General features: G+C 65.1%; 121 protein-coding genes, 1 pseudogene and 1 riboswitch (2 of these 123 only partly in view). Of the genes and pseudogenes, 63 read left to right on the forward strand and 59 right to left on the reverse strand.

The window, feature by feature from the left end; translation table 11 throughout:
• Both ACR64R_RS04705 and ACR64R_RS04710 read left to right on the forward strand, forming a co-directional pair.
• Window positions 1-1,306: the 3' portion of an aspartate aminotransferase family protein gene (locus ACR64R_RS04705; protein ID WP_487360522.1), read on the forward strand. It extends 14 nt beyond the left edge of the window; the window shows 1,306 of its 1,320 coding nt (coding positions 15-1,320); its start codon lies off the left edge, out of view; it ends in the stop codon at window positions 1,304-1,306.
• A 17-nt stretch (window positions 1,307-1,323) separates the two neighbouring features.
• A complete protein-coding gene (locus tag ACR64R_RS04710) occupies window positions 1,324-2,475 on the forward strand; it encodes an NAD(P)/FAD-dependent oxidoreductase (RefSeq protein ID WP_487360523.1) in 1,152 nt (383 codons plus the stop codon).
• Between the two features lie 12 nt (window positions 2,476-2,487).
• On the opposite strand, the gene ACR64R_RS04715 is transcribed toward ACR64R_RS04710, so the two are convergent.
• Window positions 2,488-3,102: a cadmium resistance transporter gene (locus ACR64R_RS04715; RefSeq protein WP_487360524.1), complete on the reverse strand. Its 615-nt coding sequence runs from the start codon at window positions 3,100-3,102 to the stop codon at window positions 2,488-2,490.
• A 359-nt stretch (window positions 3,103-3,461) separates the two neighbouring features.
• Between ACR64R_RS04715 and ACR64R_RS04720 the strand changes: the two genes are divergently transcribed.
• The 3 genes from ACR64R_RS04720 (at window position 3,462) to ACR64R_RS04730 (ending at window position 5,834) form a co-directional block, all read left to right on the forward strand.
• The gene (locus tag ACR64R_RS04720) at window positions 3,462-3,743 is read left to right on the forward strand and encodes a hypothetical protein (RefSeq protein WP_487360525.1); all 282 of its coding nucleotides are present in this window, start codon (window positions 3,462-3,464) and stop codon (window positions 3,741-3,743) included.
• A 186-nt stretch (window positions 3,744-3,929) separates the two neighbouring features.
• Complete coding sequence (locus ACR64R_RS04725) at window positions 3,930-4,175, forward strand: hypothetical protein (RefSeq protein WP_487360526.1); 246 nt, start codon at window positions 3,930-3,932, stop codon at window positions 4,173-4,175.
• Window positions 4,176-4,280: 105 nt separating this feature from the next.
• Window positions 4,281-5,834, forward strand: a complete 1,554-nt coding sequence (locus ACR64R_RS04730; RefSeq protein ID WP_487360527.1) for a bifunctional AfsR/SARP family transcriptional regulator/alpha/beta hydrolase — start codon at window positions 4,281-4,283, stop codon at window positions 5,832-5,834.
• Between the two features lie 19 nt (window positions 5,835-5,853).
• On the opposite strand, the gene ACR64R_RS04735 is transcribed toward ACR64R_RS04730, so the two are convergent.
• The 11 genes from ACR64R_RS04735 to ACR64R_RS04785 form a co-directional block, all read right to left on the reverse strand.
• Complete coding sequence (locus ACR64R_RS04735; protein ID WP_487360528.1) at window positions 5,854-6,309, reverse strand: MaoC family dehydratase; 456 nt, start codon at window positions 6,307-6,309, stop codon at window positions 5,854-5,856.
• Window positions 6,306-7,580, reverse strand: coding sequence for an NAD(P)/FAD-dependent oxidoreductase (locus ACR64R_RS04740; RefSeq protein ID WP_487360529.1), 1,275 nt, complete (start codon window positions 7,578-7,580; stop codon window positions 6,306-6,308). The genes ACR64R_RS04735 and ACR64R_RS04740 overlap by 4 nt, the downstream gene beginning before the upstream one ends.
• Window positions 7,581-7,591: 11 nt before the next feature.
• On the reverse strand, window positions 7,592-8,818 hold the full coding sequence (locus tag ACR64R_RS04745; protein WP_487360530.1) for a flavin-containing monooxygenase: 1,227 nt from the start codon (window positions 8,816-8,818) through the stop codon (window positions 7,592-7,594).
• A gap of 60 nt (window positions 8,819-8,878) precedes the next feature.
• Window positions 8,879-9,457 (reverse strand): OsmC family protein, encoded by a 579-nt coding sequence (locus ACR64R_RS04750; RefSeq protein ID WP_487360531.1) that lies wholly within the window; start codon window positions 9,455-9,457, stop codon window positions 8,879-8,881.
• Window positions 9,458-9,703: 246 nt separating this feature from the next.
• Window positions 9,704-9,952: a YjiS-like domain-containing protein gene (locus ACR64R_RS04755; RefSeq protein ID WP_487360532.1), complete on the reverse strand. Its 249-nt coding sequence runs from the start codon at window positions 9,950-9,952 to the stop codon at window positions 9,704-9,706.
• 139 nt (window positions 9,953-10,091) lie between these two features.
• A complete protein-coding gene (locus ACR64R_RS04760; protein ID WP_487360533.1) occupies window positions 10,092-11,249 on the reverse strand; it encodes an ABC transporter ATP-binding protein in 1,158 nt (385 codons plus the stop codon).
• Window positions 11,242-12,384, reverse strand: coding sequence for an ABC transporter substrate-binding protein (locus ACR64R_RS04765; RefSeq protein ID WP_487360534.1), 1,143 nt, complete (start codon window positions 12,382-12,384; stop codon window positions 11,242-11,244). Before ACR64R_RS04765 ends, ACR64R_RS04760 begins: the two co-directional genes overlap by 8 nt.
• Window positions 12,384-13,223, reverse strand: a complete 840-nt coding sequence (locus ACR64R_RS04770; protein WP_487360535.1) for an ABC transporter permease — start codon at window positions 13,221-13,223, stop codon at window positions 12,384-12,386. The genes ACR64R_RS04765 and ACR64R_RS04770 overlap by 1 nt, the downstream gene beginning before the upstream one ends.
• Window positions 13,220-14,098 carry an ABC transporter permease gene (locus ACR64R_RS04775; RefSeq protein WP_487360536.1) on the reverse strand — a complete coding sequence of 293 codons (879 nt, stop codon included), beginning with the start codon at window positions 14,096-14,098 and terminating at the stop codon, window positions 13,220-13,222. Before ACR64R_RS04775 ends, ACR64R_RS04770 begins: the two co-directional genes overlap by 4 nt.
• A 390-nt stretch (window positions 14,099-14,488) precedes the next feature.
• Entirely contained in the window at window positions 14,489-14,782 is a 294-nt protein-coding gene (locus ACR64R_RS04780; RefSeq protein WP_487360537.1) for a hypothetical protein, read from the reverse strand.
• 456 nt (window positions 14,783-15,238) lie between these two features.
• The gene (locus tag ACR64R_RS04785; RefSeq protein WP_487360538.1) at window positions 15,239-16,294 is read right to left on the reverse strand and encodes a sensor histidine kinase; all 1,056 of its coding nucleotides are present in this window, start codon (window positions 16,292-16,294) and stop codon (window positions 15,239-15,241) included.
• Window positions 16,295-16,530: 236 nt separating this feature from the next.
• On the opposite strand from ACR64R_RS04785, the gene ACR64R_RS04790 reads away from it, so the two are divergent.
• The 4 genes from ACR64R_RS04790 (at window position 16,531) to ACR64R_RS04805 (ending at window position 18,462) form a co-directional block, all read left to right on the forward strand.
• A complete protein-coding gene (locus tag ACR64R_RS04790; protein WP_487360539.1) occupies window positions 16,531-16,668 on the forward strand; it encodes a DUF3309 family protein in 138 nt (45 codons plus the stop codon).
• Window positions 16,669-16,778: 110 nt separating this feature from the next.
• Entirely contained in the window at window positions 16,779-17,246 is a 468-nt protein-coding gene (locus ACR64R_RS04795; protein ID WP_487360540.1) for a BA14K family protein, read from the forward strand.
• 119 nt (window positions 17,247-17,365) lie between these two features.
• Window positions 17,366-17,770, forward strand: a complete 405-nt coding sequence (locus ACR64R_RS04800; RefSeq protein WP_487360541.1) for an OsmC family protein — start codon at window positions 17,366-17,368, stop codon at window positions 17,768-17,770.
• Window positions 17,767-18,462: a VIT1/CCC1 transporter family protein gene (locus ACR64R_RS04805; protein WP_487360542.1), complete on the forward strand. Its 696-nt coding sequence runs from the start codon at window positions 17,767-17,769 to the stop codon at window positions 18,460-18,462. Before ACR64R_RS04800 ends, ACR64R_RS04805 begins: the two co-directional genes overlap by 4 nt.
• Window positions 18,463-18,619: 157 nt before the next feature.
• Here ACR64R_RS04805 and ACR64R_RS04810 read toward each other — a convergent pair whose 3' ends face one another.
• From ACR64R_RS04810 to ACR64R_RS04825, 4 genes are all read right to left on the reverse strand, one after another.
• Complete coding sequence (locus ACR64R_RS04810; protein ID WP_487360543.1) at window positions 18,620-19,936, reverse strand: HlyD family type I secretion periplasmic adaptor subunit; 1,317 nt, start codon at window positions 19,934-19,936, stop codon at window positions 18,620-18,622.
• A gap of 3 nt (window positions 19,937-19,939) precedes the next feature.
• Window positions 19,940-21,673, reverse strand: a complete 1,734-nt coding sequence (locus ACR64R_RS04815) for a type I secretion system permease/ATPase (protein ID WP_487360544.1) — start codon at window positions 21,671-21,673, stop codon at window positions 19,940-19,942.
• Between the two features lie 35 nt (window positions 21,674-21,708).
• The gene (gene eglC, locus ACR64R_RS04820; protein WP_487360545.1) at window positions 21,709-23,178 is read right to left on the reverse strand and encodes an endo-1,3-1,4-beta-glycanase EglC; all 1,470 of its coding nucleotides are present in this window, start codon (window positions 23,176-23,178) and stop codon (window positions 21,709-21,711) included.
• A 272-nt stretch (window positions 23,179-23,450) separates the two neighbouring features.
• Window positions 23,451-24,242, reverse strand: coding sequence for a pyrroline-5-carboxylate reductase family protein (locus tag ACR64R_RS04825; protein ID WP_487360546.1), 792 nt, complete (start codon window positions 24,240-24,242; stop codon window positions 23,451-23,453).
• A 127-nt stretch (window positions 24,243-24,369) separates the two neighbouring features.
• On the opposite strand from ACR64R_RS04825, the gene ACR64R_RS04830 reads away from it, so the two are divergent.
• Both ACR64R_RS04830 and ACR64R_RS04835 read left to right on the forward strand, forming a co-directional pair.
• Window positions 24,370-24,813, forward strand: a complete 444-nt coding sequence (locus tag ACR64R_RS04830; RefSeq protein ID WP_487360547.1) for an SRPBCC family protein — start codon at window positions 24,370-24,372, stop codon at window positions 24,811-24,813.
• 112 nt (window positions 24,814-24,925) lie between these two features.
• Window positions 24,926-25,165: a hypothetical protein gene (locus ACR64R_RS04835; protein WP_487360548.1), complete on the forward strand. Its 240-nt coding sequence runs from the start codon at window positions 24,926-24,928 to the stop codon at window positions 25,163-25,165.
• A 24-nt stretch (window positions 25,166-25,189) separates the two neighbouring features.
• On the opposite strand, the gene ACR64R_RS04840 is transcribed toward ACR64R_RS04835, so the two are convergent.
• From ACR64R_RS04840 to ACR64R_RS04855, 4 genes are all read right to left on the reverse strand, one after another.
• The gene (locus ACR64R_RS04840; RefSeq protein WP_487360549.1) at window positions 25,190-25,894 is read right to left on the reverse strand and encodes an SDR family oxidoreductase; all 705 of its coding nucleotides are present in this window, start codon (window positions 25,892-25,894) and stop codon (window positions 25,190-25,192) included.
• Between the two features lie 255 nt (window positions 25,895-26,149).
• On the reverse strand, window positions 26,150-26,305 hold the full coding sequence (locus ACR64R_RS04845; RefSeq protein WP_487360550.1) for a hypothetical protein: 156 nt from the start codon (window positions 26,303-26,305) through the stop codon (window positions 26,150-26,152).
• 140 nt (window positions 26,306-26,445) lie between these two features.
• Window positions 26,446-27,201, reverse strand: coding sequence for an outer membrane protein (locus ACR64R_RS04850; protein ID WP_487360551.1), 756 nt, complete (start codon window positions 27,199-27,201; stop codon window positions 26,446-26,448).
• Window positions 27,202-27,788: 587 nt separating this feature from the next.
• The gene (locus ACR64R_RS04855) at window positions 27,789-29,015 is read right to left on the reverse strand and encodes a patatin-like phospholipase family protein (protein ID WP_487360552.1); all 1,227 of its coding nucleotides are present in this window, start codon (window positions 29,013-29,015) and stop codon (window positions 27,789-27,791) included.
• A 352-nt stretch (window positions 29,016-29,367) separates the two neighbouring features.
• On the opposite strand from ACR64R_RS04855, the gene ACR64R_RS04860 reads away from it, so the two are divergent.
• Complete coding sequence (locus tag ACR64R_RS04860; RefSeq protein ID WP_487360553.1) at window positions 29,368-30,366, forward strand: AraC-like ligand-binding domain-containing protein; 999 nt, start codon at window positions 29,368-29,370, stop codon at window positions 30,364-30,366.
• A gap of 143 nt (window positions 30,367-30,509) precedes the next feature.
• Window positions 30,510-31,244 (forward strand): outer membrane protein, encoded by a 735-nt coding sequence (locus ACR64R_RS04865; RefSeq protein WP_487360554.1) that lies wholly within the window; start codon window positions 30,510-30,512, stop codon window positions 31,242-31,244.
• Between the two features lie 72 nt (window positions 31,245-31,316).
• Here ACR64R_RS04865 and dinB read toward each other — a convergent pair whose 3' ends face one another.
• The gene (gene dinB / locus ACR64R_RS04870; protein WP_487360555.1) at window positions 31,317-32,579 is read right to left on the reverse strand and encodes a DNA polymerase IV; all 1,263 of its coding nucleotides are present in this window, start codon (window positions 32,577-32,579) and stop codon (window positions 31,317-31,319) included.
• Window positions 32,580-32,773: 194 nt separating this feature from the next.
• Window positions 32,774-33,154 carry a cupin domain-containing protein gene (locus tag ACR64R_RS04875; RefSeq protein ID WP_487360556.1) on the reverse strand — a complete coding sequence of 127 codons (381 nt, stop codon included), beginning with the start codon at window positions 33,152-33,154 and terminating at the stop codon, window positions 32,774-32,776.
• A 436-nt stretch (window positions 33,155-33,590) separates the two neighbouring features.
• Here ACR64R_RS04875 and ACR64R_RS04880 point away from each other — a divergent pair, with 436 nt between their 5' ends.
• A complete protein-coding gene (locus ACR64R_RS04880) occupies window positions 33,591-33,821 on the forward strand; it encodes a hypothetical protein (RefSeq protein WP_487360557.1) in 231 nt (76 codons plus the stop codon).
• Window positions 33,822-33,891: 70 nt separating this feature from the next.
• Here the strand turns inward: ACR64R_RS04880 and ACR64R_RS04885 are convergent, their stop codons facing one another.
• Window positions 33,892-35,109: a DUF7305 domain-containing protein gene (locus ACR64R_RS04885; protein ID WP_487360558.1), complete on the reverse strand. Its 1,218-nt coding sequence runs from the start codon at window positions 35,107-35,109 to the stop codon at window positions 33,892-33,894.
• Window positions 35,110-35,384: 275 nt separating this feature from the next.
• Here ACR64R_RS04885 and ACR64R_RS04890 point away from each other — a divergent pair, with 275 nt between their 5' ends.
• The 4 genes from ACR64R_RS04890 to ACR64R_RS04905 all read left to right on the forward strand — a co-directional run bounded on the left by ACR64R_RS04890 (window position 35,385) and on the right by ACR64R_RS04905 (window position 37,914).
• Window positions 35,385-36,641: a TadE/TadG family type IV pilus assembly protein gene (locus ACR64R_RS04890; RefSeq protein ID WP_487362377.1), complete on the forward strand. Its 1,257-nt coding sequence runs from the start codon at window positions 35,385-35,387 to the stop codon at window positions 36,639-36,641.
• A 5-nt stretch (window positions 36,642-36,646) separates the two neighbouring features.
• Window positions 36,647-37,087, forward strand: coding sequence for a TadE/TadG family type IV pilus assembly protein (locus ACR64R_RS04895; RefSeq protein WP_487360559.1), 441 nt, complete (start codon window positions 36,647-36,649; stop codon window positions 37,085-37,087).
• Entirely contained in the window at window positions 37,077-37,487 is a 411-nt protein-coding gene (locus ACR64R_RS04900) for a TadE/TadG family type IV pilus assembly protein (protein WP_487360560.1), read from the forward strand. The genes ACR64R_RS04895 and ACR64R_RS04900 overlap by 11 nt, the downstream gene beginning before the upstream one ends.
• A gap of 142 nt (window positions 37,488-37,629) precedes the next feature.
• Complete coding sequence (locus tag ACR64R_RS04905) at window positions 37,630-37,914, forward strand: hypothetical protein (protein ID WP_487360561.1); 285 nt, start codon at window positions 37,630-37,632, stop codon at window positions 37,912-37,914.
• A 105-nt stretch (window positions 37,915-38,019) separates the two neighbouring features.
• Here the strand turns inward: ACR64R_RS04905 and ACR64R_RS04910 are convergent, their stop codons facing one another.
• Window positions 38,020-38,292 carry a hypothetical protein gene (locus ACR64R_RS04910; protein WP_487360562.1) on the reverse strand — a complete coding sequence of 91 codons (273 nt, stop codon included), beginning with the start codon at window positions 38,290-38,292 and terminating at the stop codon, window positions 38,020-38,022.
• A gap of 359 nt (window positions 38,293-38,651) precedes the next feature.
• On the opposite strand from ACR64R_RS04910, the gene ACR64R_RS04915 reads away from it, so the two are divergent.
• Window positions 38,652-39,404, forward strand: coding sequence for a hypothetical protein (locus tag ACR64R_RS04915; protein ID WP_487360563.1), 753 nt, complete (start codon window positions 38,652-38,654; stop codon window positions 39,402-39,404).
• A gap of 200 nt (window positions 39,405-39,604) precedes the next feature.
• Here the strand turns inward: ACR64R_RS04915 and ACR64R_RS04920 are convergent, their stop codons facing one another.
• Entirely contained in the window at window positions 39,605-40,147 is a 543-nt protein-coding gene (locus ACR64R_RS04920; RefSeq protein ID WP_487360564.1) for a J domain-containing protein, read from the reverse strand.
• Between the two features lie 420 nt (window positions 40,148-40,567).
• Between ACR64R_RS04920 and ACR64R_RS04925 the strand changes: the two genes are divergently transcribed.
• Window positions 40,568-40,975, forward strand: coding sequence for a hypothetical protein (locus tag ACR64R_RS04925; protein ID WP_487360565.1), 408 nt, complete (start codon window positions 40,568-40,570; stop codon window positions 40,973-40,975).
• Window positions 40,976-41,179: 204 nt separating this feature from the next.
• On the opposite strand, the gene ACR64R_RS04930 is transcribed toward ACR64R_RS04925, so the two are convergent.
• Complete coding sequence (locus ACR64R_RS04930) at window positions 41,180-41,542, reverse strand: exopolysaccharide production repressor protein (protein ID WP_487360566.1); 363 nt, start codon at window positions 41,540-41,542, stop codon at window positions 41,180-41,182.
• 293 nt (window positions 41,543-41,835) lie between these two features.
• Window positions 41,836-42,771, reverse strand: coding sequence for a DUF1236 domain-containing protein (locus tag ACR64R_RS04935; RefSeq protein WP_487360567.1), 936 nt, complete (start codon window positions 42,769-42,771; stop codon window positions 41,836-41,838).
• 224 nt (window positions 42,772-42,995) lie between these two features.
• Here ACR64R_RS04935 and ACR64R_RS04940 point away from each other — a divergent pair, with 224 nt between their 5' ends.
• Together ACR64R_RS04940 and ACR64R_RS04945 are read left to right on the forward strand one after the other, a co-directional pair.
• Window positions 42,996-43,295, forward strand: a complete 300-nt coding sequence (locus tag ACR64R_RS04940) for a DUF1236 domain-containing protein (protein WP_487360568.1) — start codon at window positions 42,996-42,998, stop codon at window positions 43,293-43,295.
• Window positions 43,296-43,501: 206 nt separating this feature from the next.
• Complete coding sequence (locus ACR64R_RS04945) at window positions 43,502-43,723, forward strand: hypothetical protein (protein ID WP_487360569.1); 222 nt, start codon at window positions 43,502-43,504, stop codon at window positions 43,721-43,723.
• Window positions 43,724-43,871: 148 nt separating this feature from the next.
• Here the strand turns inward: ACR64R_RS04945 and ACR64R_RS04950 are convergent, their stop codons facing one another.
• On the reverse strand, window positions 43,872-44,216 hold the full coding sequence (locus ACR64R_RS04950) for a DUF982 domain-containing protein (protein ID WP_487360570.1): 345 nt from the start codon (window positions 44,214-44,216) through the stop codon (window positions 43,872-43,874).
• Between the two features lie 215 nt (window positions 44,217-44,431).
• Here ACR64R_RS04950 and ACR64R_RS04955 point away from each other — a divergent pair, with 215 nt between their 5' ends.
• The 4 genes from ACR64R_RS04955 to ACR64R_RS04970 all read left to right on the forward strand — a co-directional run bounded on the left by ACR64R_RS04955 (window position 44,432) and on the right by ACR64R_RS04970 (window position 45,651).
• Entirely contained in the window at window positions 44,432-44,731 is a 300-nt protein-coding gene (locus ACR64R_RS04955) for a DUF1236 domain-containing protein (protein WP_487360571.1), read from the forward strand.
• Window positions 44,732-44,874: 143 nt separating this feature from the next.
• Entirely contained in the window at window positions 44,875-45,084 is a 210-nt protein-coding gene (locus ACR64R_RS04960) for a hypothetical protein (protein ID WP_487360572.1), read from the forward strand.
• A 139-nt stretch (window positions 45,085-45,223) separates the two neighbouring features.
• Entirely contained in the window at window positions 45,224-45,478 is a 255-nt protein-coding gene (locus tag ACR64R_RS04965) for a DUF2934 domain-containing protein (protein ID WP_487360573.1), read from the forward strand.
• Window positions 45,479-45,507: 29 nt separating this feature from the next.
• On the forward strand, window positions 45,508-45,651 hold the full coding sequence (locus ACR64R_RS04970; protein WP_487360574.1) for a hypothetical protein: 144 nt from the start codon (window positions 45,508-45,510) through the stop codon (window positions 45,649-45,651).
• On the opposite strand, the gene ACR64R_RS04975 is transcribed toward ACR64R_RS04970, so the two are convergent.
• From ACR64R_RS04975 to ACR64R_RS04985, 3 genes are all read right to left on the reverse strand, one after another.
• Complete coding sequence (locus tag ACR64R_RS04975; RefSeq protein ID WP_487360575.1) at window positions 45,648-45,857, reverse strand: hypothetical protein; 210 nt, start codon at window positions 45,855-45,857, stop codon at window positions 45,648-45,650. The genes ACR64R_RS04970 and ACR64R_RS04975 overlap by 4 nt on opposite strands.
• Before the next feature lie 301 nt (window positions 45,858-46,158).
• Window positions 46,159-46,503, reverse strand: a complete 345-nt coding sequence (locus ACR64R_RS04980; protein ID WP_487360576.1) for a hypothetical protein — start codon at window positions 46,501-46,503, stop codon at window positions 46,159-46,161.
• A 101-nt stretch (window positions 46,504-46,604) separates the two neighbouring features.
• Window positions 46,605-47,693, reverse strand: a complete 1,089-nt coding sequence (locus tag ACR64R_RS04985; RefSeq protein WP_487360577.1) for a nucleotidyltransferase family protein — start codon at window positions 47,691-47,693, stop codon at window positions 46,605-46,607.
• Between the two features lie 198 nt (window positions 47,694-47,891).
• A riboswitch (TPP riboswitch) is annotated at window positions 47,892-48,004 on the forward strand.
• Here ACR64R_RS04985 and ACR64R_RS04990 point away from each other — a divergent pair.
• The 4 genes from ACR64R_RS04990 to ACR64R_RS05005 all read left to right on the forward strand — a co-directional run bounded on the left by ACR64R_RS04990 (window position 47,995) and on the right by ACR64R_RS05005 (window position 51,526).
• Window positions 47,995-48,603 carry a YkoF family thiamine/hydroxymethylpyrimidine-binding protein gene (locus ACR64R_RS04990; protein WP_487360578.1) on the forward strand — a complete coding sequence of 203 codons (609 nt, stop codon included), beginning with the start codon at window positions 47,995-47,997 and terminating at the stop codon, window positions 48,601-48,603. It overlaps the preceding riboswitch by 10 nt.
• Before the next feature lie 363 nt (window positions 48,604-48,966).
• Entirely contained in the window at window positions 48,967-49,749 is a 783-nt protein-coding gene (locus ACR64R_RS04995; protein WP_487362378.1) for an ABC transporter permease, read from the forward strand.
• On the forward strand, window positions 49,746-50,519 hold the full coding sequence (locus ACR64R_RS05000; protein ID WP_487360579.1) for an ABC transporter ATP-binding protein: 774 nt from the start codon (window positions 49,746-49,748) through the stop codon (window positions 50,517-50,519). The genes ACR64R_RS04995 and ACR64R_RS05000 overlap by 4 nt, the downstream gene beginning before the upstream one ends.
• A complete protein-coding gene (locus tag ACR64R_RS05005) occupies window positions 50,516-51,526 on the forward strand; it encodes an ABC transporter substrate-binding protein (protein WP_487360580.1) in 1,011 nt (336 codons plus the stop codon). The genes ACR64R_RS05000 and ACR64R_RS05005 overlap by 4 nt, the downstream gene beginning before the upstream one ends.
• Window positions 51,527-51,579: 53 nt before the next feature.
• On the opposite strand, the gene ACR64R_RS05010 is transcribed toward ACR64R_RS05005, so the two are convergent.
• The 3 genes from ACR64R_RS05010 to ACR64R_RS05020 all read right to left on the reverse strand — a co-directional run bounded on the left by ACR64R_RS05010 (window position 51,580) and on the right by ACR64R_RS05020 (window position 57,461).
• Window positions 51,580-52,053, reverse strand: coding sequence for a hypothetical protein (locus ACR64R_RS05010; RefSeq protein ID WP_487360581.1), 474 nt, complete (start codon window positions 52,051-52,053; stop codon window positions 51,580-51,582).
• On the reverse strand, window positions 51,980-56,686 hold the full coding sequence (locus ACR64R_RS05015; RefSeq protein WP_487360582.1) for a tetratricopeptide repeat protein: 4,707 nt from the start codon (window positions 56,684-56,686) through the stop codon (window positions 51,980-51,982). Before ACR64R_RS05015 ends, ACR64R_RS05010 begins: the two co-directional genes overlap by 74 nt.
• A gap of 142 nt (window positions 56,687-56,828) precedes the next feature.
• Window positions 56,829-57,461: a LexA family transcriptional regulator gene (locus ACR64R_RS05020; RefSeq protein WP_487360583.1), complete on the reverse strand. Its 633-nt coding sequence runs from the start codon at window positions 57,459-57,461 to the stop codon at window positions 56,829-56,831.
• 80 nt (window positions 57,462-57,541) lie between these two features.
• Between ACR64R_RS05020 and ACR64R_RS05025 the strand changes: the two genes are divergently transcribed.
• From ACR64R_RS05025 to ACR64R_RS05055, 7 genes are all read left to right on the forward strand, one after another.
• Complete coding sequence (locus ACR64R_RS05025; protein WP_487360584.1) at window positions 57,542-57,937, forward strand: hypothetical protein; 396 nt, start codon at window positions 57,542-57,544, stop codon at window positions 57,935-57,937.
• Window positions 57,938-58,363: 426 nt separating this feature from the next.
• Window positions 58,364-59,167, forward strand: a complete 804-nt coding sequence (locus tag ACR64R_RS05030) for a GcrA cell cycle regulator (RefSeq protein ID WP_487360585.1) — start codon at window positions 58,364-58,366, stop codon at window positions 59,165-59,167.
• Window positions 59,168-59,498: 331 nt separating this feature from the next.
• Entirely contained in the window at window positions 59,499-60,185 is a 687-nt protein-coding gene (locus ACR64R_RS05035; RefSeq protein ID WP_487360586.1) for a hypothetical protein, read from the forward strand.
• Window positions 60,106-60,465: a hypothetical protein gene (locus ACR64R_RS05040; protein WP_487360587.1), complete on the forward strand. Its 360-nt coding sequence runs from the start codon at window positions 60,106-60,108 to the stop codon at window positions 60,463-60,465. The genes ACR64R_RS05035 and ACR64R_RS05040 overlap by 80 nt, the downstream gene beginning before the upstream one ends.
• A 72-nt stretch (window positions 60,466-60,537) precedes the next feature.
• Entirely contained in the window at window positions 60,538-61,137 is a 600-nt protein-coding gene (locus ACR64R_RS05045; RefSeq protein ID WP_487360588.1) for a DUF6456 domain-containing protein, read from the forward strand.
• A 114-nt stretch (window positions 61,138-61,251) separates the two neighbouring features.
• Window positions 61,252-61,773, forward strand: a complete 522-nt coding sequence (locus ACR64R_RS05050; RefSeq protein ID WP_487360589.1) for a hypothetical protein — start codon at window positions 61,252-61,254, stop codon at window positions 61,771-61,773.
• Window positions 61,764-62,561: a DUF1828 domain-containing protein gene (locus ACR64R_RS05055; protein ID WP_487360590.1), complete on the forward strand. Its 798-nt coding sequence runs from the start codon at window positions 61,764-61,766 to the stop codon at window positions 62,559-62,561. The genes ACR64R_RS05050 and ACR64R_RS05055 overlap by 10 nt, the downstream gene beginning before the upstream one ends.
• Before the next feature lie 46 nt (window positions 62,562-62,607).
• On the opposite strand, the gene ACR64R_RS05060 is transcribed toward ACR64R_RS05055, so the two are convergent.
• Both ACR64R_RS05060 and ACR64R_RS05065 read right to left on the reverse strand, forming a co-directional pair.
• Window positions 62,608-63,876, reverse strand: coding sequence for a DUF763 domain-containing protein (locus ACR64R_RS05060; RefSeq protein WP_487360591.1), 1,269 nt, complete (start codon window positions 63,874-63,876; stop codon window positions 62,608-62,610).
• 124 nt (window positions 63,877-64,000) lie between these two features.
• The gene (locus tag ACR64R_RS05065; RefSeq protein ID WP_487360592.1) at window positions 64,001-64,342 is read right to left on the reverse strand and encodes a hypothetical protein; all 342 of its coding nucleotides are present in this window, start codon (window positions 64,340-64,342) and stop codon (window positions 64,001-64,003) included.
• Here ACR64R_RS05065 and ACR64R_RS05070 point away from each other — a divergent pair.
• The gene (locus tag ACR64R_RS05070; protein ID WP_487360593.1) at window positions 64,341-64,472 is read left to right on the forward strand and encodes a hypothetical protein; all 132 of its coding nucleotides are present in this window, start codon (window positions 64,341-64,343) and stop codon (window positions 64,470-64,472) included. The two genes, ACR64R_RS05065 and ACR64R_RS05070, sit on opposite strands and share 2 nt — an antisense overlap.
• On the opposite strand, the gene ACR64R_RS05075 is transcribed toward ACR64R_RS05070, so the two are convergent.
• Window positions 64,469-64,810 carry a hypothetical protein gene (locus ACR64R_RS05075; RefSeq protein ID WP_487360594.1) on the reverse strand — a complete coding sequence of 114 codons (342 nt, stop codon included), beginning with the start codon at window positions 64,808-64,810 and terminating at the stop codon, window positions 64,469-64,471. The genes ACR64R_RS05070 and ACR64R_RS05075 overlap by 4 nt on opposite strands.
• Window positions 64,811-64,976: 166 nt before the next feature.
• The gene (locus ACR64R_RS05080; protein WP_487360595.1) at window positions 64,977-65,300 is read right to left on the reverse strand and encodes a hypothetical protein; all 324 of its coding nucleotides are present in this window, start codon (window positions 65,298-65,300) and stop codon (window positions 64,977-64,979) included.
• Window positions 65,301-65,564: 264 nt separating this feature from the next.
• Between ACR64R_RS05080 and ACR64R_RS05085 the strand changes: the two genes are divergently transcribed.
• Together ACR64R_RS05085 and ACR64R_RS05090 are read left to right on the forward strand one after the other, a co-directional pair.
• Complete coding sequence (locus ACR64R_RS05085) at window positions 65,565-67,649, forward strand: AI-2E family transporter (protein WP_487360596.1); 2,085 nt, start codon at window positions 65,565-65,567, stop codon at window positions 67,647-67,649.
• Window positions 67,650-68,268: 619 nt separating this feature from the next.
• Window positions 68,269-68,622, forward strand: coding sequence for a cupin domain-containing protein (locus tag ACR64R_RS05090; protein WP_487360597.1), 354 nt, complete (start codon window positions 68,269-68,271; stop codon window positions 68,620-68,622).
• Window positions 68,623-68,645: 23 nt separating this feature from the next.
• On the opposite strand, the pseudogene ACR64R_RS05095 reads toward ACR64R_RS05090, so the two are convergent.
• The 5 genes and pseudogenes from ACR64R_RS05095 to ACR64R_RS05115 form a co-directional block, all read right to left on the reverse strand.
• Window positions 68,646-70,632: pseudogene (locus ACR64R_RS05095) on the reverse strand (acyltransferase family protein).
• Between the two features lie 123 nt (window positions 70,633-70,755).
• Complete coding sequence (locus ACR64R_RS05100) at window positions 70,756-70,977, reverse strand: alkylphosphonate utilization protein (RefSeq protein ID WP_487360598.1); 222 nt, start codon at window positions 70,975-70,977, stop codon at window positions 70,756-70,758.
• 189 nt (window positions 70,978-71,166) lie between these two features.
• Window positions 71,167-71,652, reverse strand: a complete 486-nt coding sequence (locus tag ACR64R_RS05105) for a RidA family protein (protein WP_487360599.1) — start codon at window positions 71,650-71,652, stop codon at window positions 71,167-71,169.
• Between the two features lie 297 nt (window positions 71,653-71,949).
• Window positions 71,950-72,180 (reverse strand): hypothetical protein, encoded by a 231-nt coding sequence (locus ACR64R_RS05110; protein ID WP_487360600.1) that lies wholly within the window; start codon window positions 72,178-72,180, stop codon window positions 71,950-71,952.
• Window positions 72,181-72,208: 28 nt separating this feature from the next.
• Complete coding sequence (locus ACR64R_RS05115; protein ID WP_487360601.1) at window positions 72,209-72,451, reverse strand: hypothetical protein; 243 nt, start codon at window positions 72,449-72,451, stop codon at window positions 72,209-72,211.
• 426 nt (window positions 72,452-72,877) lie between these two features.
• Between ACR64R_RS05115 and ACR64R_RS05120 the strand changes: the two genes are divergently transcribed.
• Together ACR64R_RS05120 and ACR64R_RS05125 are read left to right on the forward strand one after the other, a co-directional pair.
• A complete protein-coding gene (locus ACR64R_RS05120; protein WP_487360602.1) occupies window positions 72,878-73,813 on the forward strand; it encodes a hypothetical protein in 936 nt (311 codons plus the stop codon).
• Between the two features lie 913 nt (window positions 73,814-74,726).
• A complete protein-coding gene (locus tag ACR64R_RS05125; protein WP_487360603.1) occupies window positions 74,727-74,849 on the forward strand; it encodes a hypothetical protein in 123 nt (40 codons plus the stop codon).
• A gap of 441 nt (window positions 74,850-75,290) precedes the next feature.
• Here the strand turns inward: ACR64R_RS05125 and ACR64R_RS05130 are convergent, their stop codons facing one another.
• A complete protein-coding gene (locus tag ACR64R_RS05130) occupies window positions 75,291-76,211 on the reverse strand; it encodes a LysR family transcriptional regulator (protein WP_487360604.1) in 921 nt (306 codons plus the stop codon).
• Between the two features lie 133 nt (window positions 76,212-76,344).
• On the opposite strand from ACR64R_RS05130, the gene ACR64R_RS05135 reads away from it, so the two are divergent.
• The 3 genes from ACR64R_RS05135 (at window position 76,345) to ACR64R_RS05145 (ending at window position 78,958) form a co-directional block, all read left to right on the forward strand.
• Complete coding sequence (locus ACR64R_RS05135) at window positions 76,345-77,757, forward strand: MFS transporter (RefSeq protein WP_487360605.1); 1,413 nt, start codon at window positions 76,345-76,347, stop codon at window positions 77,755-77,757.
• 584 nt (window positions 77,758-78,341) lie between these two features.
• The gene (locus ACR64R_RS05140) at window positions 78,342-78,536 is read left to right on the forward strand and encodes a hypothetical protein (RefSeq protein WP_487360606.1); all 195 of its coding nucleotides are present in this window, start codon (window positions 78,342-78,344) and stop codon (window positions 78,534-78,536) included.
• Between the two features lie 116 nt (window positions 78,537-78,652).
• The gene (locus tag ACR64R_RS05145) at window positions 78,653-78,958 is read left to right on the forward strand and encodes a hypothetical protein (protein WP_487360607.1); all 306 of its coding nucleotides are present in this window, start codon (window positions 78,653-78,655) and stop codon (window positions 78,956-78,958) included.
• 96 nt (window positions 78,959-79,054) lie between these two features.
• On the opposite strand, the gene ACR64R_RS05150 is transcribed toward ACR64R_RS05145, so the two are convergent.
• The 5 genes from ACR64R_RS05150 to ACR64R_RS05170 all read right to left on the reverse strand — a co-directional run bounded on the left by ACR64R_RS05150 (window position 79,055) and on the right by ACR64R_RS05170 (window position 84,519).
• Window positions 79,055-79,897, reverse strand: coding sequence for a slipin family protein (locus ACR64R_RS05150; protein WP_487360608.1), 843 nt, complete (start codon window positions 79,895-79,897; stop codon window positions 79,055-79,057).
• A 198-nt stretch (window positions 79,898-80,095) separates the two neighbouring features.
• Window positions 80,096-80,590 (reverse strand): hypothetical protein, encoded by a 495-nt coding sequence (locus ACR64R_RS05155; protein WP_487360609.1) that lies wholly within the window; start codon window positions 80,588-80,590, stop codon window positions 80,096-80,098.
• Between the two features lie 118 nt (window positions 80,591-80,708).
• Complete coding sequence (locus ACR64R_RS05160) at window positions 80,709-83,003, reverse strand: xanthine dehydrogenase family protein molybdopterin-binding subunit (protein WP_487360610.1); 2,295 nt, start codon at window positions 83,001-83,003, stop codon at window positions 80,709-80,711.
• A complete protein-coding gene (locus tag ACR64R_RS05165; protein WP_487360611.1) occupies window positions 83,000-83,983 on the reverse strand; it encodes an FAD binding domain-containing protein in 984 nt (327 codons plus the stop codon). Before ACR64R_RS05165 ends, ACR64R_RS05160 begins: the two co-directional genes overlap by 4 nt.
• Entirely contained in the window at window positions 83,980-84,519 is a 540-nt protein-coding gene (locus ACR64R_RS05170; protein ID WP_487360612.1) for a (2Fe-2S)-binding protein, read from the reverse strand. Before ACR64R_RS05170 ends, ACR64R_RS05165 begins: the two co-directional genes overlap by 4 nt.
• Window positions 84,520-84,845: 326 nt before the next feature.
• Between ACR64R_RS05170 and ACR64R_RS05175 the strand changes: the two genes are divergently transcribed.
• Window positions 84,846-85,442, forward strand: coding sequence for a TetR/AcrR family transcriptional regulator (locus tag ACR64R_RS05175; RefSeq protein WP_487362379.1), 597 nt, complete (start codon window positions 84,846-84,848; stop codon window positions 85,440-85,442).
• 15 nt (window positions 85,443-85,457) lie between these two features.
• Here the strand turns inward: ACR64R_RS05175 and ACR64R_RS05180 are convergent, their stop codons facing one another.
• Window positions 85,458-85,730, reverse strand: a complete 273-nt coding sequence (locus tag ACR64R_RS05180) for a hypothetical protein (RefSeq protein ID WP_487360613.1) — start codon at window positions 85,728-85,730, stop codon at window positions 85,458-85,460.
• 225 nt (window positions 85,731-85,955) lie between these two features.
• On the opposite strand from ACR64R_RS05180, the gene ACR64R_RS05185 reads away from it, so the two are divergent.
• Entirely contained in the window at window positions 85,956-86,786 is an 831-nt protein-coding gene (locus ACR64R_RS05185; protein ID WP_487360614.1) for an aldo/keto reductase, read from the forward strand.
• Window positions 86,787-86,885: 99 nt separating this feature from the next.
• Here ACR64R_RS05185 and ACR64R_RS05190 read toward each other — a convergent pair whose 3' ends face one another.
• Window positions 86,886-87,185, reverse strand: a complete 300-nt coding sequence (locus tag ACR64R_RS05190) for a hypothetical protein (protein ID WP_487360615.1) — start codon at window positions 87,183-87,185, stop codon at window positions 86,886-86,888.
• A gap of 217 nt (window positions 87,186-87,402) precedes the next feature.
• Here ACR64R_RS05190 and ACR64R_RS05195 point away from each other — a divergent pair, with 217 nt between their 5' ends.
• Together ACR64R_RS05195 and ACR64R_RS05200 are read left to right on the forward strand one after the other, a co-directional pair.
• Window positions 87,403-88,302, forward strand: coding sequence for a VOC family protein (locus tag ACR64R_RS05195; protein WP_487360616.1), 900 nt, complete (start codon window positions 87,403-87,405; stop codon window positions 88,300-88,302).
• Between the two features lie 39 nt (window positions 88,303-88,341).
• Entirely contained in the window at window positions 88,342-88,944 is a 603-nt protein-coding gene (locus ACR64R_RS05200; RefSeq protein WP_487360617.1) for a sulfotransferase family protein, read from the forward strand.
• A gap of 147 nt (window positions 88,945-89,091) precedes the next feature.
• Here ACR64R_RS05200 and ACR64R_RS05205 read toward each other — a convergent pair whose 3' ends face one another.
• Both ACR64R_RS05205 and ACR64R_RS05210 read right to left on the reverse strand, forming a co-directional pair.
• Window positions 89,092-89,895, reverse strand: a complete 804-nt coding sequence (locus tag ACR64R_RS05205; protein WP_487360618.1) for a DUF2270 domain-containing protein — start codon at window positions 89,893-89,895, stop codon at window positions 89,092-89,094.
• Between the two features lie 121 nt (window positions 89,896-90,016).
• Window positions 90,017-90,223 carry a hypothetical protein gene (locus tag ACR64R_RS05210; RefSeq protein ID WP_487360619.1) on the reverse strand — a complete coding sequence of 69 codons (207 nt, stop codon included), beginning with the start codon at window positions 90,221-90,223 and terminating at the stop codon, window positions 90,017-90,019.
• A gap of 339 nt (window positions 90,224-90,562) precedes the next feature.
• Here ACR64R_RS05210 and ACR64R_RS05215 point away from each other — a divergent pair, with 339 nt between their 5' ends.
• Window positions 90,563-92,857, forward strand: a complete 2,295-nt coding sequence (locus ACR64R_RS05215) for a cation:proton antiporter domain-containing protein (RefSeq protein WP_487362380.1) — start codon at window positions 90,563-90,565, stop codon at window positions 92,855-92,857.
• Between the two features lie 270 nt (window positions 92,858-93,127).
• Here the strand turns inward: ACR64R_RS05215 and ACR64R_RS05220 are convergent, their stop codons facing one another.
• On the reverse strand, window positions 93,128-94,336 hold the full coding sequence (locus ACR64R_RS05220) for an MFS transporter (protein ID WP_487360620.1): 1,209 nt from the start codon (window positions 94,334-94,336) through the stop codon (window positions 93,128-93,130).
• A 218-nt stretch (window positions 94,337-94,554) separates the two neighbouring features.
• On the opposite strand from ACR64R_RS05220, the gene ACR64R_RS05225 reads away from it, so the two are divergent.
• From ACR64R_RS05225 to ACR64R_RS05240, 4 genes are all read left to right on the forward strand, one after another.
• A complete protein-coding gene (locus ACR64R_RS05225) occupies window positions 94,555-94,896 on the forward strand; it encodes an ArsR/SmtB family transcription factor (protein WP_487360621.1) in 342 nt (113 codons plus the stop codon).
• A 2-nt stretch (window positions 94,897-94,898) separates the two neighbouring features.
• Window positions 94,899-95,399 (forward strand): SRPBCC family protein, encoded by a 501-nt coding sequence (locus ACR64R_RS05230; protein WP_487360622.1) that lies wholly within the window; start codon window positions 94,899-94,901, stop codon window positions 95,397-95,399.
• Window positions 95,399-96,025, forward strand: coding sequence for a dihydrofolate reductase family protein (locus ACR64R_RS05235; protein ID WP_487360623.1), 627 nt, complete (start codon window positions 95,399-95,401; stop codon window positions 96,023-96,025). The genes ACR64R_RS05230 and ACR64R_RS05235 overlap by 1 nt, the downstream gene beginning before the upstream one ends.
• Before the next feature lie 116 nt (window positions 96,026-96,141).
• On the forward strand, window positions 96,142-96,561 hold the full coding sequence (locus ACR64R_RS05240; protein ID WP_487360624.1) for a VOC family protein: 420 nt from the start codon (window positions 96,142-96,144) through the stop codon (window positions 96,559-96,561).
• 3 nt (window positions 96,562-96,564) lie between these two features.
• On the opposite strand, the gene ACR64R_RS05245 is transcribed toward ACR64R_RS05240, so the two are convergent.
• Window positions 96,565-96,819, reverse strand: a complete 255-nt coding sequence (locus tag ACR64R_RS05245; RefSeq protein ID WP_487360625.1) for a DUF1127 domain-containing protein — start codon at window positions 96,817-96,819, stop codon at window positions 96,565-96,567.
• A gap of 165 nt (window positions 96,820-96,984) precedes the next feature.
• On the opposite strand from ACR64R_RS05245, the gene ACR64R_RS05250 reads away from it, so the two are divergent.
• Window positions 96,985-98,430 carry a LuxR C-terminal-related transcriptional regulator gene (locus ACR64R_RS05250; protein ID WP_487360626.1) on the forward strand — a complete coding sequence of 482 codons (1,446 nt, stop codon included), beginning with the start codon at window positions 96,985-96,987 and terminating at the stop codon, window positions 98,428-98,430.
• Here the strand turns inward: ACR64R_RS05250 and ACR64R_RS05255 are convergent.
• On the reverse strand, window positions 98,427-99,020 hold the full coding sequence (locus ACR64R_RS05255) for a DUF922 domain-containing Zn-dependent protease (protein ID WP_487360627.1): 594 nt from the start codon (window positions 99,018-99,020) through the stop codon (window positions 98,427-98,429). The two genes, ACR64R_RS05250 and ACR64R_RS05255, sit on opposite strands and share 4 nt — an antisense overlap.
• A 115-nt stretch (window positions 99,021-99,135) precedes the next feature.
• Between ACR64R_RS05255 and ACR64R_RS05260 the strand changes: the two genes are divergently transcribed.
• The 4 genes from ACR64R_RS05260 to ACR64R_RS05275 all read left to right on the forward strand — a co-directional run bounded on the left by ACR64R_RS05260 (window position 99,136) and on the right by ACR64R_RS05275 (window position 101,487).
• Window positions 99,136-99,369 carry a hypothetical protein gene (locus ACR64R_RS05260; RefSeq protein WP_487360628.1) on the forward strand — a complete coding sequence of 78 codons (234 nt, stop codon included), beginning with the start codon at window positions 99,136-99,138 and terminating at the stop codon, window positions 99,367-99,369.
• Window positions 99,370-99,476: 107 nt separating this feature from the next.
• Window positions 99,477-99,746: an FAD-dependent oxidoreductase gene (locus tag ACR64R_RS05265; RefSeq protein WP_487360629.1), complete on the forward strand. Its 270-nt coding sequence runs from the start codon at window positions 99,477-99,479 to the stop codon at window positions 99,744-99,746.
• Window positions 99,689-100,573, forward strand: a complete 885-nt coding sequence (locus ACR64R_RS05270) for a flavin-containing monooxygenase (RefSeq protein WP_487360630.1) — start codon at window positions 99,689-99,691, stop codon at window positions 100,571-100,573. The genes ACR64R_RS05265 and ACR64R_RS05270 overlap by 58 nt, the downstream gene beginning before the upstream one ends.
• A gap of 284 nt (window positions 100,574-100,857) precedes the next feature.
• Entirely contained in the window at window positions 100,858-101,487 is a 630-nt protein-coding gene (locus tag ACR64R_RS05275) for a glutathione S-transferase family protein (protein WP_487360631.1), read from the forward strand.
• A 12-nt stretch (window positions 101,488-101,499) separates the two neighbouring features.
• On the opposite strand, the gene ACR64R_RS05280 is transcribed toward ACR64R_RS05275, so the two are convergent.
• The 3 genes from ACR64R_RS05280 to ACR64R_RS05290 all read right to left on the reverse strand — a co-directional run bounded on the left by ACR64R_RS05280 (window position 101,500) and on the right by ACR64R_RS05290 (window position 103,718).
• On the reverse strand, window positions 101,500-102,501 hold the full coding sequence (locus ACR64R_RS05280; protein WP_487360632.1) for an aldo/keto reductase: 1,002 nt from the start codon (window positions 102,499-102,501) through the stop codon (window positions 101,500-101,502).
• Window positions 102,502-102,846: 345 nt separating this feature from the next.
• Window positions 102,847-103,266, reverse strand: a complete 420-nt coding sequence (locus ACR64R_RS05285; RefSeq protein ID WP_487360633.1) for a BA14K family protein — start codon at window positions 103,264-103,266, stop codon at window positions 102,847-102,849.
• Between the two features lie 26 nt (window positions 103,267-103,292).
• Entirely contained in the window at window positions 103,293-103,718 is a 426-nt protein-coding gene (locus tag ACR64R_RS05290) for an EF-hand domain-containing protein (protein ID WP_487360634.1), read from the reverse strand.
• A gap of 236 nt (window positions 103,719-103,954) precedes the next feature.
• Here ACR64R_RS05290 and ACR64R_RS05295 point away from each other — a divergent pair, with 236 nt between their 5' ends.
• The 4 genes from ACR64R_RS05295 to ACR64R_RS05310 form a co-directional block, all read left to right on the forward strand.
• Window positions 103,955-104,389: an EF-hand domain-containing protein gene (locus ACR64R_RS05295; RefSeq protein ID WP_487360635.1), complete on the forward strand. Its 435-nt coding sequence runs from the start codon at window positions 103,955-103,957 to the stop codon at window positions 104,387-104,389.
• Window positions 104,390-104,417: 28 nt separating this feature from the next.
• Window positions 104,418-104,801, forward strand: coding sequence for a hypothetical protein (locus tag ACR64R_RS05300; RefSeq protein WP_487360636.1), 384 nt, complete (start codon window positions 104,418-104,420; stop codon window positions 104,799-104,801).
• A 91-nt stretch (window positions 104,802-104,892) separates the two neighbouring features.
• Window positions 104,893-105,489: an RNA polymerase sigma factor gene (locus ACR64R_RS05305; RefSeq protein WP_487360637.1), complete on the forward strand. Its 597-nt coding sequence runs from the start codon at window positions 104,893-104,895 to the stop codon at window positions 105,487-105,489.
• Window positions 105,486-105,589 carry the 5' portion of a hypothetical protein gene (locus ACR64R_RS05310; protein ID WP_487360638.1) on the forward strand. The gene runs 349 nt beyond the window's last position, so the window shows 104 of its 453 coding nt (coding positions 1-104); its start codon is at window positions 105,486-105,488; its stop codon lies beyond the right edge, outside the window. Before ACR64R_RS05305 ends, ACR64R_RS05310 begins: the two co-directional genes overlap by 4 nt.

Genomic DNA, 105,589 nt, shown 5'->3' on the forward strand with positions numbered 1-105,589 from the left:
CGAAGCCATGCCCGGATCGAAAGCCCTGTTCGAGCGCGCCAAAAAGGTGATGCCGGGCGGCAATACGCGCACCACCGTCTTTGTCGATCCGTTCCCGATCTATGCCGAGCGCGGCGAGGGCTGCAGGCTTTGGGATGTCGACGGCAATGTCTATTACGACTGCATCAACAATTTCACCGCGATGATCCATGGCTACGCGCATCCCGACGTCACCGCGGCCGTGGCCGGGCAACTGCCGTTGGGCACCGCCTTCGGCGCCCCGACGCTGAGCGAGATCGAGCTCGCCGAACTCCTGGTCGAGCGGCTGCCCTCGGTCGACCAGGTCCGTTTCACCAATTCCGGCACCGAGGGCGTGATGATGGCGATCAAGGCCGCGCGCGCCTTCACCTTGCGGCCGAAGATCGTCAAGATCGAGGGCGCCTATCACGGCTCCTACGATTTCGCCGAGGTGAGCCTGGATTCGTCGCCCGCCAACTGGGGCGATCTGCCGAGATCGACGCCCTATGCCAGGGGCACGCCGCGCGGCGTGCTGGACGACGTGATCGCCGTGCCGTTCAACGACACCGAGGCGCTGCGCGCCGTCTTCGCCGCCGAGGGCGACAGCATCGCAGCCGTGCTGATCGACCCGATGCCCAACCGTGCCGGGCTGATCCCGGCGCGCCGCGATTACCTGCTCGCCATGGCCGAGATCGCCCACGCGGCGGGCTCGTTGGTCATCTTCGACGAGGTCATCTCGTTTCGCCTCGGATGGTCGGGCGCGCAAGGCCTGTGGGGCATCGAGCCCGACCTGACGGCGCTCGGCAAGATCATCGGCGGCGGTTTTCCGGTCGGCGCCGTGGGCGGGCGCGCCGATGTCATGGCGGTGTTCGATCCGACCGCAGGCAAGCCGGCGCTTCCGCATGGCGGCACCTTCACCGCCAACCCGGTGACGATGCGCGCAGGGCTTGCCTCGATGCGTGCGCTGACGAAGGAAAGCTTTGCCCATCTCGATCGGCTGGGCGCGTTCCTGCGCGACGGCGTCACCGCCTCGCTCCTGAAGCATGGGCTTGCGGGCCAATGCGTCGGCCTTGGGTCGCTGTTCAAGGTTCACTTCACCTCGCACCCCGTCACGGACTACCGCTCCATCTATCCCGGCCACGCCGAGCGGAAGAAATTCGACGCCTTTCACAAGGGCCTGCTCGGCCGTGGCGTGCTCTCCGCCAGCTACGGCCTGTTCGCGCTCTCGACGCCGATGACTGGGGACGATGCCGGCGCCGTCCTTCAGGCGATCGACGAGACCCTCGGCGACGTCGCCGCGCAGTCCTGAAAGCAGGCGGACCATAGATGACAGTTTTTCCTCATGTCGTGGTGATCGGTGCTGGCACGCTGGGCATGTGCACGGCGCTCAACCTCGTCGAGCAGGGCGCCCGGGTGACGGTGCTGGAAGCCCAGTCGATCGCGTCGGGGTCGAGCGGCCGGTCGGTCGGCGTCGTCGGGTCGCAATTCACCGACCCGTTCGAGATCATGCTTCGCGCCCATTCGCTGCGCCGGTTCCGCGAGTGGGAAGGCGAGGGGCTTCGCTTCAACCATATCGGCTATCTGCGGCTGGCGCGCACGGCCAGCCAAATGGAGCTGTTCGCGCGATCGGTCGAGATCCAGGCCGAGGCGGGCTTGAGGTCGCGTCTCGTCCGCGCGAACGAACTCAGGGAGCTCGTTCCGCACATCAACCCCGACGGGCTCGAAGGCGGGTTGTTCGGCCCCGACAACGGCTTCCTCGATCCGCACGAGATGTGCAATTTGCTGGCGCAGATGGTGCGCGCGAAGGGCGGCGAGATCCGCCAGTATCGCAAGCTGGTCGGCGTGCTGAGGCGCTCGGGCGGCTACACTCTGGAGACCAATGGCGGCCCGCTGGATTGCCAGGTCGTGGTCAATGCGGCCGGCGCCTGGGCGCCTCGGGTCGCGGACCTCTTCGGCCAGGCCCTGCACATATGGCCCGAGCGCCACGAGGCCGTCGTCATCCATCTCGACGAGCCGCTCGGCTATACGATGCCGATGGTGATGGACCTCGTGGACGGAGAAGGCAGCGGGCTCAATTTCCGCCACGAAAAGCCGGGCGAGCTGATTGCCGAGATCCACAAGGTGAAGTCGATCGCGCCGGAGGATTCCGACAATTACAACGACCAGTGCGATGAGCAGTCGAAGGTCGACCTGGCGGAGCTGCTTTTGGAACGCGTCCCCGACCTGCCGGGCGCGCGGCTGGGCCGAGGCTGGGCGGGCCTGTATCCCGTCACGGCCGACCATCGCCCTTTCGTCGGACCGGTCGATGCCTCGGAGCCAACGCTGATCACCGCCGCCGGCGCCGGCGGCTACGGCATCCAGCTCGCCCCGGTGATCGGCCAGATCGCGGCCGACTGGGTACTTCACGGCGCGCCGGTTTCGGTGCCGGGTTCACAGAGCCTGGCGCCGTCGGCGCAGCGCAACATCCCCGGTCACTGACCGACGATCCTCTCAGATGCCGGTCGCAGGCCGGCTTGAAACATGAAGCAACGCCAATGACCCGGCGTCGTAAATGATGAAGGCCCCGATCGCGATCAGGGCGAATGGCACAAGCCAATGGCCATAGCGCCGGATTGGCGCGCCCAAGGCCGGGTGGTTCACCAGCCAGTGCGCGAACATGAGCCAAACCGCCACGCCCATCGCGAAGACCATAAGCGTGACGCCAATCTCGGCCTTGCTGCTTGTGGCGAAGGCCGGTGTGTAAATGCCGATGTTGTCGCCGCCATTCGCCACCGTGACGGTCGCCACGGCAAGGACGTTTCCCAATCCCGGCTTGGGAGCGCTTGCCTCGTCGTCATCACTCCCACGCCACAGGTCATGGAGCTTCTTAAAACCTATCAGGATCGGCAGGAAGCCGAGCAAACCGACATAGACCGGCGCAAAAACCAGTGAAACGAGCGATGCGACCAGGCTGACGGCCACCAGCACCGCGAACCCCAGGCATTGCCCGATGACAACTTGATAAGGACGGAACTGGCGGTGCCCGAAGAAGCCAAGCAGAACGAAAACGTCGTCGATGTTGGTGGCGGCAAATAGGGTGGCGGCCACGCCGATGGTGCTGAGCATATGGAGATTCCGCCTTGATTGGCGCAACTTGTCGCCTGCCGTCACAGTCGGGTCAATGCGTTGCCGGGAAGCTCCGTGGCCGCGGACATTGTGGAGCTGGTCCAAGCACATGGAGCCGGAAAACCACATGATCGCGTGGCTTGTCGCACGCCCGACGTCATGGGTCTGGACATGCCTAAGATGCGAGCGTTCGCGTTAACCATCGATTAACTATCCGGTCGCCTTTAATAGTGTTCTGGAGGATACTGGTGTTGGCCGCGAGGGATCAGCGCGCGGCTGCCGAAATCAGAAAAGAAGCGGCGGATCATCGCCGCCGTCTGCCGGGGAGGCGCCCAGCATCTTTGATGAGGAGCGCCGGCATGAATATCGAGGAAGCAGTCACCGCGGCGACGGCGGGATCGGGCGCGCTTCTGTCCTGTCTCGGCCAGCCTGTCGTTGCTTATCACGTCACGGCCATCATGAGCGAAACCGACAAGATTCATGCGCGGCGGATGCAGCTCGCCTTGCTGCGACGAAGCATCGAGGCGCTCGTCGACGAAGGCTTCCAGGACAGCGAGGCCAGGATTTTTGCTTCGCAGTTCGATAGCCGCGTCGGCTCGGCCTGGGAGCTTCTGCACATGGCCGGCGACACGCCGCACTGATCTCCACACAGGGCCTGCCGCCGGGCCAGCGGTTCTTGCTGGTGTGCTCGATGCCTGCGACCCGGCACGAAACGATGACCGTTCCTGCAAAGGCGTGAATGGATCGTCGAAGCAGATCGCTTAACATATGTGGATGTCTCCGCCGCCAGCTCGATCTATCGCCTTGGTGGGGCGGAGAGAATCGACATGGACTGTTTCACGAGGCTCGAAGCGCTGATTGACGCCGGCAGCGCCGATGCTGCCGAGGAGGCACGCGCTCTGCTCAGGCACCTCGCCACCGGCTCACGAGCCGCCTTCGACGCGGCGGACGAATTCCTGATCGAGTTGATGACGCTGGCCTTCCTCATGGAAGCCGGCCTTGAGGCCTTCCATAATCCCGCGCGGCGGCTCGCGCGCCTCAGGCTCTCCCGACTGAAACTCCTGCTGCCTTGATGCACCAAGCTTTCCCAAATTAGCGATTCTTGCTATTTGGCTGCGCCTTCGCAGCGTCGGCCAAGGCCAAAGGGGGATCATGGCGATCGACAAGCGCGTGAACGCATGAACGGCGGTCGGCACAGGCTGGAACTGCGCGTGCTTGGCGATCTTCAGGTCATGCGCGACGGCCAGCCGCTCGACCTGCCGCCATCGCGCAAGACGCGGGCGCTGCTCGCCTACCTCGCCGTCACCGCCAGGCAGCACCAGCGCGAGCGGCTGTGCGGGATATTCTGGGACATTCCCGACGATCCGCGCGGCGCCTTGCGCTGGAGCCTGTCCAAGATCCGCCAGGTGCTGAACGGCGACGAATCCGCCCTCATCGCCGATCGCAACGCCGTGACGCTCAATCTCGAGACGGACTATGCGCGGCTGGCGCCGCTGGTGAAGGCCGACCTTTCGTCCCACGCGACCGAGGAGCTCGAAGCCGTCCTGGCCTCGATCCGCGGCGGCTTTCTAGCCGATCTCTCGCTCGAACGATGCTTCGAATACGAATCCTGGCGGCAGGCGATCGCCAGCGAGGTGGAGATCGTCGAGATCGGCATCCTGCGCGAACTGGTCGAGCGTCTGGCGGACGAGCCCCGGTGGGCGCTGCCTTTCGCCCGGCGCTTGCACGGCCTCGTGGCTGACGACGCCGGCCTCGGCGCCGAGATCGAGGCGCTGGAGGACAAGGTCCGGTCGGCCGCCGCTCAAGCCACGGGCCGCGCGCCGCAGTCTGGGGCCGCGCGACCGGAGCGGGCGCCGCCGAAAACCGCCGCGTCGGCGCAGGATGCCGGCCGCTCGGTGCAATTCTGCCGGGCTCTCGACGGCACCAGGCTGGCTTATGCCAGCACCGGCAGCGGCCCGGCTATCCTGCGCGCCGCGCACTGGATGTCGCATCTCACCTTCGACTGGGACAGCCCGATCTGGCGGCACTGGATGCGGGAACTGTCACGCCAAAACCGGTTGGTGCGCTATGACGAGCGCTGCAACGGCCTGTCGCAACGGCACGTCGTCGACATTTCGTTCGAGACCATGCTGTCGGACCTCGAATGCGTGGTCGAGGCGACGGGTCTCGACCGCTTCACCCTGCTCGGCCTGTCACAGAGCTGCGCGGTTTCGATCGCCTACGCCATCCGCCACCCCGAGAAAGTGTCGGGCATGATCCTCTATGGCGGCTACGTCAAAGGCTGGCGGGCGCGCGGCGACGCCGGCGAAATCGCGACGCGCGAGGCCGCCGCAACGCTGATGCGCGAGAGCTGGGGCAAGCCGAACCCGATGTTCCGCCAGGCCTTCTGCTCCATGTTCATCCCAGGCGCCACGCACGAACACTTCGCCTGGATGGACGATCTGATGCTGCGCACCGTCTACCCCGACGATGCCTGGCGCCTCCAGAGCGCCTTTTCGGTCATCGACGTCAGCGATTTGCTGGAGAAGGTGCGCGTGCCGACGCTGGTGCTGCACGCGCGGGACGACAATGTCGCTCCCGTCGAATCCGGGCGCACCCTGGCAGCCGGCATCCCCGGCGCGCGCTTCATCGAGCTCGAGAGCCAGAACCATATCCTCCTCGAAGGCGAGCCCGCCTTCGAGGAGTTCATCGGCCACGTCCGCGCCTTCATCGCCGAGACGGCGGGCGTGTAACCAGCCCTTCGCGAAACGCTCAGCTCTTGGCCAGCGGCACGGTGAACACCGTCGCGCTGCCGGTCAGGCAAAGCTCGCCGGCTTCGTTGCGCACCGACGTCTCCAGCTTGGTGATCGGCTTGTCGGCGCGCACCTCCTTGACCTCGACGCGGCCGGTGATCAATTCGCCGACGCCGACCGCCTTGACGAATTTCCACGACACTTCGAGGAACACCGAGCCGGGGCCGGGAAGGTCCTGCGCCACCACGGCGTTCAGGATGCCGGACGTGACGCCGCCCTGCACGATGAGCTTGCCGAAAACGGAAGCCTCGGCCAGCGCCTTGTCGTAATGCAGCGGGTTGCGGTCGCCGGTCATCGCGGCGAAGGTGTCGATATCCCGCGGCTGCGTGCGACGCGAACGCTCCGCGAAGGCGCCCGGCTGCGGACGCCCTTTGACGACGCCGATCCAGCCGTCCTTCATGACATGTTCGGTCACGGTCTTGCTCCGGTTCCGTTGCGAAAAAGGTCCGGGCCGGCCGAGGGTTTGTCCTGGTTGGCCGGGGCCCGACAGGTGGCGGGCCTGGCGCGGCGGACCGGCGCCGGCTGCCCGGCCAGCGCCTGCACCTCGGCCTTCAGCACGGCGCTGAAGCGGCGATGCCGCTCGCCGAGCTCATTGAGCGTCCAGTCGAAGCCGGCGATCGCGTCGGTGGTGTCGAGGATCTGGTTGGCGATCATGTCGCGCTGCTGCTGCCAGTCCGTGAACGCCGCTTCGGACCCATCGAGGATCGCCCGCGCGAGACTCTCGGCGTCACGCAGCGCATCGGAAATGCCGTGCGAGGTGATCGGATCGCGGAAGAAGCCGGCGTCACCCACCAGCGCCCAGCCGGGCCCGTGCGGCTGGCGGATATAGCCCGGCACGCCGCGGAAGGCCTGCAGGCGGGCGTCCTTCGGCGCCCGGGCGGCCTGCCCGGCCAGCGCCGGCGAAAGCGCCTCGAGCACATCCATGCGGGCGCGGGCGTGGCCGAGGCGGAAGCGCTGGTCGAACAGACCCGTCGGCACGGAGGCCACGATGCAGGCGAGGCCGTCATTGGTCGGGATGAACGAGCCGGCGATGCCGTCGCGGAAGTACCAGTGATAGCCGGCGCCGGCCTCGACCGGCGCGTAGCCATAGACATGGGCGGCCGACACGACGCCGCGCCGCGAAGGCTGGGCGTCGACGCATTTCGCCACCAGCGAGCCGACGCCGTCGGCGCCGACCACGATATCGGCGCTGACCCGGAGCGATGCGCGGCCGGCGGCGCGGATTTCGATGCCGCGCACGCGACCGCGCGTGTCGGCGAAGAGATCGCCGACCGCCACCTCGTGCAGGATTTCCGCGCCGGCCTTGCGCGCCGCATCGACCAGGATGCGGTCGAGCACGGTGCGACGTGGCGCGATCAGGCCGGGCAGGTCCCCGCTTGGGGCGAGCGGGATGGTGATCTCCTCCTCGCCATAGTGGAAGGTCGTCGTCTCGATCAGCGGCGTGCCGGCTTTGAGCAGCGGCTCGAGCAGGCCCCAGCGCCAAAGCTGCAGCACGGCGGGCCGCATCAGCGCATGCGTGGACAGCGTGTCGGAGCCGTAGGGCTTGCGGTCGATCGCGAGCACCTTGAGGCCGGCGCGGGCGAGCAGCATCGCGGTAGCCGCCCCCGCGCAGCGCGCTCCGACGATGATCGCATCGTAATGGCCACGCTTGGGGGGAGCCGTGAGTGAGATAAGGTTGCTTGCCATGGTCGTGGTCCTCAGGCCGCCCTGCGGCCGTTGCAATCGAGATAACGGGAGATTTCGGCGGCGATCGCCTCGGCGTCCGCGCCGACGCCGCCGATGAAGTTGGAATCGCGCTTGCGCAGGAAGCGGAAACCGAGCGCGTAGAGGCCGGGCACGCTGGTGACGCCGCCCTGATGGGCGAGCTCGCCATCGGCGCCGAGCGCCAGCGGCTCCAGCCAACTGAACGAGCGCGCATAGCCGGTGGCCCAGATGATGCTGCGGATCGACCCGTCGGTCAGCGACAGCCGCTCGCTCGGTGCCGGCGGCACCGCTACTGGCTCGGGTCGGTAGGGTGTCGGGGTGCCGGCAAAACGGTCGATCTGGTCGAGCAGGCGCGCCTGCTTGGCTTCCGCGGCCGCGATGTGCTGGCCGAGATCGCCGGCAAAGGCGATCTCGCGGTCGCCGACGCCGTGCACCCGCCCGGTCAGCCCCACGCCGAGCGCCTGCAGGGTTGCGAGGTCGACATCGGCCCTGTCGGGCCGGCCGGCGAGCTGCAGCGAAGGCTGGCGCCGGGCGCCTTCCGGGTTCTCGAGGTCTTCCTCGCGCTGCGCCATCAGGCCCATGGCGCAAAGCCAGTAGAAGATATCCTGGCCGCGCCATGTTCTGGGCAGGCGCGTGTGCTTGCCGACCGAAAGCATCACGCGGCGCCCGGCGCGGGCCAACTCGTCGGCGATCTGCACGCCGGAGGATGACGCGCCGACGACGAGCACGCCGCCGCCGGGCAGTTCACCGGGCGAGCGGTATTGCGAGGCGTGGATGCTGAGCGGTCCGCGAAGGGTCTCGGCCGAAAATGGGATGACCGGCCGGTCGCAATGTCCCGTCGCGACGACGACCGCGCGCGCCTCCCAGTCGCCGGCGCTGGTGCGCAAGGCAAAGCCGTCGCTGGTCCGCTTGGCGGCGGTCACTTCGACATTGGTTTCGACGGGCGCGTGCCATTGCCAGGCGTAGCGCTCCAGGCTTTCCACGAAAGCGCTTTTGCTCATGAAGCCGTCGGGGTCGCCGCTCCTGTAGGGTGAGCCGGGCAGGGCGTTCAGCCAGTTCGGCGTGAGCAGCCTGAGCGAGCGCCAGCTTTGCGAGCGCCAGCGTTCGCCGATGCGCCCGCGCTCCAGCACGGCATGGTCGATACCGGCCAGGCCGAGGTAATGGCTGAGCGCAAGACCGGCCTGGCCGGCGCCGATGATGACGACGTCAGCGCGTCTCATGTTATGTTCCGTCAATGGGAGGGGAGGCGGCCCGGATCGGTCCGGACCGCCGGTTTCGGCTTACTGGATGGTTTTGATGCCGACGGTGACCGGCACGCCCTTGGTCAGCACGTCGAACACCGCCGAACGGGCGCGCGACTGCTCGACCAGCTGCTGCAGCTTTTCGGCCGGCGCATCGCCTTCGATCTCGAACGACACCTGGATGTTCTGGAAGCCGTTGCGGACCTCGTCGGAAATGCCCAGGATGCCGCGCAGGTCGATGTCGCCGTCGACCGAGCACTTCACCTTGGTGAGCTTGATGCCGCGCGCGGCGGCGATGTTGGCGACGCCCGCCATCAGGCAGCCGGCCAGCCCGTGCAGCAGCCACTCGACCGGGGTCGGCGCAGTGTCGGCGCCGCACAGGATCGCCGGATGGTCGGCGTCGGCATAATGCGGCTTCTCGTGCTTCTGCTCCTGGCCGGCGCCGAAGAAGCCGTTCATGACGGTCTTGCTGTGCGTGCCTTCGATCCACTCGTTGTGGGCGCGGAACTGGAACCTGGCCAGCTCCGGCTGCCCCGCGACGAAATTGATCGTCGCCAATAGGTTCGGCGTGTCGACGCCGTTGAGCGGAAGCCGTGCAGGTTTGGTGTTGGGTTGCATTTTCATCTCCAAAGGTTGTTTGCGGCTTGGTTGCCGTGACGGGCTCTGTTTGCCGATGGAGCGTTTGAGCCAGAGTGGATGCCACCGTGGAATTTTTGATACGCCTACCGTGGAAATTGCGTGGGACGTATCGTTTGAAACGACGTGTCGACGCCGCCCGACCCCGAATGCGCCGAGACGCAAAAAGCCCCGGGCATGGGGAAGCCCGGGGCCTTTCGACAGCGTGGTAATGATCGCCGTCGGCGGTCATCTGGCGTTGGCGGTGTCCATCCGGTCGGCGTCGGACGCGGCGTGGCGCATCGAGGTGTAATGGTCGATTTCCGAACGGGCGATTCCCATGTCCTTGAGCAGGTGGTCGGGCATGGCCTGCATCGCGGCGCGGTCGCTGCGCATCCTCATGGCGCGAAGGAAAAGCCTGAGCGCGCGGCTGGCAAAATCGATCGGGCCGAAGCCCGATCGGCCGGTTTCATGAGCCGTGCGGTACAAAGTCGTCATCGTCGTCTCCATCTTTTGCGGCGCGACCCTTCGCGTCGTCGATGGAGGGCTTCTCGAGCATGGCCGGGGGAACCAGCGTTGGAGCGGGCGTCGAAATTGCCGTGGAAACCGAGGTTTTGCGACCGGCGGCGGCAGCGACTCAGGAGATGCGCCGTCCGGCCTCGTCGAGCAGCACGCAGCCGTCCGGACCGAAGCCGAGCTCGATCGCTTCGCCTTCGCGCAGAACGCTGCCATCGATCGGGACGTTGGCGCGAATGATCGTCTTGCCGCCTATATCGACCTCGTAGATGGCGCTGCCGCCGAGGTAGGAGGCCGACACGACGCGGCCCGGCAGCCGGTTGGCGCCCGCTCCGCCGACCGTCAGCTTCTGCGGCCGCACCACCACCGTGACGGCGCTGCCCTGGGCCAGCGGCCGGGGCGACAGCACATCGACCGTCTGGCCGCTGGCCAGCGTGACAAGCGTCGGCCCGTCCGATTGGCTAACCTTGCCCGGAAGCATGTTGGCCTTGCCGAGGAAGTCGGCGACGAAGGCGGTGGCGGGCCGCTCAAAGACCTCCTCCGGCGTGCCGACCTGCTCGGCCGAGCCGGCATTCATCACCACGATGCGGTCCGACATCGACAGCGCTTCTTCCTGGTCGTGGGTGACGAAGATGGCGGTGATGCCGGTCTCCTTCTGGATCTTCTTGATCTCGACGCGCATTTCCTCGCGCATGTTGGCGTCGAGCGCCGAGAGCGGTTCGTCGAGCAGGAGCACTTGCGGCTCGAAGACGATGGCGCGCGCCAGCGCGATGCGCTGCTGCTGGCCGCCGGACAATTGCGAAGGCAGTTTCTTCTCGCTGCCAGGCAGCCGCACCATGTCGAGCGCCTGGCTGACCTTGCGCCTGATCTCGGGCTTGGCGACGTTGCGGTATTTGAGGCCGAAGGCGACGTTGTCGAACACGCTCTTATGCGGGAACAGCGCATAGCTCTGGAAGACCAGGCCAATGTTGCGCTTGTAGATCGGCACGTCGTCAACGCGCCGGCCGCCGATCATGATCTGGCCGGCCGAAATGTCGACCAGCCCGGCGATGGAGCGCAGGATCGTCGTCTTGCCGCAACCGGACGGCCCAAGCAGCGTGACGAAGCTGCCCTTGGCGATCGACAGCGAGAAATCGCGCACCGCGACGAACTTGCCGTAGGCGATGTCGATGTTGCGGAACTCGACCGCCGGGCTGTTCGCCCCGGCGGCCGCGTTCTTGTCTTCCGCCCCGGCCGAGACCGGCCGGGGAGAGAGTGTCGTGAGCTGGCCGTCAGGCACCTTTCGAGATCCTGTTCCACTGCTTGGTCCAGGCGTCCTCGTTGGTCGCCCAGTAGACCGGGTCGGCGAAGGTCAGCGCCTTCATCGTGCCCGTCGGGTCGAAGGCCGGCAGCTTGGCGATCTTTTCGGTCAGCTTGACCTTGGTCGGGTCGAGCGACGGCGGATAGCTCTGCCCCTCGGCCACCGCGATCGAGGTCGCCGGATCGAGCATGAAGTTGATCAGCTCCTCGCACTCGGCCATCGGCGAGCCCTTCAGGATCAGCATGTCCTCCATCCAGGCATAGGAGCCGGCCGGATCGAGATAGCCGATCGGATGGCCCTGGTCCTGCAGCGCCGCGACGCGGCCCGACCAGGCGTCGGTCACCACGATCTCGCCCTTGGAGAGCAGGTCCATCAGCTCGGCGCCGGAACTCCAGAACTTCTTGGCAAGGTCGCGCGTCTCGCGCACCTTGGCCCAGATCGTGTCCATGTCCTTGATGTTGTTGGGATCCTGTCCGGTGGCCAGGGCCGCGTACCAGACGCGCGTCGTCATGTCGGAATAGCCGCCCACCTTGCCGGCATATTTCTTGTCGAGCAGCAGCGCGGCGCCCTTTTCCTTGGCTTCCTCCGGCGAGATCACCTTGGTGTTGTAGGCGATGCCGGTGGTGCCGTAGTCGTAAGGCACGGCCGAGAGCTTCGGCGTCAGCTTGCGGAACGGCTCGATCATCGGCTGCAGCACATTCGCCATGTTGGGAATGTTGGCCTCGTTGATCTCCGAGGTCAGGCCGCCATTGACGTATTTGATGTAGTAGTTGACGCCCGACGAATGGATGACCTGGTAGTCGCCGGGCTTGGCGGTCTTGATCTTGGTGATGATCTCGTCCTCGTCGCCGAACGTGCCTTGCACCACCTTGATTTTGGTCTTGGCCGTGTAGGGCTGGAAAGCGAACTTGTCGATCGCGTCCTGCACCGTGCCGCCCCAGCCGTCGAAGCGGACTTCCTGCACGGCCGCGAGCGCGCGGCCCATCCAGGGCATGGAAAGCCCCGCCGATGCGGCGGCCGCCGCCGTCAGCGTCAGGAAAGTGCGGCGGCTCAGATCGCCATTGGCATACCGGTCGTGCAGCCGTTCCAGCCGCTTGGTTGTCGATAGTTTCATCATGCTTCTCCCTTTGGTTCGCCGCGTCTTTTCAACTTCGTAAGGCTCTGCAGCACGAGCCCGCCGATCAATGGGATGCCGACGGTCACCAGGATCATCACGGTGCCGAGCGCGTTGATCTCCGGGCTGATCGAGATCTTCAGCATGGAGAGGATCTGGGTGGGCATGGTCTCGACGCCCGCCGGGCGCCAGAACAGGCTGGCCGAGGTGTTGTCGAACGAAATGGTGAAGGCAAGCAGCGCGCCGCCGACCACCGCCGGGATGAGCAGCGGCAGCGTGATCTCGCGGAAGGACGAGAAGCGCGAGGCGCCGAGCGAGAGCGCGGCCTCCTCATAGACGCGCCTTATCCCCACCATGCGCGCCTGCGCGATCAGCACCACATAGGGCACCGCGAGCAGGATGTGGCCGAGCACCAGGAGCAGCATGGTGCGGGGCTGGTCGATCGCCTTGATCAGCACCAGCAGGCCGACGCCGAGGATGGTTTCCGGCACCAGCGCCGGCAGGATCACCAACGTGCTTAGCGCCTGCTTGCCGCGAAACTCGAAGCGCACCAGCGCGAAGGCCGTGACGACGCCGATCGCCGTGGTCGCGACCGCGGTGACCAGCGCGATCCACAGCGAGGTGCGGAAGGCGGTCAGCACCGCGTCATTGTTCATCAGCTTGGCGTACCATTGCAGCGAAAAGCCGGTCATCGGGAAACCGCCGAACATCGAGGCGTTGAACGACAGGATGACCGTCGCGACGATCGGGGCGAACATGAAGATGTAGACGCAGACCGTGACGAAGCCGGTCAGCCGCCAGGCCCATCTTCCTTCTTCCTTGCGCCGGGCCCCGTTCATCCTCCGAGCCCTTTGACGATCTGCGACATGCCCATGTAGCGGGTGTAGATGGCGGCGAAGAAGCCCAGCACGACAAACAGCACGATCGACAGCGTCGCGCCCATCGGCCAGTTCAACTCGCCCATGATCGTGTCGTAGATCAGGTTGCCGAACAACGCGTCGCGGCCCGAGCCCAGCAGTTGCGGCGTCACATAGCTGCCGGCCGCCAGCACGAAGCAGAGCAGCAGCCCCGCCGCCAGGCCGGGCAGCGACAGCGGCAAGGTCACCTCGCGGAACGCTTGCGCGCTGGTGCAGCCCATCGAGCGCGCCGCCGAGATCAGCGTGCGGTCGATGCCCTCGAGGCTCACATAGACGTTGAGGATCATGTAGGGCAGGAGGAAATGCAGCAGTCCCAGGATCACCGCGCCCTCGTTGTAGAGCATCTGCAGCGGCTCGTTGATGATGCCCATCTTGAGCAGGGCAACGTTTATGACGCCCTGTTCGCCCAGGATGTTGATCCAGGAAAAGGTGCGGATGGTGAAGCTGATCCAGAACGGCACGATGAGCAGCAGAAGCAGCAGCCATTTGTGCCTGAAGCTCGTCGCCCAGATGAAATAGGCCGGGAAATAGCCAAGCACCCCGCAAAGCAGCGCCGTGATCGCGCCGACCCTCAGCGTCTTGAGAAGGAAGCCGGAATAATAGCTGTCGGTGAAGAATTCCTGCCAGTTGGCCGTCGTCAGCGCGCTGGTCTCGACGCCGGCGGTCACGAAGGTGAAGAAGGTATAGGCCGCCATCACCGCGATCGGCAGCACCAGGAAGAAGATCAGCAGCAGAAGCACCGGTGCAACCAGCATCCAGGCCAGGCGTGGATCGTACAAGGTCCAGCGATTGTTCATGCGCACCCGAAGGTAGGCGCCTTCTGCGAGGCGCTTATGTTCCCATGGTGCGAGATTGGGTGATTGCCGACGCGATGTCCACAGCGGGCGGCGGCAATTCGGTTGGCCAGAAGCCGTTCCCGATTGCACCAGGGCGGACGGATGGTTGTGGGAGGATCCCCGCGAGTACAATTCGCGCTGACGGCCTTGGCAACTGGTCGGTCATTCCGGGAGTGCCGCCAAACTCAAAAGCAATATCGCTCTTGCCAGGACCAGACTGTCGAGGCTGCCTGCTTGCCCCTTTGCCCCGACTTACCCTTGGCGACGATGTATGAACCGCAGCCATTCTATGGTCTTCGATGCGGAAAACGGCGGGCTGCTTCACCCGCCATCATCCGCACGAATACGCTATCAGTTCGCGCCGCCGAGTTGCTTGGTCATTTTGCAGAAATTGTCATGCGCCTTGGCGATCGCCTTGTCGCCGCATTCCTTCATTATCCCGGCGCGGTCTTCTTCCTTCATCGCCAACCACGCGACCTTGAACTCCTTTTCGGACTTCATGGTCTTCATGCCTGAATCGGTGAAGAAGGGAGCCATTTTGGCCGGATCGTCAAGCGCCGAGGTTCCAGTGCTACCGCCAGCCATCGCTGCGCCGGTCATCATCGTGAGCGCAAGGGCTCCGATGGAAAGCATCTTGATGTTCATGATCAATTCTTCTTTCTTGATTATCGGATCGTCAAAGCTGCGATCATGGGACAAAACGGATCAGGCGGAAATTAGTTCCAAATATTACTCGAAACAGAAAATAGTATTGTCGTAAAATAATCAGCGGAGAAACTGCCCCGTCATCCCGGCGGCACCTGCCGGGCAAGCCGGCGCTGATCAACGAGATCTTGGCGGCCCGGTGGCGCCGGTTCTTGGTCCGCCCTCTTTTGCCTGTTGGCTGCTGGGAGGCGGTCCGGGTCGCTCCGCTATTCGCTGCTCAGCGAAGAATAAAGCCGGCTAGGGCGATCGTACCGAGGAGTGACAGCGGAACGGCAAGAAGCCAGGAAGCCTCCAAGATGCTTGTTTGCCAGAATTTCATTGGGGCCTTCCATTCGGGTTGCTGTCAAAACGGACAGACCCGGTCGGCGGTTCCTAGTTCTCAGGCGGGAGGCCGTTCTACGCCGCCCGCGGTATGCGCGACGTGAATGTCGCCCTGGTGATCGACACGCTGGTGCCGCTGCCGTCGCTGATGATATCAATCCGGGCCTCGAGCTGCTTCACCAGAGCCTCGACGATGGCGGTTCCGAGGCCGGCACTCGGCGCCCCGGCGGCCTTGCCGGCGCCATTGTCCGAGACCGTCAGCTTCCAGTCGCTACCGTCGGTCTCGTAAGACACCTGGATCAGCGCGTTGGCCTTCTCAATCGGGAATGCATATTTGATCGCGTTGAGAACGAGCTCGGTGACGATCAGGCCGAGGCTCACCGCCTTTTGCGAGTTTATCCAGCCACCATGAGCCGTGACGTTCACCGCGATCGGCTGGGCTTCACCGACCATCGAGGAGGCCAGGCTGCTGCACAACTTCGACAGGTACGACACAACGTCAATCTCTTCGATACCGGTCGAGGTGTGGAGATGGCGTTGCACCTCGGCGACCGAAAGCACCCTTAGATGGGCGTCCTTCAGATGCTGGCGGGTTTCCTCCGAGCTTGCCGAACGGGCCTTCAAGAGAAGGATGCTGGCGATGATCTGCAGGCTGTTGGCAACCCGGTGCTCCATCTCGCGCAGAAGCACGTCCTTCTGCCGCAGCAGGTCTTCCGTGCGTCCCAGCAGCTCTTCCTTTTCCCTCTCTATGAGGCGGCGGGCCGTTATATCGTTGAAGGCAAGCAGGATCGTCACGGCCGAGCTGTGGTCGTCGCGAACCTTTCTGGCGTTGAGCAGCATCGTGCGGCGGCCGATGGCCGGGAAATCATGCTCGACTTCGAAACCGTCGATGGCGGTCTTCTCGGGAATGATCTTTTCCAGAAGGAGGCGCAGCGCCGGGATGTCCCACTGGCCATCTCCGAGCGCATAGAGCAAAGAGCCGAGCGTCTGTTCGGGGGCAACCTTGAAGGTCTCATAGAAGGAGCGGCTGACCGCCAGGACGTGAAGGTTCTCATCAAGCACGAGCAACGGCTCGGCGATCGTGTTGACGATTGCCTGCGCCAATGTCTGGGCATCGTCGAAGTTGGCCATTGGGTGGAGCAAGGCACGAAGCCGATCTGAAGGCCCTCTGCCTTCCTTGATACCATCCTACACCGTCGCTCGGTTCGTGTCGCGAACTGAATCTCTCTCGCCAGGAGCCGCGCCGACCCCCTCGGGACCGGCCCTGCGATTGCTGTTCCAAGAAACGGACCATGTAGGCCGACGATGTCCAGCAATCTTGCCAGTTCGGCGGCACAGCATGGCCGCGCCGCCACCGCCCGGTTTGTTTGATCGAAATCAAGGACAATTCGCGCATTGCTCATAACTTTGGCGAACAGAAGACAAAGTTCGGCCATGGCGGCGTTGGCGTTCTCGGCGTGGTTCTGATCGTCGTCGTTGTCTTGGTCCTCATGGGACGAGTCTGAGCCGGAGGAAGCAATACAGCCGCCGCTTCTCGAAGAAGCAAATGCTGGCGCGGGCGCAACTTGCTGATCGTTCAAACACATGAGGGGTAATCACCCCGCTTGGAGAAATCATGAACAAGATCATATCGGGCATAATGGCGGGCGCATTGTCGGCTTCCATTGCCGCTTCCGCCGCATTGCCGGCCAATGCCATGCAGATCTTCGTGCCGCAGGCTCCGGCAGCGACAAACGACGTCCAGACCGTGGAAGCTCGAAACGGTGACCGATGGATACGTCGCCACGGCGACCGCCATATGCATCGCCATGTAATGCACGACGACGGCGTATACTGGAACGGGCACCGTGGCTACCGCGAGTACCATCGGGGCTACCGCCGGCACGGCGACTTGTGGTTCCCGCTTGCCGCCTTCGCGGCTGGCGCGGTGATCGGCAGCGCGATCGTCAACGACCAGAACCGCGTCTACGCGGGCAATGCCCATGTGCAGTGGTGCTACGATCACTACAGGTCTTATCGCGCGTCGGACAATACGTTCCAACCCTACAACGGCCCGCGACGCCAGTGCCATTCGCCCTATTGAAGGTTGACTGCGCTCCTTGGAAACCCCGCTTCGGCGGGGTTTCATGTGGGGCCGCGCGCGTCATTTCATGAATTCAGCAAGAAAGCCCCGGTGAGACCGGCGGCGAAGCAGGTGGCGCCATGTTCGAATACAACGTTGAAGCCAGGCGGACCGATGCGCGCGGCAGCGTGGCCACGACGAAGAACGCCGCGCTTGTTCTGGACACCTGTCTCGAGGGCCGGGCCGATGCCTTCAATCCGGCCGAGCTGTTTCTCGCCGCCATCGCCGCCAGCATGATCAAGGGCATCGAGCGCGTCACCCCGATGCTCGGTTTCAAGCTGCGCGGCGTCAAGGTCGCGTTGCATGCGGTCCGGCGCGACAGCCCGCCGGGGATCGCCTCTATCGACTACGAGCTTGTCGTCGATACCGATGAGACCGACCAGCGGCTGGAGCTGCTGCACAAGAACGTCCGCAAATACGGCACGATCTCCAACACAGTCGCCGCCGCCACCAAGCTCGAAGGCACGATCAGGAGAAAAGCATGAGCCGCCTGCATGTCGAGAGCCACCTTGTGTCGCGCATCGGCTGGCTGCGTGCCGCCGTGCTGGGGGCCAATGACGGGATCGTTTCGACCGCGAGCCTGATCGTCGGCGTGGCGTCGGCCGCCGCGCCGACTTCGCAGGTGCTGGTCGCCGGCATCGCCGGCCTGGTGGCGGGCGCCATGTCGATGGCGGCCGGCGAGTATGTGTCTGTCAGCTCGCAGTCGGACACCGAAAATGCCGACCTTGCCCGCGAACGCGAGGAACTCAGGACCCAGCCCGAATTCGAGCGCGAGGAACTGGCGCAGATCTACGTCAAGCGCGGGCTGGAGGTGAACCTGGCTCGCCAGGTTGCCGATCAGCTCATGGCCAAGGATGCGCTGGCCGCGCATGCCCATGACGAGCTCGCCATTTCCGAGATGACCACGGCGCGGCCGATCCAGGCGGCGCTGACCTCGGCGGCGACCTTCAGCGTGGGCGCCGCGATGCCGCTGCTCATGGTGCTGGTGTCGCCGGCATCGATGCTCGTGCCTGCGGTCTCGGCGGCGTCCCTGCTCTTCCTCGCTTTGCTGGGCGGCATCGGCGCCAGGGCGGGTGGCGCCAACATTCTTCGCGCAACGCTGCGCGTCACGTTCTGGGGTGCCTTCGCCATGGCGCTCACCGCCGGCATCGGTGCGCTGGTCGGCACGGCGGTGTAGGCTGGGGCCAAGCCTATCATGCCGGCGCATCGGTGCGTTGTCCTGCAGCGTCGGCACTACTCGTCGCACAGCCTGAAGGAATGCCCCTGCTTGCGGCCCACATTTGGGGGCCCGATCAAGGTGATGTGTTGCGCTGAATGCCGTGAGACGGCGCCGCCTACCGCTCCCGGAACGCCCGCGCGAAGGAGTCCATCATCGGGCGCACGAGATACTCGAAGAAGCTCCGGTTGCCGGTGCTGATGAAAGTGTCGACCGGCGTGCCTGGATAAAGCTGGTCGGCTTTCACGCCGGGGGGCAGGGCGTCGGCGATCTTCAGCCTGGCGCGGAAATAGGGTTCGCGGGTGGTTCCGTCGATCAGCCGGTCGGCGGAGATCTCGCTCACCGTGGCCGGGACCTCCGGCGTCAGGCGCGCGTTGAGCGCCGACAGCCTCAGCTTCGCCGGCTGGCCGACATGCACCTGGTCGATGTCCTTGGGCCGCAGCCTGGCGTCCACCACGAGGCCCGATGACGTGGGCAGGATCTCCATGATCTTCTCGCCGGGCGCGACCACGCTGCCTTGCGAGTTGTAGGCCGAGGACACCACGATGCCCGCCGCCGGCGCGGTGATCGTCGTGCGCTGCAGCACGTCTTGCGCCGCGCGCATCCGTTCCTCGATGTCGGCGAGGTTGGTGCGCACGTCGTCGAGCTTGGTCAGCGCTTCCTCGACTCGCTGGGTGGTCGCTCGCTCGGTCTGCGCCTCGGCCTCCACGATCTGCGTGTTGGCCGAGGCGAGGTCCGCCTCCAGCGCGCCGGCCTGGCCGACGAGGTCGGCCTCCGAGCGCAGAAGCTGCGAATATTCGGTGCGGTTGGTGAGGCCCTTGTCGAGAAGGCCGGTCTTGATGCCGAGCTCCTTCTTCACCACCTCGGTCTGCTGCTCGATGGCCGCCTTCTGCGCGTTCAGGCCCTTCACCGACTCACGATGCATGGCGACGCGCTGCGCCAGGATCGACTGCTCGGAGCGGAAGCGCGCGAGCCTGGCGTCGAACTCCTTCTGCTGTTCGCGCATCAGGTTCTGGAACTCCTGCTGGAACGGCGCCGGCGCGGGTTCGCCGACCGGCGCCAGCCGGTCCAGCCCGTCGCGTTCGGCCTCCAGTCGCGCGGCATTTGCCTTGAGCGCCATCCACTGCCTCGTCAGCCGGTTGAGATCGGCCTCCGGGGCGGTTTGGTCGAGCAGGATAAGCTGCTGGCCTTCGCGCACGCGGTCGCCTTCATGAACCAGCAGCTGACTGATGATGCCGCCCTCGCGATGCTGGATCAGGATGTTGCCGCCGGTGGCCGCGATCGTGCCTTGCGCGATCACCGCGCCGGCAAGCGGCGCTTCGGCTGCCCAATAGCCGAAGCCGCCGATGAGCAGCGCGGTCGCCGCATAGCCGGCCAAGGCCGCGCGCCGGAAGTCGGTGCGCGGGCCGCCTTCGAAGGTGAGGCTTCGGGCCATCGTTCAGGACCCGTGCCAGACGGTTTGCGAAGCGCGGATGATGGGCGCGAACGAACCCGTCACCACCGCGCCGCGCTGCCCACCCTTGCCTTTGTCGACCGTGGACTGGCGCAACACCTCGGCGCTCGGCCCGAAGGCCTCGATCACGCCGCCGCGCAAAACCATCACGCGATCGCTCGCCGCGGCGATCGAGGGTCGGTGTGTGATCACGATCGTGGTGACGCCGGCGGCGCGTGTGGCCGCAAGCACGGCTTCGAGTGCTGCCTCGCCGGCGCCGTCCAGATGCGTGCTCGGCTCGTCGAGAACCAGGATGCGCGGATTGCCGTAGAAGGCGCGCGCCAGCCCGATCCGCTGCCGCTCGCCGCCCGACAGCGTTCCCGCGATCGTCGTCTGGTAGCCGTCGCGCAGCGAAAGGATCAGCTCATGCGCCTCGGCGCGCCTCGCCGCGTCCACGATTGCCGCATCGTCCGCGTCGGCGTCGAAGCGTGCGATATTGTCGGCGATCGTACCGGGGAAAAGCTCCACCTCCTGCGCCAGATAGCCGATATGCCGCCCGAGCTGGTTTTCGTCCCATGTCCTGAGGTCGGCGCCGTCGATCCTGACCGTACCGCCGCTCGGCGGGGTCGCCCCGACGAGCAGCCGCGCCAGTGTCGATTTGCCTGCGCCGCTCGGGCCGACGATCGCCACCGCTTCGCCGGGCTGAATGGCAAAGCTCAGCCGTTTCAGGATGGGCTCGGCGCCGAACGTCGCATTGGGCGCGATGAAGAAAAGATCCTGCGCGGCGATCGCGCCGGTCGGGTCGGGCAGGGTGAGCTTGCGCGCATCCGCCGGCCGCGCCGCGAGCGTGCTTTGCAGCCGCACCCAGGCGCGCCTGGCGTCGCCAATCTGCCGCCAGGAACCGATCAGCTGGTCGAGCGGCTGCAGCGCACGCGACGACACCAGCGAGGAGGCGAAGATCATGCCGGCAGTTATCTGGCCCTTGAGCACCAGCCAGGCGCCGACCCCGAGGATGGCAAGCTGCAGCATCATGCGCAGCGCCCGCGATGCGCCGCTGAAGACCGCGTTGGCGCTGGCCGAACGGTCGTGCAGCATGAGCGCTTCCGCCACATGCCGGCCCCATGCGCGCGCGGCGTTTTCCACCATGCCCATGGCGCGCAGCGTCTCGGCGTTGCGGGCGAAGGCCTGCTCGGCCTGGCCGGCCAGGGCCGAGCGTTCCGCCGAGAGCGCATCGTTCCTTCCGATCGCGATCTGGTTGGCCACGACCAGCACGACCAGCAGCGCCGCGCCGGCGAGCGTCACCCAGAAGAGCAGCGGATGGATCAGGTAAAGGAGCCCCATGAAGACCGGCGCGAAGGGCAGGTCGAACAGCACCGAGACGCCGCGCGAGCGGATGAAGGCGCAGACCGAGGCGAGATCGGTTAGCGGCGAGGGCGCCTTGCTGGCGCCGAGCGAGGCCGCGAAGACCGTCGAGCCCAGCCTGTCATTGACCGTCGCGGCGATGCGCTGCGTGTAGATCGCGCGGACGGCGTCGAGGAAACCGAGGAAACCGAGCGCCGCGACCGCCATGGCCGACAGATAGACGAGCGTCTCGACGCTGGAGGAGGGCAGCACCCGGTCATAGACCTGGAGCAGGTAAAGCGGGATCACCAGCAGCAAGAGGTTGATGAGCAGCGAGAACAGGCCGACATCCGCGACGGCGCGACGAAAGACCGGCCGCAATCCCGACTGTCCAGCCATACCCGCACTCCCTCTCCAGGCCCGACCGCCGCGCTTCAGGCGGAATGCTCGTTTGCCGTGGCGAGATGGTGCTGGGTGCTGCTTGCGCTGTAGCTGGTCAGGGCCGCCGCCTGGCTTGGCAGGTCGTTCAGCGTATAGGCATGGATATAGTCGATCTTCATTTGCGCCGGTGTGGCCAGGTGGTCGGGCGGCGCGCCGGCCTGGCCGCCCACCGCGAGATCGACCAGCATATACATCGGCTTGTTCATGTCGGACGGCGTCGCCGCTGCTGCGACCTGCACGCCGTCATACGTCCACACCAGCTTGTCCGGCGTCCACAACAGGCCATAGGTGTGGAAGCCGGCGGTGTCCATGACATTCACCGTGGATCCGACCGTGGTGTGCTGGCCCGTCTGGTTGGTATGCGCGGTGACCAGCAGCGAATTGGGATTCTGGCCATACTTTTCCACCACGTCGAGCTCCGGCGGCCACGAGCCGTCTTCCGGCAGCAGCCAGAAGGCCGGCCAGGCGCCGGCGTTTTCTGGCAGGTCGGCCCTCATTTCGAAATAGCCGTAGGTCTGCGAGAACGAGTCATGCGTGGTCAGGATGCCGGATGTGTATTCGTAGTTGTTGATCAGCGGCTTGATGTCGGCCGGTGCCTGCGCCGCGGTGATCGTCAGCACGCCGTTGTCGACGCTGAACGGATGCACCGAGCTGGTCGGGCCGTAATTGGCGTCGATATACCATTGTAGCTCGCCATTGCGGGCGAGCGTGCTGCCGTTCGGCGCGCCCCACCAGAAATTGGTATCCCAGGTGCCGCCCTGGCTGTTGTGAAGGTTCAGCGTGTTGAACTCGTCGCTGAAGGACAGCGTCATGCCGGACTTGTCGATCGGCAGCTGGAAATTGTTGGGCTGCAATTTGTCGATCGTGGTGTTCTTGAATTCGAGGATCTCGCCCGATCCGAGGTTCAGCACCACATTGGGGCCCGCCTGAATCATGCTGTCGTGGACGGCGGCGAACGAAGTGAAACCGTAGCCATCGAGCCGCACGGCATCGTTGGAGGCGAAATTGAGGATCGAGTCGCTGCCGTTGCCCTTGGCGATGATAAAAATATCGGCGCCGCCGCCGCCGTCGATCAGCACATCGTTGCCCGCGCCGCCGTCGATCGTCTGGCCGCCCGCCGTGGCGGTGATGATGTTGTCCAGCGCGTTGCCGAAGGCATAGTTGTGGGAGCCGGTCACGACGAGGTTCTCGACATTGTCCGGCAGCGTATAGCTCATCCATGTGTTGATCGTGTCGACACCCTGTCCGGGGTTCTCGAACACCTTGTTGCCCGCCGAATAGAGGTAATAGATGTCGTCGCCGGAGCCGCCATACATGGTGACGTTGACGCCCGACGCGCCGTAGAAGGAGTCGTTTCCCGAGGAGCCGTTGAGCGTCGGCCCGGAGCCGGCCGCCGAGAACCAATGGTTGGATGCGCCGCTATAATAAAGAGGAACGCCTATCGCGTTGACGACGAAGCTCATCGGACAATCCTTCCGCGCTGCCCCGCCCGGAGGTTCATTGCAGGTTCAAGCGACCGCTTCGAACCAATTTGCAACGTGGACTATGGTTCCCGAAAACAAGCAAATAGTACAGAGAAAATTGCCAATATTTTTGCTGATACTCTGTGTAGATAGAATAAGGGATAACTAATGCAATTATGGCGTGATATCTTCTTAATTTTACTCAATTTTGCTAGATCTTCTGCCGAAATATTGTGCAGATAGCAATGGATGGATGCATCTGAATCGCCCGCTCATGCCTCGCCCATCGCGATCGATTTTTCGAACGCTGCCGTCAGCCCCTTGGCGACCGCCTCGTCGAAGCCGGCTTCGCGCATCGTCTCGATCGCGGCGGCGGTGGTGCCGCGATAGCCGAGGAAGGTTTCTACGGTGTCGGCCGGCGAAGCGTCCTTCATCTCGAGCAGCCGGCCGGTGCCCGTCAGCACCGTGTTGACGGCGCGCCGGGCGACTTCCGGCGCAAGGCCAAAGGCGATGGCGTGGCGCATCATGGCGTCGGCCAGGAGGGCAGGGAAGGCCGGGCCCGATCCGGTCAGGCCGGTGAGATAGTCGATGTCGCTCTCGTTGCTCACTTCGTCCTGCAAGCCGCAGGCGGAAAGGATCGCGCGCACGAAAGCGCGGTCTCCACTGGTCGCATCGGTGCTCGCGATCCATGGCGTGTAGGATCTCATGACCTCGGCCGCGGCATTGGGCAAGGTGCGCACCACGCGGCGCGTGGCGTGCTTCTGGCCGATCTCGGCAAGGCGGATGCCGGCCATCACCGAGATCACCAGCTTGCCCTTGGCGTCGATGGCGAGCGCGGGCCAGTCCTGCGGCCGCACGGAAAGCAGGATCACGTCCGAGCGGTCGGCGAGCGCCTGGTTGTCGCCGGTCCAGAACGCGCCGGCAAGACGATCCGGCCTGGCGCTGCGATAGGAGAGGGCAAGGTCACGCGGCTGAACGATACCGGCTTGAAGCGTGGCAGAAGCGATGGCGCCGCCCAGCCAGCCCGCGCCGCCGACGATGCCCAGCCTGATCGAAGCACTCATTTGATTTGCCTCCATTCCGGGGAGCACGGTAGCCGCCGGTCAAGAAATTTGACAGCCTCTGTCGGGTCGGCCGGGGCCCGTCCGTCCTTGGGCCATCGATGAACGAAACCAGAGAGGATATCGAGACATGCCGAGCACCATCCAACTGCACCGCGTCCTGACGACCAAGCCGGAGAAGGTCTACCGCGCGTTCGTTGAGGCGGATGCGCTGGCCAAGTGGCTGCCGCCGAACGGCTTCACCTGCACGGTCCACGAGTTCGAGGGCAAGGTCGGCGGCGCCTACAAGATGTCCTTCCGCAACTTCACCACCGGCGACGGCCACGCCTTCGGCGGTGAATTCGTCGAACTCGTTCCGGGCGAGCGCCTGCGCTACACCGACCGCTTCGACGACCCCAACCTGCCGGGCCAGATCGAAGTGACGGTGACCTTGAAGAAAGTGTCGGTCGGCACCGAGATCAACATCACACAGGCCGGCATCCCGGACGCCATTCCCGCCGAGGCCTGCTATCTCGGCTGGCAGGAATTGCTGCGCAACCTGGCCAAGCTCGTCGAGCCCGAGATCAACCAGTAAGTTTGAAAGCCGGCGGCGGTCGATCTTCCGGCCGCCGCCTTACCCAAGGTAAGTAAAATTTCACCATGTGCTGTTAAAAGCCGCTTCCCTGGATCGCAACAAGAACGCTGCCATGGATCGCAACAAGAACAACGACCTGTTCGTCCTGATGGCGGCGCTTGCCGCCATCGCGATCTACAACATTGCCTGCGGCATCAAGACGGGCGAAGTGCGGGGCAAGTTGCATTGGGTCGCGCTCTCGGACGATCCGACACGCTTCTGGAACATCGTGGTCGGCAATTCGATTGTCCTGGTGGGCTCGATAGCCTTCCTGTGCGTTCTGTACGTGCTCAAGTCCCGCAAGCCCGGATGATCCGAGGCGGCGTCCTCGCCGCCCTTACACCGCCCTTGTGATGCCCCCATCCACGCGGATGTTCTGGCCCGTGATGTAGGCGGCTCCGTCCGAAGCGAGGAACGAGATCGTCGCGGCGACCTCTTCCGATGTGCCGTAGCGCTTCATCGGCACGCTGTCGCGGCGCTCGTTCGTCGCCGGCAGGCTGTCGATCCAGCCCGGCAGCACATTGTTCATGCGGATGTTGTCGGCCGCGTAGGTGTCGGCGAAGATCTTGGTGAAGGCGGCAAGTCCGGCTCGCGCCACGGCCGAGGTCGGGAACATCGCGCTCGGCTCGAACACCCAGGCGGTCGAGATGTTGATGATCGCGCCCGATTTCTGGCTCTGCATCACCGGCGTCACCAGCCGGGTCGGGCGCACGGCGTTGAGGAAATAGGTGTCGATGCCCTTGTGCCAGTCCTCGTCGCTGATCTCGATGATCTGCGCGCGCGGGCCATGCCCGGCGCTGTTGACCAGCACGTCGATCCGGCCCCAGCGTTCCAGCGCGCCGTCTGTAAGGCGCTTCAGGTCGTCGTTCGACTGGTTGGAGCCGGTGACGCCGAAGCCGCCGAGCTCCTTGCCCAGCGCCTCGCCCTTGCCGGAGGAGGAGAGCACGCCGACCTTGAAGCCGTCGGCTGCCAGGCGCCTGGCCGCCGCCGCTCCCATGCCGCTGCCGGCCGCCGTCACCAGAGCTACTTTTTCGCCTGCCATGTCGCTGTCCACTCGCTGCAATTGTTGAAGGCGCCTCTGTTAGCATGGGGCGGGCAGGGCACGAACCGGATTGGATTGCGCCAAGGCGGCGGTTGGCGAAAGCGCCAGGACTGCTCATCCCGCAAGGAGGATTGGCGGTACGCGCCGGCTCCGGCCAGAAGCCTTCCCCTTCGCCGGCTGGCGAGCTTTCGGTAGTGGGTCAGCTTGAAATTTGGAAATGAAAAGGCCCCGACTTTCGCCGGGGCCAGATGCTACTCAGTTGAAAACGAATTCGGGTTGAGCCGGCTCAATGCCGGGGTACTTCATGCCCATGTTGACCTCACTGACACGCCCCTGGCTGATCCTGAAGAATGCCGCCATGTCATGCTGGCACATTCCCGTGTCCGACAACGTCTTGATCTTGGCCGCCATTTCCGGCCTGACAGGAGGTGATCTCCGCCTGCGCGGCATGGGGATGATGTCCGTATTTCCAAGGCTTTTTCTCCTTCGAGTGCGGACCTCGCACTTGTCCCGAAGAAGGGAAGTCGTGGCAAACCCTGGATTCTGCCAGGCTAGAAACCGGCGCCGAACCTATAGGTGAGGCGTGCCATGACGGCGTCGGCTCGAGCCTTGACCTTGAAAGTTTCGGGATTGGAGCCGAGCGAGCCGTCGTCGAACACGTTGTTCCCGGTTCTGGTCTTCGAACCGAGATCGATATGCGTGTAGTCGACGCCAAGCACAAGCTTGTCGGTCAGGGCGTAGTCGATTCCCGCGCCGACCGCATAGCCGTTCTGCCATCCGCTTTGCTCGTAGCCGACCCCTTGGGCCAGGGTACAACAATCATAGGCCCTGAAGCTTACTTCACCGCCGGCATAACCGCCCTTGGCATAAACCATGAATCGATCGAAGGCATAGCCAACCCGGCCAACCACCGTCGCGTAATGCTTCAGCTTGCCGGTCTCGGTGTCGCTGAGCGGAAAGTAGGGGCTGGTGATCGTCTTGTCGATTCCGGTTGCGGTCCAGCTCGCCTCGCCGCCGAGGACGAACTGGTTCCACTGGGCCTGGTAGCCTATGTGCGCGCCACCGGCGACGTTTGTATCGTTGAAATTGAACGTCGATCCCGCTCCGCCGGTATCGGTGTAGAATCCGCCATCCGGCTGCTGTGCGTCCGTCGCCTTGATGTGGCCATTGGCCACGCCGATATGCGCGCCGGCGTAGAAGCCGCTCCAATCATAGGCGGACCCCGCGACCGGACCAGCCATGTCCGCAGCCGAAGCAGCGGTCGCACCAAGCCCGGCCATCGCGGCAATTGCGATAAATCTCTTCATGGACGTGCTCCCCAACATAAAAACCCAGATAGACTATATTTATATTCATGTACGGAGTCTGTGATAAAATAGACGCACTATTGTTTGAACTTGTATTTACATCTTCTTTGAAAGAAGGAGCTAATATAAGGGCTTTCGGCGAAGTGTCCGCGACTGACCAGTGCCTGCGGGCCTTCAGATATGCTCACGCTTGTCGAGGACGGATTTTCCTTGGATCCTCTTCATCTGGCAGCCGACTTGCAAAGCACCGTTATTCACCCGCAGCGACATCACCCGGTGCCCAAGAGAAATCGTGCTCGCCTTCATAGTCGATCAACGCCGTGGTTCTGGGGATGAACTCCGCAAGAAGTCGGCGCAATTCGGGAATGTCCCATTGGCCGTCACCAAGTCCATAAGGTGCTTCCCGATCGCCTCGTAGCGATCGACATTGAATCTATCGAAAAACGCACGGCTGGCGCTTTGGACGCGCGGGCCCTCGTCCAGCACGAGCATTGGTTCGGCGACGGTGTCCACGAGCCGCGCCCGCCTGGTTGCCGCACGAGCCTTGGCCGATGAGGCGAGAGGTGGGCCGGGCGCGCTGAAAGAGCTCACGCTCCGAAAGCGCTCATCATCGTCTTGGAGAGCTTCGCGCAGCGGCCCGGCTTCACATCGCCCGCTTTCAGCGGCACGCCCTTGCCGGCGGCGACCGCCGGTTCGTACCAGGCGCGCAGCGCCTGGTCGGCCGCGCAATAGCCCCAGTTCACCAGGTCGACCGTTTCTTCGCTGCCCAGGAAATGCAGCGCGGTGGCGATATCCGCCGGCGCGGTGGCGGCGGTCTGCACGAAAGCCGGCTCGGTCGCGCCCGGGCTGCTGGCGATCGACCAGAAGACGCCGCGCGTCGCCGCATAACCGGGCCGGGTCGCGTCATCGGGCAGGCCGCGCTCGTCGGCGTCCTTGGCGGCCTGGAAACGCGCCACGAGATCGCGGCGCCGCAGCGAGCGCACCTGGTTGTCGGTGGTGTCGAGGACGCGCTTCAACTGCGAGAACCAGTTCCAGTAGCCTGCCCTGGAGGCCCGCCAGGGCGCGCCGGCATCGCTCACCAACAGCCAGCGGCAGCGCTTCAGCGCCGGCTCGATGCCGTGATTGTCGTAGACGCCGCCATCGGTCAGAACGGCACGGGAAGGCGGCACTGGCGCGCCGACCGAGGGGTCGAGCTTGTCATTGTCCCAGGCGAAGGGCGTGAGGTCGAGCCGGAGCGGCGACAGGAAGGGCGGGAAGGCCGACGAGGCGGCGATGGCGCGAGCCACCGGCAGGTCGGCATGATAGGCAAGGCCGATGCGGTAATCGGCGATGTAGCGCCGCGACAGGCGAAACAGCGAACCGGTGTCGAGATTGCTGGAGCAGAAGACGAACCAGGGCTTTTCCGGCAGGCTTTTCAACGTCGGCCGGGAGCCGTTGAACAAATCTCGCTCATAGCAGGCGGCGACTTCGCGCGCGGCGCTGGAAAACGGGTTGAGCAGGCCCTTGAAGATCGACGGCGCGTCGAGGAAGACCTGCGAGAATTTCAGTATCCTGTCGAGATAGATCTCGAAATTGGTGGCAACGCCGCCCGTGAAAATGAAGCGGGGCCAAAGCACCGCGAGAAGCCCGGCCGCGATCGAGCCGCCCGAGACCGAACTCACCATGTCGAGCCTTTCGAGCAGTCCGGCTTCGTTCAGGCGGCAGAGCGTGCCGGCATGGAACAGCATGGCGCGGTAGCCGCCGCCCGACAGGCAAAGGCCGAGATCGTAGCGCTCGGCCTTGATGTCGGTCACCGCAAGCGCTGGGTCGTCCATAAGCTCTCCCGTCTCGCCGGGCCATACGAACCGGACCCCGGCGCGTCGGACGCGGCTGTTGCCCCCAGATCAACGCAGCGCGGCCATTCTGGCAAGCGGCGGAATCGCGGACCTTCCATCCGCCGATCTTCCCTTCGGGGGAGGGAGACGGGCTGCGTTATCCCGAACCTGTTGGCCGGCACTCCCCGCGCGCCCGGCCGCGGCGCGGAACAGGCCACGTTCATGGGGGGTCGTGTCCAGGTGCTCCGCGCTCATGGTGAAGCAAGCCGCAGGTTAAGCTGGGGGCCGTTTGACAAGCCGGCTGGTCTCGCCGAAACATTGGCCGGTTTCGTGCCGCTGGAGGAGCGGCGGGATGGTGGGCTTGCCGGTTATCCAGAACATCGCGCCGGGCGCGTCTGTGCATTTGTCGACCAGCTCGCTGCCTGAGCGCGACCGGCTGGGCATCTGGCTCGAACTCTACGGTCACAAGCTGTTCAACCTGGAGATCGATCCCTTCGGCAAGGATCCGTTCCGGGCCGAGGTGACGTTGCGGTCCCTGCCGGGAATCAGCCTGTCCGCCGGCAGCCGCAGCGATGCCCACTATCGCATCAGGGGCCGCCACCTGAAGAACGCCACCGACATGGTCATGCTGATTGCGGTGCTCGCCGGTCGCGGCCACTCCGCGCAACGGAACCGCGAGGCGCTGACCTTGCCCGGCCAGGCGGTGATGATGCTGACCAGCGAGCCCGCCACCCACACGCTGGTCGAAGCCGGCCGCTATCTTAGCCTCTACATGCCGCGGGCTTCGCTGGCCGCGATCGCACCCGGCTTCGAGCGGCATCTCGTCCGGTCCATCGACGCGGGCCGCGGGGCGCTGCGCCTTCTCGTCGACTACATGCGGATGATCGGCGGCGCCGGCACGCTTGATTCACCAGGGCTTCGACACTCGGTGGCCACCCATGTCCAGGATCTTCTGGCGCTGACGCTCTCGGACGAGGGCGACGCCGTCGAGATAGCGCGTGGCCGGGGCCTTCGCGCCGCACGGCTGCAGGCCGTCATGGCCGACATCGCCGCCAATCTCCATGTGCCCGGCCTTTCGGCCGAGGATGTCGCAAGGCGCCAGGCCATCACGCCGGATTATGTCCGGAAGCTCTTTCGCGGGCAGGGCACCAGCTTCGCCGACTATGTCCTCGACCAGCGCCTCCTCGCCGTGCACCGGGCGCTCCGCGACCCGCGCCTGGTCGGGGTCCATGTCGGTGCTCTCGCCTACGATGCCGGCTTTGCCGATATCTCCTACTTCAACCGTCGCTTCCGCCTGCGCTTCGGCGCGACGCCGACCGATGTCAGGCAGGCGGCGCTAGTGGCCCGCTGACGGCCGGCGCGCCACCCTTCTGCAACAGTTCCCGTGAAGCGCCTGCAGTCGCGCCGGGTCCAAGGCGCGGTCGCGCCGGTTCCAAGCCGGCCGCCGGCTCCTCGCTTATGGTCCGGCCGATCTGAAATCATGCGGGGGCAGCTATGCGGTATCGCAATTCCATTTCCAGCCTGGGCTTCGCGCTCGCTTGCGCGGCGGCGGCCATTTTCGCCGGTGGGCCGGCCGCGCGCGCGGCCGACGCCCAGGCCGTCCCGGGAGCGTTCGACTGGAGCGGCTTCTATGCCGGCGTGAACGCCGGCTACGGCTGGGGGACGACCGACACGCATCTGACGCTCGCGAACCAACCCTTTGAATACAGCCAGGGCCTGGGCAACCTCATCGGCGGCATCCAGGCAGGCTACAACGTCCAGAACGGCGCCTTTGTCTTAGGCGTCGAAGCCGATTTGCAGTACTTCCACGACTCCTCGCTGATCAACACCGTCAACAACACGACGAATTTTCCCGATGAGACCAGCTATGATGCGCTGGGCACGGCCCGTATCAGGGCGGGCTACGCCTTCTCGAACGCCCTGGTCTATGCGACCGCGGGCCTTGCCGTGGCGAAGGTCGCCAACAGCTGGCGGGATGTTCCTCTTTCGATGGACTTCAGCAAGTCCGATCTGCTCGCCGGCGCGGTCGTGGGCGCGGGCCTCGAATATGCCATCGACCGCCACTGGTCGATCAAGAGCGAGTATCTCTACGCCGCCTTTGGCGAGCGGACCGCCGCCTTGCCGATCCACAACGCCACCGACAACGTCAAGTGGCAACGATCTCCAGAGTGTTCGCCTCGGCCTGAACTACCGTTTCTGACCTGTGGACGGTGCTGGGCATACTGGTAATGCTGCATCAGCGGCGGAGACGGCCGCGCCACCGTCCATCTTCGCTTGTCGGGGAGACCGGCAACTCCATCCTCACAGCTCCTTCTCCGCCAGTTCCCTGAACCCGTCGGGCACCGAGCGCGGGCCTTCCAGCGCCACCGTGCCGTAGCCGACGGCTTCCTTGCCGAAGCGCCGGCGGATCTTGTCGATGGCGCGGTCGGCGTCGAAGCGGGCGAGGCCCTTGCGGCTGCCGGGCTTGAGCTTCTCGTCGGCCAGGCCGAGCGGCAGTTCGAGCTGCAGATCGTGCGTCTCCTCCAGATGCGAGACGGAAATGGCCAGCAGCGTGATGTCGCGCTCGCGCGGATGGGCGGCCAGTATCCCGCGCACAAGCTCCCCGGCGATCTCGGCCAGCATCGCGGTTGCCTGGATCGGCTGGTCGAGCGTGATCGAGCGGGTGACGGCGCGCATGTCGGCGAAGCGCACGCGCACCGTCACCGTGCGCCCGGGCCGGTCCTTGGCGCGCAGGCGGCTGGCGACGCGGTCGGCCAGATGCAGCAGCGTCGGAACGACGACGCGCGGCACCGCCGGCTTCCTGCCCAGCGCCGATTGCGCGCCGGCCGAGATCGCGCGGCGATGTGTCTGCAGCTTGCGCGGGTCGCGGTTCCAGGCGAGCGCGGCGAGCTTCCGGCCGGCGGCGTGGCTGATCAACCGCTCCAGCGCGCCGCTGTGGGTGCGTGCCAGCTGGCCGATGGTCTCGACGCCGATCTCGGCGAGCTTCGCTTGGGTCGCCGGGCCGACGCCCCACATCAGCGTGACGGGCAGGTCGTGCAGGAATTCGAGCTCGGTGCCGGGCTCGACCACCACCAGCCCGTCGGGCTTGGCCACCTGCGAGGCGATCTTGGCGAGATGTTTCGTCCGCGCCACGCCGATCGAGATCGGCAGGCCGAGCTCGGCCTTCACGCGGTGACGGATTTTGCGCGCGATCTCGTCGGGTGGGCCGAAGAGGTGCGTGCAACCGGCGACGTCGGCAAAGGCCTCGTCGATCGAGATGCGTTCGACAACCGGCGTGAAATCGTCGAGCACCTTGATGGCGGCGTCGCCGAGGCGCTGGTACTCGGAAAAATGGCCGCCAACGAAGATCAGCCGCGGGCAGAGCTCGCGTGCCTTGCGGCCCGGCATGCCGCCGCGCACGCCGAACACCTTCGCCTCATAGGACGCGGCCAGCACCACGCCGCCGCCGACGGCGATCGGCTTGCCGCGCAGCGACGGGTCGAGCAATTGCTCGACCGAGGCATAGAAGGCATCGAGATCGGCGTGCAGTATGGTGGCGGGCGCGGCGTTGTTCGTGGCGGCCATCGCGAGCTCCCACGGCCGTTGGTGTGGCGTTGCAGCATTAGCTGTGTCTGTTGCAAGGGGAATAGGCAGAACATAAAGAGAACAAAAGCGGCTCGCTGTCAAGCCGCCACGCTCGATCGCGCAAGCTGCGACTGGGAGGCGCCACCCATGGCGCCTCGTTCTTCGTTTCCAAAGCCGCGGAGCGGTCGTACCCGCTATGCCGGCTTGGCGTATTGCTCGGCGCTCAGCACCTCGATGCATTGGAACGGCTGGTTGCCTTCCACCCACGCGTCATGGCCAGGCGGGATGGTGTAGGAACTGCCGGCCTCGAAGGTCTTCTGCGTGCCATCGGTCATCCGCACCGTGATCGAGCCGGACACGACATAGCCGACATGCGAGACCTGGCAGCTGTCGGTCTTGACCACCGGCTTCACGCATTCGGACCATTTCCAGCCCGGCTGCATTTTCATCCGCCCGAGCGTATAGCCCGGCAACCGGACAATTTCGACACGCGTCTTGGCGGGCGAGCGGACCTCGTCGGGATTGTCGTGCGATTTGGATTCGAGTTTCGTCACGTTCATTGCAACTTCGGCCATGGGTTTCCCTCCCGTGCGTAAAGCGGCGCCAAACGTTGCGATCGTTGGCGACCGCAACGATATTCATATGCCATTTTATGAGTGATTACTAATGTAATTGGGGCGACAGCGGGCTCGGCCGAGCGCTGGCCTACCGTTCCTGGAGGCGGATATTCCGACCGTCGGGCGAGGGTCCCAGGCGATGTTCGGACCGAAGTCTCACCGCGTTGACGCAGAGGCCCGAGGCGCCGATTTCCATGAAACAACAACGGCTTCATTGCATTGGCTAGCAAGCCGCCGGACAAAGTCCCTTCATCGGCGGTCGACCTCGGCGTGCCCGCCATTCCTGCGATATGGCGGGCACGCCTTCTCCGAGAGCTTTCGGAGGCAGGCGAGGGAACCAGTCCGCGTCTCGCGCCGTTGACTGGGCGAAGGGACGGCGCTGGCGGAGGCCGCCATGGAAAATTTCGAACTCATCGACCTTCTGTGCGTCATCGACGCATGCGCAAGCGACCGTTCGACCGGGCGCGTCGTGCCGATGTCGAGGGCCGTCGAGGAATTGCGCGTCCTGACGGGCGATTTCGTCTCTTCGGACGAAGATGCGGCCAACGCATTGACGCAGGTTGCGCTCGAGCGCGGCTGCTCGGTGCTCTTCGACGAACGGCCCGGCGCAGACATAATCGCGTGATCTTGCAAGGCGGCCGCGCTGCCGGTTCCCGGCAAGCGTTTGGCCGTCGCGGCCGCTTCGCGCTGCCAGCTCACTTTGCCAGGGTGATCATCCGGCCCGCATACATCGCCCGGCCTCCGAGTTCGGCCGAGCAGTCCGACTTCACTGCCGAGTTTCCCGTCATGGTGACAGTATCGCCGACCAGCCGCAGGCAACTGCCCTGGGCGCTCATATCGGAGTTTCCCGTGTAGGTGATGGGGGCGTCGGGGGCGTAGATGAAACCGCTCACCACCGAGCCCGATCCGCCGTTCATCGTCAGCGCCTGCGTGTTGCCGTGCGCCTGGTAGATGGTGATGCCGGCGTAGGGGCCGCTGGTCGGCGGCGACAGGTTCACCTGCTCGTTGGCGTTGACGTAGAGCTGCGAGTTCTCCATGAGGAAGATCGTCACGCCCTGGCCGCTCAGGCTGCCGTTGCCGCCGGGCTTTATCACGACGTTGCGCATGATGTAGGTGCCCGGATTGAGCGTGATCTTTCCCGACAGGGTCTTGTCGCAATAGGTGCCCGGCGAGAGCGTCACGGTTTTGCCGTTGGGTATCGGCAGGCAAAGCGTGTAGGCCGGGGGAACGACGTCGGCCAGCGGATCGAACGAGGCATACTGGTTCTCGAGCGGCGTCCCGCAGGAAAGGGTGGCGTTGGGCGGCGTCAAGCCTTGGGTGCGGCCGACGGTCGAGACGCAAGCTGCGCCGACGACAGCCGAGCCGCCGCGGTTGACGGAGTCGGCGGCGTCCGAATTGGCCGCGATCACGCAGCCGCTCATCGACACATTGGTGGAGCCCTGCATGTTGACCGCGTTGTCGGCGTGCTGGTCGAGCGCCAGCACGCAAGCCAGCGCGCCGGGCTTGACCCTGACCGAGGCACTCCGTGTCGCCTGCCAGGGCGGCATGGCGCCCAGGAAGGCCGGCCGGCTGATGCTCGACGAGGTCTTGATGAAGTAGGCGCTCGGATCGCCGCTGGCATTGGCCTGGAAGGCCGCGAGGCTGCCCGAAAGCTCCTGCGCATCGCCGGCGCTCATATTGGCCGCGAAATATGTCTGGCCGAGTTGCAGCATGTCGGCCGCCGACATGCCCGGCTGGTACTTCGTGCCGATCGCAAGGCTGGCCGCGTCCAGCGAATTCTGCAACTGGGCGGCGTCGTCGCTGGTGCCGATGAGGTTGATGGAAGCCGCCAGGCCAAGCATCACCGGCACCACGGCTACCGCGGTCGCGACCGCGAAATTGCCCCGTCTTGAAGTCCAGAAACGCGCAAACATGGAAGGCCGCCCTCGTCGCATATGCGACAGTGATAGGCACGCTGTCTCTACGGGGGATTTCCAAAAAAGATAAAATGCAGAAAGTGCTAAAATATACGGTTTTACTGATAGTTACATCTTAGGTCTGAAAGATGGTGGGCCTTAAGTCTTAGTGCGTGCGGCGCAAGACGGGGGTGGGGACACGCTGCGGTCCTAACGACGCAAGTCGAGCGAAAAAATTAGGCATTCGTTCACATCGCAATGGTGACGTCACCGCTGGGATATCGCGGGTGCACATGGCAATGGCCTTTTCAGGTCGGAACTTTCGAGACATTTTTTCGCGACTGACCGCTCGACGCTTTTGCAACGGCAAGGGCGGCAATGTCGCGACCATCTTCGCGTTCGCCCTGCCGGTCGTGATCGGCGGCGCAGGGCTCGGCGTCGAGACCTCCTATTGGTACTATTCAAGCCTGAAGCTGCAGGCGATCGCCGACGCGGCCGCCTATGCCGGCGCGCTGGAGAAGATCGCGGGCTCAGACACCGCCACCATCACCGCCGCCGCCGCCTCGTCGGCGGCCTCGAACGGGCTGGGCGGCGGCACCATCGTCGTCAACACGCCGCCCACCTCGGGGCCGAACACGGCCAAGAAAGCGGTGGAGGTGATCCTCAACCAGAACCTCGACCGCATGTTCACCTCCATCTTCACCGAGACCAAGGTGCCGGAGAAGGCGAGGGCGGTGGCGTTGATCAACGATGCTTCGAAGGCCTGCGTGCTGGCGCTGAATCAGTCGGCTTCGCAGGCGGCGCTGTTTTCCGGCAGCACCAGCGTCAAGCTCACCGGCTGCTCGGTCATGTCGGATTCGATCGCCAATGACTCCATCAAGGTGCAGGGCTCCGCAGGGCTGCAGACCGATTGCCTCATCACCGCGGGCGGGGTCGTTCTGAACAATCCCGTGACCACGGTCTGCAAGTCGCCGATCACCCAGGCCTTGCCTGCGGCCGATCCGTTCTCCAGCGTGCCGGCGCCCGCGGCGACCAACCCATGCAAGAGCGTCAACGGCAACAAGACATCGCAGACGCTGCAACCCGGCACCTATTGCAGCGGCATGAGCCTCAACGGCAACGTCACGCTTTCCCCCGGCGTTTATGTCGTTCAGGGCAGCATGAAGATCAACGCCAACGCCGTCGTCTCGGGCAGCGGCGTCACCATCTTCATGTCCGGCAGCAACACCGTCAGCATGAACGGCAACGCCACCGTGACGCTGAGCGCGCCGACCTCGGGTACCTATTCCGGCCTGCTGTTCTACGGCGACAGGACGGGGACCGCGGCGCAGAGCACCTTCAACGGCACGGCGAACTCGCTCCTGACCGGCGCCATCTATTTTCCTCGGCAGCAGGTCAACTATCTCGGCAACTTTTCCGGCGTGAACGGCTGCACGCAGGTGGTTGCCGACACCATCCAGTGGTCTGGAAATTCGACGATCAACCAGAATTGCTCCAGCCTCGGGATGAAGGACATTCCGGCCGCCCAGTCGGTTGCGGTCGTCGAGTAGAGGCGATGAGGGGGGCGGCAATCCGTTTCGGCAGGGACCGCGCCGGCATCGCCGCGGTGGAGCTTGCTCTGGTCATGCCGGTGCTGTGCGCTGTTCTTCTGGGCATTATCGACGGCTGGTCCTATGTCAGCAGCTCGCTGGCGATGCGGGCAGGAGTGAAGACCGCGGCCAATCTGGTCATGGCGGGCGGAACCGACGACAGCGCCACCCAGGCCGCCGCGCTGGCGAGCTGGGACAACAAGCCCGCTGACGCGGCGGTAGCGGTGACCCGAACCTACCAGTGCGGAACCACCGTCGTGACCTCGACCACCATCTGCAGTGGTTCGAAGCTGCCCTCGGTCTTCGTCCAGATCCAGGCCTCGGCCACCTGGGATCCTCCCTTCAGCTTCGGTCCCTATCCGGACAACACCGCCATCGGCCATCTGCAGGTGGTCCGTGTCCGCTAGGCAAAGACCTTGGTCATTTGCCGGCGACCGATCCGGCGGCGCCGGTATCGAATTCGCGCTGGTCGCGCCGTTCCTCATCATGATCCTGTTTGGCGTCTTCGCCTTCGGCTGGTCGATGAACACCATATCGAGCGTGCGTTATGCGCTGGAGGCCTCGGCGCGCTCGCTGCAGCTCAACAACACGTTGAAGCAGGCCGACATCCAGACGATCGCCACGCAGAAGCTGCAGGCGCTCGGCATGCAGAATGTCAGCGTCACCATCACCACCGATCCGCCGAGCGGCGGCTTCACCATGGCCCATGTGAACGCCAGCTACGCCTTCGTCATCAGCTTCCCCTATTTCAGCGATTATCCGATCAACTACACCACCTCCGTGACCGTGCCGCTGGTCAGCGGCTAGAGCAATTCCAGGAAACCGCAAGCGGTCAGGCCCGGCGGCGGACGTGGCATCAGTGCGCTATCTTAGAAATCTCTAAAGTCGCAAGTCTGGCTCCAGCCCGGAATGCTAGGAATTTGCTGTTATCCATATCAGGAGCGCAGCCATGACCTCTGTTGTTGGAAGCCAGCACGGCACCAGCCTGGTGCATCATCCGGGTAAAACCCGTGTTTCGTCGGAGGCCTTCCCAGGTAACAGTGCCGAAAGCATTGGCCATCTTGCAAAGGCCTCGGTTTCCGAGACGGATGCCGACGACCCGAGCGCGCAAGGAAAGGCCGCGTCCCGGATCGCCCGGATGGATCTGACGGCGCTTTCCCCGACCGGTTCAGGTGGTCAGGAGCCAGACGCCGGGTCAGACACGGGAACGGACGCCGACGGCACGAAGCTTTGACACCTTCGGTTCAACGGACAGGGACATAGCTCGGCCTCAACGGCCACGGCGCCGCGCAATCCGGGCGGCGCCGCGGGGACTCTCCTGAAATCGTTTTGGCTGTGCCTAGCAGCCTTCCGTCGTCGTTTTCATCTGGCCGGGAGCGTTCGATTTGGCACTCGTGTCCTGCTGGCCGGGCGCTGCCTGCTTCGCGCTGCCGGCCTGCTGCCCAGGCGCGCAATCCTTTGCCGAATTCGAGTTGGTTGATTTCGTCGTGGTCTGGTCCGTGTCCTGGCTACTGGGCATCGTCGTAGTGGTGGACGATGACGACGAGGACTGGGCTGTGGCCAGACCGCAAGACAAAGCAACAAAGGCGGCAGTGAGAAGAATTCGGTTCATGATGACTGTCCTTCTGGCAATGTCCCTTCGCTTTTTTAACCCTGGCCGCCGGACAGGGTTCCGATGATGCACATATTCACGATTGCGGGAAATTCGCGGTTGCAACTACCCCTGGGACCATGGTCCGGCGGGACAAGGGCCCTCATTGTTCCAAACGGCCCAAGCGCGCTCGGCCTTTTTTATTTCTATTGAATTTCAATTGGTTAAAGCGATTTCTTGCGGAAATTTGCGGACGCCGGCGGGCCTGCTCTCATTTGGCGACCGCAATTGACTAAAGTTTATCTCCCACCGTTAGGAAATTCTCATAAGAGGCTACCTAGCGGTTGGGCATGGTGAAGATTCATCTGCGGAGAAGCACAATGACATTGCGAAAGACACTTCTGGCATCGCTTGCCGTTCTGGCGCTCGCGGCAGCCCCGGCGCTTGCCGGCGCAGGCGGCAACGGCCATGGCGGCGGCAATGGCAATGGCGGCAACGGAAACGGTGGCGGCAACGCTGGCAGCAACGGCAACAGCGGCGCAACGCACGGCAATTCGGCCTCGGCCCCGGGCCACAACAAGGGCACCGACACCGCGTCGGACGACAGCTCGCCCGACAACACGACGACCGCCGCCACGCCGAACGAGCAGAACATTCACGCCAAGCTCGGGCGGCTGAATTCGTTGCAACGCAACATCAACGCCTACATGCATTCCAAGAGCAAGAAGTTCGCCGGTGTCCAGGCCTATGTGACGCAGGCTGCGGCAGCCCAGAACGCGCAAGCCGCGCTTGACGCGGCAAACGCCAAATTGGCCGCCGACCAGGCCACCCTGGCGGGTCTCCAGGCACAGCTGGCCACGGCGCAGGCGGATCCCACCACTCCGCCCCAGACGATCACCGACCTCGAAAATCAGATCGCCGCGCTGACTACGACGATCAGCACCACCGACGCCCAGGCGATCACCGACGCGCAGACCGCGGTTGCCAATAACCCGCCGCCCACGGACGCCTCCTTGGATACGGCCCTCGCCGACATGGCGAACAAGCCGGTCGATCAGGAGGTGACGAACTGGGCTAAGGGCGTGCTGGCCGGCAAGATCGACCAGGCGGCGGCCGCGATGACGACGCCGTAAAGGCCGGTTGGCCGACCAGGGGTGCCGGGTGTTGCGTGCCCCGACTGGTGAATGAATGAATGCCGCCGGGCCACGCCCCGGCGGCATTCCTGCAATTGCCCTGGAGCAATTCCAGGAAAAGTGTGAGCGGTCTTCCGTTCGGAATTGCGTGAAAACAAAGAGATAGAGCGGTTCGCCGTTTCTATGAACGGTGAAAAGCTCTAGCCGGCGTGATCGATCAGGCGGGTGGCGTCGGGACGGTCCCGGCCGTGTATGCCCCCCGCGTGGTCGATGCCTTCGACCGTGATGGCGAACGTGCCGTTCTCGGTCCTGCCGATGAAGCCCTTCGCCTTGAGATACCACAGGTGAAATTCCAGGTGTTCGCGAGGGCAGCCCGACAGGCGTTCGAGCTCGTCGTCGCCGATGCCGGGATTGTTGACGTCCCGCCGACGCCGCACATAGAGAAGCGAGAGCAGATTGGCCTGGATGGCGGCGTCCCTGTCCATGCCGCCGCCGTCGCGCGCGGCCTCCGTGAGCTCGTGGCGAAGGCCGAGATGCTCGCGATAGAGGATGTCGTACTGCGCCCGCTTGACTGGATCCCTTAGCGTATTGTGGGCCTCGACGATTTCGCTGAAGCGCGATTCGTCGCCTGTTTCCCGATTGTCGGGATGGTAGCGCATAGCAAAATGGCGGAAAATCCGCTCGATCGTCTCAGAATTGGCGTTCGGGCTTATTTCCAGAACTTCGTAGTAGTCAATGAACATGTAATCCGTGCTTCCGCAATTACGGAAACCACTCCCCCGACCCGAAACATTGCCCAAATGTAGCACATATGCAAGGCGCGAGGCAGGTTCTGACACCGCCCCCGTGACAGGCCGTTTTTCCCGGGGCGACACGCCACCAGGGCTGAAAACCCAATTGTCTCAGCCCGCCCGGGCTGGAATAAACTTCGGCCTCTGCTAGGCTGGCCCGGTTTGGAATTCAGGTGGCAACCTGGATGGGGCCGACCTCAAGCCCGGCTCCTCTTTGGCTCGCCTCGAAAGAGGCGAGCCATTTTTCGCGAGGCCGCCTTGCGGCTTTCGTCCCAAGGCCTCACCGACTTAAGCGCGCCATGGCAAAGATGGCTTGTCGGATATAGACTTCACGGATTCGGGGTTTACAGAGGCATTGGGAGGACAAGCAGAATGCCACGGGTATCGGAACTCTTCTTCAGGACAGCCATCGTCTTTTTCCTTTTGGGCATCGCCATCGGCATCAAGATGGGCATTTCGGGCGACCACGGGGCTTTCCCGGCGCATGCGCATTTCAACCTGTTGGGCTGGGTCACCAGCGCCATCTTCGGCGGCTACTACGCGCTCAATCCGGCCAAGGCCGAGAAGCGTCTCGCCATGATCCATTACGGCCTATACACGCTTGGCCTCGTGGTGATGCTGCCGCCGCTCTACCTGAAATACGCCTATGGCATGGATGCCGTGGAGCCGATCCTGGGCATTGGTTCGCTGATCGTCGCCGCCGGCGTGCTGGTCTTTGCCGTTACGGTGTTCTCGTCCGCGCAGCCCGTGCGCTCGTCGGCGACTGCCAGGGCGCGCTGATCGAGGTCCTCGCTCACAAGCCCGGGCGGTCTTGCGCCGCTCGGGCTTTGCATGTCTTCGCCGTGCAATTCAAGTAAAGCGGTCAGGCTCGGTGCTTTCGCCGCAACCTTCCGCGCGGAATTGCCTCGTAACAAAGGGGCAGGGCGCCTGTTGTTTTCGTGAAACGCCAAAAACGGGAGCGTTCCGCGGCTGTCGGTTTCGGGCTCAGCGCAGCCGTGGGAACAGTCGCGCCAGCAACGTCTGGATGATGCCGTCGCGCTCGAACGGGCCCGGCAATTTGGCGGGCGACGCGGTGGCGTCGCTCGACTTGGCCTCGTCGACCACGCGGGTCTCGCCATGCACCAACAACAGCACCGCCGCGAAGTAGCCCACCTGCAGCACTACAGCGGCAAGGACCGTCCAGCCCAACGCCGCCCAGATCGAACCGGTGGACGAGAATGTCCAGCCGAGGACCACCAGAAGCGTCGCCGCCATTCCCACAAGAAACTGCGGAAAATACATTTGCCCAACCGAGCGCCGCGACCATGTCCAGCCGTCGACGATCTCGCCCATACCTCTACCCGTCATGACCCATGCACCTTTTCCGGGTGGACCGCAAGCTTGAACAATCCGTCGGCGGCCTGGTCGCACTTTCGTCCAGTCCGGGGGGACCACGGATGCAGGACTTCAGTATAAGAACCATGAGTTGCGCTGTATCGTTCCCGAAGAAACTGCATTCAAGCAAAGCTTGATGAAGCGCGACCTCAGGAAAGGCCCGGGTAGGGGCGGCTCGGTCTTCGCGCATGCTCCCGTTGCGCAAAGAAAGGCCCGCCGATCGGCGGGCCTTTACCTCATGCCGTTATCGGCTCATGCCGTTATCGTCAGGTCAGGATCAGCACGATCTTGTATGTGTCGGGGTCGACGATGACGATGCGCCCGTCGGCCAGCACGAAATACTCGTAGGATTCATAGGCAGGCACGATCTTGACGATACGGGCCGGCAGGCGGTGCAGCCGCACCTTGTGCCGCGGCACCTCGATGCCGACCGAAATGTCGAAGTTGACGTCGCGAACCGGCTCAACCTTGGTCTCGTGGATGACCTGGGTGATCTCCGTCTTCTGCTCGACCGTCACGTTGTTGATCGAGGCCGTCTTGTTCTGGTCGGTCTCCACATTGGTGTTGCCCTGAGCGTTCTGCTCGGTCTTCGTGCCCGTCTTGGCCTGAGCGTTCTGCTCGGTCTGCATCTTCGTATTGCTGCCCTGGGCGTTCTGCTGGGTGGTGGTACCGGTCTTGCCCTGAGCTTGCTGGTCGGTCTGGATCTTGGTCTTGTTCTGGGCATTCTGTTCGGTGGTGGCGCCGGCCTTGCCCTGCGCCTGCTGGTCGGTCTGGACCTTGGTCTTGTTCTGGGCATTCTGCTCGGTGGTGGCGCCGGCCTTGCCCTGGGCATTCTGCTGCGTCTGGATCTTGGTATTGTCGCCCTGGGCCTGCTGCTTCTTGTTCTTGAGCTGCGTATTGTCCTGGGCGTTCTGGTCGGTCTTGGCGCCGGCCTGGCCCTGGGCCTGCTCATCCGTCTTCATCTTCATTTTGCCTTGGGCCTGCTCCTGTGTGTTGGCGCCGGCCTTGCCCTGGGCGTTCATCTCGGTCTTCGATTTCGTCTCGCCCTGGGCCTGCCCGCCTGCCTTGCCGCCGGTCTTGCAGTCGCTCTGGCCCGAGGCGCAATTCGTGTCGCCGCTGGGCTGGACGGATTCGGTCTGCGCCATTGCAGCGCCGCAACCGACGCCGAGCGCGATCATGCTGGTGATAAGCAGATGTTTCATGGGTTTTCTCCTCGGAAAAGTCGGTCCCTTCGCTCTGGTAACCCGGTCCGAAAGCCATTGTTCCGAAATTACCGCACCGCCGCGCCGTCGACGTTTCGCGGAGAAAAGGGGCGGTCAATTTTGCTGGAACAAGGCCCGCTTGCCGGCGTTACGCTCTACGCCTACCGGCTGTGAGATCGCAGGCGCAGCGTGAGAGGCACAATTGCTCAAACAAGGAGAAGATCATGAAAATGCATCTCACAACCGCTGCCGCGGGCCTGCTTCTTTTGACCGGTATCGGCGCCGCCGCCGCTGAGGACGTCGTCATCCAGCCTGAACAGGAAACGGTCATCCGTGAATATGTGCACAAGCAGCCGCTGGCCTCGGTTAAGCTGCCCGGTGTGCAGCTCAGCATCGGCAGCGTCCTTCCCGACACCGTCGAATTGCACGAAGTCCCGAACGTCAAGTATCGTTACGTTGTCGTCGACAATCAGACCGTCGTTGTCGATCCCGGCACGCGCAAGATCGTTCAGGTCATCAAATAAGGTCCATCTGCGCTGAGTTGACGGCCTGCCGCCGGTGCGGCGGCCGTTAACTCGCATCAATTCGTCACCTGCTAATGGAACCTTCGTTTCGGGACCGCGTTGCCGCTGCTGTGTTCGCTTTGCCTCATAGTGAACACAAGCATGCGCAGGATGCGGGAATCGGGCGGCGGCGAAACAGGCACGGGTTGGGGAGGAGTCTAACCGACATGTCGAAACGAGAAATCGGAACATCCCGTTCGCTCGGGATGCGCGTGGCCGATCTGAAGGCCAGGATGCGTGACGCCCGGATCACCGAGCATGAGATGAAGACCTTCCAGAAGGTCGCTGCCATCATGGGGGGCGGCGAGGGCTCCCTACGCATCGACGCGGACGACCTGATCGCCGCGTCTTTCGTTACCGATATGCTCGGCGAATCGACGCCGACCTGAGAACAGTTGCAAGCTGAAAATCCGCCTTGGTCCCATCGACCGTCACCTCCAGGCGACGGTCGGTCGGCTAACGGAAGCCAGACGGCCCCAGTGCCGGAGGCTGGCTGCCAGATCCTGAAACTTGCGGACAATTCCAGCGCGCGGTCGCTCAGTGCGCCGGTGGTTGCTGCGTACGGTCGCGTGCCCGGCTGCGCCGGATCCTGGCCTCTCGCAGCATCGCGACCGGATCGGCTCCGGTCCACTCGATCCCCGCCTTCCGCGCGAATACCAGGAACGCTTGCCGCGCCGTGTCGAGATCGATCTCTCCGGCTCGAGCGGCCTCGCATGCGCGTAGCGCGGATGCGTAGCTCGGACCCCGCGAAGCCAGCGGCCACTCCTTGAGGAAATTCTGCATTTCGGTGAGCGAGGCAATCTCGCGCTTGAAGCCGGCGCCAACGGCTATCGCCACGGGGGTGCGAAGTTCAATATCGCTTCTGACGTAACCTTCTTGCATGGCGGCGGCACCCCTTTACATTCCAAAGTCTTAGGGAGTTTCAAAGCCTTCCAATGCGAAGCCGAAGCAAAGGTTCCGCCGAAATCAATTAGTCATCGCTGACGGAACAACACCCCGCCGGCGGCGTTTGCCACGGGAGCTCCCATGTTCGAACCGACGATGTTTCCGCCCAGCGGAGGCAATCCGGAGCTCGCCAACGCAACAGGAGAGAAACGATGAAAACCATCCTCATTCCCGCTGTCGCCGGCCTGGCTCTGATGGCCGGCATCGGCATCGCGGCCGCGGACGAGGTGATCGTCACGCCCGAGCAGCAGACCGTGGTCAAGGAGTATGTCCACAAACATCCGATCGCCTCGGTCAACGTGCTCGGCCTCGAGCTCGGCGTCGGCTCGACAGTGCCTGACACCGTCGAGCTGCAAGAGGTTCCGGCCGTCAAGTATCGCTATGCGGTCGTCAACGACCACACGGTCCTGATCGACCCCGGCACGCGTCGTGTGATCCAGGTGATCCAGTAACATTCTGGCCCCGTAGAGCCCGATCCCGCGCCCCGACATAGGGACAGGGATCGGGCTCTTCCCGCCAAAACGCAAAACGCCTAAGGTATACAGCGGAAAGGTATACAGCGGTTTGGGAGGCAACGAAGCAAGGAGTCGTTGCCATGCATCATCCACATGTTGAATCGCCCGACATTGCGCGCCAGGTCGACAAGCTGCTGGCCGAGCGCGGCGACGGGCTACTGTCGGTCAAGCAGGCAATAGCGCTGTTGCGCGAACGGACCCAGACCGAGCGTTCAGATGCCGACCTGGCCGGGCTGATCGTCAAGAAGGCCGCGCATCTCGGCATTACCGTGCTCTCGGAGGATCGCTGAGCCTCGCCTAGTCTTGCCTCAAGAAGCGCCTGATCTTGCCTCAAGAAGAGTTTGTGCGCTGCGTCAACACCCAAGACGCGGAGCGAAATTTCCGCTAGTGTTCGTACCGGGGTACCCGTCCCAACCTAAGGAGGCGACAGTGACGGACGACAGGCACGAACGCATTCGCCAGCGCGCGCACGAGATCTGGGAGCAAGCCGGCAGGCCTGAGGGCGCGCACATAGAGCATTGGGATCGGGCGACGGCCGAGATCGATGCGGCAGGCAAGCCGAAGGCGAAGACCCCGAAGAAGGCGGCTGCCGCCAAGGTAGAAAAGCCGAAACCTGCCAAGGCGGAAAAGCCCGCCAAGGCCCCCGCCAAGGCAAAGGCGGCCAAGCCGAAAGCCAAGGCCTGAACCATCCGGCGTCTGGCAGGCGCCAATCCTTGTTCGATCGGCCGAAAGGTGCGGGCTTCGCGCAAGGCGGTCGCCTGACCGGCGCGCTCGCCATTGCGTTCGCGGCCAGCCAAGTCGGCGGCAATGCCGGGCTGCAGTTCGGCTGTAGGATAGGCGCGCCGCCGAACCGCTAGCGCCCTCCCTGCTTGCTGGCGTATTGCGCGACGGCGCAGAGGAGGGCAAGCGCCGCGGTATCGCAGGCCGCCCGCGATGGCGACGGGCCCTTGGCGAAGAGGACCGCATCCGCGACCGGAACCGTCAGTCCGTGCTTTCTGGCAAATGAGGTGACTTCGTAGGGCTGGTCCTCGGACAGTGCGCCGATGTCGATTTGCGGTTGCATCAAACGTGTTCCTCCCTGGTATGCGTCTGATCCCTCCTTCCCAGGGGAATTAACGCCCGGCCGCTCGCTCGCGTCCACCAATTGGCGATTGTGTGAAACGATGCATTTGCCGGGGCGCCGAGCCAAGGGTTGCAAGCGGCGTGATTGTTCGCTTTCCGGCGGCCCGGAATGCCTTACCCGCTCCACGACAAGACCAGAGTGAATTCTCGACCCCAAGCCATCGCTCGACCTGGCGAAGCTAAGCCCGACCCGACCAATCGTGCTCGCATTGGGCGCAAGTTGCGCGGCCGGGATCCTGCTCTCACCAAGCATCGCTCGACCTGGCGAACCTCATCCCCGCCGCGATCATCGCGCTTTCGCATTCGCTGATCAGCCTGAGGTTATGCAGATAGCGCGCCACCGTTTCCGGCAGCCAGGCGGCGCAGGCCTCGACATAGGCGCGGCCGTGCACCAGCGTGCCGGTCGAAAGCCGCTCGTCCCTCTCGGCGATCACTTTCAGATATTGCCGGATGAAGCGGATGTCGTCGGCTATGTCCTGGCTGGCCATGCGCCAGGCGCCGGCGAGGCGCTCGCGCTCGGCGAGCGGTAGCGGCGACAGCAAGGGGCGGGAGAGGTCGGCAAAGGCGGCATGGTTCGCGGTGTTCAAGCAAGTCCCCTCGAAAGAAGGGAATTATCGTACTTTATGTACGAAAAGCGGTCAAGCATGCTTCGTACAATTTGAACGATAAACCTGGCTTGAGACGAAGATCAGGCGATCCGCATGGTAAAGCCGTCGAGCTGCACGCCGATTTCGCCAAGCGCCTGTCCCAGAACCGACTGGACCATTTCATGCCTGTCCGGCCTGAGCAGGCTCAAGCCCTTTCGCAAGGCCTCCCGCCAGGCATCGCCGCGTTCCCACGCTTCCGCGAAGGCATGCGCGAGGTCGTCCCTTCTGCGCGTTGTATCCAGCGCCTCGACCAGCAAGCTCACCTGGTGCAGATCCTTTTCCCGCTTGGCGGCGCCGCTTCGCTCGCGGCGCGCCGCCACGATCAGCTTGTGGACGGCGAAGCGTTCGGGCGAGGGGACAAGCACCGGCACGCCGGAACGATGCAGCAGCACCGTCCGCACCGGATCGCGGATCAGGAAATCGAGGAAGCGCAGCGGCTGCGCCGAAGCGCCGCCGAGCGAGGGCATCGGGCTGGCGCGATCAGCATGATCGTCGCTGCCGCGGTTCGGCGTGAGGAACTCGATCCGGTAGCGCGAGGCGTTCTCGTACTGCGTCGTGCGGCCGGCATCGGTCCGGTGCGGGATTTCGCGAAACGTTTGGTCGACGGCCTTCAACACGTCGATGACCGGCGGCATGCTGTCCTCCACTTCGGTCGAAACGGAATGGAACTGCGCGAAGTCGGCATCGCCCGTCTGCAGCGCGGCGCCCGGAAGGCGCACACCCAGATATCCGGCATAGGTCTGGAACGCGACCGTGCCGACAAGCACGGCGCGCAGGCGGAAGAGGCCAGCCTTCTCCAGCGCCTCGACGACATCGCCGGTGAAAGATTCGGGTGCGCTCAGGCCGGCATCGCGGACAAGCGTGGAAACCAGCTTGCGGCGGCTCCTGAGATCGTCCTTGATCTCCCTGAAGGCGGCGACCCGCGTGGCGATCTCGGAATCCGCGGCGGGACCGACATAACGCCTCGTTTTTTCGGGACGGGTCTCCTCGAAATACCAGTAGTCGCGGCCTTTCACCGGCACGCGCACGAAATTGCCCGCCGTCGAGAAATCGGTCTCGAAGGAAGCATCCAGGCTGCGCTGCACAAGCTCGGCGTAGACTGTGCGGTAGGTGAGGTCGATGGTCTTCATCGGCGCTGTCGGTTCGTGCGTTATAAGATTCTTGCGAGTTTCTTATAATCGCGTGCCGCCAGCCCGATTGCAAGGGTGTTATAAGAAACCATTGAAAATCTTATAACTGCCGGCATCTCCCTTAGGGAGATGAGGCTGCCTGGCCCAATTGCCCGGCAAAAAAACACTTCCCCGACACGACAAACAGTGCTTTAACCCGGCCATCCACAGGGGTGCTCCGTAAGGTCGGGGCTGAGATGGTGGCGGCAAGCCTCCGGACCCTAAAGCTGATCTGGATAATACCAGCGGAGCGAGGCGGGCCATGTTTTCCGGCGCACAGATTTCCCTTTATCCCATGGCCGACGATTTCGTCGGCGTCATCCTTGGCGCGCTCGGCGCGCTCGATCCCTGGCGCGACAGGTTGAGGATCGAGACCGACGACATCTCGACGCTGCTGGTCGGGCCGCCTGAAGTGCTGTTTCCGGCCATGCGCGACCTGTTCGTGGCGGCGGCCAAGAGCGGCAAGCATTGCGTGCTGTCGGCCGCGGTCTCGCGCGGATGCCCCGGCGAGCCGGACGATCCGATCTGCCGCTCCGACGAGATCGGCGGCCCGGCGATCCCGCTCGAGGAACGCAAGCTTGCGGCCCTGCGCGCTGTCGAGGCGACGCCTTCGACCAGGCAGCCGGTGGCGGCGCAGTTCTCGCTCTATGTGATGGGCACCGGCGACCACATGGACGAGATCTATGGCTGCATCGATTTCCTGAAAAAGTCCGGCGTCTTTGACCGTTCGAAGAATTTCTGCACCAGGCTGCGCGGCGACGCCGGCGCCGTGTTCGCCACGCTCAACGAAGCCTTCTGCCGCTTCGGTCCCGGCGCCGGCCACGTGACCCTCGACATCACCATTTCGGCGAACAGCCCGTCCGCGGTTTGAGCAAAAGCTCGGGCTGTCGAGGAAGATGCCATGGCTGTTTCGTTTGACCCGCTGCGCGGTGAAGATATCTCCAATGCTGGCTGCGTCTCAGAAGCGGGAGCGCAACCTTCGGCGACTGGCGAAAGCGGGCGCGAAGCCAATTGCTTGGCTTCGCGAACGACGAACGCCCGGAGCGACAGCGAAGGGCCGGCCAGCCTGGCAAGGCAGAGGGGGGCGCTGTCCCGCCAGCGTCTCCACTGGTTGCAGGCTCGGCGTTCACCAACTTCTCAGGCCGAAGTTTCGAATGCTGGCGTTCCTTCACGCCCCCCTCTGGCCTGCCGGCCATCTCCCCCCCAAGGGGGGAGATCAGCTGTCGCGGACGCCATCGCCAAGCTCACCCCCGCTGCTCTCGCTTTCGCTTTTCTCCTCGCCGCCTGGGAGCTTTACGCCCGCCTCGGCGGCGTCGCGCCCACGGTGCTGCCCGCGCCGTCGCGCGTGGCCGCGCAGGCCTGGGAGAACCGCGCAGCGCTCGCGGAAAACACGCTGCCCACCATCCGCGCCACGCTGGCCGGCTTCGCCTGTTCGCTCGTCGCCGCTTTCGTGCTTTCGGCGCTGGTCGATTTCCTCCCCTGGCTGCGACGGGCGCTGTTCCCGCTGCTGATCGCCAGCCAGACCCTGCCGCTTGTGGCGATCGCGCCGCTGGTGGTGCTTTGGTTCGGCTTCGGCCTGCTGCCGAAGATCCTGCTCGTTGCGCTGGTCACCTTCTTCCCGATGATGGTCGCGCTGGTCGAGGGCTATGCCGCCACCGCCGAGGAGATCAGCCGGATGCTCGCCGCCATGGGCGCTGGGCGCTGGCGCGTTTTCTGGGTTGCACGGCTGCCCTCGGCGCTGCCTTATTTCTTCGCCGGCCTGAGGATCTCCATCACCTATGCGGTCGTCGGCGCGATCTTCGCCGAATATGCGGGCGCGGCGAAGGGGCTGGGCATCTACATGCTCAGCGCCAAGAACAATTTCCGCCCCGACCTGGTGCTTGCCGCCGTCGCCGTCAGCTCGGCGCTGACGCTGGCATTGTTTGGCCTTGCCGTGCTGGTCCAGCGTCTCGCCATGCCTTGGGAGAGGGCAGGGCGCGACCACAAGGACGAACCTTCGGGAGAGCGCCGGCCATGACCCGGCTGGAGCTCCGCGACGTGCGCAAAAGCTTCGGTTCGCTCGAGGTGCTGGCCGGTGTCTCGCTCGATGTCGGCGCGGGTGAGTTCGTCTCGATCCTCGGCCCCTCTGGCGCCGGCAAGTCGACGCTGTTCCAGTTGCTCACCGGGGCGATCCGGGGCGAGGGCGAGATGCGCTTCGACGGCGCGCCGCTCGATGACGCCCGCTTCGCCTTCATGCCGCAGCGCGACGCGCTGATGCCGTGGCGGCGCGTCATCGACAACGCCACGCTGGGCCTGGAGGTGCAGGGCATGACGCGCCGCGCGGCGCGCGAGCGCGTGGCGCCTTTGTTCGCAGAATTCGGCCTTGCCGGCTTCGAGCGCGCCTGGCCGGCCGAGTTGTCCGGCGGCATGCGCCAGCGCGCGGCGCTGCTGCGCACCGTCGTCCAGCGCCGCGACATGCTGCTCCTCGACGAGCCTTTCGGCGCGCTCGACGCGCTGACCCGCGCGGCCATGCAGCGCTGGCTCGAGGGGATGTGGCGGACCCACCGCTGGACCGCGCTGCTCATCACCCACGACGTGCGCGAGGCGGTGCTTCTGTCCGACCGCATCTATGTGCTTTCGGCGCGGCCCGCGCGCGTGGTGCGCGAGGTGGCAGTGCCGCTGCCGCGCCCGCGCACCGAAAGCGCGGCACTTGCCCGCGAGGCGGCCGCGATCGAGGCCGGCATCCTCGACACGCTGCTGGGCCAGCCCGAACCGATTTCCCGACCATCCGATGGAGAAATGAAATGACCGACCTTACCCGTCGCCAGGCGCTCGTCCTGGCCGCCGCCCTGCCATTTGCCGGCGCCGCTTCCCGCGCGTGGGCCGCCGCGCAGAAGATCACCGTAGCGCTCGACTGGACCGTCAACACCAACCACATCGGCCTGTTCGTCGCCCGCGACAAAGGCTTCTACAAGGATGCCGGGCTCGACGTTGAAATCCTGCCTTACGGCGACACCGGTTCGGGCACGCTGGTGGCCAACCGCGTCGCCGATTTCGGCATTTCCGGTTCGCTCGGCCTGTTCACGCAAAGGAGCGCCGGCGCCGACCTGAAGGCCGTCTATGCCGTCGTCCAGTCGGAGACCGGCCGTGTCGTCTTCAATGCCGACCGCGCCGCCATCAAGACTCCGAAAGATCTCGACGGCCTGACCTATGGCGGCTTCGGCAGCGCCTGGGAGAACGCGCTGATCTCGACCATCATCCGCCATGACGGCGGCAAGGGCGATTTTTCCACCGTGACGCTGGGCACCTCGGCCTACGACGCTTTGGCAAACGGCTCGGTCGACTTCACGCTGGAGGTCTCGACCTGGGAAGGCGTCGAGGCCAGGCTGAAGGGCCTCAAGCAGCGCAGCTTCCGCTATGCCGATTATGGCGTGCCCGACGAGCACACCACGCTGATCGTCTCCAGCAACGCCTACCTCGCCGCCAATCCGAAGCAGGCGGCCGCCTTCGTCCAGGCGACGCGGCGCGGCTACGCCTTCGCCGTCGACCACGCGAAGGATGCGGGCGACCTTTTGATCGCCGCCAACAAGGACACGCTGACCAACCCGGCGCTGATCGATGCCTCGCTGAAGGCGCTGAACGACGGCCATTTCCTGAAGAGCGCGGCCGGCGCCATCGGCACCATGGACAAGGCCAAGATGGAAGCGATGGGCGGGTATCTGTTCGCCTCGGGGATACTGCTCGACGGCAACGGCAAGACGCTGAAGGACAAGCCGGATCTGGCGGCGTATTTCACGAACGAGTTTGTGGGCTAGGAGGGAAGGCCCAGGCTTGGCGCGAAGGGTCGCCGCGCCGCGCCAGGCGCGGCCTAGTTCCTCGACGTGGCGTAGAGCAGGGCGGTCTTGATATGACGCCCGGGCTCGCCAGGCAGCGACAGGGCTGCCGCGTAGAATTTCGCCACGGCGGGACATAGCCCCGAGAAGTCCTGGTTCATATTCGCGATCGCGTCCATTTCGGCTGGCGTGCCGCCGCTCCTGGTGAAGGCGTCGGCGATCAGCGACCAGTCCTCGTCGCTGGGCTCGGTCGCGGGAAGGCTGCTTTTCTTGGCGGCGCCAAAGGCGTGGAAAAGCGTCGCGCCGATCCGATCCAGGTCCACCAGAAAATCGTGGCCGGGCGCGCTGACCGCGTCCGGCCCGTTGCGCAGGTAATTGTTGCAGGTAGCCGGCGTTTCGCGGGCCATCAGGTGATTGACCATGGTGAGCTGGGCGTCAAGCGCTTGCGACGTTTCGCGATCCGGGGCGGAGGGCAGAAGCGGCGCATATTTGCGCCGCAAGTCGGCCACCGCCACTCTGCTCGCGTCGCGCACAGCCTGCTGGTTTCCCGAACCGGCCACGAGCGTGATCTTGTCGATGAAGGCATTGTAGTCGTCCGGAAATTCCTGGGCGATTGCCTTGAAGATCTGAAAATCCTGTTTCTCGATTTCGGCGTTGACGTCGGCTCTGGTCGGCGCCTTGCGCGCGGTCGATCCCGTCACGGTCTCGTAGAGATATTTGCCGCCGGCGAAACCGAGCGCCGACGGCAGCACCTTCACCGCGACGAAAGCCAGGGCCGCCAGCGCCGCCACGCCCAATCCCTTCCAACGCGCCATCTGCAACCCTCCCGATCCCCGTGCAATTTCCACCGAGGCTCCGCGCCTTCTTGCGGTCGGCCTTGGCGCGTTTCAAATCGCCCTTGGCTGCCCAAGCCAGGCTTCGGGCGGTGTAAGCATCTGCATATCTGGGGTAAAGCTTGATGGCTTGATTGAAGCTGGCGATTGCCCCGTCCTGGTCGCCCGCTCGCGCCCGCAGAAGGCCTCTGCCGTAGTAGCCGCCGGGGCTGTTCCGGTCGATCTGGACAGCCGTCTCAAAGTCGGCCTGGGCCTGCTTCAAGTCGCCTTTGACAACCCACAAAATTCCACGATCGACATGCACCTTGGCAACGTGCGGATCGAATTCGATGGCTTTGCTATAATCTGCGATCGCGCCATCGTAATCCCCGACGATCATCCGGCTGATGCCTCGACCGTGAAAGTTCGTGGCGTAGGCAGGATCGAACTCGATCGCCTTGCCGAAATCGTCGATGGCACGTTTGTGGTCGTTCTTGGCCGTCCAGGCGAAAGCGCGAGCGGAATAATAGCTGCTGTTCTTTGGCTCGATTGCGATCGCGCTGCCATAGTCGGTTATGGCCCGATCGTAATTGTCCTTCTGCCCCCAGGCGAGACCGCGATACCCGAAAGCCTCGGCATTGTTGGGATCGAGCGCTATCGCACGGTCGAATTTCGCGATTGCAAGATCGTATTGACCCTTGTTGTACAGGGCTATGCCGCTTTTTGTGGCGTCCTCCACCGCCGCCGCGTCCGCAGTCTTTGGCTTGTATGAAGCCTTCCCCGCAGCCGCATCGTCGCGCTCCTTGCGGGCGTTGACGTAGTTTGGATCGAGACGCAACGTTTCATCGAGATCGGCGATGGCGCGGTCGTATTGCTTCTTCCTGTTCCAGCAGAACCCGCGATTGAACCATGCTTCGGCATTCGTTGGCTTCAGTCCTATCGCCTTTGTCGAATCGGCGATGATGCCATCGCAATCGTGCTTTACGGCCAGGGCTCGACTGCGCAGCACATAGGCGTCGACATTGTTCGGCTGCAACGAAATGATGGTGGTCAGATCCGCGATGGCGCGGTCGATCTTGCCTCTCTGTCGCCAGATGAGAGAACGATAGAAATAGCTGTCGGTCGACTTGGGATCGAGTTTGATTGCCTTGTTGTGGTCGGCCAACGCCCGGTCTGAATCGCCCTTCAGCGTAAAGGTGAAGCCGCGTAAGGTATGGGCACGGGCATTTGATGGGTCGGCGGCGATCGCTATGCCGTACTGCTCGAGCGCGCGATCGAGTTGGTTTTGAGTGCGCCAGATATCGCCCGCTTCGATAGCGTCTTCCGCTGCCTTGTTCCGAAGCCGGCCGGTTGGTTGCGAGGCTGCGGCCTTGCCTTTCGCCGCCAGTGCCAGTTCGCGGTCCTCGCGGGCAATCGTCATCTTCGGATCGAGCTTCAGCGCTTGGTCGAAATCGGCTATCGCCTGGTCGTAGTCGCCCTTGGCGGCGAAGGCGCCGCCGCGCCCGAAATAGGCCTGCGCGTCATTGGCGTCGAGTTCGATGGCCCGGCTCAGATCGGCAATGGCGCGATCCGGTTGGTTCTTTTTGGTCCACGCGACGGAGCGGCCGATGTAAGCGTCCGAATAGTCGGGGTAGAGCTCGATGACCTTGTTGTAGTCCTTGATACCCGCGTCGTACTTGCCTTTTTCGACAAGTGCGATGGCCCGCCCGACATAGGGCGAAGCATCTTGCGGATCGATCGCCATCGCCTTGTTGAATTCGGCGATCGCACGATCGTATTTGCCCTTGTGGTAGAAGGCATAGCCGCGATCGACGAAAGCGTCTAGCTGCTTCGAGGACGGCGCGATCGCCGTGTCGCCGCCGCCTCCCTTCCGTTGCGCGGCCGTCGCTGCCTTGCGCGCGGCGGCGTAGTTTGGATTGTGCGGGTCTAGCTTGGCCGCCTGGTCGAAATCGGCAACGGCATCGGCGTAGTTTTGTGCGTCGACCTGCGCCATGCCCCTTCCATAATAGCTGGCGGCGTATTTCGGATCGATCTCGATCGCCGCTGAAAAGGCTTCGATCGCTCGCTTCCGGTCTCCTGTGCCGTACCAGGCCGCTCCGGAACAGAAGAAGGCCCGGCTTGCTTTCGGGTCTAGCCTGATGGCCTTGATGCAATCGTCAAGCGCGCCGTCCGCGTCGCCCGCCGCGCCCTTGGCGAGACCACGGAGCGTGAGGGGCACGGCGACGTCGGGAATAATGGCGATGGCCTTGTCGTAATCGCCGATGGCGCGGGCAAAATCCTTCTTGCCGTCGAAAGCTTTGCCTCGACCGAAATAGCCGAGCGGACTATTGGGATCGATCGCGAGGGCCTCTTCATAGGCCTTGATCGCTTCGTCATAGTTTTCTTCGTGCAAGAGGCTGTCGCCCTTGGCCACCGCGACCAGGACGCGGGGATCGCTGCTGTCGATAAGCTTCGCCAACTTCGGATCGGCAGCTGGAAGATCGTCACTCGCACCTGGCTCGGCCGAAGCCGCGGTGTCAGCCGGCGCGAAGGCGGCGCCTGCCGGCTTCGCCTGATCAAGGTCTTGCGCCGACGCGGCTTGGCCGCCGTTGCCGGCTGCTTGTTCGCTGCAGCTTCCCGAACGTGCGCGATCGAGTTCGACGGCACGCTGGCAATCCGCCGCCGCGCCGGCTTGATCGCCCTTGAGCGTCCTGGCGCGGCTGCGGCCGAGATAGGCGTCGGCATTCTTGGGATCGAGGCTGATCGTCTTGTCGAAATCGAGCAGCGCGCCGTCGACGCCGTATTTGACCAGACGCGCGCCCGCGCGTTCGACCAGTATCCTGGCGGCGGCTTGATCCCGGGCGGTCTGATCCTGCGTCCCGGCGACCTGAAGGGTTTGCTGGCCGGCCATGAGCGTGGCGCATGCATCGGTGCGCCGCGGGTCGAGCTCGACGGCGCGCCGGCAGTCGCTGGCGGCAAGGGTGTCATCCCCGTTTGCGGCCGCTGCCACCGCCCTGTCGTAAACCGCGTCGGCGTTGTCTGGGTCCTCTGCGATAGCCATGCTGAAGGAATTGATCGCCCCTGCAAGGTCGCCCTGTTGCTGCAACTCCAGCCCTCGTTCGACGTCCCCGGCAGCAAGTTTTGAACGAACTTGGTTGCCGATTGCCTGCAGCGTCGCGGTTGAAGGCCCGAACTCGGCGGGCGTGTTCGCGGCCGCTGCTTCGCCGACATCCGGCCCCGCATCGCAACTGCCAGTCTTCTTCGGATCGAGCGCGATGGCTTTTCGGCAGTCGGCCGCCGCGCCGGCGCTGTCTCCTTTGCGTGAGCGCATCAGCGAGCGGCCGAGCCACGCCCGGGAATCGGTCGCATCGAGCGCGATCGCCTTGTCGAAATCGGCAAGGGCGCGATCATTGTTGTCCTTGCTCGCCCAGGCAACGGCTCGGGCGTAGTAGCCGTCGACCAATCCGGCGTCGAGCTCGATCGCCTTGTTGGCATCGGCGATGGCGCGCGCCCAGTCGTTCTTGCCGATCCAGGCGGCGCTGCGGTTGGCATAGGCGTCGGCGCTCCGGGGATCCACGGCCAACGCGGCGTCGTAGTCGGCAATGGCGCGGTCGAACTCGTCCCTGGCGGCGTAGGCGAGGCCGCGATTGAAGAGCGCGATGAAATCCGCCGGATCGATGCGGATGGCCTCGTCATATTCCGCAATGGCCTTGTCCGGTTGGCCGGTCTTGCTCAAGGCGGTGCCGAGGCCGGTATGCGCGTCGCCGTTTTGCGGATCGGCCTCGATCGCCTGCTGGAAATCGAGCATGGCTGCCTCGATCTTGCCTTGGCGAAGGAAGGCCAGGCCACGGCTGGAATAGGCGTCGCTGGCGGACGGCTCGAGGCTGATGACGGTGTTGAAGTCCGCGATCGCGCGGTTGTCGTCGCCCTTGTTGGCCCAGTCGGTGCCACGGTTGAACAAGGCCGATGTCCGCTTGGGATCGAGCGCGATCGCCTTGTCGTAGTCGGCAATCGCGCCGTTCCAGTCCTGCTTGTCGTCTCGGGCGGCGGCCCTATAGAAATAGGCCTTGGCGCGCAGCGTCTCCGTGTCGTCCTCGGCAATCGTCGTGCAGGCGGCGATGCGCTGGTCGGCCGTTGCCTTGCCGGCGTTGGCTCCGATCTTGTCGGCCGGGCCGGTGCCCGGGCCTTGGTCGCCGCCTTCGTCGCCGAAGCAAAGCGCATAGTCCTTCTCAACGGCGGCTGCCGGCGTGGCCGGGGCGCCAAGCACCGCGATCCCGGCAAGCGCCAGAAGCGGAGCGCGGGAAAGCATAGCAACGAACACGCGCGAGATCGCGCCGGTGCGGCAAAACATGGTTTTGATCCTCCCCCCGGAGTTGCCGCGATGGCGGCTGCAATTCCTGTATATAGTTCTGTCTTTGTTCTAAAATGCAAGCAGAAATTGCAGAGACGGAAGAAGTTGAAAAAACTTGTCGCCCTCGCAGGAAAGCCGGGCCTCACATGTCGATGATCGACCGTCTCACCCGCCCGATGATGGTGATCGCGCCCTCGAGCTCAGGCGGCGGGATATCGAGATAGGACGCCGGCTGGAAGGGCGGATTGTCGTTGGGGCGGTAGCGCTTGTAGGTGGCGCGTCCCGTCTCGTCCGAAATCACGTAGCAGCCATTGGTCACCAGCCGCTTGTCGCGCAAATTGACGAAGATGATCGAGTCCGGCGGCGAGATCTTGTTCATCGACGGGCCGTCGACGCGCAGCGCGATCCATTCGCCTTCCTCGAGGTCGGCGGTGGGGATCGTGGGATAGTCGGAAAGGTTGACGACGCTGTCCTGGCTGCCGAGCTCGCCGGCGCTAATCCAAGACACGATCGGCACGTCGACGGTGACGGGCGAGGGGGCGACGTGCACAGGCGCGGCCTCCGCGCCGTCGCCATCGAACAGCAGCCAGCCGGGGTCGACGCCGAACAGCCGGCCATATTTTTCCGCCGCTTTGCGCGACAACGGCCGGTTGCCGTTCTCGTGGCTGATCAGGGTGTTCTTGTTGATGTCGCGCAGCGCCCGCGCGGCATCGCTGGGCGTGGCATAGCCGGCCTGGGCGCGCGCCTGCTGCAATCTGTGCCGGGAATCCATCATCGTACAAAATGCCTGAAATCTATCGTCCAAAGTGTACGATTTCGCTTGCGCGCTATTCGTACATAACGTACGCTTAGCGCATGAATGAGCATCCCGCAAGCATTTCCGCATTCCTCGTGATTCCCGCGCAGCCCGCCGGCATCCCGGCCCTGCCGAAGACTGTCTCGGCTCTGCCCGCGAGCATCTCGGGGCTGCCCACGAGCATCTCGGGGCTGCCCACGAGCATCTCGGGGCTGCCCACGAGCATCTCGGGGCTTATCGATCGCTGGGGCAGCATCGGCGCTTTCGCCGCCGATATCGGCTGCGGCTACGAGGCGGCGCGCCAGATGCGCCGGCGCGGCCGCATCGCGCCGCAGCATTGGCCGCATGTGGTGGCGGCGAGCCGCCGGCTGGGCATTGCCGGCGTCAGCTACGAATGGCTGGCCGGCCGCGCCGCAATGCAACGGGCGGCCGCCATGCAAGGGGAGGCGGCATGAACGCGTTCCCCCGGTCCTTCCAATTCAAGTCATCTTTGGAATTCCAATCGTCCGGACTGTCCTCCTCCCCGGTCCGGGCGCGTTCCGGGGCGCTTGCCCCGGATTCCGGTCGAACCGCCCGCACCCCGGTTCACCGGAACGGCCGGAGCCGTTTCTCCCCCGGCTCCGGCCCCCAATCCGGGCATAAGCTGCATCCGCACCGAGGACGGCACCGTCATCCTGTTCGACCGCGCGTCGGGCCGCGCGGTGTCGGGCCTGACGCGGGCCGCGGCCGAAGCCAGGCTTCGCGAGTTGGAAGGGGCCGCGCGCCCCGCCTGATCCCACCCTTTTTGAACCCGACCGACGGCCTCGCGGCCGAACCCAGGCGCTTGGGGCCAGCCCGGCGCTTTCGCATGCCCATGACCCAGCAATCGACGGAATGAGAAGATGGCAGCCGCCTACACCGAGAAGGAAATCGACGAGATCGCCGCCTGGCTGAAGGAGGGGCTTTCGGCCTCGCGCATCGCCGGCCGCTTCAGCGCGCTGCGCGGCGCCCCGGTCTCGCGCAACGCCATCATCGGCATCGTCCACCGCAATGCCGGCCTGCGGGCGATCGGCTTCGCCAACCCCAAGGGCGGCCGCGCCGGCGGCAGGCCGAGGAAACATGCCCGGCCGGATCGTCCAGGCCGACGGGGCAGGACGGTGATTGGAGGGGTGGCGCTGTCGGAACCGGCAACGCTCGCAAGATACGCCGAGCTTGTAGAAGGCGCCGGCGCGGAAACTGCCAATCTCCCCCCAAGTGGGGGAGATGGCCGGCAGGCCAGAGGGGGGCGCTGTCCCGCCGACGTTTCCGATTATGGCACCTTGGTGAGTCCGGACGTCGTCACCGTGCACACACCCAAGTCCAAGAAAACCAAGGCCCGAAAACCCGCGCGCGCCTTGCCGCCGGCCTGGCTTGCCCCCGGCGAGCGCCAGAAATCCGAAGCGCATCTCTACAAGCTCCCGGCGCCGCCGCCTCCGGTGAACCCCGGCCGCCAGCCGCATGTGGCGGCCATGCGCTTCCTCGATTGCCTGTTCGGCCGCTGCCGCGCCCCGCTCGACCTCGCGCTGCGCGAGGAACCGGAGACGGATCCGCTGGGCGCGCGGCCGGGGCCGGAGATGCTGTGCTGCGGCCTGCCGACCTCGGCCACGCGAAGCTACTGCGCGCATCATCACGCCAGGTTCCACGGCCATCGCGGGAGGGGGATGTGAGGAGCGGGGCGCCGGAACTGCCAATCTCCCCCCTTGTGGGGGAGATGCCCGGCAGGGCAGAGGGGGGCGCGAAGGAACGCGAGGTCTCAGAACTGCCTTTCGCTATGGTTTGTTGTGGCGGGGTAAGAATCCCAAACGCCGATAGGCTGGCGGGACAGCGCCCCCCTCTGGCCTGCCGGCCTGCCCGGCCCTTCGCTGTCGCTTCGGGCGTTCGTCGTTCGCAAAGCCAAGCAATTGGCTTTGCGTCCGCTTCGTGGACCACTCCTCACCCCCCACAAGGGGGGAGATCAGCCAATCGCCGCCGTCAGGCCGCTCATGCGGGCTCATTTTCATGAGCGGCACGATCTGGTCGAAATTCTTCTGGTCGGACTGGGAGTCCGATCCGAACCTGCGGCTGTGCTCTCTCGCGGCGCAAGGCCTGTGGATGCGCATGCTGTGCATTGCCTCGGCGCACGAGCCGATCGGCTACGTCGCCATCGCCGGCAAGGGGCTGGACGAGGCGGCGCTCGCGCGCCTTGCCGGCTGCGCGGAGACCGAGCTTGGCGCGCTACTTGCCGAGCTCGAGGGCAACCGCGTCTTCTCGCGCGACCGCCACGGCCGCATCTATTCCAGGCGCATGATCGCCGATGCCCGCAAGGCGCGCGCAGCCCGCAAGAACGGCTTGAAGGGCGGCAACCCAAGCCTTTCGAAGGAAAGGGCTTTTTCGCCTTCGGATAAGCGGCGGGCAAGGGTAGGGGTTAAGGCGGAGCATAAAACCCAGAGTCCAGACTCCCAGAGTCCACAGGCCATCGATCCATCGGAAGAAAAAGCCCCGGCTTTTTCTTGCCCGGCTTCGCCGGACAAGACCGGAAAAGCCGCTTCAGGATCGGCAGCCGGACAGAAATGGCAGCGGCGCAAGACGCATGTCGATGCCGCCAATAAAATCATCGAGGAGATCAATGACCGCAGCCGAATTGCAGCAGGCGGCGAAGGCGCTGGCCGCGATGTTTTCCTGCTTCCCGCAATCCGCGCTGGCTGACGTCGAGATGCAGCTGCGCGGCTACCTGGCCGCCGTGCAGGATGCCGAGCTCGAGGACGTCGAGGCGGCGATCCGGCGCTTCATCCGCGGCGAGGCCAAGATGGCCAACGCCCAGTTCTGCCCCTCCAGCGCCCAGCTTTCCATCGAAGTGCGGGAGAGAAGGCTGATGCGGGAGCTGACGGCGAAAAGGGGCGGGCAACCGGGCGCGAGTTCCTCGCCCCCGCTATGCGGGGGAGCGCGGCGAAGCCGCGACGGAGAGGGGGAGCGCCGCCGACAATGACTGAAACGCTGGCGGGACAGGAACTCAGCCTCTCCCGTTAGCCACCCATCCCGCAACCCAAGGACCGTACCCATGCCCCGCAAGACCGCCAAGAAACCGCAACCCCCGAAACTCCCCAAGGGCGAGGCCGAGCAGGTGCGCATCCGCCGCGAGCTCGGCCACGATTTCGCGTTGAAGCCGGACGCCTTCGGCCGCCACCGCCTGACGCCCGGCACCGCCGAGGCGCGCCGCGTCTACGAAGTCTCGAACGGCGGCTACACTTCCACCGGCGGTATCGTGCGCCTGCGCAATGTCGATCCGCTGAAGGGCATCACCTCGCTGACGCGCCAGCAACGCGAGGCAGGCCAGCGCTTTCGCGACGATTTCGAGCGCGCCGAGCGCCACGGCCTTCAACCGCAATCCTGGAGCGAGCGCGTCGACGCCAGCCGGGTGGGCGGCGGCGTCCCCGACCGCGTGCTCTCGTCTGGCCGGGCATATGCTCATGCAGCGGCCGCACTTGCCCATTGGGAGTTGTCGGAAGTGGTGCGCAAGACCTGCCTCGAAGGCCAGTCGGTGAAGGCCATCGCCGAACGCAGCGGCGAGGGAAGGGATGTGGTGGTGAAGCTGCTGAAGGTCGGGCTGGATTTGTTGGCAGTGCATTACGGGATGATGATGGGAAGGCGGGCGGGGTAATACCCTTTTGGGAGCGAGGGGAATTTCATCCCGTTTATGTGCGCGACGAAGTTATGCTCCATTCGACAGAGTCGCCATTGCATGAAACGCAGAGAATCCGCATAGAATACAGTCATGCGGGTGACATGGGTAATCAAACTAGGAAAAGCAAACGTCGCGTTCTCGCTATGGAGCGACGAGAAGCTAAAAACAAAGGACTTCCCTCTCAGTAAAAAGAGAGGGAAAGCCTACCCACTTACCCGTCGCTACCGATGGCAGACGATTGGCTTCACCGCCAAGGGGCGCAACTACAGGGTGCTTGTCGCCTATCACACCGTTGTTCCAGAGTTTATCGCCACACTGGGCGAGGAAGTCGGTGGGGATATCCGAATTTTGGCGAGGTGGGAATTTCATGCGACCCATGGCGGCTGGCATGTTCATACAGTTTGTGGTGACACCGACAACTTGTCAGCAGGTATCATAAAACCGTCGGGAACCAGGCGCATTCCTGATCCGCGGTCCTACCATCGCCACATGAAAATGCTTAACGATGGGCATGCTATGACTGATAAGATCGCTTCGGCGATTGCGTGCAGTCTTGTCGGCATAGACCACCAACACGACATGTTTGTGATAGATGCGATGCCATGGGCTTGAAGGAGCAAATATGCAGGGCGTTCTGCGAGGACGTCCAGGTAACCGCCTTTAGCGGCGGCGTAGCTATTTGCACGCCGTACAAAAACTTCGTTTCTGGAGACCTAATCGGCATATACGCACTCGGCCCGAAGGCCGGCGTATACCGCCTTGTCGACAACGCTCTCACGATTGCGTTTCTGGAAGCGGAAGGCGCGACGATGGATGCTACCAGCAGGAGAGAGGCGCTATCGCAGATTTTAGAGCAGCACGGTGCGGTCTACGACGAGGAGATGGGAGAGATATCTATTGACGGCATAGCTGAAGCCGACCTGCCTAAAGCTGTCCTCGAATTTTCAGCGTTGCTCCTTCGCCTGAACGATCTGATTCTCTTGACGGTCGAACGTGTAAAGAATGCGTTCGAGGATGATATAAGGGCGGCGATCAGGGACGAGATGGATAGGCGCCATATCCGCTATGTCGAAGGTCAACCGGTTTCTGCCGACTTGGCCGATGTGATACCGGACATGGTTTTCTATCCAAACAATCGCGATCCAGTGGCGTTGTTCATCGCAACCAACGACGCGAAACTATGGCAGGCCATGCTCTTGCGAGTGATCGCGGACAGCGAACGACACGTCCCATTGTCGGTAATAGCTGTCTTGGAAACCGAAACGTCTGTGAGCCAGAAAGTACGTCTACAAGCGGACAACCGCCTCGACGCAGCACCGCGATATAGGAGTAGCCCGACTGACACGATTCAACGAATTGCGCGTGTCGTCGTCGGCAATGAAGCCGCAACCGTACACTGACCTAACGATGCTGAACCGTATTCCGTAGATGCATTGATAGCCCTGTTCAGTTGCTTTTCTTCAGTAGCTTCGGCTCCGCGCTCCCCGGCACCCCCTCCCACCCAAACACGCTCCTACCGCCCAGCAAATGCGACTGGTCCATTTCCCCCGCAACAATCTCCTTCAAACTCGGCCCTGTCACATACCGCTCCATCCGGCGTGACTCGCCGTCCAGCCTTCTCAGCGCCTCCAACTCCTCGCTCCGCCCGAGCCTGGCCTTCCCCACCGCCGATTTCAGCACCGCAATCGTCTCGTCATAGACCTTCAGCGGCACGGGGAAGGGGTGGCGGTCCTTGCCGCCGTGGGCGAGGGAGAAGCGCGCCGGATCGGAGAAGCGGTAGGGCGCGCCGTGCACCACTTCGGAGACCATGGCCAGCGCCCGCACCGTGCGCGGGCCGACGCCGGGGACGAGCAGCAGCTCGGGAAAATCCTTCGGGCCGCTTTCGATGGCCGAGGCGATGTTGCCGTGCAGGCGGCGCATGACGATGTCGCTCTCGCGCACATCGTGATGCGCGGGCATGATGAGGTTGGGCAGCAGCGGCTGCGCGGCGGGTTCCGGTTCGGGCCGCGGTTCCAGCACGGCCAGCTCGCTCAGGATCTTTTCCGGGCTCATGGTCTTGAGCAGCTCGACCTGGCTGCCGCGCGCTTTTTCGGCGCGCCGGTCGGTGAGGTTGACGATCTCGCCCTGGCGCTCGCCCTCGATCGCCGCATGCGGCTGGTCGACGAAGCTGGTCAAGCCTTCCGACAGCCAGTGGTAGCGGCGCGCTTGGCGGGCGTCGCCGTTCATGCCTTGCTGCACCACCACCCAGCGCCCGTCATCGGAAACGATGAAGCCGTGCAGATAGAGGTCGTAGCCGTCCTGCACGGCGGCGCTGTCCACCTTGGCCACCAGCCGGCTGGCGGTGGCCAGCGCACCGCCGTCGAGGCCGACGCGCTCGCCGATGGCCAGCAATTCGCCCGGCGTCTTGCGCGAATGCGCGCCGCGCCCGCCGCAGACATGGATGCCGAGCTCGCGGGACATCGGGTTCAGCCCGCGTTTCAGCGCGCCGATGACGGAAGTGGTGATGCCGGAAGAATGCCAGTCCATGCCCATCACGGCGCCGAAGGACTGGAACCAGAAGGGATGCGCGAGCCGCCGCAAAAGCTCGTCGCGGCCGTAATGGTGGATGATGGCCTCGCACAGCACCGCGCCGAGCTTCGTCATGCGCTCGCCCAGCCATTTCGGAACCCGCCCGCCATGCAGCGGCAGGTCGGCGCTGCCGCTTCGCTGCGTCACGTGATTCTCCCGGATGCCGGTGAGTTAGATGGCATCTTGGCGGGGATTTGCAAGGCGCATGACTGGCCGATCTCCCCCGCAAGGAGGGAGATCGGCCAGTCGAGCCGCCGGCCAGGTCCGCCGCCTAGTACCTGTAGTATCTGTGGTGGTGCCTATGATGGTGATGGTACCGGTGATGGACGTAGTAATGCCGGTGATGCCTGTAGTACCGGTAGTACCGGTGGTGCGGATAGCGGACCACGTAACCGGGATAATCGTCTTCATAGTAGCGCGGGCCGTAATAGCGGCCGCCATAATCGTAGAACGCGCCCTCATAGACCGGGCCCCCGTAGAACGGCCCGCCATAGAACGGATAGCCGCCGAACGGTCCAAAACCGAGACCGAGGAAGCCATGCGCATCTGCCGGCGCGACAGTTGCCGCCGCCGACGCCACTGCGATCAACGAAGCAAAGAGAAGCTTTTTCATGGGAAACCTCCTCCTGAAGGTTCGCAATGACAACGCTTTGCGGGCCGAAAAGCTGCCATCGGCCGTGGATCTCGCGAAAAATCACCGGAATGTGAAGCCGCGCCTGCTCTCCGGCAACGCGTACGGCTAGCCGCAGACGCGCACCTGGCGCATGAACCGGTGGTCATGGCTGCGGGTCCTCACCGTTTCGATCCGGCAATGTCGGCGGGCGTGCACGGCATTCGGCGCGGGAACATAGCTGCTGCCCTCGTTGGCGTAGGCCGGGCCGTAGCCGGGTCCGTCATCGAGGTAGGAGCCGCCCCAATAGGAGCCGTAGACCGGGGCATCACTGTAGCTGTCGTAGAAATCGCCGAAGGGGCCGTAGTCGAAGTAACTGCCACCGAGGAATACGTTGCCGGCCTTGGCCGGCGCGACGATGGCAATTGCCGAAGCGAGGGCGACGGCCGCGGCAAACATAAGCTTTGTCATGACAACCTCCTCCTGAAGGTTCACCCATGACAACGCGCGGGCACGCTGGAAAATTGCGCCGCCACGCCCGTTCAGCAACAGTTGACTGCGACGTGATCGCGCGAGCGGCAAAACTGCCGGAGGAATCGCGCGGGGCGGCATAACCGTCCCGCGCGATCATGCAGGCTTAGTAGTTGTTGTAGCCGTTGCCGCAGACGCGCACTTCCTCCGTCACGCGGTGGTGATGGCGCCAGTGCGTTATCAGCTCGGTGCGGCAGTGATGGCGGTGGTGATAGCGCACCACATAGCCGCCATTGTAGTAACCGTCGTTGTAGTAGCCGTCATTGTAGGCATGACGGTAATAGCGATGCGGGTAATAACCGTCGTTATAGTAGCCGTCATCATAGCCCGGGCCGATGCCGATACCGAGCTGCACGCCGCCGGCGCTGGCCGGCACGATCGCGAACGCCGAGGCGATGGCGATCATCGAAGCAAGCAGAAGCTTTTTCATCGCTGCCTCCTTGAGGTTGGGTGGACGCCCCTTCGACAACGAAACGGTTTCGGGGCGTTCAAGTTCCCGGACACCGGCGTCCCATCACCTTTGGACTCGAGACGCCTGGCGCCCGGCTTGGCGTATTGCTCTCTCTACGTAAGGTTATAAGCTCAGGTATTTATTAGCGTATCCGCAACTGAATGGCGCCCGGCGCGTTGCACGTCCGCGGAATATCTGTGATCCGAAACGTCTCTGATCATTGTCAGGCAGCATGGAGGCTCGATGGTGGCGGCCAATCGTGACAACGGGGTGGGTGCGCCGGAGCCCAGGCTGGCGAGCCTGCTGGCTGCTTCCAGGGGCCATCCGCGAACGGTGCTGCCGACGGTGGCCAGCGTGGTCACCACGGTTGCCGCGCTCTATTTCGGGCGCGAGGTGTTTTTGCCGATCGCCGTCGCGCTTTTGTTGACCTTCGCCATCGCGCCTGTCGTTTCCTGGCTGAAGCGCCTCGGCGTTCCGCGCATCGCGGCGGTCATCGCCAGCGTCGCCGGCGCCTTCGCCGCGCTCTCGCTGTTCTCCTTCGTCGTCGCCACCCAGGTCAGCGATCTTGCGCAGAACATCCCCGTCTACCAGATCAACATCCTGACCAAGGTCCGCGCGCTCAAGGAGAATGGTTTCGGCGGCGGCATCATCTCGCGCCTCGGCGGCGTCATCGAACGCGTGGGCCAGGAGATCGATCGCCAGGAGCCGCAGCTGCCTTCGGCCTCCGGGCAACCGAAGCGTGATCCGATCCCGGTCGAGGTCGTTTCGCACGAAAAGCCGCTGGAGGTGCTGCAGAACCTGATCGGCACGCTTATCAGCCCGCTGAGCTCGGCCGGCCTTGTCATCATCGTCGTCATCTTCATGCTGATGGAGAGGGAGGACCTGCGCGACCGCTTCATCCGCCTCGTCGGCTATGGCGACCTGCACCGTACGACACAAGCGCTGCAGGATGCCGGCAAGCGCGTCGGCCAGTACCTGCTGATGCAACTGGTCGTGAACACCATCTATGCCATCCCCATCACCATCGGGCTCTGGGTGCTCGGCATCCCCAACGCGCTGCTTTGGGGCCTGCTAGCGCTGGCGCTGCGCTTCGTGCCCTATATCGGCCCGGTCATCGGCGCGCTGCTGCCGCTGTTCCTGGCGCTCGCCGTGGCGCCGGGCTGGTCGCTGCTCCTGGGGACGGCCACGCTTTTCATCGTCGTCGAGCTTGTCACCGGCAACGTCGTCGAGCCGTGGCTCTATGGTTCTCATACCGGCCTCTCGCCCTTGGCCATCATCGTGGCGGCGATCTTCTGGACCTGGCTGTGGGGGCCGATCGGCCTGGTGCTGTCGACGCCGCTCACCGTCTGCCTGGTCGTGCTTGGCCGGCACGTGCCTCAGTTCGAGTTCCTGGACGTCCTGTTCGGCAACGAGCCGGTGCTGGAGCCGCATGCCAGGCTCTATCAGCGGCTCCTGGCCGGCGACCCGGACGAGGCGACCGACCATGCCGAGGAGATATTGGAGGACAAGTACCTGTTCGAATTCTATGGCGAGGTGGCGATCCCGGCATTGCTGCTCGGCGAGCAGGACCGCGAGCGTGGCGTCATGGAAGGCGAACAGCGCAGGCAGGTCGCCGGCAGCGCCATGATGCTGGTCGCCAATCTCGGCGACAGCGCCCTGGAAGAGGCCGAGGAGGAAGAGGCCGAGCAGGTCGCCGTGGCGGACGCCAAGGCCAAGGGCGCAAAGACGCCGGAGAATGGGACCGACAAGGCGACCGGGAAAGGGCTTGAAAAGCCGTCCGAGCTGCCTGAGCAAGCGCCGGAGAAGAGGGCGGCCGACGCCCGGCCCGAGGACGGCGGCAAGGAAGAGGTCGACCTGCCCGACGGCTCGGGTTTCAGCGTGATCTGCGCCGGCGGCCGCGGCGAGCTCGACGATGCCGCCGCCGCCATGCTGGCGCAGGTGCTGGAAGTGCAGGGCGCCGCGGCGGCGCGTGCGAGCTTTGCCGACCTCGAACCCTCGGCGGTCCGCCATCTCGACTTGGAAAGCGCCGACTGCGTCGTCATCGGCTTCCTCAACCGCCAGTCCACGCAGCATGCGCGCTTCATCGTGCGGCGGCTGAAACGCCTCAAGGGCAAGCTGCGCGTCGGCATCGTCTTCTGGTCCGAGGTCGGCAATGCCGACAGGGCGGCGGCGGCCGAGCTGGCCGCGACCCTCAACGCCGACTTCGTCGCCTTCGGCATGGTCGACGCGGTGACCGGCGCGCTTTCCAGCAAGGCGGCCGTTGCGCTGAAGGCCGCCCACCGCCGCCGCCAGCCTGCGCGCAGGAAGCAGTTGCAGGCCGCCGAGTGAAGGCGGCGCGCCGCCAGTCGCAAGAAAGAAAGACTCGCCGGACCTAACCCTGATGCCCAAAGCCCACAGGCCCGGCGAGATTTATACCTGATCCCCCGATCAGGACCGGCGGGAGGACACCGGCAATCTCTTCAGTGCAAGAAGGGTGCCAGGCATTTGGTCCCGAAACGAAACAACGATGTCCCATGCCAGCGCCTTCGCCACCTTCAGGGATGACGAAAGGCTGTCTCTATGGCATGGACGGTCGGTCGAGTGTTGCTTGCGGGTTACAGCCGATCTCCTCCAGTGGTTGTAAGGTCCACAAGCGAACCGATGAAGCCTTGAAAGGGGGGCACCATGAAGAAGGTCTATGAGAAGCCTGTTTTGGTCAGGCGCGAAAAGCTGAGCGACATCGCCGCAAGGCCACCATCTTCCATCCCAGCTTGATCTGGCATGAGACTGAAAGCCCGCCATCCGGCGGGCTTTTTGATTCATGGGGAATGCGGCTGAGGTGAATCTTCGGCCGCCCGCACTACAAATCGTCGTCACATCGCCTCTCTCTGTCGCATCGCCGCGTGCAACCGATGCCCCCGTCGGCTATGCGGTGGCCTGCCAATCCCGGCAAACCGAGGAGCCTGCAATGACCAGACCCACCATTCTAAAATTCGGCGCCGTCGAGCATGCCGAGGCCGGCGATCTGCCGGGCTGGGTCGTCGTGGAGGGAAGGCCGACCATGCAGACCGCCGTCCAGCACACCAGCGAGGACGGCAAGGTGATGTCCGGCACCTGGCGCGCCTCGCCTGGCACCTACCACGCCACCTATACCGACTATGAATTCGTCCACATGATCGCCGGCTGCATCGTCATCACGCCCGACGGCGGCGAGCCGGTCGAGGTCGGCCCCGGCGACGCCTTCGTGGTCGAGGCAAATTTCAAGGGCACCTGGAAGATCCTCGAGCCGGTGACCAAGCATTTCGTCGTCGTGGTCGGGTGAGGGGCGCCGGCGCTGAAGCTGCTTCAGCGCCCCACCTTCGAAATCACCCTTTTCTCCACCTCCGGCTCCAGCGATTCCGCGAAGGGCGTCGCCATATGGTGCTGGTCGCGGAAGGCGAGCTTGCCGTCGATGAAGACGTGGCAGGTGGTGGCGCCGCAGAAACGGTCGGTGAGGTCGACGTAAGCGGCGTTGGGGATGCTGTCGACGATGTCGCGCTCCACCGCCGCCATCTGGTCGTTGGCGGCATAGGCGCGCGACTGGTCGCAGCGTGAAGGTGTTTCGTCCCGCCACAGCGCGCGCCACGCAGGTGTCGACATTGGCGTTGTTGAACGGCACGTCGCGGATGAAGGCGACCTTGAGCCCGGCCTTGCTGAGGCTGGTGAGGGTCGAGCGCAGGCCGGCCCGCCAGTTTGCGTCCTGGCTGTCGGTGTCGCCGCCACGACCCGCCATCTTGCGCCCGCTGGTCAGCGCCAGCTCCGAGATGACCACGAGCGCCGGCCTTGCCTTGATGATCTCGGCGATCGCCTGCTCGCGCCAGCGGTCGCATTCCACATACGGCCGCTTGAGCTCGGACGACCAGACGCTGATGCGCGAGGCGCGGCAGGAGTTCTTCAGCCAGGTCATCACCCGGTAGCCGTTCTTGCGGCTCGCCTCGATCAGCGGCGTCGACCAATGGTCGGCGTGGGAGTCGCCGAACAGCGCGATGAAGCGCCGGCCGTCGCCGAACACGCAAGGGGCCGGCGTCACCGTCTCGTAGTCCTGCACGCAGCCCGCCCTGGCGCGGGCGGTGGAAGGCTCGGCCGCGCTCGCGGCGATGATGCGCTGCTGCGGATCGAGGTCGCGCACGGCAAGCCTGGCATTGCCATAGGCGGCTGCGACGCCGGTGCCGGTCAGGAGGAGGGCCGGCACCAGCGCCCGCGCCGCATTGGCCGTCAGCCAGCCGTTGCGACGGGTGGGGTTCTCGATGAGATGGTAGCTGAGCGTCGACAGCGCCAGCGTCAGCGCGAGGCAACAGAGCCGCTCGGCTGGCGTCAGCTCCGGCGCCAGCATGCCGGCATAGACGATGACCGGCCAATGCCAGAGATAGAGCGAATAGGAGAGCCTGCCGATCCACTGCAACGGTGGCAGCGCCAGGGCGGCGTTCACCCAACTCGGTTCGGAATTGCGCAAACCGCCGTCCCTGGCGCCGGCCGCTCCCGCCTTGAGCAGAAGGACCGTGCCGGCCACCGGCAGAAGCGCCAGAAAGCCGGGGAAGGGAGCGTCCTCGCTGAAGGTGAGATAAGCGGCCCCGATCATCGTCAGGCCGGCCAGGCTCGACGCCCGCCCCAGCCGCGGACGCTCCTGCAACAGCCGCGCCGGCGCCAACGATGCGAGGCCGCCGGCGGCAAATTCCCATGCGCGCAGCGGCGAGAAATAGAAGGCCCAAGGCTGCGATACGCTCGTCAGCCAGGCGCAGAGGACGAAGGAGATGAAGCCGGCGACGCCGATCGCGATCATGAAGCCGCGCCTGCCCGGTCTCAACCATGCAGCCAGCATCAGGAGCGCCGGCCAGGCGAGATAGAACTGCTCCTCGACCGACAGCGACCAGTAATGGATGAACGGGTTGCTCGTGGCGTCACTGGCGAAATAGTCGAACGACCAGCGGATCAGCCACAGATTGATCATATAGGCCGAGGCGAACATCGCGCCCTTGGAATAAAGCGCCTGTTCCTCCGGCGACAGGATGAGCACGCCGACGGCAAGCGTGGCGGCGATGACGAAAAGCGCCGCCGGCAGCAGGCGCCGCGCGCGCCTTGCATAGAAGCGCAAGAGGTCGAGCCGGCCGGTGTCGGATATCTCGGCGACAAGATGGCGGGTGATCAGATAACCCGAGATGACGAAGAAGATGTCGACGCCGGCGAAGCCGCCCGGCAGCGCCGTAAGGCCGAAATGGTAGGCCACGACACCCGCCACGGCCACCGCCCGCAACCCTTCGATGTCGGGTCGGAAATCCTGCGCCGATGCCGACACGAGTACGAACCTCTTGAATGTTCGTTCGTATCCCGCCTGCGGCAGAGGTTCGGCCCTAGGCGCCGATATCGCAATGCAACAAATCTAACGCAGTGCAACATAAGGGGAGATTGGCCCCGCGGATCACGCCTTCTTCAGGAACTCCGTCTTCAGCACCAGGCCCTTCACCTGCTTGGTATTGCATTCGATCTCGCCGGCATTGCCGTTGAGGCGGATGTTCTTCACCAGCGTGCCGCGCTTGATCGTCTCGGACGTGCCCTTGACCTTGAGATCCTTGATCAGGGTCACGGAGTCGCCATCCTTCAGCGGCGTGCCGTTGCTGTCTTTAACGATTGCGTCCGTCATGGCGGGTCTTTCATTGGCTGGATGGATAAGCAGGTTTTGCAGAAGTGTTCCGCGGTTCTGCGATCACAACCGGCGGAAAAACAAAGGGTCTAAGGCGGAAATTCGTGGGCATCCCGCGAATATCCGCCTGGCGCCCGCCTATCGTGCCGACCATGGCCTGGTCAAGCTGCGCCGGAGCCAGGGTGAGGCTCACCGCCCAACCATCACTTCGGCCTCGATCTCGACCGGGAAATTCAGGGGCAGGGCGGCGACGCCGATGGCCGTGCGGGCATGGCGGCCGATCTGCGGTCCGAAGACTTCGAGGATGAGTTCCGAAAAGCCGTTCATCACCGCCGGCGTTTCGATGAAGCGCAAGGCCGAATTGACCATGCCGTGCACGCGGCACCAGCCGGTGATCCGGTCAAGGCTGCCGAGTTCACGCTTCAGGCTGCCGAGCATCGACAGCCCGACCTTGCGGGCCGACGCTCGCGCCTCGTCCAGCGACACGCTCTCGCCGACGGCGCCGAACGGGCCGGCGGGGGAGCCGTCCGGCTCCTGCGGCCCGTGGCCGGAGATATAGGCGCGGTCGCCGCGCACATTCACCCAGGGAAAGGGCAGCACCATGCCCGGCGGAAGTTTCAAGGGCGGCGGCAGCACGATGCCGAGCGCGGCAAGCTTTTCGTCGGCACCCGGCATGGCATGGCCTCCCTCGTCGCAGCCGCGCCATCGCGGCGCCATGGCCTAAGCTTTCCGGTTCGCCGTCCATTCGTCAAGAACGAGTTGGATGTGAAGAAGGACCCGGGAGGGCCCGGGTCGACACCTGGCTGTGCAGACCGTCGCCCTTTCGATCCGCACGGGGGCACGCGCCGCCCCGCCGGCGGCGCTAGGCCACAGCCCTCGGGCTGGCCCGGCGGCTGTCGGCCGGGCCGTTCGACCATTGCCTTTCCTCGCCGATCCCGGACGGCCGACCGCCATGTGTTCGCCGCTATGGCTCTAGAAATGCAGGTCGAGCGGCTGCGGATAGGCTTGGCCCGGATCCCCGGTCTTCGGCGTCTGGCCCGGCAAAGGCACGACGCCGCCGGTTGCCGTCTGATCGAGCTGCGGCCGGTTCTTCTCGTGGCCGGAATTTGTCTCGGTCGTCAGGACTTTCGTCTTGGCCCCGGCGCCTTGCGTCAGCGCAACCGAGAGGAGAAGCACAGAAAGCGCGGATAGGACGATTCTCATGGCAGCTTCCTTTCCTGGTTTTGCGGCCTCATTGCTTGAACCCCGACGCGTCGAGCAGCGCGACCTGCTTGCCGTCGATGTAGAAGCGTATCGCGTGCGCGTCGTTGTCGACGTCGATGCGCGTAGGCTGCGCGGCCTGCGCCGCCGGCGCCGCTCTGGCGTATTTCGACTGAAATTCTCCCTCCGGCGCGTACATGAACAGCAGCGCCAGCGCGACGCATCCCGCGCCAAACAATAAGAAGGTGAGCGTCGAAGAGGCGGTCGAGGTCATCTGATGGTTCCTTCCTGATGAGGTGGTTCAAAAGTCCGGTTGTTCCCGGACTCTGCGAGTCGGGTTCCGCGATTGCTCGAAAGTCGAGCGTGTCGCTTGCTTACGAAGGAAGGGATGACGTGCTCAATCCCGCATTCAGCGCCTTTTTCATGATAATGATCTGCCCCTAGCCCGCGGTGAGCTTAGCGTCGGCCGCCCGATGACAAAGGCCGGCAGTGTGGAAGGGTGTGGAATTCTCTGGAATTCCAGCAAGATCGGTCTGTGGAAGGTTGGAAAACCGGACGTATGGCCGAGGACGAAGGTCCGGCGCGAACCATCGCGGCGATGCGTATCATCCCGAGTCGACGCCGTGCCGGCGGGCAGCCGCAGCCGGTCATGGGCAGACCGGATTCGACGGAGGGCACGGGTTCCGAGGGGGCGGGTTCGATGGCACAACATATCGCGCAGAAACTGCGGCTGACGTCGGCATTGCTCGGCACTGTGACCCGCAAGGACCTCGCGGCGGCGTTCCGCGCCGTCAACCCCAGGACCGCATTCGACCTCGGCCGCGCCGACAAGTGGCTGCAGGGCAGGGCTAACCCACGCGAGCTGAGCGTCTATGAGGACTGGGCAAGGCTGTTGCGGCTCGAGCAGCCCGGCAAGTGGGTCGCCGAAAGCGACCTGCCAAGCTTCACCGCGGCGCTGTGCGCCCGCCACGGCGTCGACAGGGTCGATCTCGAACGCCACGCCGCGCAGCAGTTCGAGACGGCGTCCTCACATGACGACCGGGCTCGCGGCGTCGCGCTCATCGGCAGCTATGCCTGCTATTCGCGCGCCTGGTCGCCTTACAATCGCGGCCAGCTGATCAGGGGCAGCCTGTCGATCGAGGGAGCGCCGGGCGTACATGGTCTCACCGCCCACTATAGCGAGGCGTTGCCGACCGGCCAGCTCATGCTTGGCGGCCCCGTGACGGCGGCAAAGCGCGGCCTGTACATGCATGTCAGGGAGGTCGGCGGCGATGCCCAGTTCTTCCTAAGCCTGTTCCCGCAGTCGCAACCAGGCAGCGTGCTCGGCGGCTTTATGTGCGGCACGGCCATCATCGGCCCGGAGGTGCAGCCCTCGCTGACCAGGATCCTCATTGTGCGCCTGCGCGAACCGGTCCCCGGGGCCGCCGAATGGGGCGGTTACCTGCAGCCCGACCAGTCGATAACAGCGGATCTGGCGAGGCTGGGCGTCTCCGTCGAGCAGCCGGAGCAGGTCGACCGGCAGCTATCGCGATTCCTGTTTGGGGGCAGCGACGGCGGCGTCCATCAGGTTCCGCCGGCCGAGTTCCGCGCCATCCTCGACATCTTCGATCGCCATTGGTTGCAGCACGCCGGTTAGCCCCCGCCCTATCTGGGTCGCACGGGATCTCGCCGGCCAGCCACAGCCTTACGCTTCCGGTTATAGCGGGCCACCATTGCACGTCGATCACGCAAATGTTCTTTGACGGGAACCCGTTCGCGCTGCGTGTTGCGGGCGCGAAACCTGTGCAAAGGGGTGACATATGAAGAAGACTTACCAGAAGCCGGTGCTGTCGAAGCGCCAGAAGCTTTCGAGCGTCGTGGCAATCCAGGGCTCGGGCCCGGTCTGACGCTTCGCCTTCCTGAACCGGGCGCCCGATAGCCGCATCGTACGGTCCGCCTTTGCCGCCTGGGCTTCGCCCGGCTTCTCGTTCCGATAGGCGCGGAAAGCAGGCGCGGTAGAATGCTCCGGTGCCCTCGATCGGGCTCGAGCAGGCGGTTTCAAGGCTGGAAACAGGCCTGGCCAGGAACGGACGGTGCACCGCGCAGGTGCCCGCCCGTCCGGCGCCGCCGCCAAGCTGCTGAAACCCCGTCCGTCCCCAACAGCAACGGTCATGGCGTGACCAGTGGCTGCGGAATGCCATTGGCGCCGTTTTCTGTCAACGCCGCCGGAGGGTGGCCGGGAAGCGCGTTTTCCTCGTGTCACGGAGCCTTTCGCGACCGTCGCAGAGCAGTTGCGGAGCTGGCGCGAAATGGCGGAATTCCGGGCTTTTTCGGCCGCCGGAAACCGTGTCAGGTATATATGCCTATCTGCTTGAATGGCTGATTTTTCACCGGGTGGTTCCGTTTCTTCAGCCCCGACTTTTTTTGGGTGCAATTCGGCGGTACTGCATTGGCGGCCGGTGGCGCCCGATCTTCTGGCGTAAAGTGCCATCGGAGGCTTCCGTGAGCCGTTTCACGGTGTTCTCGTCAAGGCATGGTAGAATGCCGTGCAGCGAACGGGGGAAGGTGCCATGGCCAACGGGTTGTTCGAGGTTCTCGCCAGGCGGCGGGTGTGGCTGGATCGGGTCGCGTTGGGGCTGCTTGTCTTCCTGGCGACGCTGGTCGCCGCGCTGATGGGCGGCGCCAGCGCCTGATTTCCCGCAAGCGCGGCTCTAAGCCGTAAGCGCCGCGTTGCGGGCTGGAGCGCTCCGGCAATTCCGCAAGACGCCGAACGGCCTAGTCGCGCAGCATTCAAGGGGCTCCATAGCCGCGCAAGCCGGTTCCGTTGCAGGCCTGGCAGGAGACCCGCCGGCCCGGGCAATTGTCACGTACCACCCCCGAGGGACAGCACGCTCCGTCCGACGCCGCTCGCTTTTCGCACTCGAAGACCTTGCCGGCGCCCTGGCATCGGGGACAGGCAAACTTCCTGAATTCGCTCAAGCAAGCCTCCGGCTGTTTTAAGGCGCCCGGCAACGCGCTGACCACGCCACGGGTTCCATCGCGGACGCGGGTTCGCCCCGCATGCGACAGTATATATTAGATACGACTAATGTTCCAGAAATATCGCCTGCAGGGTGTGGTCGCGGAAGGAGATTTTATCCCTCCTCCGGAGGGGCGAGTTTGCGTGCTCCGCCACACACTTCCCTCACCAGCCCGCGCAGCCAGCGATGCGCCGGATCGGCGTCGAGCCTCGGGTGCCACAGCAGCGAGATCGTCAGCGGGGCGAGCTTCACCGGCAGGGCGAAGGTGAACAGCCCATCGCGCAGCGCACCGGTATAGCGCTCCGGCACGGTGGCGACGAGATCCGAGCCACGCGTCAGCGCCAGCGCCTCGGCAAAGCCGCCGACCACCGTGGCGATCGTCCTGGACAGCCCGGCTAGCTCCAGCGCGTCATCCACCGGACCGCGGTCGAGGCCGCGCCTCGATGTCAGTATGTGGCGGGCGGCAGCGAAGCGGGCGGCGGTGATGCGGCCTTCGCTCAACGGATGGCCGGCCCGCGCGACGCCGACGAAGCGATCGCGAAACAGCGCCCGCGCCCGCACCTCCGGCCCGGTCGAGCCGCCGACCACGCCGGTCTCCAGATCCACCGCGCCCTCGCGCATCGGGCCGCTGTCCTTGTCCGGCTTGGGCACGAAGCGCAGTTGCACGCCCGGCGCTTCCCCGGCCACGCGGGCCAGCAGCGCCGGGCCGAAATTCTCGACGAAACCGTCGCTGTTGCGCAGCGTGAAGCTGCGCCTGAGCCGCGCGAGGTCGAGCCGCTCGACCGGCCGCAGCACCGCTTCCGCCTCCTTCACCAGCCGGCCGACCTCGGAACTCAGCTCGAGGGCGCGCGGCGTCGGCACCAGGCCGCGCCCGGCGCGCACCAGAAGCGGATCGCCCGTTGCGTCGCGCAGTCTCGCAAGCGCCCGGCTCATCGCCGAGGGGCTGAGCTTCAGCCGCCGCGCGGCCCCGGCGACGCTGCCTTCGGCAAGCAGCACGTCCAGCGTGACGAGCAGGTTCAGATCGGGTCGCGACATAAGCGCAACCATAGCATGGTTGTCGCTCGATGACATGGCGTTTGCTGCACTGATCGAGTGCAAATGCTGCGCGTTCCGCCATGTCGTCCAGGCGCCTATCTTCACCGGCAATTCAGCCGACGGAGAAGAAATCATGACCGACATCGCCGAAACCCGCGCCGCGCCCGCGAGCCGTTCGACGGCGGGCGCGCTGGCCAGCCTGTCGCTTGCCATGCTCGTCTCCTCGCTCGGCACCAGCATCGCCAATGTCGCACTGCCGACGCTGAGCGCGGCCTTCGCCGCCTCCTTTGAAGCAGTGCAATGGGTGGTGCTCGCCTATCTGCTCGCCATCACCGCGCTGATCGTGGGCGTCGGGCGTCTGGGCGATCTCGTCGGCCGGCGGCTCTTGCTGATCGCCGGGCTGGCGCTGTTCAGCGCCGCCTCCTTCGCCGCCGCGCTCGCGCCGTCGCTGGCGCTGCTTATCGCCGCGCGCGCCGTGCAGGGGCTGGGCGCGGCTGTCATGATGGCGCTGACGATAGCCCTCGTCGGCGAGACGGTGCCGAGGGAGCGCACCGGCAGCGCCATGGGCTTGCTCGGCACCATGTCGGCGATCGGGACGGCGCTCGGGCCTTCGCTCGGCGGCGTGCTGATCGGCGCTCTCGGCTGGCGTTCGATCTTCCTCGCCAGCGGCGCGCTCGGCGCCGTCGCGCTGCTCGCCGCCTGGCGCTTCCTGCGGAGTGACGAAGGAACCGCTCGTGGAAAGGAGAGAGGCAGCTTCGATGCGCTGGGAACGCTGCTGCTCGCCGCCACGCTCGCCGCCTATGCGCTGGCCATGACCATGGGGCGCGGCCATTTCGGCGGTTTGAACGCGGCACTGCTCGGCGCGGCCGCCGCCGGCGCCGCACTCTTCGTCGTCGTCGAGGCCAGGGTGGCGTCGCCCCTGGTCAAGCTCGCGCTGCTGCGCGGTCCGGTACTGGCGCCGAGCCTTGTCATGAACGCGCTGGTCTCGACGGTCATGATGGCGACCCTGGTCGTGGGCCCGTTCTTCCTGTCCCGTGCGCTCGGCCTGAGCGAGGCGGCGACCGGGGCGGTGCTGTCGATCGGCCCCGTGGTCTCGGCGGTCTGCGGCGTCATTGCCGGGCGGATCGTCGACCGGTTCGGCACGGCCGCGATGGTCCTCGCCGGCCTTGTGATGATGGTGGGTGGCTGCGCGGCGCTTGGCCTTCTGCCGGACGTGTTCGGCGTCGCCGGTTACGCGGCTGCGATCATCCTGCTCACGCCGGGCTACCAGCTCTTCCAGGCCGCCAACAACACCGCCGTGATGGCCGATGTCGACGGCGACGAGCGCGGCGTCGTGTCGGGCATGCTCAGCCTGTCGCGCAATCTCGGGCTCGTCACCGGCACCGCGGTCATGGGCGCGGTGTTCGCCTTCGCCGTGGGGTCGGGGAACATCGCGGCCGCGGCTCCCGAGGCGGTCGCCGGCGGAATGCGGTTCACCTTCTTTGCCGCGGCGGTGCTGGTGGCGATCGCAGCGCTGATTGCGATGGCCGGACGGAGGAGCGCCTGATCGCTGTCTTGGACCTCTAGGCTTCCGCGATCGCGTAATTTCGCTGCCGGCCGCGAGGACTATCTTTGCCTGGCGGCGGTGCCCATTCCGCCTTCGGCCGGTGCCTCAGCTACCCCAACCCCCGCCCACTGCGGCACCGGCCTCTCTTGTCGCGCCTGGCAAGGTTTCCGTGGCCGCAAGGTGCTCTGCCTCCATCTCCAGTTCCGTCGGTCGACCGGATCTCATGTGGGTCGCCACCATGTTCGAGCCCGGCCACGTCGTTGCGCGTGTGCCGGCTACCCCAGCAGCAAGCCGGCTATCAGCACGGTGATCAACATCGAGACCGGCACGGCCAGAAGCCAGCGCGCCTCCAAGACACTGTTGCGGTTGTCCATGTCATTGCTCCAGTTGGCAGTCTCGATGCTGCGGGTTCGACGTCGGCAAACGAGAGCGGGAAGCCTTCGTTCCCCCGATCGGGCTAGGGTCTGAGAGCCCTGTCGGACTGAGGTCGGGCAGGCGCGCAAAGAGGGCCGGGCGCCGCAACCAAAGCTCCAGCTTCGCATTTGCAACCGCGCCAATTTCCCGCGCGCCGAAAAGGAGCCGACATGAGCCTCGATAGACCCGTGGACGATGTGGAAGACCAGCCATACGAGCCAGCGGCCTTCGCCAGCAAATACGGCCTGCCGCACCGGCTTGCAAAGACGATGATCGAGGCCAATGGCGGCGGAAGACGCGCCTGCGATGCCGCGGCCACGACTTACCTCCGCTATGTCGCGCTTCGCGGCAAGCGTGGGGACTGAGGCCTGCTTTCGTCCGCCGCCGTCCCGCGTTCGCGACGCAAATCAGCTCGGAACCAAAGCGGCAGGCGGCGGTTTACATCGGCGAAGGGATTAATTCAGCAATTAGGAATAGAACAATGAAAACAGTGATTCTCGCTGCCTTGGCGCTTTGCGTCGCCGCCCCTGCCGTCGCTTCGGCGGCCGAGGCCGATGTCGTCATCAGGACACATCACAGGCATTATTATCATCATCGGCCGACCGTCGTTATCAACGAGGATGGCCACCGTCTGCATCACCGCCATCACGGCACGGTCGCTTTCTACGACAATGGCGAACGCGGCTGGCGTCATCGCCATCACCGCCGTGAAGACACCATTGTCGTCACGAGCATGCACCGGCACCATCACCGCCCCGTCGTTGTCGACGGCGGCTCCGACTACTGAGATACCTGCCGTAGAAGTCAATCGGGCCCGGCTCTTGCGTGATGATGCGCGAGCCGGGCCGCATTTTTGATGCTGCATAGGGTAGACGGCTACGCCCTAAGCCGCGCTTTTGCGCACGCCGGTCTGAACCAGCGCCGCCGCCGGGTTTAGGCTGTCCACCAGCCCGGTCGGGATCAGGATGGTGGCGCCGCGCTCCTTGGTCGTCTCGTAGATGATGTTCATGGCGCGCAACTGCAATGCGGCCGGATGGTCGGCATATGTGTTGGCCGCCTCGACGAATTTGGCCGCCACTTCCGCTTCCGCCGAACCCAGGATAACGCGTGCCTGCTTCTCGCGCTCGGCCTGCGCCTGGCGCGACATGGCGTCCTGCAACGCCACGGGGATGGCGACGTCGCGGATTTCGACCGACATCACGGTGATGCCCCATTGCGCCGTCTTGGCGCCGATGACGTCGCGCAGGTGCTCGTCGGCCGCCTTGCGGTCTGAGAGCAGCGACGACAGCATCGAGGAGCCGATCATCTCGCGCAGCGAGGTCTGCGCCACGCGGTCGATCGCCTCGCGGTAGTTGGTGATCTCCAGCGCCGCCTGGCGCGCGTCATGCACATGCCAGAAGATGACCGCGTCGACATTGACCGGCACGGTGTCCTTGGTCAGCGCCTCCTCGGCGTTGAAGGCGGTGGTCTGGATGCGCTGGTCGATGACGGCCACGACATTGTCGACGACCGGGATGATCATGAACAGGCCGGGGCCGCGCACGCCAAGCAGGTTGCCGGCGCGCAGCACGACGAATCTCTGCCAGGTGTTGGCCATCTTCAGCGAGGTGGCGATCAGCGCCGCGATGACGAAGAACGGCGCGCCCGCCCATGGCCCGGCAAGCACGCCGACGCCGGCGCCGACAAGCGCGAAGACGGCGGTGAGGAAAAGGGTGATCGGATTCATCGAAATAGCTCCTTGTCGCGGCCTTTGGTGGGTCGCGCGATGCCGCAACGGGCCTCGCGAGGAGCGCCGGCGGCCCGCATTGGACCGCCTTGGCCGGCATGTCTGGGATCGATCACGCTTGTCGCGAGGACAATCAACGCCGGCAGCACTCATATGGTGTGGGGCGACGGCGTTCGCCAATAGTGGCTGATCGGCAGCTCAATCCGCTTCGCCGCCCGAGCCTTTCCCGCACGCGGCCAGCACCTTGCCGATCGCTGCACCTGAGCCTTTCAGCGGGAAGCTCGCCGCGCCATACTTATCCGCGCTGACCGTCAGCTCGCCCTTGCCGCGCAGCAGCGAAAGCAGCGGGTCGGCGGGGCCGGAGAGCTCGGCGGTGAAGTAATTGTACATCGCCTCGAGCTGGAGGTTCTTCGTCAGGCTCTTGTCGCCGGCCTTGAAGGTGAAGGAGCCGCTGATGCCGGGCTCCAACTGTCCGCCCGCGGCGCCGAGGTCGTAGCTGAGCACCGGCTTGCCGAAACAGGCGAGCATCAGATGCGCGTCGCCCTTCGGCCCGCCGCAGACCGAAGCCGTCATCACGCTGCCGCCCTCGTCTTCCTCCATCTTGGCCGACCATGCGCAGGACGCGGCATCGGCGGGCAGGGTGGCGGGCAGAGCCGTGAGCAGTGCCAGGGTGAATGCCGATACGCTTTTCATGATCGCTCCCCCGTTGCGGTGGGGAGGAGCATACAGAGATTGGCGAAAGCGTGCGAGCTGCCAATCTCCCCCACCAGGGAGAGATCAGCAGTTCCAGCGCCGGCGGCCGGCCTTCGCCTCAGAGCAGCTTCTCCAGCGTGATCGGGAGATCCCGCACGCGCTTCCCCGTCGCGTGGAACACCGCATTGGCAATCGCCGGCGCGATGCCGACGATCGCGAGTTCCCCGACCCCCTTGCCGCCGAGCGCGGAGGAGTGCGGGTCGGGAATGCCGACCGAGATCGTCTGGATGTCGGGAATGTCGGCATTGGTGGGCAGCATGTAGTCGGCGAGATTGCCGTTGACGATGCGGCCGTGTCGACGGTCGACGATGCCTTCCTCGAGCAGCGCCTGGCCGATGCCCATGATGATGCCGCCCTTCCACTGGCTCTCCGCCAGCTTGGGGTTGTAGAGCCGGCCTGAATCCAGCGCCGACACCACGCGCGACACGCGCACCGTGCCGAAATCCTCGTCCACCCGCACCTCGACGAAATGCGCGCACCAGGAATGGCGCGACCAGTCGCCCTCGGTATGCGGGATCGACTTGGCTATGGTCGTGTAGTTCGCGTAGCGCTCCTGCGGCGTCGTGTTCGCCGGCAGCGTGTCGCCCTTGGCCTCGATCCTGTCGCGGCCGATAGCGGCCATCAGTTCGGCGATCGACAGCTCCGGCCCTTCGCCGCGCGGCGAGGCGATGCGGCCGTCCTTTACCGAAAGCGTGTTCGCCTGCAGCTTCTGGAACGGCGAGCGCGGATCGGAGAGCGCCAGCCCGACCAGCTCGTCCAGCGCCTGGCCGGCCGCCTTGTGGACGGCGCCTGTCATGACGCCGGCCAGCCGTGAGCCGCCGGTGACGCCGGCGCGGGCGAAGTGGGAATCGCCGAGCTTCACCGAGACCCGGCTCACCGGCACGCCGAGCGTTTCGGCGGCGGTCTGCGCCAGGATCGTATAGGTCCCCTGTCCCATGTCGATGGAGGAGCTTTCGACCTCGACCGAGCCGTCGGCGAGGAGCTTCACCACCGCCTCGCCATGCGCGCGCCGCACCGGATAGGTGCCTGCCGCCACGCCCCAGCCGATGAGCTGATGTCCGTCGCGCATCGAGCGCGGCTGAGGCGAGCGTTTCGCCCAGCCGAAGGCTTCGGCGCCTGCCGCGAAGGCCTCGCGCAACTGGCGCGTCGACCACGCCTTCTTCGCGTGCGGGTCCTGTTCGGCATAGTTGATCAGCCGCATCTCCAGCGGATCGATGCCGAGTTCATGGGCGAGCTCGTCGATGGCGCTTTCGATGCCGAAGGCGCTCGGGTTCTCGCCCGGCGCGCGTTTTGCTCCCGGAACCACGGTGTTGACCCGCACGACATTCTGCTTCGAGGAGAAGTTGGGCGTGGCGTACATGATCGAGGTCACGGAGCCGAGCGGCTCGACCCACATGCCGTCGACGGCCGTCTCGTTGACGCCGCGATGCACGATCGACTGGATCTTGCCGTCCCGGTCCGCGCCGATCGCGACGGTCTGCCGGGTTGCCGCGCGGCCGCCATAGGAGGTGAAGTTCTGCGGGCGGCTAAGCATCAGCTTCACCGGCCGGTCGAGCATCCTGGCCGCGGCCGCCGCCACCGCGCTATGCGCCAGGGCCAGCGCCTTGGAGCCGAAGCCGCCGCCGATATAGGGCGACACCAGCCGCACATTCTCGAACGGAACGTCGAACCACTCGGCATAGGTGCGCGCCATGCCGTCCAGCCACTGGCTCGGCTCCCAGACGGTCAGCTCGTCGCCTTGCCAGCGCGCGATCAGCCCGTGCGGCTCCATCGCCGCCTGGAATTCGCGCGGCGTGTTGTAGGCCGCGCAGATGCGCACCGGGGCCTCGGCGAAAGCGGCTTCGGCGTCGCCCCATTCCTTGGTCATGGCGTCGATCGGGATGCCGTCGCCGGCCTTGCCGTCGCTGAGGTCGACGATGGCAGGGGTCTCGTCATACCAGACCTTGACCAGCGCCGCCGCCGCCACCGCCTGCTCGAACGTCTCGGCCACCACCGCCGCGACGTGCTGGCCCGAAAAGGTCACCTCGCGCACGAGCGGCAGGTAGGTCGGCTGCGCCGGCGGGTTGCCGAACCAGTCCGACGCGCCCTTCAGCTCCATGATCGTGTCGGGCGTCAGCACGGCGAGCACGCCGGGAGCGGTCTCGGCGGCGCGCGTGTCGATCGCACTCACCTTGCCGGCGGCTATCGTCGCGCCGACCAGCACTGCATGGACCAGCCCTTCGAGCTGCTGCTCGACGGCGTAATGCGCTGCCCCCGTGATCTTGGCCGGGCCGTCGACGCGCGAGAGGCGCCCGCCGACCGCTTCGAGCCGCGCGCTGTCGGACGCGGCGTGCTTCAAGTCATGAACGGTCATGCCGTCTCTCCCAATTTGAGGATGGCGCGCGCGATCACGCGCGGCGCCAAGGCGATCTTGTAGTGATTGGCGCCATGGTCGACGGCGGCTTCCATGGCGAGCTCGCTCGCCGCGCGGACCGTGTCTTCGGAAAGCAGCTTGCCTTTCAGGGCCTCCTCGACGGCGCGCGCCCGCCATGGCTTGGTGGCGACGCCGCCAAGCGCCACGCGGATGTCGCGGATGGTGCGGCCGTCGCCTTCGAGTTCCAGCCCGACTGCAGCACTTGCCGCCGCGAATTCATAGGACTGGCGGTCGCGCACCTTGAGGTAGGTCGAGCGCCTGGCCGCGGCCGAGCCGGGAATCTCTATGGCCGTGATAACCTCGCCGGGGCGGATGTCATGCTCGCGCTCGGCCGTCGCGCCGGGGGCGAGGATAAAGTCCTCGACCTTGAGCCTGCGCTCGCCGAGATCGACCTCGGCGTCGAAGGCCACCAGCGCCACCGCAAGGTCGCCCGGATAGGTGGCGATGCAGGCCTCGCTGGTGCCGAGCACGGCATGGCCGCGCGTCACGCCGCCGATCGCCGAGCAGCCGCTGCCCGGCTCGCGCTTGTTGCAGGCCGGGAAGTTGGCCGGATCGCGGAAATAGGGGCAGCGCGTGCGCTGCATCAGATTGCCGCCGATGGTCGCCATGTTGCGCAGCTGCGCCGAGGCTGCCTGCCAAAGCGCTTCCGAGACGGCAGGAAAATAGCTCTTCACTTGCGGGTTGTCGGCGACATGGCTCATCCTGGCCAGCGCGCCGATGACGGCACGTTCGGCGCTGACGTCGATGGCGTCGAGCCCTTCGATATGGCTGATGTCGATGACCGTCGCCGGTTCGGCGACGCCGCATTTGGCGAGGTCGACCAGCGTCGTGCCGCCGGCAAGCAGCATGGCGCCGGGCAGGGCGGCGGCGTTGCGCGCGGCCTCGATGCTGTCGGCGCGGAGGTAGGAAAAATCTCTCATGAGCGCAGCTCCTGTGCGGCCTGGCGGACGGCGGCGACGATGTTGGGATAGGCGCCGCAGCGGCAAAGGTTGCCGGCCATGTATTCGCGGATTTCCTCGTCGGAGCCGGCATGGCCTTCGCGGATGCAGGCCACCGCCGACATGATCTGTCCCGGCGTGCAATAGCCGCACTGGAAGGCGTCCTGGTCGAGGAAAGCGGCCTGCACCGCGTTCAGTGTGCCGTCTTTTTCGGCCAGGCCCTCGATGGTGGTTATCTCGCGGCCTTGAGCTTGAGCGGCAAGCGTCAGGCAGGCCAATACGCGCTCGCCGTCGATATGCACGGTGCAGGCGCCGCATTGGCCCTGGTCGCATCCCTTCTTGGTGCCGGTCAGGTGCAGCCGCTCGCGCAACGCGTCGAGCAGGGTGACGCGCGGCTCGATGTCGAGCGCATGGTCGCGGCCGTTGATGGTGAGATGAATGGAAAGCGTCGTGGGACTTGTTTGGCCGTTCGAGGCAAGGCCGTCCTCGGGAGGGTCGATGATGATCTGGCTGGTCATGGGGCGTCGGGCTCCGATTGCTGGACGCTAGGCGGATGGAAATGGGGCTTGGGAGGGGAGGGGCAAGGGTAACAGTTGAGGATGAGGCGGGGCGCGGAAGTCGCTGATCTCCCCCACGAGGGGGGAGATCGGCAGCACCGCCGTCCCGCTCCACCAACCAGGCAAAGCTTTCCGTCCTTGATCTGGTGACATGACGCTTCCCCTGGTTATATGATAAAAGCACTCCACTAAAACGGAGGTGCCTCCGTTTATTTAGCTGGGGTCTGGCCGGTCATGGTTCAACCCCCCATATTGCGTTGGTGGAGAAAAAAGTGCCCGAGCGGGAAATGACAGCCGAAGCGACGCGCGACGCGCCGGCGCAAAAGCCGTTGCGCGCCGATGCGCGGCGCAACCGCGACAGGCTGGTCGAGGTGGCAGCGCAGGCTTTCGCCACTGACGGCGTCGATGCCTCGCTGGAGGACATCGCCAGGCGGGCAGGGGTCGGCATCGGCACGCTCTACCGGCATTTCCCGACGCGCGAGCATCTCGTCGAGGTGGTCTACCGCCGCGAGGTGGAAGGGCTCTGCCAGGCGGCCGACGAACTGGCGCACCAGCACCCGGCCGATGTCGCGCTGGAGCTATGGATGCAGCGCTTCGTCGATTATATCGGCACCAAGCGCGGCCTCGCCACCAGCCTGCGCCTGCTGCTCACCACCAACTCGACGCTGTTCTCCGACACCTCGGGCCGCGTCTCGGGCGCCATGCGGCGCCTGATCGAGGCCGCCGCCGCCGCGGGCAAGATCCGCGCGGACGTGGACGCCTCCGATGTCATGCATGCGCTGGGCGGCATCTACTCCGCGCCGAACACGCCCGACTGGCGGGACCGCTCCGTCCGGCTGGTGAAGCTGCTCATGGATGGGCTGCGGTTCGGGGCGAAAGGATAGGAGCCGGCGAGGCGGCTATCCCTTTTCTTCCACCAGGATGACCAGGGATTCGGGCACCACGCCGTCGAACTCCATGGCGTCGCCGGCTGCTTTGCTCTTCATCAGGGCCGCCAGCTTGTCCATATCCGGAACGTCCATCATTACGGCCACCCGGTCACGATTCTGCGGATCGACGAAGGTGCGAATGTTGGTTATTCCGAGCGGTCCGAATATCTCCTTGCGCTTCGTTGAGCTGAGCCAGTGCTTGGCGCCTTTTTTGATGTCGTGGTGTCCGATGACAGTTGGCATGAGATCCTCCCGTGGCGATGCCGGCAGGCCGAAACGACCGCCTTTTTGCGATCTGCCGTCGGTCAATCAGCGCCTTTTCAATTGACCTGTCAATTAGCGATTGCTGATGGAACGGAGCCGCCCGGGAGGCAGCAGAGGGCTCATTTTCCTCGCGACATCAACTCGTCGTCGCTTAGCCGCACACTACATAGGCGCAGCCAACCCACCTCGTAGAAGGACGTACGCATGCCCGAACAACTGACATTGAACGACGCCGCCACCATCCCGCAGATCGGGCTCGGCGTGTGGCAGGTCGATCCGGACATCACCGCCAAGGTCGTGCGCTGGGGCATCGAGGCCGGTTACCGCCTCATCGACACCGCCGAGGGCTATCGCAACGAGGAAGGCGTCGGCGAGGCGATCCGCGCCGCCGGCGTGCCGAGGGGCGAGCTGTTCATCACCTCCAAGCTGCGCAACGGCGCGCATCAGCGGGACGCGGCCTTGCGCGCTTTCGACGACACGATGCAAAAACTCGGCATCGACCGGATCGACCTCTTCCTCATTCACTGGCCGGTGCCTGCCCAAGACAAATATGTCGAGGCCTGGAAGACGCTGGTCGAGCTGAAGCAGGCCGGCCGCATCAAGTCGGTCGGCGTGTCGAACTTCAACCAGGATCATCTGGAGCGCATCATCGGCGAGACCGGCGTGACGCCCGTCGTCAACCAGATCGAACTCCACCCGCGCTTCCAGCAGCGCGACAAGCGCGAATTCCACAGGAAGCACAACATCCACATCGAAAGCTGGAGCCCGCTGGGCAGCGGCCGGCTGCTGGCCGATCCGACGCTGGAGGCAATCGCGAAAAAGCACGGCAAGTCGGTGGCTCAGGTCGTCATCCGCTGGCATTTGCAGGAAGGGCTGATCGTCATCCCGAAGTCGATCCACCAGGAGCGCATCGCCGGCAATTTTGACGTCTTCGGTTTCGAGCTGGACGCGGACGACATACGGACCATCCGCGGCATGGACAGCGCCGACGGCCGCACGGGGCCGGACCCGGCCACGGCGGCGTTCTTGTTCTGAAGGCTTGGCGTCTTTCCCCGTCGGGCGAGGGAGCGCCAGCGACGGAGCTGCCAATCTCCCCCTTGTGGGGAAGATGTCCGGCAGGGCGGAGAAGGGAGCTTAAATCCCTTCTCCATCCACCAGGGGAACGTCGTCGCCTTCCCAGGGCGTGGGCATCGATCCACGCCCCGCGCTCGGAAGCGGCATCCAGCACCGCAACTCAGGCTCGGCATATTCGACCACGCGGCCGGGCGAGGAGTCGGATGCCCGCCAGCCTTCCTCGCCGAACTGGTCCGCGCGCGACCAGTAGGCCATGTCGACCTCGGCCGGTCCCTGCTCGGAGGCGCGCACCGTTACCAGGATACGGCTGCCGTCCCGCGGCGCGCTCGCCATGTTGCGCCAGTGGTCGGTGTCGTCCATGCGAAGTCCTCCTGCTGAGAGCATTCCAGGAAAGTGCGTGACGGTTGGGTTCGGCGATCTCGCCGTAACCTTCCGCCCCGAGCCACCTCAAAACAAATCGTCGTCGGCGATAGTCGCCGCCCTCCGGGGAGGGGTCAACCCGAACTTGGCGCGAGACAGCCATTTCATTAACAGCTAATATCTAAGCCGACCGCAATCGGATATCGGATGGACGACGATGGACTTAGGATTGCTGTCTCAGGCCACCCGTCTCGGGCCGGTCCATCTCAGGGTGACCGACATTCCGGCAGCCTTGACCGTCTGGCGCGACACGCTCGGGCTCGCGCTGTTGAACGAGGACGGCGCCATTGCGGAGCTCGGCGCCGGCGGCCGGGTCCTGATCGTGCTCCATGCCGGCGCGGAAGTGCCCCTGCCGTGGAAGTCGCGCGATCTCTTCCATGTCGCCATCCATGTCACGACCCGCCGTGACCTTGCGCATACGGCCGCCCGCCTGAAGGCGTCAGGACTAAGATACAGCGCCCAGGACCACCTTATTTCGGAATCGCTCTATGTCTCCGATCCGTCGGGCAACGGCATCGAGATCTGCTTCGACACGCCGCAGCGCTTCCTGCGCCGCGAGATATCGCCCGACGGCCACGTGGCGCTGATCGCCCTCGACGGGAGCGCGCATTCCGGGCTGGAACCGCTGGACGTTTCGGGCTTGCTGCGCAATCTCGGCGATTCCGGCCATGTCGAGCCGAAGATGGCGCACGACGCCTTCATCGGCCACATTCATCTGCGCGCCCGCGCGCCCGAGACGCTGATGGGATTCTATCTCGGCGTGCTCGGCTTCCAGCCGCATATCCAGTCGCGGACCTTCGGCATGTTCGACTGCGGCACCGAGCGCCGGGCGCATATGATCGCCTTCAACATCTGGGCGCGCGACGAGCTGCGCGAGCCGCCGCCGAATGCCGCCGGCCTCGACCATTTCACCGTCGAGCTCGCTTCCGCGCGGGAACTGGCCGACGTGGTGCAGCGGCTCGAAGGGGCCAGGGTCCCGGCGACACGGCATGGCGACATGGTCGCGGTTGCCGATCCGGAGGGCAACCGCTTGCGGCTCCTCGTCGAGGAAGGTTGATCCGCGGCAATTCAACGAGGCAAAGGTAGAGGAGGGGAAATGTCGCTGACAGTGATAGGAACCGGCTTTGGCCGGACGGGCACGGATTCGATGCGCGAGGCACTGACCATGCTTGGCTTCGGCCCCTGCCATCACATGTATGAAGTGATGGAGCATGCGCAGCAGAAGCGGCTCTGGCGGGGACTTGCCAAGGGTGAGCGGCCAGACTGGGACCAGCTCTTTGCCGGCTACAAGTCCTGCGTCGACTGGCCGTCGGCATATTACTGGCGCGATCTGATCCAGGCCTACCCCAAGGCGCGGGTCATCCTCACCTGGCGTTCGCCGGAAAGCTGGTGGGAGAGTTTCCAGAATACCATCCTGCCCGCCATTGCCGACAGCAAGGACCAGGACTCGCTCGGCGTAGCGCTTGTCGCCAAGCAGGTCTTCGGTGGCCGCCCGCAGGATCGCGCGCATGCAATTCGCGTCTACGAAGCCAATGTCCAGGCCGTGCTCAACACCGTGCCGGCGGAGAGACTTCTGATCCACAAGCTCGGCGATGGCTGGGGGCCGCTCTGCGCCCATCTCGGCGTCCCCGTGCCGGACGAGCCCTATCCCGCGCGCAACACCACGCAGGAGTTCCGCGCTGCGCTTTCGCCACAGTGAAGGGCGCAGGTCGGGATTGGCGAGTAGGTTGGGATTGGGCAGTAGGCAGTAGGCAGTAGGCAGTAGGCAGTAGGCAGTAGGCAGTAGAGGGCGTCCGCGCCGTTCTGGCTTTCCAACTTCCTGCTGCCTGATCCCTGCTGCCTTCCCTCACACATGCACGTCGCCGAAGGACAACTCGCCGTCATCGGCCCGGATGAGGAAAGCTGCGGCGAGCAGCACGAGATAGCAGATGATCACGCCACTGAACACGACAATGCCGGGTACCGGCCCCAGTGTCGCTACCCGGAACGTGTCGACGAGCGAAGCGCCGAAGCCGATGGGCGAGCCGTCGCGAGACAGGCTGGGCGTGGTGATCTTCAGGATCCAGGCAAGCAGCAGGATCGTGTACATGAAGATGTAGTTGCGGCGCAGGCGGCGGATCAGCGCCGCGCGCTGCGAGATCAGGAAACGCGGCGAGCGCAGGCCTTCGCCGAGGATGGCCAGCCAGTTGGACGCATAGTCAGGCTGCGGGGAAAACACCTGCGCGAAGTAATAGCGTTCGAACTGCCGCACGCGGGCGCGATAGACATCGAAGAAGCGGTAGCGCCGCGCCTCGATCCACAAGAGCAGCGTTATCAGGAGCATGGCGAACAACAGCACGCCATGATGCGCGGAAGGCGTCGACAGCGACACCGACAGCATCGCCGCAACCACCGTGATGGCCCAGTTGCTGGTGCGGTCGAGCCGGTCGCGCCAGCCCGCCATGCGCGCGATCTCGGCGCGGTGGAAATGCGACAGCGTCGTGGTGAATTCGGAAGAACTGAGTTTCAGCGCCAGCGTGTCGGAAGCGCGCGGCGGCGTACCAGCCTCACTCGACTTCGTCGGCGTAGCCACATGAGTGGACTTTGCAGCCGCCCCGGCGTGCCTGGCATGCTCGGTCTTTGCGGATTCTGCGGCTTTCGTCTGGGCCATTCTGTGCCATGCGCCTCCCCGCTATGGCCGGCCGTATTTCGAGTCCCGGAACAGCCGGCCACAGCCAAGATACCACAACGTGTGGCCGGCCGGAATGTTCCCGCCTTTTCAGGCGGATAGCTCAGGATGCAAGTGGTGGAAGGCCGCCATTCGCGCGCCGCGGAAAGGGCAGCACATCGGCCATCGGCCTGGCATGCTGGGCCGCTGCCACCGCCTCGATGACAAGGTCGAGCGCAGCAAGCGCCGCGCGGCTCGTTTCATCGTCACCGCGCAGGTAATGGCACGCCCGGTCGAGGTGCAGGTGGGCGGCGGCATAGTCGCTTTTCATTAGCTTCTCCTTATTGCCCGCCTCGGCGCGAACATCGCCGAGTCGATTTACCGCGAAGCAAACATCGGCGATCGCATTTGATTAGAATTGTAGGGAGTGGTTCCTCGCCTTTGCGGAGCAGGGGAAAGGTCTGTGCGAAGCGGACTTAGAGAGGCAGCTCGAAGGGCGCGCGTGTCTTTAGGCCGCGCCTTCGCCGCTCGAATCGTCGCTTCCATCTCCCTCCCGACTTGACCGATCCAGCCATCCCCGCTTGCATGGGGACGAGGAAAGCCTTGCAACCGATCCGCGCGTCAAACCGTTATGGCCACGCGGGGAATGAGGGGTGCATATTTGTCCAACATGCTCAATCGGCGCCGGTCGCTGCCGGTCTGGATCGCGCTTGGTGCAGTGGCGCTTGCCCTGATGCCGGCCGTCGCGTTCGCCGCCGAGAAGAAAGGCATGTCGTCGGAAGGCATTTTCGTCGCCGAGCTCATCCTGCTTCTGGTGGTCGGCCGCGGCATAGGCGAGGTGCTGGAAACGCTCGGGCAGCCGGCCGTCATGGGTCAGCTGATCGGCGGCATCCTGCTCGGCCCATCGCTGCTCGGCTGGGTCTGGCCGGAGGCCGAGCGGCTGATCTTCGCCGGCGACGCCTCGCAGAAATCGATGATCAGCGCCATCGCCCAACTCGGCGTTCTGATGCTGCTCCTGCTCACCGGCATGGAGACGGACCTGAAGCTCGTGCGCCGCGTCGGCCGCGCCTGCTTCTCCATCTCGGCCGCGGGCGTGGCGGTGCCGTTCGCCCTCGGCTTCGCGGCCGCGCATTTCATGCCGGACACGCTGCTTGCCGCGGGCAGCGAGCGGATCGTCGCCGGGCTGTTCCTCGGCACCGCGCTCTCCATCTCCTCGGTCAAGATCGTCGCCATGGTGGTGCGCGACATGAATTTCATGCGCCGCAACCTCGGGCAGATCATCGTCTCTTCCGCCATCATCGAGGACACGATCGGCTGGGTCATCATCGCCATCACGATCGGCATCGCCGCCAAGGGGCGCGTCGAGATCGGCAGCCTGGCCTTCACCGTCCTCGGCGTCGCCGCGTTCATGGCGTTTTCCTTCACGCTCGGGCGCCGCATCGTCTTCGACGCCATTCGCTGGACCAACGACACCTTCCGTTCGGAATATGCGGTCGTCACCGTCATCCTCGCCATCATGGGCGCCATGGCGCTGATCACCGACCTGATCGGCGTGCATACCGTTCTCGGCGCCTTCGTCGCCGGCATATTGGTGGGCGAGTCGCCGATCCTGTCGCGCCACATCGAAGGGCAACTGAGAGGGATCATCACGGCGCTTTTCATGCCGGTGTTCTTCGGCGTCGCCGGCCTGTCCGCAGACCTCACCGTGCTGATCGATCCGCAGCTCGCGCTGCTCACCGTCGCGCTGGTCGTCATCGCCTCGATCGGCAAGTTCGGCGGCGCCTTCATCGGCGCGGAAGTCGCCGGCATGACCCGCGCCGAGGGTATTGCGGTGGGTTGCGGCATGAATGCGCGCGGCTCCACGGAGGTCATCGTCGCCTCGATCGGCCTGTCGATGGGGGTGCTCTCGCACAACCTCTTCACAATGATCGTCACCATGGCCGTCATCACCACCTTGATCATGCCGCCGACCTTGCGCTGGGCACTGCGCCGCCTGCCGATGAGCGAGAGCGAGAAGAAGCGCCTGGAGCGCGAGGAGATGGACCAGCGCGGCTTCGTCGCCAACGTTGAGCGGCTTCTGGTGGTGGTCGACGAAGGCGTCGTCGGCCGCTTCGCCGCCTATCTCGCCGGCCTCATCGGCGCCGGCAAGCCGACGACCGTGCTGCATTCCCGCGGCGAGACCGAGGCCGAGCCGACCGAGGGCCTGCACCTGGACGAGATCGAGAAGGGCGCCGAGGACAGCCGCGAGGCGGCGAAGAAGAGCGATGAAGCAACGGTGCGCGAAACACCCGTCACCAGGCGCCAGCATGGCGAGCTCTCGGCCGAGACGGTCGCCAGGGAGGCGCGCAAGGGCTACGGCATGCTGCTGGTCGGCCTCGGCCGCGCGGTCACCCCCAAGGGCGGCTTCTCGCACCGGCTGAATGAAGTCGCCGGCGCCTTCGACGGGCCGCTCTGCCTGGTCCTGAAGCCGGCGAGCGCCGGTCGCCAGATGCCGCAACTCGGACCCGGCTCGGGCAAGATCCTGGTGCCCGTCAACGGCACGGCGGTCGCCCGCCGCGGCGCCGAACTGGCGCTGGCCATCGCAACCGTCACCGGTGCGCCGGTCAAGATGCTCTATGTCGCCAGGGCCGGCCGCGACCAGCCGCGCGACACCGTCTCTCATCGTCGCAGGGAAGCGGTTTTGAAGGACATCGTCGCCCTTGCCGACCGCTATGGCGTCGAGATCGAGACCGCCATCAGAAGCCGGGCGGCGGCCGCAGACGCCATCGCCCGCCAGGCCGGCCGCAACGCGGCGTTGATCGTGATGGGCGTGTCGCGGCGGCAGGGCGAGGAGCTGATCTTCGGCGAGACGACGACCGCCGTCCTGCGACGCAGCCCATGCCCGGTGGTGCTGATCTCCGACGAGCGGGTCAAGCGCGACGAAAGCGATCGCGAGGCCGTGCGCACCGGCACTGGGACCGGGTGAGGAAGTTAGAGCAATTCCAGGAAAAGTGTGAGCGGTTTTCCGTCCGGAATTGCTTGAAAACAATGAGATAGAGCGGTTCGCCGTTTCTATGAAACGGTGAAACGCTCCAGGGATATCCTTCCCGGTTGGAACGACGCGAGGCAGGACAGAGGGCAGCGCTGTCCCGCCGGCATTCAGAGAGCTTGGGTTCCTCGCCCCGCCAAGGGCGGGGAGAGGTGGCCGCGAAGCGGACGGAGAGGGGCCATTCGTAGGGCGGAAAGCCTTCCGCCCTCACGCCATTTGCAACTTACGCCGGCTGGGTTGCGGCGGGAAGGCGATGGCGATGCCGGCCGCACCGAGGCCGATAAGCGCGGAGCCGATGAACAGCCAGTGATAGCTGGCCGTGGCGTCGTAGATCATGCCGCCGGCCAAGGGCCCGAGCGACATGCCGAGGCTGGACAGCATCGTCGCCGCGCCAAGCACGGTGCCGATGATGCGCAGGCCGAAATACTCACGCGCCAGCACCGCGTAGAGCGGCATCACGCCGCCATAGGTGGCGCCGAAGATGACGGCCAGGAGATAGAACTGTTCGAGCTGGCCGGCGGTCAGGTAAGCGGCGATCACAAGCCCCTGGATGGCGAGGCCCGCGACCAGCACCGGCTTCACGCCCAGCCTGTCGCCAAGCACGCCGTAGAGCACGCGCCCCCCAAGGCCGGCCAGCCCCTCGACGCTGTAGATCGACACGGCGGCCATGGGTGCTACGCCGCAGGACATGGCATAGCTCACCATATGGAAGATCGGGCCCGAATGCGCCGCGCAGCAGGCGAAGAAGGTGAGGCCCAGCACGATGAATTGCGGCGAGCGCAGCGCCTGGCCGACGCTCATGCCCGGATCGTCGGCGGCGGGCGCCGGCGAGCCGTCGCTTGCCGCGACCGCCGCAGGCGGCTGGCGCACCAGGAACACGGCGGGCAGAAGCAGCACCCAGGCCATGACGCCGATGTCGAACATGGCGGTGCGCCAGTCATAGGCGGTGATCAGCCAGCGCGCGAAGGGCGAGATGGTCATAGGCGCGACGCCCATGCCGGCCGAAACCAGCGACACGGCGAGGCTGCGATTGGTGTCGAACCAGGCGGTGGTGAGCGCGATCATCGGGGCGAAGAAGGCGCTGGCCGCCAGCCCGACGATGACGCCGTAGCTGAGCTGGAAGGTAAGCAGCGAATTGGCCCGGCTGGCCACCACCAGCGACAGGCCGAGCAGCACCGCGCCCGCAAGCACGACCGGCCGCGCGCCGACCCGGTCGTAGATCGCGCCCCAGGCGAATCCGCCCAGCCCCATCACCAGGAAGTTCAGGGTCATGGCGCTGGAGATGCCGGTGCGCGACCAGTTGGTGTCGAGCGACATCGGCTCCAGGAAGATCGCCAGCGAGAACATGGCGCCGAGCGCCACGCAGGTCATCAGCGCGCCGGCCGCGACGATGACCCAGCGATAGGAATGGTTCATGGTTCTGCTCCCATGCCGTAAGGCATCCTGTGTGATGCGGCGCGGTTTTTCCAGTCCACCGGGCCGTTTGCGTCCGAAGGACGCCGGGGCGGGAGCCGATCCTACAAATCCGATCGCATTTCTTGTCCGGATTCTTGGGCAGCCCGCGCCATCGCCATTTTGCCAGGCCGTCCGTGCGCTCGGCTTGACATATGCCGATATCGGAATATGTTGCGCGCATGGCACGAGCAGCAACGACGTCGGACGTCTTCAACGCGATCGCCGAGCCGCAGCGCCGGGACATCCTGATGCTGCTGCGGGGCGGGGAGCGTCCGGTGACCGATCTGGCCGAGAAACTGGGAATGACCCAGCCGGGGGCGTCCAAGCACCTGCGGGTGCTGCGGGAGGTCGGGCTGGTGCGGGACCGCAAGGCGGGCAAGCAGCGCGTCTACGGCCTCGACGCCCAGGGACTGCGGCCGGTCCACGAGTGGACCGGCGGGTTCGAACGGTTCTGGAACGAAAGCTTCGAGCGTCTGGACGCGTATGTGCAGGACCTCAAGAAGGCAAGGCTGGAGGAGTGAGCATGGCAGTGACTGGACGGGACGCGCAATCGGCGACGGCCGACCGCGAGATCGTGATCTCCCGGCTCATCGACGCGCCACGAGAGCTGGTGTTCGAGGCGTTCACCGAAGTGCGGCACCTGTCGCGATGGTGGGGCCCGCAGGGCTTCACGACCACCACGCATGCGTTCGAGTTTCGCGTCGGCGGGGAGTGGGTCTTCGTCATGCACGGACCGGACGGGACGGACTACCAGGAGTGGATCTGCTGGACGGAGATCGCCCCGCCGGAGCGCATCGCGCTGCTGCACGGTGAAACCCGCGGCGACCCGAACGCCTTCGCGTCGGTCCTGACATTCGAGCCCGACGGCGCGGCGACCCTCGTCGAGATGCGCGCCCTGTTCCCTACCAAGCAACTGCGCGACCAGGCGGTCGAGAAGTACCATGCGATCGAGGGCGGCCGGCAGACCTTGGGCAAGCTCGCCGCCTACGTCGCCGGGATCGTCCAAAACGGAGATGTGGATTGATGGCCAGGAAGGTGTTCTTCAGCGTGTCGATGTCGCTGGACGGGTTCGTCGCGCCCGAGGGGCGCATGGGCGAACCGCGCTGGATGGCGCAGTGGATGGAACTGCAGCAATGGTTATTCCCGCTGCGGTTCTTCCGTGAGAACCTGAAGCTCAGCGAGGGCGGTGAGGAAGGGCGCGCCAACGACATCTTGCGCGAGACGTTCGAGCGCACCGGCGCGAGCGTCATGGGCAAGCGCATGTTCGATCTCGGCGAACAGGCCTGGCCGGCGGAGGCCCCGTTCCACACGCCGGTCTTCGTCGTGACGCACCAGAAGCGCGACCCATGGGAACGGCCCGGCGGGACGACGTTCCATTTCGTCAATGACGGCATCCGGTCCGCGCTCGACCAGGCGCGCGCGGCGGCCGGCGACCGGGACGTCCGCGTCGCGGGCGGTGGCGCCACGATCCTGGAGCATCTCAACGCCGGCCTGATCGACGAGTTCTCGGTCGCGCTCTCGCCCGTGCTGCTGGGCTCCGGGATCAGCCTGTTCGGGGGCGTGGACGCCGACCGCATCGCGCTGGAGCCGGTCCGCGCGGAGCCGACGCGGCGGATGACCCACCTGACATACGCGGTCCGCCAACGGTGATCGTCGCGGCCTCGGTGCGCTCCGCCGAGGTTCGAAATGTCAGCAGCGTGCGTTGCCCGCATTGACCACGATGCGCCCCGGTCTAGATTTGACCCGATCTCAATCAGGAGCACGCCATGGAACTCTATCGCGGCCGGCTCATCGACCACCTCCAGCTCGTGGTGCGCGACCTTGCGGCCAGCCGGCGCTTTTACGGCGCGGTGCTCGAGGTGCTGGGCATCCCGATCGGCGGCGAGGCGCGGGACTATTTCTGGGCCGACGAATTGTTCGTCTCCAGCGTCGACAGCCGCGCGGCGGCGGGCGTGCTCACCGGCCGCCATCATCTCGCCTTCCAGGCGAAGGACCGCGCCATGGTCGATGCCTTCCATAAGGCCGGCCTTGCCGCCGGCGGCAAGGACAATGGCGCGCCGGGCGAGCGCCACTACCATCCCGGCTACTATGCCTGCTTCCTGCTCGACCCCGACGGCAACAACATCGAGGCGGTGTTCCACGGCGAGGCGAAGCGGAGCGCGGCGGCGGTGGACATCAGTTTCTGAGGCCTACCGGCGCCAGAACGGTTTTGCCAATTCCTCCCGCACCTCATCCATGGTCAGGCCGATATCGCCGATCAGATACGGCATGTCGCGCGTCTTGAGCGCCAGTTCCTCCCGGAATGAGGCGCGTTCGCGCCACACGGCGAAAAGGCTGAACAGGCCAGGGCGGCGCGGCAACAGGTTCTCTCCGGCCGGCGGCGCGCGGACATCGAGCAGCGCGGCGTAGCAAAAGTCGGAAATCGTATTCAATGTCGGTATCATAGTCGGCTCCTCGGAAAGAACGGCCCTCATCGAGGGCTAGCGAGGAGCCTGAACCGTCACGCTCGGTCGAGCCATCGGCCGCATGCAGTGTTTTGGGTCCTGCATTTGTAGTATTTTGCTGCGGCGGGCGTTGCCACGGTTGCCGTCTGCGGGCAGGAATCCGGGATGAAACAAATTGCGACGCTAATGCCGGGAGCGCTTTCGCCGGACGAGCCCTTGCCGGCCTTGTCCGAGCGCGAGCGCGCGGTGGCGGAGAGGTTCGCCGCCGGTATGACCTATCGCGAGATCAGCGAGGCGCTGTTCATCGCCCCGTCCACTGTGCGCACCCATCTCGCCGCGATTTATGAAAAGCTCGGCGTGCGCAACAAAGTAGCCCTTGCCAGGCACATCAACGGGACCGCTGGGCTGGAGTCCTTCGAGCCCGACGCCTTGCCGGTGCTTGCCCTGTTCCCGATTGAAAGCCTCAGGACCGAGGAACGCTGGCGGCGCTTTGCCGACGGCCTGTCGTCGGACATCACCGTCGATCTCGCACGCTATGCCGATATTCCGGTCATCGCCTTCCACACCATGAAGTCGCTGGGCAGCAAGCCCGCCGATTTCGCTGCCGACGGCAAGGCGCTGGGCGCCACCTATTTCGTCTCGGGCCAGCTGCGCGCCGATGACCGCCGCGTCCGCTTGACGATCGAGCTTGCCGACGCGCGAACCGGCTTCAGCCTGTGGAGCGAGCGCTTCGACCGTCCGCTCGAGGATGTCTTCATCTTGCAGGACAACCTGACCGAAAGCGTCATCAACGTGCTGGCCGGCTGTTTTGGGGCGATCGCCACCATCGGCCGCAACGCGATCCGGCGCAAGCCGCCGGCCAGCCTGCGCGCCTACGACTTCTATTTGCTGGGTGTCGAGCACCACAACACCTTCAGCCGCAGAGGCAACAGGGAAGCCATCCGACTGTTTTCGCGCGCGCTCGAGCTTGACCCGACCTTGGTGCGGGGCTGGACAGAGCTCGCCTACGCCTATTCGATCGAGGCCGGTAACGGCTTCGGCAGCGACCCGAAGGAGTCGATCGAGAAATGGCGCATGGCGGCCGAGAGCGCGCTGCGACTCGACCCGACCGACAGCGCGGCTCTCATGTGCTACGGAGATCTTCTGGGTTGCCTTGGCGATTTCGAAGCCGCCGAGCGCTCCTTCCGGCGGGCCCTCGAATACGGCGCCAACCACGCCGACACGCTCGCTCTCCTTTCTGGCAGCAGGGCGCTGGTCGTCGGCGATCCCGCCGAGGCGATTCCGCTGATCGAGCGCGCCATGCGCCTCAACCCGCTCACCCCGAACTGGTATTTCGGCATGCAGGGACGCATCCTTTTCTGCGCCGGCAGGCACAGGGAGGCCATCGAAGCGCTGCGTCGCAGCACTCCAGATTCTCCGAACGTGCTGATGTTCCTGGCACTTGCCCATGCCGCGACAGGCGAGGATGTCGAGGCGGCCCGCCTCGTGGCCAGGCTTGACGAAGAGTTCCCCGATTTCACCGTCGAGGGTTTTATCCTGGGCTATCCCGTCACCAATCCTGACGCCGTGCGCGCGATCCGCGACGCGGCGAAACTGGTGCCGATCCGCTAACCCCCGCCCAGAAACGCCGCGATCAGCTTCAGCATGTTGCCGTCGCGGCCGAACTCCTCTGTGTCGAAGTCGCGGCTGCCCTGGCGCTGCGCCTTGGAAAGCTGGTCGAGATAGGCCGTCAGTTCCGCCCGGACCTTCTTGCAGCCGGGGTCGCCTTCGGCGGTGAGGCCGGTGCTGAAGGCGACGATCTTGTTCACCATGTCGACGATGCCGGCGCCATGCACCTTCTCATGCGCGATCAGCCCTGCGGCGAAGGCGTCCCATCGCGCCTGCAAGGCAGGCGGCAATTTTCCCGCCGGCCTCGGCAGCGTGTAGGTGATGATCAGCTTCGGCCGCGCCGTCTTCAGCACGCAGGCGGCGCCTTGCGGCTGGTAGTCGCGCTGCCAGGTCAGCTTGAAGAACGTATGCGCGATGACGCGCCGCCCGCTGCCGGCCGCGCCGACCATCGGCCCCTTTTCGCCGATCGAGAGATAGAGCTGTTCAGCCGTCTGGCCCGAGACAGCATAGGTCTCGATCTTCTCGATGGGTTTCCAGTCTGCCTGGGCAGGGGAGGCAAGCAGCAGGGCTGCGAGGAGGAGGGCGGGTCTCATGCGGCGAGCCATAGCATCGGGCCTCGCTCAGAAGAAGCCGGCGCGCGGATTTCCGGAACCCGCTCCGCCCCTCGGCCGTTTGTCGGCATCGTCTCGACCTGTGAGGGAGGACAAGATGACCCGCAACGAGATCATTTCCGTGCTTGGACCGGTCGACGAGTCCGTCATCGCCGACATCGCGCTCACCGGCGCCAGTATCGAGGAATTGCGCGAGGCATTCGCCTGGATCGGCGCCGACGAGGCGCTGGTGAATGAAGGCCACGCCATGCCCGGCGCGCGCGTGGCGAGACTGATCGAGATCCTCGAGCCGCCGGAGGACGAACCCGAAGCGCCGCGCACTATGGAGTAGGCGCCGCCCTGTAACGGGCTCACCGGGGGAAGCCCTGGGGAACTTCCCCCACTTGTTCCTCCGGCACCCTCGTCATAGCTTTTGGCGCCTTGGGGGAGGAAAACCGTTTGGACGCCAATGTCGTCATCGTCGGCGCCGGTCCTGCCGGGCTCGCCGTCGCGGCCTGCCTGAAACAGGCGGGCGTCGATTTCGTGATCCTCGAAAAGGCCGACCAGGTTGCGCCGTCCTGGCGGCGGCATTACCGGCGGCTGCACCTGCATACGGTCAGATCCTCTCGTCGCTGCCCTTCGCGCCGTTCCCGAAGAACCACCCACGCTATGTGCCGCGCGAGAAGGTGGTGGCCTATCTCGATGCCTATGCCGAGCGCTTCCGCGTAGAGCCGCGCTTCGGCGTCACGGTCAGGTCCATCCGCCGCGAGGGCGATCGCCTGCTGGTCCAGACCGATGCCGGGCTCTTCACTGCCGCCAAGGTCGTGGTCGCCACCGGCAACAACGCCCAGCCGGTCATGCCCGATTTCGCCGGCATCGAGGATTTCAAGGGCAAGGTGCTGCACAGCGCCGCCTACACCGAGGCGGCACCCTATGCCGGCAAGGACGTGCTGGTCGTCGGCATGGGCAATACGGGCGCCGAGATCGCCCTCGATCTCGCCGAGAGCGGCGCCATGCCCATCATCTCGGTGCGCAAGGGCGTCCACATCGTGCCGCGCGAGCTCTTCGGCGTGCCGATCCAGGTGGTGGGCATAGCCAGCCGGACCATGCCGCAATCGCTCAACGACTGGATGTTTCCGAAGATACTCGACCTGGCGCTGGGCCGGCTGGAGCGATACGGCATCGTGCGGCCCAGGCAAGGCATCCTGCAAGGGATCGATGCCGGCCGCATTCCGATGATCGATGTCGGCACGGTGGCCGCGATCAAGGCGGGCAGGATCGGCATCGCGCCGGACATAGCAAGCTTCACCGGGGACGGCGTGAAATTCGTCGATGGCGTGGAAAGGAAATTCGACGCGGTGATTTTCGCCACCGGCTACCGTCCGGCCTATGACGCCTTCCTGCCGGCGGAACTCAGGCCGGACAAGAGCGGCTTGAATGCGCGGGCCTCGGAGCTCGGCGTCTATCTCGTCGGCTTCCACAACCCCGTCACCGGCCTGCTGCGCGAGATCGGCATCGAGGCGCGGGCGGTGGCGAAGGATATTGCGGGGCGGTGAGGGCGATGGCGCCGGCATGATAGGCCGCGTTCCGTCGCCCCTGGCCCTGCCGCGCATCTCCACCATGAGATGAAATCGGCGGCTTCGGCCTGCCGTCTTCCCCAGGGATGCTGCTTGTTGGCGAAAGCGTGCGTGACGGCTAATCTCCAGCTTGAAGGGGAGATGTCCGGCAGGACAGGCGCTTCGCGCTGGCTGAGGGTGTCGTGGGTTGCGAGGCTTGAATCGGGTGGCGCCTCGGCATCGCCCGTGCGAAGCCTTGACCATCGCACCAGGGGATCGTGCACATGCTTACGCTCTACGATTATCTCCCGTCGCAGAATGCCTGGAAAATCCGCGTCCTGCTCGGCCTGCTCGGCATCGGCTACGAAACCCGCATCGTCTCGATCTTCGAGGGCGAGAGCCGGACCGAAGCCTTCCTCAAGCTCAATCCCGCCGGGGCCGTCCCCGTGCTCGCCGTGGAGAACGGCCAGGCGATCGCCGAGTCCAACGCGATCCTCGTTCTCGTGGCGGAGGGCACGTCCTATCTGCCGGCGGACCGCCTGGCGCGCGCCAAGGTGATGCAGTGGCTGTTCTTCGAGCAGTATTATGTCGAACCGGTCATAGGCTCGCTGCGCTTCTGGACGCTGACGGGCCGGCTGGAGCGCAACAGGGCGCTGGTGGCCGGCAAGCAGGAGGCGGGAGCGCGGGCGCTTGGGGCGCTGGAGCGCAGCCTGCAAGACACGCTTTTTCTCGTCGGCGACGCGCTCACCATCGCCGATATCGCGGTCTATGCCTACAGCCATCGCGCGGAGGATTGCGGTTTCTCGCTCGCCGACTATCCGGCCGTCGACGCCTGGGTGGAGCGGGTCGGCGCGGCCATCGGCCCGGACTATCCGGTTCATCCCTACAGCATCGATCCGCATTCGCGCGGATGAGGGGACCGGCTTCTAGCGATCCACCAGCGACATGGTTCGCTCGTTGTATCGCGGCCCGGACACCTTGTCGGACGTCAGCGCCATGTCGAGCCCCAGCATCTCCGTGGCGTCGAGCGTGATGTCGGCCGCGGCCACGTTCTCCTCCAGATAGGTCCGGCGCTTGGTGCCGGGGATCGGCACGATGTCGATGCCGAACTCCGGGCCCTTGGCGAGCAGCCACGCGATGGCGATCTGGCCGGGCTTGACGCCTTTTGCCTTGGCGATGTCGCGCACCGTGGCGGCGGCCGCGACATTCATGTCGAAATTCTCACCCTGGTAGCGTGGGTCGCCGCGGCGGAAATCGCCTTCGGGATAGTCTTCGGCGCGCCTGACGTCGCCGGCCAGGAAGCCGCGGCCGAGCGGCGCGAAGGGCACCAGGCCGATGCCGAGCTCCTTCAGCGCCGGGATGATTTCGGGCTCGAGGTTGCGCTCCCACAGCGAGTACTCGCTCTGCAGCGCCGAGACCGGATGGACGGCATGCGCGCGGCGGATGTTGGCAATGCCCGCTTCCGACAGGCCGAAGAAGCGCACCTTGCCCTCGGCCACCAGCTCGCCGACCGCCCCCGCGACGTCCTCCATCGGCACGGCGGGGTCGACGCGATGCTGGTAGAGGAGATCTATGCGGTCGGTGGCGAGCCGCTTGAGCGAAGCCTCCACCACCTCGCGTATATGCTGCGGCCGGCTGTCGAGCCCGGCCTGCCTGCCCTCGGCGATGCGGAAGCCGAACTTGGTCGCGATCGTCACCTGGTCGCGCCGGCCCTCCAGCGCGCGGCCGAGCAGCTCCTCGTTGACGAAGGGCCCATAGACCTCGGCCGTGTCGAGAAAGGTGCAGCCGAGCTCGATCGCCCGGTGCAGCGTCGCTATCGATTCCGCTTCGTCGGCCGGCCCGTAGGCCTGGCTCATGCCCATGCAGCCGAGGCCGATGGCCGAGACTTCCAGCCCCTGGCCGCCGAGTTTGTGTCTGCCGAGGCCCATGTGTCGGTCTCCCACGAATGATCAGTGCTCGCGAGATTATAGGGCCGGCAGGTGGCGCGTCCAGCAGAGGGCGGATAGCGATTGATCCAGGTCAAGGAACGCGCAACAGGGGGGTCGTATAGTCGCCTTGTCTTGGGAAGGACACAAGGCGGGCAGGTGGTTCCGACCGACTCCACTCCCTCGGGGACCCGACGGAACCACCTAAACCGCTGCCTGGCGGGCAAAGACCCAAGGCGCGTCGCCCGAACCCGTTTCGGCGGCGCGCCTTGATGCGTTAGAGGTCCGCGATGGCTTTGCCGACGGGCTTCCGCCACGGCGCCGACGATCGGCGCGCCAGGCTTCACCTCAATAATAGGGCGACAGGCACTGCTGGCGGGGGCCGCCATAGGGCTGGTAGCTGTTGTCCCACGCTCGATAGGATCGATAGCGGTCATAGCACCAGCGCACATGGGCGGCCGCCAGGCGCGCCGCGGGGGGCGGGGGTGGCGCGACCGTGGCGGCCGCCACGCCGGCCGCGAAGGCGGCGGCCGGGAACCAGTAGCCGTTGTAGTAGCGATAGCCGGGCCGCGCGCGCCAGAAGCCCCGGTAACCATTGTAGTAATAGACGCCGCCGACGACGTAGAAGCCGCGCCGGTACCAGACCGGCGTTGGCTGGCTGGTCACGGACGCCGGGGCCGCCGGCGCGGCTGGCGGCATGGCCTCGGCCGGCGGAGCAAGGGTCGCGGCGCCAAGCATCAAGCCGCAAAAAGCAGTTGTCATTCTCATTGGTTGTCTCCTGTGGTCTGGTGAGGTCACTGGCGCCGCAGCGCCCGCAGCTCGGCGATCGACAACGCGCCGTCGCCATTGGTGTCCGCCTGCAGCAGGCGGTCGGGAATGGCGGCCGTGAATTCGTCGCGTGAGATCCGGCCGTCGCCGTTGCGGTCCATGCGGCCGGCCTCGGTCCGCAGGCCCGCGAAGCGCTCGGCCTGGAAGTCGCGCTTCGCCTTGACCTGTGCCACCGCCGCGCGCACCTCGTCCGGCTCGAGCAGGCCATTGTGATTGGCGTCCAACCGGTCGAACATCCGCGCCCGCGCCGCCTGGATTTCGCTGAACTGGAGCGTTCGGTCGCCGTTGGTGTCGATGCGCCGGAACGCATCCCTGGCGCCCTGGTCGGCGGCGAGCGCGCTGCAGCCGCCGCACAAGAGCAGCCCTGCGAAAGCGATCACGATCCTGGTCATCTGGGTCTCCGCTGAAAATCGACGGCCCGCCGCGGACCGTCCTTGCCGTGCCTCCTACGCAGGAGCCCGACGGCTCCTACGCGGCGGCCTCGCTTTTCTTTCGAGCGCCGATGTCCAAGGGCGCCCCCTGCCATGCCAGCCGGGAAAAAATCCGTCGCCGAAGCGTAGGAGCACGAGCCGGGCTGCGTATTGGCCGACAGTCGCCCCCCGCGACATGAGAGTCGAAAGGACCAATCATGAAACGCTCAGCAATCCTTGCGGGCCTGCTTCTCGGACTCGCTCCGGTCTGCGCCGCCGCGGCGCAGGACATGCCCGGCCAGCGCATCCTCCAGCGCCTCGACACCAATGGCGACGGCGCGATCTCGAAGGACGAGATCCTCGCCGGTCGCGAACGCCTGTTCAAAAGGCTCGACCGTAATGGTGACGGCGTCATCGACGAAAACGAGATCGAGACCGCCCGCCAGGCCATGGAAGACCGCGCCCAGGCAGCCGAGGCTCGCCTCGGCAATCGCCTCCGGCGCATGGACAGGAACGGCGACGGCAAGGTCACCGAGAACGAGTTCCAGGCGAGCACGCCGCTGTTCGACCTCGCCGATCGCAACGGCGACGGCAAGCTCTCCGCCGACGAGATCGCTGCCGTCCGCAGGATCCTGGCCGCTCGCGCCAACTGATCGACCCACCCGCCAGAAAGGAAATGACATGCTTTCAAGACTCAAACTTCCGCTGCTTTGCCTCGGCGCAATGGTCGTCTGGTCGGCCGCCTCTCCGGCTTCGGCCGAGGAATGGACGCGCAAGACCGTGCATGGCGGCGAACTGAGCCGCAGCGTCGGCCGGGACGGCAATATCTACACCGGCTCGACCACGCGCACGGGACCGAACGGCGGCACCTACACGTCGAGTTCCACCTGCAAGGCCGGCGTTGTTGACCGCTGCTCCAGGAGTTATTCTGCCACCGGGCCGAACGGCAAGACCGTTTCCGGTGAGCGCTACAGCGCGACGGGACCGTTTCGCGGCCGCTCCGCGGGCAGCTTCACGGGCCCGAACGGCAACACGGTTCACGGCTTCCGCCGTTGGCGCCGCTGACATCTGGTGGTGGACTTGACGTCGGAATTCGCTTTTCCCGAGAGCCGGATCGTCGCGGATGTCTCGCTGGCCGCCAGAGGCTCCTCGACCGGTGCCCGCTGTCGTGTGGGATGAGGCCTCCGGTGCCGACGAGAAGCTGCTGGTCCGCATCGCCGCAGGCAGCCAAGCGGCTTTGTCCGAGCTCATGGCCCGCCACGGCCGCGGCCTTCGGACTTTCGCCGCGCGTTATCTCGGCCATGCCGCCGATGCCGAGGATGTTGTGCAGGAGGTGTTCGTGACCGTCTGGAAACAGGCCGCGCGCTTCGATCCCGGCAAGGCGCGCGCCTCGACATGGCTCTACCGCATCACCGCGAACCGCTGCATCGACCAGCGCCGGCGCCGCGCGTTGCGCAACTTCCTCGGCCTGGACGACATCGTAGAGGAACCCGCTGCACCGGAAGCGGATGCCGAGACCGCGACGGGGGCCAAACAGGAACTGGCGATCGTGCGCCAGGGCCTGTCGCGCCTGCCGGAGCGCCAGCGGATGGCGTTGCTGCTGAGGGCGGTGGGCGAGCTTGACGTCGGTGCGATCGCCGACGTGATGGGCGCCAGCGCGGGCTCGGTCGAACAGTTGCTTGTGCGCGGGCGCCGCGCGCTCAGGGATCATCTGGCAGAGGCGGCCGGCGGCCGCGAAAGGAAATCCTCATGACACGCGAGGAATTCGAGACCAACCGGCGCCGTTTCGGCGACGATGTCGGCGACTGGCCGGCCCCCTACCGGCAAGAGGCGCTGGAGTTCCTCCGGCTTTC

The sequence above is a fragment of the Mesorhizobium sp. MC2-1-1 genome (assembly GCF_057597255.1).

What these genes read in the sequence shown, in the direction of transcription:
- ACR64R_RS05040 (WP_487360587.1), top strand. Translation starts at nt 60,106, where the DNA reads ATGACCGCAGCCGAATTGCAGCAGGCGGCGAAGGCGCTGGCCGCGATG.
- ACR64R_RS04985 (WP_487360577.1), bottom strand. Translation starts at nt 47,693, where the DNA reads ATGAAGACCATCGACCTCACCTACCGCACAGTCTACGCCGAGCTTGTG.
- ACR64R_RS04745 (WP_487360530.1), bottom strand. Translation starts at nt 8,818, where the DNA reads ATGAGACGCGCTGACGTCGTCATCATCGGCGCCGGCCAGGCCGGTCTT.
- ACR64R_RS04845 (WP_487360550.1), bottom strand. Translation starts at nt 26,305, where the DNA reads ATGGCGGCCAAGATCAAGACGTTGTCGGACACGGGAATGTGCCAGCAT.
- ACR64R_RS05025 (WP_487360584.1), top strand. Translation starts at nt 57,542, where the DNA reads ATGAATGAGCATCCCGCAAGCATTTCCGCATTCCTCGTGATTCCCGCG.
- ACR64R_RS05030 (WP_487360585.1), top strand. Translation starts at nt 58,364, where the DNA reads ATGGCAGCCGCCTACACCGAGAAGGAAATCGACGAGATCGCCGCCTGG.
- ACR64R_RS04875 (WP_487360556.1), bottom strand. Translation starts at nt 33,154, where the DNA reads ATGGCCGAAGTTGCAATGAACGTGACGAAACTCGAATCCAAATCGCAC.
- ACR64R_RS05215 (WP_487362380.1), top strand. Translation starts at nt 90,563, where the DNA reads ATGCTCAATCGGCGCCGGTCGCTGCCGGTCTGGATCGCGCTTGGTGCA.
- ACR64R_RS04920 (WP_487360564.1), bottom strand. Translation starts at nt 40,147, where the DNA reads ATGTTCATTGACTACTACGAAGTTCTGGAAATAAGCCCGAACGCCAAT.
- ACR64R_RS05280 (WP_487360632.1), bottom strand. Translation starts at nt 102,501, where the DNA reads ATGGGCCTCGGCAGACACAAACTCGGCGGCCAGGGGCTGGAAGTCTCG.
- ACR64R_RS04860 (WP_487360553.1), top strand. Translation starts at nt 29,368, where the DNA reads ATGGTGGGCTTGCCGGTTATCCAGAACATCGCGCCGGGCGCGTCTGTG.
- ACR64R_RS05275 (WP_487360631.1), top strand. Translation starts at nt 100,858, where the DNA reads ATGCTTACGCTCTACGATTATCTCCCGTCGCAGAATGCCTGGAAAATC.
- ACR64R_RS05180 (WP_487360613.1), bottom strand. Translation starts at nt 85,730, where the DNA reads ATGCCAACTGTCATCGGACACCACGACATCAAAAAAGGCGCCAAGCAC.
- ACR64R_RS05225 (WP_487360621.1), top strand. Translation starts at nt 94,555, where the DNA reads ATGGCACGAGCAGCAACGACGTCGGACGTCTTCAACGCGATCGCCGAG.
- ACR64R_RS04940 (WP_487360568.1), top strand. Translation starts at nt 42,996, where the DNA reads ATGAAAATGCATCTCACAACCGCTGCCGCGGGCCTGCTTCTTTTGACC.
- ACR64R_RS04975 (WP_487360575.1), bottom strand. Translation starts at nt 45,857, where the DNA reads ATGCAACCGCAAATCGACATCGGCGCACTGTCCGAGGACCAGCCCTAC.
- ACR64R_RS05120 (WP_487360602.1), top strand. Translation starts at nt 72,878, where the DNA reads ATGGCACAACATATCGCGCAGAAACTGCGGCTGACGTCGGCATTGCTC.
- ACR64R_RS05255 (WP_487360627.1), bottom strand. Translation starts at nt 99,020, where the DNA reads ATGAGACCCGCCCTCCTCCTCGCAGCCCTGCTGCTTGCCTCCCCTGCC.
- ACR64R_RS04895 (WP_487360559.1), top strand. Translation starts at nt 36,647, where the DNA reads ATGAGGGGGGCGGCAATCCGTTTCGGCAGGGACCGCGCCGGCATCGCC.
- ACR64R_RS04955 (WP_487360571.1), top strand. Translation starts at nt 44,432, where the DNA reads ATGAAAACCATCCTCATTCCCGCTGTCGCCGGCCTGGCTCTGATGGCC.
- ACR64R_RS05175 (WP_487362379.1), top strand. Translation starts at nt 84,846, where the DNA reads ATGACAGCCGAAGCGACGCGCGACGCGCCGGCGCAAAAGCCGTTGCGC.
- ACR64R_RS04765 (WP_487360534.1), bottom strand. Translation starts at nt 12,384, where the DNA reads ATGAAACTATCGACAACCAAGCGGCTGGAACGGCTGCACGACCGGTAT.
- ACR64R_RS05005 (WP_487360580.1), top strand. Translation starts at nt 50,516, where the DNA reads ATGACCGACCTTACCCGTCGCCAGGCGCTCGTCCTGGCCGCCGCCCTG.
- ACR64R_RS04835 (WP_487360548.1), top strand. Translation starts at nt 24,926, where the DNA reads ATGGATCGCAACAAGAACAACGACCTGTTCGTCCTGATGGCGGCGCTT.
- ACR64R_RS05200 (WP_487360617.1), top strand. Translation starts at nt 88,342, where the DNA reads ATGTCGCTGACAGTGATAGGAACCGGCTTTGGCCGGACGGGCACGGAT.
- ACR64R_RS05000 (WP_487360579.1), top strand. Translation starts at nt 49,746, where the DNA reads ATGACCCGGCTGGAGCTCCGCGACGTGCGCAAAAGCTTCGGTTCGCTC.
- ACR64R_RS04740 (WP_487360529.1), bottom strand. Translation starts at nt 7,580, where the DNA reads ATGGCAAGCAACCTTATCTCACTCACGGCTCCCCCCAAGCGTGGCCAT.
- ACR64R_RS04840 (WP_487360549.1), bottom strand. Translation starts at nt 25,894, where the DNA reads ATGGCAGGCGAAAAAGTAGCTCTGGTGACGGCGGCCGGCAGCGGCATG.
- ACR64R_RS05145 (WP_487360607.1), top strand. Translation starts at nt 78,653, where the DNA reads ATGAAAACAGTGATTCTCGCTGCCTTGGCGCTTTGCGTCGCCGCCCCT.
- ACR64R_RS05085 (WP_487360596.1), top strand. Translation starts at nt 65,565, where the DNA reads ATGGTGGCGGCCAATCGTGACAACGGGGTGGGTGCGCCGGAGCCCAGG.
- ACR64R_RS05170 (WP_487360612.1), bottom strand. Translation starts at nt 84,519, where the DNA reads ATGACCAGCCAGATCATCATCGACCCTCCCGAGGACGGCCTTGCCTCG.
- ACR64R_RS05125 (WP_487360603.1), top strand. Translation starts at nt 74,727, where the DNA reads ATGGCCAACGGGTTGTTCGAGGTTCTCGCCAGGCGGCGGGTGTGGCTG.
- ACR64R_RS05250 (WP_487360626.1), top strand. Translation starts at nt 96,985, where the DNA reads ATGAAACAAATTGCGACGCTAATGCCGGGAGCGCTTTCGCCGGACGAG.
- ACR64R_RS04880 (WP_487360557.1), top strand. Translation starts at nt 33,591, where the DNA reads ATGGAAAATTTCGAACTCATCGACCTTCTGTGCGTCATCGACGCATGC.
- ACR64R_RS05240 (WP_487360624.1), top strand. Translation starts at nt 96,142, where the DNA reads ATGGAACTCTATCGCGGCCGGCTCATCGACCACCTCCAGCTCGTGGTG.
- ACR64R_RS05185 (WP_487360614.1), top strand. Translation starts at nt 85,956, where the DNA reads ATGCCCGAACAACTGACATTGAACGACGCCGCCACCATCCCGCAGATC.
- ACR64R_RS04725 (WP_487360526.1), top strand. Translation starts at nt 3,930, where the DNA reads ATGGACTGTTTCACGAGGCTCGAAGCGCTGATTGACGCCGGCAGCGCC.
- ACR64R_RS04950 (WP_487360570.1), bottom strand. Translation starts at nt 44,216, where the DNA reads ATGCAAGAAGGTTACGTCAGAAGCGATATTGAACTTCGCACCCCCGTG.
- ACR64R_RS05080 (WP_487360595.1), bottom strand. Translation starts at nt 65,300, where the DNA reads ATGAAAAAGCTTCTGCTTGCTTCGATGATCGCCATCGCCTCGGCGTTC.
- ACR64R_RS04805 (WP_487360542.1), top strand. Translation starts at nt 17,767, where the DNA reads ATGAGCCGCCTGCATGTCGAGAGCCACCTTGTGTCGCGCATCGGCTGG.
- ACR64R_RS05190 (WP_487360615.1), bottom strand. Translation starts at nt 87,185, where the DNA reads ATGGACGACACCGACCACTGGCGCAACATGGCGAGCGCGCCGCGGGAC.
- ACR64R_RS05035 (WP_487360586.1), top strand. Translation starts at nt 59,499, where the DNA reads ATGAGCGGCACGATCTGGTCGAAATTCTTCTGGTCGGACTGGGAGTCC.
- ACR64R_RS05155 (WP_487360609.1), bottom strand. Translation starts at nt 80,590, where the DNA reads ATGAAAAGCGTATCGGCATTCACCCTGGCACTGCTCACGGCTCTGCCC.
- ACR64R_RS04935 (WP_487360567.1), bottom strand. Translation starts at nt 42,771, where the DNA reads ATGAAACATCTGCTTATCACCAGCATGATCGCGCTCGGCGTCGGTTGC.
- ACR64R_RS05285 (WP_487360633.1), bottom strand. Translation starts at nt 103,266, where the DNA reads ATGAGAATGACAACTGCTTTTTGCGGCTTGATGCTTGGCGCCGCGACC.
- ACR64R_RS05135 (WP_487360605.1), top strand. Translation starts at nt 76,345, where the DNA reads ATGACCGACATCGCCGAAACCCGCGCCGCGCCCGCGAGCCGTTCGACG.
- ACR64R_RS04960 (WP_487360572.1), top strand. Translation starts at nt 44,875, where the DNA reads ATGCATCATCCACATGTTGAATCGCCCGACATTGCGCGCCAGGTCGAC.
- ACR64R_RS04910 (WP_487360562.1), bottom strand. Translation starts at nt 38,292, where the DNA reads ATGAACCGAATTCTTCTCACTGCCGCCTTTGTTGCTTTGTCTTGCGGT.
- ACR64R_RS05300 (WP_487360636.1), top strand. Translation starts at nt 104,418, where the DNA reads ATGCTTTCAAGACTCAAACTTCCGCTGCTTTGCCTCGGCGCAATGGTC.
- ACR64R_RS04905 (WP_487360561.1), top strand. Translation starts at nt 37,630, where the DNA reads ATGACCTCTGTTGTTGGAAGCCAGCACGGCACCAGCCTGGTGCATCAT.
- ACR64R_RS04755 (WP_487360532.1), bottom strand. Translation starts at nt 9,952, where the DNA reads ATGACGACTTTGTACCGCACGGCTCATGAAACCGGCCGATCGGGCTTC.
- ACR64R_RS05195 (WP_487360616.1), top strand. Translation starts at nt 87,403, where the DNA reads ATGGACTTAGGATTGCTGTCTCAGGCCACCCGTCTCGGGCCGGTCCAT.
- ACR64R_RS05105 (WP_487360599.1), bottom strand. Translation starts at nt 71,652, where the DNA reads ATGCCGGGTGCCGACGAAAAGCTTGCCGCGCTCGGCATCGTGCTGCCG.
- ACR64R_RS05210 (WP_487360619.1), bottom strand. Translation starts at nt 90,223, where the DNA reads ATGAAAAGCGACTATGCCGCCGCCCACCTGCACCTCGACCGGGCGTGC.
- ACR64R_RS05050 (WP_487360589.1), top strand. Translation starts at nt 61,252, where the DNA reads ATGCGGGTGACATGGGTAATCAAACTAGGAAAAGCAAACGTCGCGTTC.
- ACR64R_RS05230 (WP_487360622.1), top strand. Translation starts at nt 94,899, where the DNA reads ATGGCAGTGACTGGACGGGACGCGCAATCGGCGACGGCCGACCGCGAG.
- ACR64R_RS04890 (WP_487362377.1), top strand. Translation starts at nt 35,385, where the DNA reads ATGGCAATGGCCTTTTCAGGTCGGAACTTTCGAGACATTTTTTCGCGA.
- ACR64R_RS05165 (WP_487360611.1), bottom strand. Translation starts at nt 83,983, where the DNA reads ATGAGAGATTTTTCCTACCTCCGCGCCGACAGCATCGAGGCCGCGCGC.
- ACR64R_RS05235 (WP_487360623.1), top strand. Translation starts at nt 95,399, where the DNA reads ATGGCCAGGAAGGTGTTCTTCAGCGTGTCGATGTCGCTGGACGGGTTC.
- ACR64R_RS05075 (WP_487360594.1), bottom strand. Translation starts at nt 64,810, where the DNA reads ATGACAAAGCTTATGTTTGCCGCGGCCGTCGCCCTCGCTTCGGCAATT.
- eglC (WP_487360545.1), bottom strand. Translation starts at nt 23,178, where the DNA reads ATGAGCTTCGTCGTCAACGCGATAGGCGTTCCTCTTTATTATAGCGGC.
- ACR64R_RS05160 (WP_487360610.1), bottom strand. Translation starts at nt 83,003, where the DNA reads ATGACCGTTCATGACTTGAAGCACGCCGCGTCCGACAGCGCGCGGCTC.
- ACR64R_RS05045 (WP_487360588.1), top strand. Translation starts at nt 60,538, where the DNA reads ATGCCCCGCAAGACCGCCAAGAAACCGCAACCCCCGAAACTCCCCAAG.
- ACR64R_RS04915 (WP_487360563.1), top strand. Translation starts at nt 38,652, where the DNA reads ATGACATTGCGAAAGACACTTCTGGCATCGCTTGCCGTTCTGGCGCTC.
- ACR64R_RS04785 (WP_487360538.1), bottom strand. Translation starts at nt 16,294, where the DNA reads ATGGCCAACTTCGACGATGCCCAGACATTGGCGCAGGCAATCGTCAAC.
- ACR64R_RS04780 (WP_487360537.1), bottom strand. Translation starts at nt 14,782, where the DNA reads ATGAACATCAAGATGCTTTCCATCGGAGCCCTTGCGCTCACGATGATG.
- ACR64R_RS05295 (WP_487360635.1), top strand. Translation starts at nt 103,955, where the DNA reads ATGAAACGCTCAGCAATCCTTGCGGGCCTGCTTCTCGGACTCGCTCCG.
- ACR64R_RS05260 (WP_487360628.1), top strand. Translation starts at nt 99,136, where the DNA reads ATGACCCGCAACGAGATCATTTCCGTGCTTGGACCGGTCGACGAGTCC.
- ACR64R_RS05140 (WP_487360606.1), top strand. Translation starts at nt 78,342, where the DNA reads ATGAGCCTCGATAGACCCGTGGACGATGTGGAAGACCAGCCATACGAG.
- ACR64R_RS04810 (WP_487360543.1), bottom strand. Translation starts at nt 19,936, where the DNA reads ATGGCCCGAAGCCTCACCTTCGAAGGCGGCCCGCGCACCGACTTCCGG.
- ACR64R_RS04825 (WP_487360546.1), bottom strand. Translation starts at nt 24,242, where the DNA reads ATGAGTGCTTCGATCAGGCTGGGCATCGTCGGCGGCGCGGGCTGGCTG.
- ACR64R_RS04930 (WP_487360566.1), bottom strand. Translation starts at nt 41,542, where the DNA reads ATGACGGGTAGAGGTATGGGCGAGATCGTCGACGGCTGGACATGGTCG.
- ACR64R_RS05130 (WP_487360604.1), bottom strand. Translation starts at nt 76,211, where the DNA reads ATGTCGCGACCCGATCTGAACCTGCTCGTCACGCTGGACGTGCTGCTT.
- ACR64R_RS05290 (WP_487360634.1), bottom strand. Translation starts at nt 103,718, where the DNA reads ATGACCAGGATCGTGATCGCTTTCGCAGGGCTGCTCTTGTGCGGCGGC.
- ACR64R_RS04885 (WP_487360558.1), bottom strand. Translation starts at nt 35,109, where the DNA reads ATGTTTGCGCGTTTCTGGACTTCAAGACGGGGCAATTTCGCGGTCGCG.
- ACR64R_RS05015 (WP_487360582.1), bottom strand. Translation starts at nt 56,686, where the DNA reads ATGTTTTGCCGCACCGGCGCGATCTCGCGCGTGTTCGTTGCTATGCTT.
- ACR64R_RS04925 (WP_487360565.1), top strand. Translation starts at nt 40,568, where the DNA reads ATGCCACGGGTATCGGAACTCTTCTTCAGGACAGCCATCGTCTTTTTC.
- ACR64R_RS04850 (WP_487360551.1), bottom strand. Translation starts at nt 27,201, where the DNA reads ATGAAGAGATTTATCGCAATTGCCGCGATGGCCGGGCTTGGTGCGACC.
- ACR64R_RS05205 (WP_487360618.1), bottom strand. Translation starts at nt 89,895, where the DNA reads ATGGCCCAGACGAAAGCCGCAGAATCCGCAAAGACCGAGCATGCCAGG.
- ACR64R_RS04775 (WP_487360536.1), bottom strand. Translation starts at nt 14,098, where the DNA reads ATGAACAATCGCTGGACCTTGTACGATCCACGCCTGGCCTGGATGCTG.
- ACR64R_RS05100 (WP_487360598.1), bottom strand. Translation starts at nt 70,977, where the DNA reads ATGACGGACGCAATCGTTAAAGACAGCAACGGCACGCCGCTGAAGGAT.
- dinB (WP_487360555.1), bottom strand. Translation starts at nt 32,579, where the DNA reads ATGGCCGCCACGAACAACGCCGCGCCCGCCACCATACTGCACGCCGAT.
- ACR64R_RS04770 (WP_487360535.1), bottom strand. Translation starts at nt 13,223, where the DNA reads ATGAACGGGGCCCGGCGCAAGGAAGAAGGAAGATGGGCCTGGCGGCTG.
- ACR64R_RS05110 (WP_487360600.1), bottom strand. Translation starts at nt 72,180, where the DNA reads ATGAGAATCGTCCTATCCGCGCTTTCTGTGCTTCTCCTCTCGGTTGCG.
- ACR64R_RS04945 (WP_487360569.1), top strand. Translation starts at nt 43,502, where the DNA reads ATGTCGAAACGAGAAATCGGAACATCCCGTTCGCTCGGGATGCGCGTG.
- ACR64R_RS05065 (WP_487360592.1), bottom strand. Translation starts at nt 64,342, where the DNA reads ATGAAAAAGCTTCTCTTTGCTTCGTTGATCGCAGTGGCGTCGGCGGCG.
- ACR64R_RS04865 (WP_487360554.1), top strand. Translation starts at nt 30,510, where the DNA reads ATGCGGTATCGCAATTCCATTTCCAGCCTGGGCTTCGCGCTCGCTTGC.
- ACR64R_RS05070 (WP_487360593.1), top strand. Translation starts at nt 64,341, where the DNA reads ATGGGAAACCTCCTCCTGAAGGTTCGCAATGACAACGCTTTGCGGGCC.
- ACR64R_RS05055 (WP_487360590.1), top strand. Translation starts at nt 61,764, where the DNA reads ATGGGCTTGAAGGAGCAAATATGCAGGGCGTTCTGCGAGGACGTCCAG.
- ACR64R_RS04730 (WP_487360527.1), top strand. Translation starts at nt 4,281, where the DNA reads ATGAACGGCGGTCGGCACAGGCTGGAACTGCGCGTGCTTGGCGATCTT.
- ACR64R_RS04800 (WP_487360541.1), top strand. Translation starts at nt 17,366, where the DNA reads ATGTTCGAATACAACGTTGAAGCCAGGCGGACCGATGCGCGCGGCAGC.
- ACR64R_RS05220 (WP_487360620.1), bottom strand. Translation starts at nt 94,336, where the DNA reads ATGAACCATTCCTATCGCTGGGTCATCGTCGCGGCCGGCGCGCTGATG.
- ACR64R_RS05115 (WP_487360601.1), bottom strand. Translation starts at nt 72,451, where the DNA reads ATGACCTCGACCGCCTCTTCGACGCTCACCTTCTTATTGTTTGGCGCG.
- ACR64R_RS05090 (WP_487360597.1), top strand. Translation starts at nt 68,269, where the DNA reads ATGACCAGACCCACCATTCTAAAATTCGGCGCCGTCGAGCATGCCGAG.
- ACR64R_RS04815 (WP_487360544.1), bottom strand. Translation starts at nt 21,673, where the DNA reads ATGGCTGGACAGTCGGGATTGCGGCCGGTCTTTCGTCGCGCCGTCGCG.
- ACR64R_RS04710 (WP_487360523.1), top strand. Translation starts at nt 1,324, where the DNA reads ATGACAGTTTTTCCTCATGTCGTGGTGATCGGTGCTGGCACGCTGGGC.
- ACR64R_RS04830 (WP_487360547.1), top strand. Translation starts at nt 24,370, where the DNA reads ATGCCGAGCACCATCCAACTGCACCGCGTCCTGACGACCAAGCCGGAG.
- ACR64R_RS05245 (WP_487360625.1), bottom strand. Translation starts at nt 96,819, where the DNA reads ATGATACCGACATTGAATACGATTTCCGACTTTTGCTACGCCGCGCTG.
- ACR64R_RS04750 (WP_487360531.1), bottom strand. Translation starts at nt 9,457, where the DNA reads ATGCAACCCAACACCAAACCTGCACGGCTTCCGCTCAACGGCGTCGAC.
- ACR64R_RS04795 (WP_487360540.1), top strand. Translation starts at nt 16,779, where the DNA reads ATGAACAAGATCATATCGGGCATAATGGCGGGCGCATTGTCGGCTTCC.
- ACR64R_RS04715 (WP_487360524.1), bottom strand. Translation starts at nt 3,102, where the DNA reads ATGCTCAGCACCATCGGCGTGGCCGCCACCCTATTTGCCGCCACCAAC.
- ACR64R_RS05020 (WP_487360583.1), bottom strand. Translation starts at nt 57,461, where the DNA reads ATGATGGATTCCCGGCACAGATTGCAGCAGGCGCGCGCCCAGGCCGGC.
- ACR64R_RS04855 (WP_487360552.1), bottom strand. Translation starts at nt 29,015, where the DNA reads ATGGACGACCCAGCGCTTGCGGTGACCGACATCAAGGCCGAGCGCTAC.
- ACR64R_RS04990 (WP_487360578.1), top strand. Translation starts at nt 47,995, where the DNA reads ATGTTTTCCGGCGCACAGATTTCCCTTTATCCCATGGCCGACGATTTC.
- ACR64R_RS04720 (WP_487360525.1), top strand. Translation starts at nt 3,462, where the DNA reads ATGAATATCGAGGAAGCAGTCACCGCGGCGACGGCGGGATCGGGCGCG.
- ACR64R_RS05150 (WP_487360608.1), bottom strand. Translation starts at nt 79,897, where the DNA reads ATGAATCCGATCACCCTTTTCCTCACCGCCGTCTTCGCGCTTGTCGGC.